This window comes from Devosia aquimaris (genome assembly GCF_020169335.1).
GTDB classification, from domain to species: domain Bacteria; phylum Pseudomonadota; class Alphaproteobacteria; order Rhizobiales; family Devosiaceae; genus Devosia; species Devosia aquimaris.
Genome location: NZ_JAIEZN010000001.1, coordinates 2013297 through 2128639, shown reverse-complemented (window position 1 = coordinate 2128639; position 115343 = coordinate 2013297). Strand labels below are relative to the sequence as shown.

General features: G+C 64.1%; 104 protein-coding genes and 1 tRNA gene (2 of these 105 cut by a window edge). 42 read left to right on the top strand and 63 right to left on the bottom strand.

Features of this window, described 5'->3' with window-relative positions:
- Positions 1-1116: the 5' portion of a glutamine-hydrolyzing carbamoyl-phosphate synthase small subunit gene (carA, locus tag K1177_RS10225; protein ID WP_224703200.1), read on the bottom strand. It extends 90 nt beyond the left edge of the window; the window shows 1116 of its 1206 coding nt (coding positions 1-1116); its start codon is at positions 1114-1116; the stop codon falls past the left edge of the window.
- Positions 1117-1309: 193 nt separating this feature from the next.
- Between carA and K1177_RS10220 the strand changes: the two genes are divergently transcribed.
- The gene (locus tag K1177_RS10220; protein WP_224703199.1) at positions 1310-1762 is read left to right on the top strand and encodes a GatB/YqeY domain-containing protein; all 453 of its coding nucleotides are present in this window, start codon (positions 1310-1312) and stop codon (positions 1760-1762) included.
- A gap of 19 nt (positions 1763-1781) precedes the next feature.
- Here the strand turns inward: K1177_RS10220 and K1177_RS10215 are convergent, their stop codons facing one another.
- A complete protein-coding gene (locus K1177_RS10215) occupies positions 1782-2933 on the bottom strand; it encodes a GGDEF domain-containing protein (protein WP_224703198.1) in 1152 nt (383 codons plus the stop codon).
- A gap of 136 nt (positions 2934-3069) precedes the next feature.
- Positions 3070-4248, bottom strand: coding sequence for an MFS transporter (locus K1177_RS10210; RefSeq protein WP_224703197.1), 1179 nt, complete (start codon positions 4246-4248; stop codon positions 3070-3072).
- Positions 4249-4428: 180 nt separating this feature from the next.
- Here K1177_RS10210 and K1177_RS10205 point away from each other — a divergent pair, with 180 nt between their 5' ends.
- Together K1177_RS10205 and K1177_RS10200 are read left to right on the top strand one after the other, a co-directional pair.
- Positions 4429-4992: an HdeD family acid-resistance protein gene (locus K1177_RS10205; protein WP_224703196.1), complete on the top strand. Its 564-nt coding sequence runs from the start codon at positions 4429-4431 to the stop codon at positions 4990-4992.
- Between the two features lie 21 nt (positions 4993-5013).
- Entirely contained in the window at positions 5014-6069 is a 1056-nt protein-coding gene (locus K1177_RS10200) for a cellulase family glycosylhydrolase (protein WP_224703195.1), read from the top strand.
- Here the strand turns inward: K1177_RS10200 and K1177_RS10195 are convergent, their stop codons facing one another.
- Positions 6070-6465 carry a hypothetical protein gene (locus tag K1177_RS10195; RefSeq protein WP_224703194.1) on the bottom strand — a complete coding sequence of 132 codons (396 nt, stop codon included), beginning with the start codon at positions 6463-6465 and terminating at the stop codon, positions 6070-6072.
- Positions 6466-6537: 72 nt separating this feature from the next.
- Here K1177_RS10195 and dnaG point away from each other — a divergent pair, with 72 nt between their 5' ends.
- The 7 genes from dnaG (at position 6538) to K1177_RS10160 (ending at position 14772) form a co-directional block, all read left to right on the top strand.
- Complete coding sequence (dnaG, locus tag K1177_RS10190) at positions 6538-8472, top strand: DNA primase (RefSeq protein WP_224703193.1); 1935 nt, start codon at positions 6538-6540, stop codon at positions 8470-8472.
- A 187-nt stretch (positions 8473-8659) separates the two neighbouring features.
- Complete coding sequence (gene rpoD / locus K1177_RS10185) at positions 8660-10729, top strand: RNA polymerase sigma factor RpoD (protein WP_224703192.1); 2070 nt, start codon at positions 8660-8662, stop codon at positions 10727-10729.
- Positions 10730-10781: 52 nt separating this feature from the next.
- Positions 10782-11030 carry a DUF2442 domain-containing protein gene (locus K1177_RS10180; protein WP_318153287.1) on the top strand — a complete coding sequence of 83 codons (249 nt, stop codon included), beginning with the start codon at positions 10782-10784 and terminating at the stop codon, positions 11028-11030.
- A 23-nt stretch (positions 11031-11053) separates the two neighbouring features.
- The gene (locus tag K1177_RS10175) at positions 11054-11344 is read left to right on the top strand and encodes an HlyU family transcriptional regulator (protein ID WP_224703190.1); all 291 of its coding nucleotides are present in this window, start codon (positions 11054-11056) and stop codon (positions 11342-11344) included.
- A gap of 86 nt (positions 11345-11430) precedes the next feature.
- On the top strand, positions 11431-11652 hold the full coding sequence (locus K1177_RS10170; RefSeq protein ID WP_224703189.1) for a hypothetical protein: 222 nt from the start codon (positions 11431-11433) through the stop codon (positions 11650-11652).
- 1 nt (position 11653) lies between these two features.
- Entirely contained in the window at positions 11654-12103 is a 450-nt protein-coding gene (gene queF, locus K1177_RS10165) for a preQ(1) synthase (RefSeq protein ID WP_224703188.1), read from the top strand.
- Positions 12104-12264: 161 nt separating this feature from the next.
- Positions 12265-14772 (top strand): membrane-bound PQQ-dependent dehydrogenase, glucose/quinate/shikimate family, encoded by a 2508-nt coding sequence (locus tag K1177_RS10160; RefSeq protein WP_224703187.1) that lies wholly within the window; start codon positions 12265-12267, stop codon positions 14770-14772.
- A 62-nt stretch (positions 14773-14834) separates the two neighbouring features.
- Here the strand turns inward: K1177_RS10160 and K1177_RS10155 are convergent, their stop codons facing one another.
- The 4 genes from K1177_RS10155 to K1177_RS10140 all read right to left on the bottom strand — a co-directional run bounded on the left by K1177_RS10155 (position 14835) and on the right by K1177_RS10140 (position 19746).
- On the bottom strand, positions 14835-15875 hold the full coding sequence (locus K1177_RS10155; protein ID WP_224703186.1) for an LLM class flavin-dependent oxidoreductase: 1041 nt from the start codon (positions 15873-15875) through the stop codon (positions 14835-14837).
- A 95-nt stretch (positions 15876-15970) separates the two neighbouring features.
- Positions 15971-16645 (bottom strand): tellurite resistance TerB family protein, encoded by a 675-nt coding sequence (locus K1177_RS10150; protein WP_224703185.1) that lies wholly within the window; start codon positions 16643-16645, stop codon positions 15971-15973.
- Between the two features lie 91 nt (positions 16646-16736).
- Positions 16737-17252 (bottom strand): TIGR00645 family protein, encoded by a 516-nt coding sequence (locus K1177_RS10145; protein ID WP_224703184.1) that lies wholly within the window; start codon positions 17250-17252, stop codon positions 16737-16739.
- A gap of 133 nt (positions 17253-17385) precedes the next feature.
- On the bottom strand, positions 17386-19746 hold the full coding sequence (locus K1177_RS10140; RefSeq protein ID WP_224703183.1) for an OmpA family protein: 2361 nt from the start codon (positions 19744-19746) through the stop codon (positions 17386-17388).
- A gap of 252 nt (positions 19747-19998) precedes the next feature.
- On the opposite strand from K1177_RS10140, the gene K1177_RS10135 reads away from it, so the two are divergent.
- Positions 19999-20421 (top strand): secondary thiamine-phosphate synthase enzyme YjbQ, encoded by a 423-nt coding sequence (locus tag K1177_RS10135; RefSeq protein ID WP_224703182.1) that lies wholly within the window; start codon positions 19999-20001, stop codon positions 20419-20421.
- Complete coding sequence (locus K1177_RS10130) at positions 20421-21251, top strand: sulfite exporter TauE/SafE family protein (protein WP_224703181.1); 831 nt, start codon at positions 20421-20423, stop codon at positions 21249-21251. The genes K1177_RS10135 and K1177_RS10130 overlap by 1 nt, the downstream gene beginning before the upstream one ends.
- 79 nt (positions 21252-21330) lie before the next feature.
- Here the strand turns inward: K1177_RS10130 and K1177_RS10125 are convergent, their stop codons facing one another.
- Positions 21331-22050 carry an SIMPL domain-containing protein gene (locus K1177_RS10125; protein ID WP_224703180.1) on the bottom strand — a complete coding sequence of 240 codons (720 nt, stop codon included), beginning with the start codon at positions 22048-22050 and terminating at the stop codon, positions 21331-21333.
- Between the two features lie 187 nt (positions 22051-22237).
- Here K1177_RS10125 and K1177_RS10120 point away from each other — a divergent pair, with 187 nt between their 5' ends.
- Together K1177_RS10120 and K1177_RS10115 are read left to right on the top strand one after the other, a co-directional pair.
- On the top strand, positions 22238-23389 hold the full coding sequence (locus K1177_RS10120) for a fumarylacetoacetate hydrolase family protein (protein ID WP_224703179.1): 1152 nt from the start codon (positions 22238-22240) through the stop codon (positions 23387-23389).
- A 30-nt stretch (positions 23390-23419) separates the two neighbouring features.
- Complete coding sequence (locus tag K1177_RS10115) at positions 23420-24859, top strand: aldehyde dehydrogenase family protein (RefSeq protein WP_224703178.1); 1440 nt, start codon at positions 23420-23422, stop codon at positions 24857-24859.
- 66 nt (positions 24860-24925) lie between these two features.
- Here the strand turns inward: K1177_RS10115 and K1177_RS10110 are convergent, their stop codons facing one another.
- Entirely contained in the window at positions 24926-26128 is a 1203-nt protein-coding gene (locus tag K1177_RS10110) for an aminotransferase-like domain-containing protein (RefSeq protein ID WP_224703177.1), read from the bottom strand.
- Between the two features lie 212 nt (positions 26129-26340).
- Between K1177_RS10110 and K1177_RS10105 the strand changes: the two genes are divergently transcribed.
- The 3 genes from K1177_RS10105 to K1177_RS10095 all read left to right on the top strand — a co-directional run bounded on the left by K1177_RS10105 (position 26341) and on the right by K1177_RS10095 (position 30198).
- On the top strand, positions 26341-26769 hold the full coding sequence (locus K1177_RS10105) for a rhodanese-like domain-containing protein (RefSeq protein ID WP_224703176.1): 429 nt from the start codon (positions 26341-26343) through the stop codon (positions 26767-26769).
- A gap of 128 nt (positions 26770-26897) precedes the next feature.
- Positions 26898-28232 (top strand): aminotransferase-like domain-containing protein, encoded by a 1335-nt coding sequence (locus K1177_RS10100; protein ID WP_224703175.1) that lies wholly within the window; start codon positions 26898-26900, stop codon positions 28230-28232.
- Positions 28233-28572: 340 nt separating this feature from the next.
- Positions 28573-30198 (top strand): MFS transporter, encoded by a 1626-nt coding sequence (locus K1177_RS10095; RefSeq protein WP_224703174.1) that lies wholly within the window; start codon positions 28573-28575, stop codon positions 30196-30198.
- A 72-nt stretch (positions 30199-30270) separates the two neighbouring features.
- Here K1177_RS10095 and K1177_RS10090 read toward each other — a convergent pair whose 3' ends face one another.
- The 8 genes from K1177_RS10090 to K1177_RS10055 form a co-directional block, all read right to left on the bottom strand.
- Positions 30271-31626 (bottom strand): HD-GYP domain-containing protein, encoded by a 1356-nt coding sequence (locus K1177_RS10090; RefSeq protein WP_224703173.1) that lies wholly within the window; start codon positions 31624-31626, stop codon positions 30271-30273.
- 599 nt (positions 31627-32225) lie between these two features.
- A complete protein-coding gene (gene phoB, locus K1177_RS10085) occupies positions 32226-32927 on the bottom strand; it encodes a phosphate regulon transcriptional regulator PhoB (protein WP_224703172.1) in 702 nt (233 codons plus the stop codon).
- A gap of 3 nt (positions 32928-32930) precedes the next feature.
- The gene (phoU, locus tag K1177_RS10080) at positions 32931-33632 is read right to left on the bottom strand and encodes a phosphate signaling complex protein PhoU (protein WP_224703171.1); all 702 of its coding nucleotides are present in this window, start codon (positions 33630-33632) and stop codon (positions 32931-32933) included.
- 34 nt (positions 33633-33666) lie between these two features.
- A complete protein-coding gene (gene pstB / locus K1177_RS10075) occupies positions 33667-34449 on the bottom strand; it encodes a phosphate ABC transporter ATP-binding protein PstB (RefSeq protein WP_224703170.1) in 783 nt (260 codons plus the stop codon).
- A gap of 83 nt (positions 34450-34532) precedes the next feature.
- On the bottom strand, positions 34533-35897 hold the full coding sequence (pstA, locus tag K1177_RS10070) for a phosphate ABC transporter permease PstA (RefSeq protein ID WP_224703169.1): 1365 nt from the start codon (positions 35895-35897) through the stop codon (positions 34533-34535).
- Positions 35898-35899: 2 nt separating this feature from the next.
- A complete protein-coding gene (gene pstC / locus K1177_RS10065) occupies positions 35900-37279 on the bottom strand; it encodes a phosphate ABC transporter permease subunit PstC (protein WP_224703168.1) in 1380 nt (459 codons plus the stop codon).
- 60 nt (positions 37280-37339) lie between these two features.
- Entirely contained in the window at positions 37340-38350 is a 1011-nt protein-coding gene (locus K1177_RS10060; RefSeq protein ID WP_224703167.1) for a PstS family phosphate ABC transporter substrate-binding protein, read from the bottom strand.
- Positions 38351-38707: 357 nt separating this feature from the next.
- Positions 38708-39463 carry an IclR family transcriptional regulator domain-containing protein gene (locus tag K1177_RS10055; RefSeq protein ID WP_224703166.1) on the bottom strand — a complete coding sequence of 252 codons (756 nt, stop codon included), beginning with the start codon at positions 39461-39463 and terminating at the stop codon, positions 38708-38710.
- A 219-nt stretch (positions 39464-39682) separates the two neighbouring features.
- On the opposite strand from K1177_RS10055, the gene K1177_RS10050 reads away from it, so the two are divergent.
- A complete protein-coding gene (locus tag K1177_RS10050) occupies positions 39683-40432 on the top strand; it encodes a fumarylacetoacetate hydrolase family protein (RefSeq protein ID WP_224703165.1) in 750 nt (249 codons plus the stop codon).
- 88 nt (positions 40433-40520) lie between these two features.
- Positions 40521-40596 (top strand) — tRNA-Ile (locus K1177_RS10045).
- 130 nt (positions 40597-40726) lie between these two features.
- Here the strand turns inward: K1177_RS10045 and K1177_RS10040 are convergent.
- From K1177_RS10040 to K1177_RS10015, 6 genes are all read right to left on the bottom strand, one after another.
- Entirely contained in the window at positions 40727-42703 is a 1977-nt protein-coding gene (locus K1177_RS10040) for a methyl-accepting chemotaxis protein (RefSeq protein ID WP_224703164.1), read from the bottom strand.
- 518 nt (positions 42704-43221) lie between these two features.
- The gene (locus K1177_RS10035; protein ID WP_396119906.1) at positions 43222-43632 is read right to left on the bottom strand and encodes a DUF4260 domain-containing protein; all 411 of its coding nucleotides are present in this window, start codon (positions 43630-43632) and stop codon (positions 43222-43224) included.
- 170 nt (positions 43633-43802) lie between these two features.
- Positions 43803-44771: an ABC transporter permease gene (locus tag K1177_RS10030; RefSeq protein WP_224703162.1), complete on the bottom strand. Its 969-nt coding sequence runs from the start codon at positions 44769-44771 to the stop codon at positions 43803-43805.
- A 22-nt stretch (positions 44772-44793) separates the two neighbouring features.
- On the bottom strand, positions 44794-46338 hold the full coding sequence (locus K1177_RS10025) for a sugar ABC transporter ATP-binding protein (protein WP_318153286.1): 1545 nt from the start codon (positions 46336-46338) through the stop codon (positions 44794-44796).
- 114 nt (positions 46339-46452) lie between these two features.
- On the bottom strand, positions 46453-47436 hold the full coding sequence (locus tag K1177_RS10020; protein ID WP_224703161.1) for an ABC transporter substrate-binding protein: 984 nt from the start codon (positions 47434-47436) through the stop codon (positions 46453-46455).
- A gap of 227 nt (positions 47437-47663) precedes the next feature.
- Positions 47664-48554 carry a GntR family transcriptional regulator gene (locus tag K1177_RS10015; protein ID WP_224703160.1) on the bottom strand — a complete coding sequence of 297 codons (891 nt, stop codon included), beginning with the start codon at positions 48552-48554 and terminating at the stop codon, positions 47664-47666.
- Positions 48555-48701: 147 nt separating this feature from the next.
- On the opposite strand from K1177_RS10015, the gene K1177_RS10010 reads away from it, so the two are divergent.
- Positions 48702-49712 carry a zinc-binding alcohol dehydrogenase family protein gene (locus K1177_RS10010; RefSeq protein WP_224703730.1) on the top strand — a complete coding sequence of 337 codons (1011 nt, stop codon included), beginning with the start codon at positions 48702-48704 and terminating at the stop codon, positions 49710-49712.
- Between the two features lie 33 nt (positions 49713-49745).
- Here the strand turns inward: K1177_RS10010 and K1177_RS10005 are convergent, their stop codons facing one another.
- The gene (locus tag K1177_RS10005) at positions 49746-51173 is read right to left on the bottom strand and encodes an aminobutyraldehyde dehydrogenase (protein ID WP_224703159.1); all 1428 of its coding nucleotides are present in this window, start codon (positions 51171-51173) and stop codon (positions 49746-49748) included.
- Positions 51174-51190: 17 nt separating this feature from the next.
- Positions 51191-51940, bottom strand: a complete 750-nt coding sequence (locus tag K1177_RS10000; RefSeq protein WP_224703158.1) for a gamma-glutamyl-gamma-aminobutyrate hydrolase family protein — start codon at positions 51938-51940, stop codon at positions 51191-51193.
- A gap of 107 nt (positions 51941-52047) precedes the next feature.
- On the opposite strand from K1177_RS10000, the gene K1177_RS09995 reads away from it, so the two are divergent.
- Complete coding sequence (locus K1177_RS09995) at positions 52048-53400, top strand: glutamine synthetase family protein (RefSeq protein WP_224703157.1); 1353 nt, start codon at positions 52048-52050, stop codon at positions 53398-53400.
- Complete coding sequence (locus K1177_RS09990; protein ID WP_396119901.1) at positions 53397-54704, top strand: NAD(P)/FAD-dependent oxidoreductase; 1308 nt, start codon at positions 53397-53399, stop codon at positions 54702-54704. Before K1177_RS09995 ends, K1177_RS09990 begins: the two co-directional genes overlap by 4 nt.
- A 12-nt stretch (positions 54705-54716) precedes the next feature.
- Here K1177_RS09990 and K1177_RS09985 read toward each other — a convergent pair whose 3' ends face one another.
- The gene (locus K1177_RS09985) at positions 54717-55754 is read right to left on the bottom strand and encodes a LacI family DNA-binding transcriptional regulator (RefSeq protein WP_224703155.1); all 1038 of its coding nucleotides are present in this window, start codon (positions 55752-55754) and stop codon (positions 54717-54719) included.
- Between the two features lie 253 nt (positions 55755-56007).
- On the opposite strand from K1177_RS09985, the gene K1177_RS09980 reads away from it, so the two are divergent.
- The 7 genes from K1177_RS09980 to K1177_RS09950 all read left to right on the top strand — a co-directional run bounded on the left by K1177_RS09980 (position 56008) and on the right by K1177_RS09950 (position 63273).
- Positions 56008-57042, top strand: coding sequence for a Gfo/Idh/MocA family protein (locus K1177_RS09980; protein ID WP_224703154.1), 1035 nt, complete (start codon positions 56008-56010; stop codon positions 57040-57042).
- A 12-nt stretch (positions 57043-57054) separates the two neighbouring features.
- Entirely contained in the window at positions 57055-57951 is an 897-nt protein-coding gene (locus K1177_RS09975; protein ID WP_224703153.1) for a sugar phosphate isomerase/epimerase family protein, read from the top strand.
- A gap of 82 nt (positions 57952-58033) precedes the next feature.
- Complete coding sequence (locus K1177_RS09970; RefSeq protein ID WP_224703152.1) at positions 58034-59074, top strand: LacI family DNA-binding transcriptional regulator; 1041 nt, start codon at positions 58034-58036, stop codon at positions 59072-59074.
- Between the two features lie 111 nt (positions 59075-59185).
- A complete protein-coding gene (locus tag K1177_RS09965) occupies positions 59186-60412 on the top strand; it encodes an ABC transporter substrate-binding protein (protein WP_224703151.1) in 1227 nt (408 codons plus the stop codon).
- Between the two features lie 70 nt (positions 60413-60482).
- Positions 60483-61385 carry a carbohydrate ABC transporter permease gene (locus K1177_RS09960; protein ID WP_224703150.1) on the top strand — a complete coding sequence of 301 codons (903 nt, stop codon included), beginning with the start codon at positions 60483-60485 and terminating at the stop codon, positions 61383-61385.
- Positions 61382-62209 (top strand): carbohydrate ABC transporter permease, encoded by an 828-nt coding sequence (locus K1177_RS09955; protein ID WP_224703149.1) that lies wholly within the window; start codon positions 61382-61384, stop codon positions 62207-62209. Before K1177_RS09960 ends, K1177_RS09955 begins: the two co-directional genes overlap by 4 nt.
- The gene (locus K1177_RS09950; RefSeq protein WP_224703148.1) at positions 62206-63273 is read left to right on the top strand and encodes an ABC transporter ATP-binding protein; all 1068 of its coding nucleotides are present in this window, start codon (positions 62206-62208) and stop codon (positions 63271-63273) included. Before K1177_RS09955 ends, K1177_RS09950 begins: the two co-directional genes overlap by 4 nt.
- 64 nt (positions 63274-63337) lie before the next feature.
- On the opposite strand, the gene K1177_RS09945 is transcribed toward K1177_RS09950, so the two are convergent.
- Together K1177_RS09945 and K1177_RS09940 are read right to left on the bottom strand one after the other, a co-directional pair.
- Positions 63338-63949, bottom strand: a complete 612-nt coding sequence (locus tag K1177_RS09945) for a LysE family translocator (protein WP_224703147.1) — start codon at positions 63947-63949, stop codon at positions 63338-63340.
- Positions 63950-64031: 82 nt separating this feature from the next.
- On the bottom strand, positions 64032-64970 hold the full coding sequence (locus K1177_RS09940; protein ID WP_224703146.1) for a nucleoside hydrolase: 939 nt from the start codon (positions 64968-64970) through the stop codon (positions 64032-64034).
- Between the two features lie 143 nt (positions 64971-65113).
- Here K1177_RS09940 and K1177_RS09935 point away from each other — a divergent pair, with 143 nt between their 5' ends.
- The 9 genes from K1177_RS09935 (at position 65114) to K1177_RS09895 (ending at position 80347) form a co-directional block, all read left to right on the top strand.
- Complete coding sequence (locus K1177_RS09935; RefSeq protein WP_224703145.1) at positions 65114-66370, top strand: AI-2E family transporter; 1257 nt, start codon at positions 65114-65116, stop codon at positions 66368-66370.
- 80 nt (positions 66371-66450) lie between these two features.
- A complete protein-coding gene (locus tag K1177_RS09930; protein WP_224703144.1) occupies positions 66451-68316 on the top strand; it encodes a monovalent cation:proton antiporter-2 (CPA2) family protein in 1866 nt (621 codons plus the stop codon).
- A gap of 96 nt (positions 68317-68412) precedes the next feature.
- A complete protein-coding gene (locus K1177_RS09925) occupies positions 68413-70890 on the top strand; it encodes a glycogen/starch/alpha-glucan phosphorylase (RefSeq protein ID WP_224703143.1) in 2478 nt (825 codons plus the stop codon).
- Positions 70891-70988: 98 nt separating this feature from the next.
- Positions 70989-73184, top strand: a complete 2196-nt coding sequence (gene glgB, locus K1177_RS09920; RefSeq protein ID WP_224703142.1) for a 1,4-alpha-glucan branching protein GlgB — start codon at positions 70989-70991, stop codon at positions 73182-73184.
- Between the two features lie 54 nt (positions 73185-73238).
- Entirely contained in the window at positions 73239-74510 is a 1272-nt protein-coding gene (gene glgC, locus K1177_RS09915; protein WP_224703141.1) for a glucose-1-phosphate adenylyltransferase, read from the top strand.
- Positions 74510-75970, top strand: coding sequence for a glycogen synthase GlgA (gene glgA / locus K1177_RS09910; RefSeq protein ID WP_224703729.1), 1461 nt, complete (start codon positions 74510-74512; stop codon positions 75968-75970). The genes glgC and glgA overlap by 1 nt, the downstream gene beginning before the upstream one ends.
- Entirely contained in the window at positions 75951-77585 is a 1635-nt protein-coding gene (locus tag K1177_RS09905; RefSeq protein WP_224703140.1) for an alpha-D-glucose phosphate-specific phosphoglucomutase, read from the top strand. Before glgA ends, K1177_RS09905 begins: the two co-directional genes overlap by 20 nt.
- 16 nt (positions 77586-77601) lie before the next feature.
- A complete protein-coding gene (gene glgX / locus K1177_RS09900) occupies positions 77602-79605 on the top strand; it encodes a glycogen debranching protein GlgX (protein ID WP_224703139.1) in 2004 nt (667 codons plus the stop codon).
- 4 nt (positions 79606-79609) lie between these two features.
- Positions 79610-80347 (top strand): metallophosphoesterase, encoded by a 738-nt coding sequence (locus K1177_RS09895; protein WP_224703138.1) that lies wholly within the window; start codon positions 79610-79612, stop codon positions 80345-80347.
- A 21-nt stretch (positions 80348-80368) separates the two neighbouring features.
- Here the strand turns inward: K1177_RS09895 and ureG are convergent, their stop codons facing one another.
- The 18 genes from ureG to urtA all read right to left on the bottom strand — a co-directional run bounded on the left by ureG (position 80369) and on the right by urtA (position 94400).
- Positions 80369-81001, bottom strand: coding sequence for an urease accessory protein UreG (gene ureG / locus K1177_RS09890; RefSeq protein WP_224703137.1), 633 nt, complete (start codon positions 80999-81001; stop codon positions 80369-80371).
- Entirely contained in the window at positions 80998-81429 is a 432-nt protein-coding gene (locus K1177_RS09885; protein WP_224703136.1) for a DUF3995 domain-containing protein, read from the bottom strand. The genes ureG and K1177_RS09885 overlap by 4 nt, the downstream gene beginning before the upstream one ends.
- On the bottom strand, positions 81426-82088 hold the full coding sequence (locus tag K1177_RS09880; protein ID WP_224703135.1) for an urease accessory protein UreF: 663 nt from the start codon (positions 82086-82088) through the stop codon (positions 81426-81428). Before K1177_RS09880 ends, K1177_RS09885 begins: the two co-directional genes overlap by 4 nt.
- Positions 82085-82555 carry an urease accessory protein UreE gene (locus K1177_RS09875; RefSeq protein WP_224703134.1) on the bottom strand — a complete coding sequence of 157 codons (471 nt, stop codon included), beginning with the start codon at positions 82553-82555 and terminating at the stop codon, positions 82085-82087. The genes K1177_RS09880 and K1177_RS09875 overlap by 4 nt, the downstream gene beginning before the upstream one ends.
- Before the next feature lie 21 nt (positions 82556-82576).
- Positions 82577-83164, bottom strand: a complete 588-nt coding sequence (locus tag K1177_RS09870) for a hypothetical protein (RefSeq protein WP_224703133.1) — start codon at positions 83162-83164, stop codon at positions 82577-82579.
- 5 nt (positions 83165-83169) lie between these two features.
- Complete coding sequence (locus K1177_RS09865) at positions 83170-83550, bottom strand: MliC family protein (protein WP_224703132.1); 381 nt, start codon at positions 83548-83550, stop codon at positions 83170-83172.
- Positions 83551-83598: 48 nt separating this feature from the next.
- On the bottom strand, positions 83599-83895 hold the full coding sequence (locus K1177_RS09860; RefSeq protein WP_224703131.1) for a putative quinol monooxygenase: 297 nt from the start codon (positions 83893-83895) through the stop codon (positions 83599-83601).
- 137 nt (positions 83896-84032) lie between these two features.
- Positions 84033-84917, bottom strand: coding sequence for a class I SAM-dependent DNA methyltransferase (locus tag K1177_RS09855; RefSeq protein WP_224703130.1), 885 nt, complete (start codon positions 84915-84917; stop codon positions 84033-84035).
- A gap of 54 nt (positions 84918-84971) precedes the next feature.
- Positions 84972-86681, bottom strand: a complete 1710-nt coding sequence (ureC, locus tag K1177_RS09850) for an urease subunit alpha (RefSeq protein ID WP_224703129.1) — start codon at positions 86679-86681, stop codon at positions 84972-84974.
- Positions 86682-86697: 16 nt separating this feature from the next.
- Complete coding sequence (locus K1177_RS09845) at positions 86698-87096, bottom strand: hypothetical protein (protein WP_224703128.1); 399 nt, start codon at positions 87094-87096, stop codon at positions 86698-86700.
- Positions 87097-87156: 60 nt separating this feature from the next.
- Complete coding sequence (locus K1177_RS09840; RefSeq protein WP_224703127.1) at positions 87157-87465, bottom strand: urease subunit beta; 309 nt, start codon at positions 87463-87465, stop codon at positions 87157-87159.
- Between the two features lie 49 nt (positions 87466-87514).
- The gene (locus K1177_RS09835) at positions 87515-87817 is read right to left on the bottom strand and encodes an urease subunit gamma (protein ID WP_015314510.1); all 303 of its coding nucleotides are present in this window, start codon (positions 87815-87817) and stop codon (positions 87515-87517) included.
- A gap of 8 nt (positions 87818-87825) precedes the next feature.
- Entirely contained in the window at positions 87826-88680 is an 855-nt protein-coding gene (locus K1177_RS09830) for an urease accessory protein UreD (RefSeq protein WP_224703126.1), read from the bottom strand.
- A 92-nt stretch (positions 88681-88772) separates the two neighbouring features.
- Positions 88773-89477 carry an urea ABC transporter ATP-binding subunit UrtE gene (urtE, locus tag K1177_RS09825; protein ID WP_224703125.1) on the bottom strand — a complete coding sequence of 235 codons (705 nt, stop codon included), beginning with the start codon at positions 89475-89477 and terminating at the stop codon, positions 88773-88775.
- On the bottom strand, positions 89474-90223 hold the full coding sequence (gene urtD, locus K1177_RS09820; RefSeq protein WP_224703124.1) for an urea ABC transporter ATP-binding protein UrtD: 750 nt from the start codon (positions 90221-90223) through the stop codon (positions 89474-89476). Before urtD ends, urtE begins: the two co-directional genes overlap by 4 nt.
- A 4-nt stretch (positions 90224-90227) precedes the next feature.
- Entirely contained in the window at positions 90228-91403 is a 1176-nt protein-coding gene (urtC, locus tag K1177_RS09815) for an urea ABC transporter permease subunit UrtC (protein WP_224703123.1), read from the bottom strand.
- Complete coding sequence (gene urtB / locus K1177_RS09810; protein WP_224703122.1) at positions 91400-93031, bottom strand: urea ABC transporter permease subunit UrtB; 1632 nt, start codon at positions 93029-93031, stop codon at positions 91400-91402. The genes urtC and urtB overlap by 4 nt, the downstream gene beginning before the upstream one ends.
- A gap of 73 nt (positions 93032-93104) precedes the next feature.
- Positions 93105-94400, bottom strand: coding sequence for an urea ABC transporter substrate-binding protein (urtA, locus tag K1177_RS09805; protein ID WP_396119884.1), 1296 nt, complete (start codon positions 94398-94400; stop codon positions 93105-93107).
- Between the two features lie 239 nt (positions 94401-94639).
- Here urtA and K1177_RS09800 point away from each other — a divergent pair, with 239 nt between their 5' ends.
- Both K1177_RS09800 and K1177_RS09795 read left to right on the top strand, forming a co-directional pair.
- Complete coding sequence (locus tag K1177_RS09800; protein ID WP_224703121.1) at positions 94640-98014, top strand: hybrid sensor histidine kinase/response regulator; 3375 nt, start codon at positions 94640-94642, stop codon at positions 98012-98014.
- Positions 98001-98930, top strand: coding sequence for a response regulator (locus tag K1177_RS09795; RefSeq protein WP_224703120.1), 930 nt, complete (start codon positions 98001-98003; stop codon positions 98928-98930). The genes K1177_RS09800 and K1177_RS09795 overlap by 14 nt, the downstream gene beginning before the upstream one ends.
- A 15-nt stretch (positions 98931-98945) precedes the next feature.
- On the opposite strand, the gene K1177_RS09790 is transcribed toward K1177_RS09795, so the two are convergent.
- Positions 98946-99464, bottom strand: coding sequence for a MarR family winged helix-turn-helix transcriptional regulator (locus K1177_RS09790; protein WP_224703119.1), 519 nt, complete (start codon positions 99462-99464; stop codon positions 98946-98948).
- Between the two features lie 135 nt (positions 99465-99599).
- Here K1177_RS09790 and K1177_RS09785 point away from each other — a divergent pair, with 135 nt between their 5' ends.
- Positions 99600-100490, top strand: a complete 891-nt coding sequence (locus K1177_RS09785; RefSeq protein ID WP_224703118.1) for a branched-chain amino acid aminotransferase — start codon at positions 99600-99602, stop codon at positions 100488-100490.
- Positions 100491-100561: 71 nt separating this feature from the next.
- Here the strand turns inward: K1177_RS09785 and K1177_RS09780 are convergent, their stop codons facing one another.
- The 13 genes from K1177_RS09780 to K1177_RS09720 all read right to left on the bottom strand — a co-directional run bounded on the left by K1177_RS09780 (position 100562) and on the right by K1177_RS09720 (position 111660).
- Positions 100562-101152 carry an ABC-type transport auxiliary lipoprotein family protein gene (locus K1177_RS09780; RefSeq protein ID WP_224703117.1) on the bottom strand — a complete coding sequence of 197 codons (591 nt, stop codon included), beginning with the start codon at positions 101150-101152 and terminating at the stop codon, positions 100562-100564.
- A 9-nt stretch (positions 101153-101161) separates the two neighbouring features.
- On the bottom strand, positions 101162-102757 hold the full coding sequence (locus tag K1177_RS09775; RefSeq protein ID WP_224703116.1) for an MlaD family protein: 1596 nt from the start codon (positions 102755-102757) through the stop codon (positions 101162-101164).
- 3 nt (positions 102758-102760) lie between these two features.
- Positions 102761-103525, bottom strand: a complete 765-nt coding sequence (locus K1177_RS09770; RefSeq protein ID WP_224703115.1) for an ABC transporter ATP-binding protein — start codon at positions 103523-103525, stop codon at positions 102761-102763.
- A 2-nt stretch (positions 103526-103527) separates the two neighbouring features.
- Positions 103528-104655 (bottom strand): MlaE family ABC transporter permease, encoded by a 1128-nt coding sequence (locus tag K1177_RS09765; protein WP_224703114.1) that lies wholly within the window; start codon positions 104653-104655, stop codon positions 103528-103530.
- Positions 104656-104772: 117 nt separating this feature from the next.
- The gene (locus tag K1177_RS09760) at positions 104773-105219 is read right to left on the bottom strand and encodes a molybdenum cofactor biosynthesis protein MoaE (RefSeq protein WP_224703113.1); all 447 of its coding nucleotides are present in this window, start codon (positions 105217-105219) and stop codon (positions 104773-104775) included.
- A 2-nt stretch (positions 105220-105221) separates the two neighbouring features.
- The gene (gene moaD, locus K1177_RS09755; RefSeq protein ID WP_224703112.1) at positions 105222-105473 is read right to left on the bottom strand and encodes a molybdopterin converting factor subunit 1; all 252 of its coding nucleotides are present in this window, start codon (positions 105471-105473) and stop codon (positions 105222-105224) included.
- Complete coding sequence (gene pgsA / locus K1177_RS09750) at positions 105470-106036, bottom strand: CDP-diacylglycerol--glycerol-3-phosphate 3-phosphatidyltransferase (RefSeq protein WP_224703111.1); 567 nt, start codon at positions 106034-106036, stop codon at positions 105470-105472. The genes moaD and pgsA overlap by 4 nt, the downstream gene beginning before the upstream one ends.
- 63 nt (positions 106037-106099) lie before the next feature.
- Positions 106100-106474: a nuclear transport factor 2 family protein gene (locus tag K1177_RS09745; protein WP_224703110.1), complete on the bottom strand. Its 375-nt coding sequence runs from the start codon at positions 106472-106474 to the stop codon at positions 106100-106102.
- Between the two features lie 4 nt (positions 106475-106478).
- The gene (locus K1177_RS09740) at positions 106479-107552 is read right to left on the bottom strand and encodes a 3-deoxy-7-phosphoheptulonate synthase (RefSeq protein WP_224703109.1); all 1074 of its coding nucleotides are present in this window, start codon (positions 107550-107552) and stop codon (positions 106479-106481) included.
- Positions 107553-107771: 219 nt separating this feature from the next.
- Positions 107772-108578 (bottom strand): ABC transporter permease, encoded by an 807-nt coding sequence (locus tag K1177_RS09735; RefSeq protein WP_224703108.1) that lies wholly within the window; start codon positions 108576-108578, stop codon positions 107772-107774.
- Positions 108579-108581: 3 nt separating this feature from the next.
- Positions 108582-109385, bottom strand: a complete 804-nt coding sequence (locus K1177_RS09730) for an ABC transporter permease (protein ID WP_224703107.1) — start codon at positions 109383-109385, stop codon at positions 108582-108584.
- Positions 109382-110386 carry an ABC transporter ATP-binding protein gene (locus K1177_RS09725; protein ID WP_224703106.1) on the bottom strand — a complete coding sequence of 335 codons (1005 nt, stop codon included), beginning with the start codon at positions 110384-110386 and terminating at the stop codon, positions 109382-109384. The genes K1177_RS09730 and K1177_RS09725 overlap by 4 nt, the downstream gene beginning before the upstream one ends.
- A gap of 257 nt (positions 110387-110643) precedes the next feature.
- Positions 110644-111660 (bottom strand): helix-turn-helix domain-containing protein, encoded by a 1017-nt coding sequence (locus K1177_RS09720; RefSeq protein WP_224703105.1) that lies wholly within the window; start codon positions 111658-111660, stop codon positions 110644-110646.
- Positions 111661-111807: 147 nt separating this feature from the next.
- Here K1177_RS09720 and K1177_RS09715 point away from each other — a divergent pair, with 147 nt between their 5' ends.
- Positions 111808-114621, top strand: a complete 2814-nt coding sequence (locus tag K1177_RS09715; protein WP_224703104.1) for a S8 family serine peptidase — start codon at positions 111808-111810, stop codon at positions 114619-114621.
- A gap of 183 nt (positions 114622-114804) precedes the next feature.
- On the opposite strand, the gene K1177_RS09710 is transcribed toward K1177_RS09715, so the two are convergent.
- Positions 114805-115338 carry an RNA polymerase sigma factor gene (locus K1177_RS09710; RefSeq protein WP_224703103.1) on the bottom strand — a complete coding sequence of 178 codons (534 nt, stop codon included), beginning with the start codon at positions 115336-115338 and terminating at the stop codon, positions 114805-114807.
- A gap of 2 nt (positions 115339-115340) precedes the next feature.
- Positions 115341-115343 carry the 3' end of a YgaP family membrane protein gene (locus K1177_RS09705; protein ID WP_224703102.1) on the bottom strand. The gene runs 201 nt beyond the window's last position, so only the last 3 of its 204 coding nucleotides appear in the window; the start codon falls outside the window, past its right edge; it ends in the stop codon at positions 115341-115343.

Below are 115343 nucleotides of genomic sequence, written 5' to 3'. Positions count from 1 at the left end.
GTCGCGCGGGCCGGGGCTGGCCTCGGGGTGATATTGAACCGAGAAAATCGGCTTGCCATCAACGCTGAGGCCGGCATTGGACTGATCAAACAGCGAGATATGGGTCTCGGTGACGCCGGTGGGCAGGGTTGCCTTGTCAACGGCAAAGCCATGGTTCATCGAGGTGATCTCGACCTTGCCGGTAGTCAGGTCCTTGACCGGATGGTTGGCGCCGTGGTGGCCCTGATGCATCTTGGACGTCTTGGCGCCCAGAGCCAAGCCGAGCAGCTGGTGACCCAGGCAGATGCCGAACAGCGGCTTGCCGGTTTCGATCAGCTTCTGAATGGTGGGAACGGCATATTTGCCGGTCGCCGCCGGGTCGCCGGGGCCATTGGAGAGGAAAATGCCATCGGGATTGTGCGCGAGCACGTCGGCGGCGGTGGCGGTGGCTGGAACGACGGTGACCTTGGCGCCCTGATCGGCCAGGCAACGCAGGATATTGCGCTTGGCGCCGAAATCGATGGCCACGATGTGGAACGGCTGGTCGGTGGCGGTGCCGTAGCCCTGGTTCCACTTCCAGCCCGTCTGGTCCCAATGATAGGTCTGGGCGGTGGTGACTTCCTTGGCGAGATCAAGCCCTTCAAGGCCGGGGAAGGCCTTGAGTTCGGCCATGATCGAAGCTTCGTCGAAATGGCCATCCTCAGCATGGGCGATGACGCCATTGGGCATGCCGTTCTCGCGGATCTGCGCCGTCAGGGCGCGGGTGTCGACGCCGGTAATGCCGATGATGTTGCGCTTCTTGAGCCAGGCATCGAACTTTTCGAGGGCGCGATAGTTGGACGGATTGGTGATATCGGCCTTCAGCACGACGCCGCGCACGCCCGAGAGCGCAGCCATGTTGACGGTTTCGATGTCTTCGTCATTGGCGCCGACATTGCCGACATGGGGGAAGGTGAAGGTGACGATCTGGCCGGCATAGGACGGATCGGTCAGCACTTCCTGATAGCCCGTCATGGCGGTGTTGAAGCACACTTCGCCGGCGGCATGGCCGATGGCGCCGATGCCGCGGCCTTCCAGGCGCGTACCGTCTGCCAGGATCAGAAGTGCGGTCGCGGGGGATTGCTGCCAGCCGGTCACGGTGGGCCTCCAGAAGTTGGTTTCAGATGGTCGCGCAGGTCGAGCGAAAAGGCCTGCACCTTTTCGGACTGCGCTCCGACAATGTCGATTGAGGCCTCGTCATAGAAGCCTGCGCCCGGCTGCGCAAGTGGCGCGACCGGATGATTGTGCCTATATGGGGCGACAAAATCGCATAGCCAGAGGAATACAGCCCATGCGCGAACAGTTCAGCGAGGGTCTCAAGACAGCCCTGAAGGCCCGGGATCAGCGGCGGACCGCGACCCTGCGCGCCATCACCTCGGCGATCAAGGACAAGGATATTGCCATCCGCCAGGAGAATCGCGGGCCGGCCACCAATGAGGAAATCCTGGCCATCGTCCAAAAGATGGTCAAACAGCGCGAAGAAAGCTTTGCCATCTATGCCCAGGCCGGCCGCGCGGACCTTGCGACCGTGGAAAAGGAAGAGATCGACATTCTCAACGAATTCCTGCCCAAGGGGCTGACCGAGGCCGAGGTGGACGCTGCCATCCAGGCGGCCATTGCCAGCACGGGCGCCGAGGGCCCCAAGGACATGGGCAAGGTCATTGCCCAGCTCAAGGCCGACTATCCGGGCCGGATCGATTTCGGCAAGGCCAGCGCGCGCGTGCGGGCTGCACTGGCAGGTTAGCGGGTCAGCGCCGGGTGGATCAGGCGATCTGCCGCGGCGGGGCCGAGAACACCTGGTTGCGGCCAGCGTGCTTGGCCTTGTAGAGCGCTGAGTCGGCACGGCTGAGGGTAGAGGAAAAGCTCTCGGCCGTACCGCTGGTGGCGACGCCGACACTGACAGTGGCGGCAATATGCTCGCCCAGCAGACGCGCGGGATGGGCCTCGAACTGGCTGCGGACTTCGTCGGCGATGGCCCGTGCGGCCTCGATGGGCGTCTCGGGCAGGACGGCGCAGAATTCTTCGCCACCGAGACGGGCCACGGTATCGCCCGGGCGCACCTGGCGGGCGAGGATGCCACCGAAGTGGGCGATGACGGCGTCGCCGGCGGCATGGCCGCAGCGATCATTGATCTGCTTGAACAGGTCGATGTCGAACATCAGGACAGCCGTGCCCAGGGGCAGGTGGTCCAGGCCAAATCGGTCGAAGATGGCGCGGCGGTTGAGCAGGCCGCTCAGGGAATCGGTGTGGGCCTCGCGGCGGTGGCGGCGGGTGGCGCGCGACTGGCTGAGGGTGAGCGAGATGGCCCCAAGACCGCTCAGGCCGGCAATGGCCATGATGGAGTTGAACTGTTCGGCCCAGTTGCTGGGGGCGGCATAGAGGACCATCTGGCCAGAGGCGGCGAGTACGCCGGCGCAGGCAATGAAGGAGATGCCGGTCAGGGCAAAGAGCACTGCGCCGGTGACCATCAGAACCGGGGATTCGTCGCGTCCTGCCAGGAAATGATAGCCCGAGAGCAGCATGAAGAGCGCGCAGGCCAGGTTGAGCATGATGGTGCCCAGCCCCGACAATCCCAGCAAATAGGGGATAGCCACCGCCCCGACCGCGAGCAGCCAGATTGCGACCATCATGCGTGGCCGGGGACGCGCGCCACGGAACTGGGCAGAACCGCGCACGATCAGGGTCATGCCGGTCAACAGGGCCGAGTAGGCCAAGGTCATCAGTCCATTGTCATAGGTGCCGTTGCGCATCGACATGGCGCCCAGGGCCACCACGACAAAACCCATGCCAATGGCCCAGCTGACCAGGTAGCTATCCTGTCGGGCGTTGAACCAGGCGATGATCAACGTGCCCATCAGGGCGGCGCTGGACGTCGCGATGGCGAGCATCAGGGTCGGATTGTCGATTGCCGTCATGCGCCAGGTTCCCCGATTTGGCCAGCCGGTGCCGGGGGCGACTGAACGCAGTGGATCAGGCCGCCGGATTTGGTGCCCCAGCACTTGCCCGAAGATGATGACCAAATGGTTCTTTTGACGCGATTTTTTCGCTCGACTATGTCGCGGGTTTGGGCAGCGGGCGGGGTGTGCGCAGCTCGAGAACATGGGACGTGACCGCGACGCCGACGGCCAGGACCAAAGCGACGCAGCCGATCAGCGGCAGGGCGCGGTAGCCGAGGCCCTGTTCAAGCACGCTGGCGCCCATCATGGCGCCGATGGCGATGCCGATGTTGAATCCGGTGGGAATCAGCGACGAGGCGAGGTTGGGGGCGTCGCCCGCCCAGGCCAGGACGCGGGACTGCACGGGTGAGCCAAAGGCGAAGTTGACGCCGCCCCAGACAAAGACCGTGACGGCCATGACGACGGGATAGGGGCTGAGCAGATAGACCAGCCCGAAGGCGACGGCCTGGGCGCTGAGAATGGCGATAAGCGAGGGCATCAGGCGCCAATCCGCCAGCCGGCCACCGATGAAGACGCCTATGGTCGATCCGACGCCGTAGAGCAGGAGCACCCAGGGGACGATATTGACATTGAGCCCGGTGACCTCGCGCAGCAGCGGGGCGATATAGGTGAAGAGGCTATATTGCCCGATCATGACCAGAACCACGATCAAAAGCGAGGTGACGATCTGCTGGCGGCCCAGGGCCTTGAATTCGCGGACAAAGCTGCCGCTGGTCGAGGCCGCGCCCGCGGTGCCGGGGAGGAAGAGGGCAATGGCGACGGTGGCCACAAGCCCCAGTGCGCCCACGGCCCAGAACGTCGCGCGCCAGCCCAGGGCATTGCCGGTGGCGGTGCCGCCGGGCACGCCCAGGATGTTGGAGACAGTCAGGCCAGACAGAATGAGCGCGACAGCGAAACCGCGACGCTCGGCCGGCACCAGGCTCACCGCCACTACGGCGGCAATGCCGAAATAGGTGCCATGCACGACCGAAACCAGGACGCGGGCAGCCAGCAGGAACTGGAAATCGGGGGCAATGGCGCAGAGCAGCTGGCCCAGCGTGTAGATGGTTGCCAGCACCAGAATCACGGTCTTGCGCTGGTATTTCTTGGTCGCGACGGCCAGCAGGGGGCCGCCAATGGCGATGCCGGCGGCATAGGCGGTGACCAGATAGCCTGCCACGGGCACCGTGACCCCAAGGCCGGCGGCCACCTCGGGCAGGATGCCGGCGATGACGAATTCCGCCGTGCCAAATGCAAAGGCGGCAAGAAACAGGGCGAATAGGGGTAGGGTCATGTCTGTTTCGCCTGTCGCGAGCTTCGTGTGAAGTGGCTCTCAAACCATGGCTGCACCACAACCGCAATCAACAAAAATTCGCCGGGCTGAAGAAAAGCTAAAGGCATAGAGGCTTGGCATTTTTTCTGTCTGGGCTAGTGTGGGGATGTGTGGCGCGGGGTCGCCAAAGGAGGACTGCACATGACTGTATCGGCTGAGACCAAACGGCGCTTTGCGCTGGCGACGGCACTGCGCGGCGCTTTCATGCTGCTGGCAGGACTTTATGCGGTGATCTGGCCAGATCAGGCATTGCTGGTGATGGTGCTGGCAGGCGGCATTCTGCTGGCGGTGGACGGTGCACTGGGGCTTTGGAGCCTGACCTTTGGCGGTGGCAAGAGCGGCAATTACTGGTTCGACGTGGTGAGCAATGCGCTGTCGCTGCTGCTGGGCATCTTGTTCCTGTTGCAGCCGCTGATCGCCACCATCCTGACGGTGACCGTGCTGGCGACCCTGGTGGGTATTGCAGCGCTTGTGGTGGGGGTGATGCAGATCGTGGTGATCACCCGTGAGCGCGAGCACTATGCGCGTATCTGGCCAGTGGTCTTGTCAGGCCTGTCCTATGTCCTTCTGGGGCTGGTCTTCCTGTTCTTCCCGCTGCTCAGTGCCTCTGTCGGGGTGATCGTCGGCGGCCTGCTGATGATCATCTTTGCATTCAGCCTGTTCGGTTGGGCGTGGCGCCTCTACCAGCGCAGCAAGACAGTCTGAACGACAGGACGCGGGACCATCATGAGCGAGACCTCTGCGCCTGGTCGCTGGAGCGCTGCGCGCGCCAACGCCTGGTATGACAAGCTGCCCTGGCTGGTGGGTGCGAACTTCGTACCTTCGACGGCATCGAACCAGCTCGAGATGTGGCAGCCCGAAACCTTCCGGCCCGACGTCATTGCGCGGGAGCTGGACTGGGCGGCCAGCGTGGGCATGAACACCATGCGGGTGTTCTTGCACGACTTGTTGTGGGCTGCCGATCCCGTCGGCTTCCGGCAGCGGATCGAGCACTATCTGGACATCGCTGCCGGCCGGGGCATCAGCACCATGCTGGTGTTGTTTGACTCGGTGTGGAACCCGGATGTGGCGCTGGGCACGCAGCCAGAACCGCGTCCGGGCGTGCACAACTCACAATGGGTGCAGGGGCCCGGTCGCGCGCTGGCCGATCCGAGCCAGCATGCCCGCTTGTGCGACTATGTGCAGGGCGTGGTTGGGGCCTTTGCCCATGATGAGCGCGTGCTGGTCTGGGACATCTGGAACGAGCCGAGCAATCTCAACGGCGGCCGGTTCAAGGAACTGGACAACAAGGTCGAGCTTGTCTCGGCGCTGCTGCCACAGGCCTTTGCCTGGGCGCGGGCAGCCGAGCCGAGCCAGCCGCTGACAGCCGGGGTTTGGGCCGGCGCCACGCTCTATGACGATCCGCACGCCCGCATCCAGATCGAGAATTCGGACATCATCAGCTTCCACGACTACCAGACCCCAGAGCGCTTCTCGGCCAAGATTGCGGACTTGCCGCGGGACCGGCCGCTGTTCCTGACCGAATATATGGCCCGCACACCGGGCAGCACGTTCGAGGGCATACTACCGATCGCCAAGCGCGAGCGTATCGCCAGCTATTGCTGGGGCTTGGTCGCGGGGCGGTCGCAAACGCTTTACCCCTGGGACAGCTGGAGCAAGCCCTATGTCGAGGCGATGCCTGACCCCTGGTTCCACGATGTGTTCCACGGCGACGGACGCCCCTACCGCGAAGGCGAGGTAGCGCTGCTGCGCGAGATCACAGGGCGCGGCAAGACCGGCTGATCAGCGGTAGGTCACAGCAACGCCGGCGACCTGATCGTCATGCCGCATGATGTCGGCGCCGGCGGGAATGGTGATGTCGAGGCTGGCTGCGCCCGTCCAGCGGGCAGTGACATCAACCGCGGTACCGATGATGAGAAAGCTCGCGGCATCGTCGGGCAGCGCATCGCCCACCGGAAGCAGGGCGGCCTGGGTATTGGGCGCCGGGGTCTCGCCGCAGGCACGGGTGAAGACGAGCAAGTCGAAGTTGCTGCCGGGGCTGGTGAGGCGGGCATGCTCGTCGACACGGCAGGCCGGAACCATGGAGCCCAGCACCCAGAGAGCGCCGCCGACCAGAATGGCGGGGATGGTGGTGAGCAGGACCAGGCTGCGAAAGCGGAAGGCATTGCTCTGGACCATGTCGGGCGTCCTTGGCTGTGGATAAGATGATGGGTCGTGACTCGGACCCCGCGAATGCTTACTTAACATCCCATGCGCTTTTCCGATCAATTTCTGGACGAGATCCGTCAGCGCCTGCCCATAACGCAGGTGGTGGGCGAGCATGTGCTGTGGGATAAGCGCAAGAGCCAGCCGGGCAAGGGCGACATGTGGGCCTGCTGCCCGTTTCACGGCGAAAAGAGCCCGAGTTTTCATGCCGATGACCGGCGCGGCATCTATCACTGTTTCGGGTGCGGGGTCTCTGGTGACCACTTCCGTTTCCTCACCGAAAAGGCCGGGATGAGCTTTCCCGAGGCGGTCGAAAAGCTGGCTGGCATGGCTGGGGTGCCGATGCCGGCGCGGGACGCCGTGCAGGAAAAGCGCGAGGCCGAGCGCAAGTCCCTCACCGATGTGATGGAACTGGCGACGCGCTATTTCGAGGCGGCGCTGAGCCACAATATCGGGGCGCGGGCGCGGGGTTACCTTCTGGAGCGCGGTGTGTCGGCCCAGAGCCAGACGCGGTTCCGCATCGGCTTTGCGCCCGATAGCCGCAATGGGCTCAAGGAACACCTGGCAGCCAATGGCGTGTCTGCGCAGGACATGATCGACACGGGCCTGGTGGCCACGCGCGAGAATGATCCGCTGCCCTATGACCGTTTCCGCAACCGGGTGATGTTCCCGATCACCGACTTCCGCGGCCGGGTCATCGCCTTTGGCGGGCGGGCGCTGTCGGCAGATGTGCCGGCGAAATACCTCAACTCGCCCGAGACCGAGCTCTTCCACAAGCGGCAGACGCTCTACAACGGGCAAGGCGCGCGGCAGGCGGCACGCGACGGCAGCACAGTGGTGGTGGTGGAGGGTTATCTCGATGTGATCGCGGCTGTGGCCGCGGGCTTTGAGGGCACGGTCGCGCCGCTGGGCACGGCGCTGACCGAAGAGCATCTGCAACTGCTGTGGCGGATGAGCCCGGACCCGATCCTGTGCTTTGACGGCGACAAGGCCGGGCTCAAGGCTGCGCAGCGCTCGGCCGATCTGATCATGCCGCATCTCAAACCCGGCTTTACGGTGCGCATTGCCACATTGCCCGAAGGGCAGGATCCCGATGACCTGATCAAAGCGCAGGGCAAGGCAGCGTTTGCCGACGTGCTCGATCGGGCGCGGAGCCTGTCGGACGTGATCTGGAGCATGGAGACCGGTGGCCTGGTGCCAGAGACGCCCGAGGCGCGGGCCGCGCTGCAGGCGCGGCTGCGGGAGCGCGCCAACTCCATACAGGACTCCTCGGTGCGCTTTCACTATGCGCAGGCGTTCGATGAGAAACTGCGCGCCTTTCTGGCGCCGATGCGCCAGACGCGTTTCGAGCCGCGCAGCGGGCAACAGCGCTATGGCCAGAGTGGCGCCTATGGCTATCCCCGCGGCGGCACGCCCAAGCTTGTGGTGTCGGACACATTGCGCAATTCGCGGTTGCTCAAGCCCGGCACGGTGGCCGACGCTACGCCGCGCGAGGCCGCCATCATCCTGAGCCTGGTCAATCATCCGGCGCTGGTGGAAGACAAATTCGAACTCTTGGCGGCGCTAGATTTTGAAACGCCAGCGGCCCAGAAGGTGATGGGCGAAATCCTCAGCCTTGCAGTGCGCCACCATGACATCAGCGCCGATGACATGAAGGCTGCATTGGGTGTGCGCGGGCATGGCGCGGCGCTTGACCGAATGGCTGACCTGCTCAGCCGTCAGGGGGTCTGGCAGATCGCTTCCGAGATCGCGCTTGCGGACGCTGAGACAGGATTGAGTCATGCCTTGGCCTTGCATAACAAAAAAGTTCAGCTAAATAGGGAACTCAAGGCAGCCGAAGCGGCGCTGGGCGAAGACCCGAGCGAAGAAACCTTTGAAAGGCTGCGAGACATCAAGAACCAGATTACCACTGTCGATGGCACAGAGGCATTGATCGAAGGATTTGGTTCGTTATCGGGGCGCGCGACACGCAGTTTTTAGGGAACTCCCTGAAAGCCAGCGAGTACGCGCGATTTTGCATATGATCGCGTGCAAGACATCCCGAGGCGAGCCTGGTCCCTCATGCGACGTTAACGCTTGAGTGACCAAACCTTTACCTTGCTTTGAGGTGTCACCACTTAAAGCCTTACCCGGACCCGATCGCACACGGGTTCCGACGGAGTACCAGATGGCCACCAAGGCAGCACCCAAGACCACCAAGGAAACCGAGAAGCCGGAAGCCGGCGCCCCCGAGGCGACGAACGACAGCCCGTTGCTCGATCTTTCCGATGCCGCCGTCAAAAAGCTCATCAAGGTCGCCAAGAAGCGCGGCTACGTCACCTATGAAGAGCTCAACGCGGTTATGCCGTCCGAAGAGGTGAGCTCGGAACAGATCGAAGACTTCATGTCCATGTTCTCGGACATGGGCATCAACGTGGTTGATGAGGACGAGGTCGAAGAGACCGAAGTCGAAAAGGAAGAAGAAGACCAGGGCCAGGAGGTCGCCACCTCCACCGGCACTGCGGTCTCCACCACGTCCAACGCGAAATCCGGCTCGGACCGCACCGACGATCCGGTGCGCATGTATCTGCGCGAAATGGGTTCGGTTGAGCTGCTCAGCCGCGAGGGCGAAATCGCCATCGCCAAGCGGATCGAAGCCGGCCGCGAAACCATGATCGAGGGCCTGTGCGAGAGCCCGCTGACCTTCCAGGCCATCATCATCTGGCGCGACCAGCTCGCTGAAGGCGAAATCCTGCTGCGCGACATCATTGATCTGGAAGCCACCTATGCCGGCCCGGACGCCAAGCAGGCGGCACCGACTCCGGATATGTCGAGCCTGAATGCAGTGCCCAAGGCGGAAGCCGCCAAGCCGGCGCAGGCCCCGGCGCCGCGCCGTGCTGCCGCCTCGTCGGACAGCGATGACGACTACGTGCCCGATGAGCCGCAGGCACCGCAGGACCCGGCGCCCGACGATGACGACGACGAGTTCGAGAACGCGCTGTCGCTGTCGGCGATGGAAGCCGAACTCAAGCCGCAGGTCGTGGAGACTTTCGACCGCATCGCCAATGCCTATGGCAAGATGCGCGAAATCCAGGATCGCCATGCCCAGGATCTGAGCGCTGATATCAGCGAAGCCGACCGCAAGACCATTGAGGGTTTCCGCGCCGAAGTGATCGCCGACGTCAAGTCGCTGTCGCTCAACAACGGCCGTATCGAGAACCTGGTCGAGCAGCTCTATGACATTAACAAGCGCCTGGTTAAGCTGGAAGGCCGCCTGCTGCGCCTGGCAGAGAGCTATGGCGTCAAGCGCGAGAAGTTCCTCGAGAGCTACTATGGCCAGGAAGTGAACCCGGCCTGGGAAGCGGGCCTGGCCAGTTTCGAGGGCAAGGGCTGGAGCGAATTCGCCAAGCGCGAAGCCGACACCATCCGCGAAATCCGCAGCGATGTGGCAACGCTCGCCACTGAAGCAGGCCTCAACATCGGCGAGTATCGCCGCATCGTGCACAAGGTGCAGAAGGGCGAACGCGAAGCCGCCATCGCCAAGAAGGAAATGGTGGAAGCCAACCTTCGCCTGGTGATCTCGATCGCCAAGAAATACACCAACCGCGGCCTGCAGTTCCTGGACCTGATCCAGGAAGGCAACATCGGCCTGATGAAGGCCGTGGACAAGTTCGAGTACCGCCGCGGCTACAAGTTCTCGACCTATGCGACCTGGTGGATCCGCCAGGCGATCACCCGCTCGATCGCAGACCAGGCACGCACCATCCGCATTCCGGTGCACATGATCGAGACGATCAACAAGATCGTGCGCACCAGCCGGCAGATGCTGCATGAAATCGGCCGCGAGCCGACGCCCGAAGAGCTCAGCGAAAAGCTGCAGATGCCGCTCGACAAGGTGCGCAAGGTTCTCAAGATCGCCAAGGAACCGATCAGCCTCGAAACGCCAATCGGCGACGAGGAAGATTCTAACCTGGGCGATTTCATCCAGGACGTGAACGCTACCCAGCCGATCGACGCGGCCATCCAGAGCAATCTGCGCGAGACCACCACGCGCGTGCTGGCGTCGTTGACGCCGCGCGAAGAGCGCGTGCTGCGCATGCGCTTCGGCATCGGCATGAACACCGACCATACGCTCGAAGAAGTCGGTCAGCAGTTCTCGGTGACGCGCGAGCGTATCCGCCAGATCGAGGCCAAGGCGCTGCGCAAGCTCAAGCACCCCAGCCGCAGCCGGAAGCTGCGGAGCTTCCTGGACAACTAGAGGTTTCGCCGTGTCTGGCTCAAGGTTGAAGGTCACTGCTCTTCGGACTGCCGTGCCCTTCAAGCTGGTCGTAACGTTCTCCGACGAGTCGTCGGGAATGTTCGATGCCCGCGCCATGCTTGCCGAGCGCGGCGAGGGCGTGGAGCCTTTGCGTGACCGTGCCTTCTTTGGAACGGTCGAGCTGAAAAACGGCGTGCCGACTTGGCCGAACCACTTCGACATCTCGCCGGCCTGGCTGCGCGAGGAAATGGAAAAACGCGGTGAACTGAATCTGCCGCTGCCGGTCCGCCGCAGGCGCTGACCGAACGAAAAGGAGAGCATGCCATGTCGTTCTGGAAGACCCTGTTTGGTGGTGGTGCCGCCAGTGCCGAGCCCGCCGGGGACAAGGTGCTCGGCGAAGAGAGCTACAAGGGCTTTGTGATCAAGGCCATCGAGATGAAGGCCGGCAGCGAATTGCAGCTGGCGGGGACCATCGAGAAAGAGATTGGCGGCGAGCACAAGACTTACCGGTTTGTGCGTGCAGACCGCATGACCTCGCGCGACGATCTGGTCGCGCTGGCCCTGTCCAAGGGTCGGCAGATCATCGACGAGCAGGGCGAGCGGATTTTCAACTAGCCTGACTGATACACGCAATCTGGCAGATGCCGGGCACGCGGACCGCAAGGGGCTGCGTGGCCGCCTGTCGTACTTGGAGAAAGACCATGGCCAAAAAGCCAACTGCCCGCAGTGAATTTGTGATGTTCGACGTGTTCTATGTCGACGGCAGCCAGCGTTCGAACCGCAAGGTGGATGCAAGCCTGCTGGGTGGGCTGGACGGGGACGAGCCCGCCCGCGCCGCCATCGAGGAACAGGATCGTCTGATCTCGGAGAAGTCGGGCCTGCCGCCGCTGGAAATCAAGACCATCAAGCGCAGCGGCAAGTAAGATGAGCGCCGATCTGCAGCTTGGTCGCGTGGTGGCGACACCGGATCGTCCCGAAGACGCCGTGCTGGACCCGGTGCCCAATCCGCACCCGGATGTGAACTATGTGGCGCGCTATGTGGCGCCAGAGTTTACCTCGCTGTGCCCGGTGACCGGGCAACCGGACTTTGCCCATCTGGTGATCGACTATGTGCCGGACCAGTTCCTGGTCGAGTCCAAGTCGCTCAAGCTCTATCTCACCTCGTTCCGCAACCATGGTGCGTTCCACGAGGGCTGCACCATCGACATTGCCAAGAAGATCATCGACACCATTGCCCCGCGCTGGCTGCGCATCGGCGGCTACTGGTATCCGCGCGGCGGGTTGCCGATCGATGTGTTCTGGCAGACCGGACCCGCGCCCGACGGCGTGTGGGTGCCTGACCAGGGCGTGCCGGCCTATCGCGGTCGCGGCTAGTCCACCCGTCTTGATTTGGTGAATCCGGCTCAATGCCCTAGGGTGTTGGGGCCGGTACATTTTTTATCGCCGCAAGCTCAAGCGAGCCAAGCGTGGTCTTTTTGACCCCGCCATGGTCCAAGCGCGCCTTCCTGGCGCGACAACAGACAATGGAGTCGCCGATGCCGTTTTCCAAACTGCTTTCCCGTATTGTTGCAGCCATCTTTCTGGTTGCCGCCATCGCCACTGGAATTGGTGGTGTGTGGCTTGCCGCCATTGGCGGCTCGTTCTTTTATGTTCTTCTGGCCCTGGCCCTGGCGGCGACCGCTCTACTGACCTGGCGGGGGCGACCGCTGGCCCTTTGGGTCTATGCGGGCACGCTGGCTGTCTCGATGATCTGGGCCCTCTGGGAAGTGGGGCTGGACTGGTGGGCACTGGCGCCGCGCGGCGACGTGCTGGTGATCCTGGGCGTGCTGTTGGGCCTGCCCTGGGTCGTGGGCGCCCTGCGTGCCGACCGGGTGCGTCGCTCCGGCTGGATGGCGCTGGGCGGCACGATTGCGGCGAGCGTCGTGGTGGCTGTTGTCGCCATGTTCATGGACCCGCACGACATTACCGGAAGCCTGCCGGAGGCGCGGGCTGAAGCTTCGGTGCCGTCGACAGTGGCCGTGCCCGATGGCGAGTGGCAGTCCTATGGCCGCACGGCCTATGGCCAGCGCTATTCGCCCCTGGACCAGATCACGCCAGACAATGTGGCCCAGCTCCAGGTGGCCTGGGAATACAAGACCGGCGATATCCGTGGCGAAAGCGACCCGGGGGAAACCACCTATGAGGTGACCCCGCTCAAGGTCGGCGACACGCTCTATCTGTGCACACCACACAATCTGGTGGTGGCGCTCGATGCCGAGACCGGGGCGGAGAAGTGGCTGTTCGATCCGCTGCTGCAGCAGCCGGACAAGGAAAATACCCAGCACCTGACCTGCCGTGGCGTGAGCTATTATGACGGTGCGGGTGCCTTGGCTGCGTCCGCGCAGCGTGTGGCTGCAACGACAGCTGCGCCGGATGCGGCGACCGCAACTGGCGTAAATTCCGCGGAGGACAATGCGACTGTCCCGGCTGCAGACGCGACGCTGACCACGCCAACGCCAGACCCGGCGCTGCCGCTGGAAACGGCCAATGCTGACTGCATTCAGCGTCTGTTCCTGCCGACGGCAGATGGCCGGCTGATTGCGCTCAGTGCCGCGACCGGCGAAGTCTGTCCGGGCTTTGGTGGCGCGGACGGGACCGTGGACCTCTGGGCCAATATGCCCAATGTAACGGCCGGGTCGTATTACTCGACATCGCCGCCGGTGGTGACGGCCGACCTGATCGTGGTCGGCGGCGCCGTCAATGACAATGTCTCGACCACCGAACCGTCGGGTGTGATCCGCGCCTTTGACATCAACACAGGTGAATTGGTCTGGAACTGGGACAGCCGCAACCCCGACGAGACGGCGCCGATTGCGCCCGGCCAGACCTATGTCGAGAACTCTCCCAACAGCTGGAGCGTGTCGAGTTTCGATCCGGCACTGGGGCTGATCTATGTGCCGATGGGCAATCAGCCCCCCGACCAGTACGGGGGCAATCGTGATGCCAATGTGGAGCGGTTCTCCTCGTCGATTGTCGCGCTCGATGCCGAAACCGGCACGGTGCGCTGGGTGTTCCAGGGCGTGCACCACGATCTGTGGGATATGGATGTGCCCGCCCAGCCGAGCCTGGTTGACTTGACCATCGATGGCCAGACCGTGCCGGCGCTGGTCGCACCGACCAAGCAGGGCGAGATCTTTGTGCTCAATCGGGAGACCGGCGAGCCGGTCCTGCCGGTGACGGAAGTGCCGGCGCCCGAAGGCGCTGTCGCTGGGGACTTTACCGCGCCGACACAGCCGAAGTCGGCACTGTCCTTCGAGCCCAAGCCGCTGACGGAAGCCTCTATGTGGGGCGCGACGATGTTCGACCAGATCGCCTGTCGCATCGCCTTCCACTCGCTGAACTATGAGGGGCGCTATACCCCGCCCAGCGAGAAGGGCTCAATCATCTATCCTGGCAATTTCGGCGCCTTCAACTGGGGCGCCGTGTCGGTTGATCCTGAGCGCCAGGTGATGTTCGGCATGCCGGTCTATCTGGCGTTCACGTCCAAGCTGATCCCGCGCCCCAATGACGAGACCCGCGTGGTGACGAGTGAAGGTGCGCCTGCGTTCAACGAGAATTTCGGCGCACCCTATGCCGCCGAGATGGGGGCCTTCCTGTCGCCGGTTGGGCTGCCCTGCCAGCAGCCACCGTGGGGCTATGTGGCCGGCGCTGACCTGACGACGGGCGAGATTGTCTATCGCCATGTCAACGGAACGGTGCAGGACCTTTCGCCGGTGCCGCTGCCGCTCAAGATGGGCGTACCCGGCATTGGCGGACCGATCACCACCAAGGGTGGCGTGGCATTCCTCAGCGGTACGCTGGACTATTATGCCCGCGCCTATGATGTGACGACCGGCCAGCAGCTGTGGGAAAGCCGGCTGCCCGCGGGCGGGCAGGCGACGCCGATGACCTATTGGTCCGAGGAGAGCCAGCGCCAGTTCGTGGTGGTGGTCGCCGGTGGCCATGGCTCGACGGGGACCAAGGCGGGCGATGAGATCATCGCCTACGCCCTGCCCAAGAGCTGAGCCGCCGTTTGGCGATGAACTTAGAAAAGGGGCGCGCGGCGCCCCTTTTTTTGCTGTGTGGATCAGGCGCCGAGGGCCTTGTCGACCGCAGGCTTGACCACCGTGCCATAGAGCTCGATGGCCTTCATGACCTTGTCGTGCGGCAAGGTGCCTACGCTGAGCTGCAGGCCGAAGCGGTCGTGCTTGAACCATTCGTGCTGCATGAGGATCTTGTCGATGATCTCCTGCGGCGAGCCCATGAAATAGGCGCCATTGGGCGTGGCGCTGGCGTCGAACTGGGCGCGGGTGGTCGGGGGCCAGCCACGCTCCTTGCCAATCCGGTTCATGGCTTCGCTATGGGCCGGATAGGCGAGATTGCGCGCATCCTGGCTGTCGGCCGCGATGAAGCCATGCGAGCTGATCCCGACCGGCAGGGACTTGGGGTCGCGTCCGACCTTGGTGGCCGTCTCGCGGTAGAAATCGACGAGCGGCGCGAACTGGCGCGGCTGGCCGCCGATGATGGCAATCATCAGGGGCAGGCCATAATAGGCAGCGCGGGCCACCGAGTTGGGCGTGCCACCGACGGCGATCCAGAGCGGGATGGGCTGCTGTACCGGCACGGGATAGAGGGCAATGCCCGGGATGGGCTTGGTGTGCTGGCCGCCGGGCCAGGAGATGGCGCCACCTTCGCGCAGCTTGAGCAGCAGTTCGAGCTTTTCCTCGAACAGGGTGTCGTAGTCGTTGAGATCAAGTCCGAAGAGCGGGAAGCTCTCGATGAAGGACCCGCGACCAGCCATGATCTCGGCGCGGCCATTGCTGAGATTGTCCAGCGTCGCAAACTGCTGGTAGACGCGGATCGGATCTTCCGAGCTCAACACGGTGACGGCGGTGGAGAGACGGATCGACTTGGTGCGCGCGGCGGCGGCAGCCAGGATGGTGACCGGCGCCGAGGCGGTATAGTCGGGGCGGTGATGTTCGCCCAGACCGTAGAAGGACAGGCCGAGCTGGTCGGCCAGCTCGATCTCCTCAAGCAGATCGCGCAGGCGTTCGGCCGGGCTCTGCAGGGCGCCGCCGTTCAGCGGATCGGGAGTGTTTTCAGCGAAAGAGTAAAGTCCGAGTTCCATGGTGACCCCTTGGTTGGGTCACACATGGACGCGGGGGACGGGGGGATCAAGAACGCACAGTGGTGTAACTGCGCGTTCCGAGACCACGGGCCGGGTCAGACGTTGGTCGCAGAAGGTGTGTAGTCAAAGCCGGCGACAGGCTGTGGCGCACGGGCGCCGGCAGCCTTGTGAACTTCGGCAACCAGCCCGGGCGCGAGGTTCAGCTTGCTGGCGAGCGCGTCGAGATAGGCGCGCTCGGAAGCGGTATCTGCCGTGATGGCCACCAGGGAGGCCGCATAGACTTCGAGGGCAACTTCGGGCGTCGTGGCGCGGGATACCACAGCATTGATGTCGAGCGGGCTCGACAGCTCGTCAAACACCCAGGCCTTTTCCTCGGGCGAGAGGGTCATGGTCTCGAGGCGGGCGAAGATGGCGTCCTTTTCGTCGGCATCGATGCGGCCATCGGCCTTGGCCGCGGCGATCATGGCGCGGACGAGCGTCTTGCCCAATTGTTCCTGCGCCTGCTCGTCGCTGGCGGCGGGAATGAAGGCATCCTGCGGTGCCGGGGCTGCAGCGCCTGGCTGGCTCTTCTGATAGTTCTGCCAGGCATTGTAGGCGAGCCCGCCCACAGCGGCCACGGCACCGATCTTGACGGCATTGCCGGCGAGCTTGCCCAGGCCGCCGCCGCTGAGCAGCATGCCGGCGGCCAGACCTGCCGCGCCAGTCATGGCGGTGCGTTGGGTGTTCTTGTCGGTCTGGAGGGCTTTGACGATCTGATCGATGTTGAACATGGTGGCTCCCTTTTGCATTGAGACAGCAGATGGGGAGCGACCATGGCGACTGCAAGGCGCGCAGCCGGGACGCATTGCCGCGGGGCAAGCCCTAGATGTCGGGCGTCTTGTCCTTGCCGGGCTTTTTGGAGATGCGGTCGATCAGGGCCAGGAACAGCGCCGAGGCGATGAAGGTGATGTGCAGGATCGTGTACCACATGATCTGGTTGTCAACGTATTGGGGCACGTTGAGGAAAACCTGGAGCAGGTGGATCGAGGAAATCGCCACGATGGTGGAGGCGACCTTGATCTTGAGCGAGCCCGCGTCGATCTGGCCGAGCCAGTGCACATCGTCCTCATTGTCGAAGCGCGAGACGAAGTTCTCGTAGCCAGAGATGATGACCATGACGACCAGGCTGGCAATCAGGGCGGCGTCGATCAGGCCGAGGACCTTGAGGATGGTCTCGGTCTCGTCCATGCCGAGCATGTGGCTGGCGAAGTCCCACAGTTTGAAGCCAAAGCTGACAGCATAGAGCGCCAGCGCCAGGCCCAACCCGATGTAGAACGCGACCAGAAGCCAGCGGGAGGCCAGGATGATGCTCTCGATGAAAACTTCCAGCTTCTTCATGGGGTGCTCCGGCACAGGGTGGTGCTGAAATACCAATTCCTGCGGCGCTGGCAAGATAGGCAATGGCCGGGGCACCAAAAACAAAAGGGCCGGGCTTGAAGCCCGGCCCTCGACTGTCTGGCTGACGGATCGCCTATCGGTTGTTGGCGACCGTGATCAGCGGGGTGATGCGGCGGATAGTGACGCGACGGTTCTCACGTTCCCCCTGTTCCGTACGGATCTTGAGGTAGCGCTCGCCATAGCCCTGGGTGGCCAGGTTTTCCGGCGGCACGCCGTAGAAGTCGGTCAGGATGCGCGCAACGGTTGCGGCACGCAGATCGGAGAGCTGCAGGTTGGAAATCTCCGAACCCACGGCATCGGTGTGACCCTCGATCAGGAAGGTCTCGCCCGGGTTGCGGGCCAGCAGTTCAAGCATGGCGTTGGCAACGGTCGAGAGGGCACCCACCTGGTCGCGGCTGATGCTGGCCTTGCCGGTGTCGAAGGTCAGGCCACCGACTTCGAGCTTGCGCACGCTGTCACGAATACGGGCAGAGCGCTTGACCTCGTCGATCGAGTAGATGCGAGCGACCTGTTCGACCGGGGGCTGCTCGAAGAAGATCTGCACCTGGCGCTCGTCGGCGTCGTTGGCATCGAGCACGTAGTCACGCACCGGAATGTTCAGACGCAGCGGCGGCAGGTCCAGGCCGGGATCGCGCCAGGTATCGAGATCGGTGTCAAAGCGGTCATCGAAATAGGCCAGCACGTATTCACGGCCGTCATCATCGATGCGCGAACGACGCAGGATGTCGCCATTGCGATTGCGCACGGTGATGATCTGGCTGCCGTCGGGACGGGTGATCGTCTCGCGGACGCGGCCATTGCTCAGGTTTTCGTAGAAGATCTCGTCTTCCTGGGCGTTGTAGAAGCGGTCCGTGTCCTGGCCCACCGAGTTCACGATCAGCTGCGTGCCGACCTGCAGGATCACCTGGGTGATGGCCTGGCCGGGGTCAAGCGGCTGCACCGTGGTCTGGTTCACGGCGACATTGTTCTGCTGACCGATGTTGGTCTCAGAATTGTCGACGTTGGTGACCGAGGTGTTGTTGTTGGTGATGTTGGTGGTGCTGGTCGAGCCGTAGTTGGTGACGTTGTTGACCACATTGGTCTGGTTGATGATCGTCACATTCTGCGGCACGGCCTGGGGCTCAAGCGCAGCGGCAGTCACCATGGTGCCTTCCTCGGCCGTAACAGGGGCGATGGCTTCCATGGTCTGGATGCGGGCCTGAGCGTCCGCGTCGCTGGTGGGCGCAGGTTCGGCCGGAGCTTCCGCAACAGGTACAGCTTCGGCAGCGGCTTCGCCTTCGACCGAGACGGCGGCTTCAGGTTCCTTGGCGCTGTCGAGCACCGGGGCGACCTGCTCCTGGGTCACGCCTTCCGGCAGGGTCTCGATGACCTCTGCGGGCTGTTCGGGCGTGACGGCGGCATCAGGCTGCCCCATGTCGGGGACGGTGGGCAGGGCCAGGCCATAATTGGCCAGGCATGCGGCGACGTCAGTCATGCCGTTCTGGGCGCAGAGATCGGCGATGGCCTTCTCAGCCTCGTCCATGCGGGCCTGAGCGGCCGCCATATCGCCACCAGCCATCATATCGGCCACGGCAGCGTTATAGGCGTCGACCTGGGCAGCCAGATCGGCAGAGATGTCGACGGCGGGGGCCTCTTCAGCAGGCGCGGCTTCAGCGGCCGGAGCGGGCTCCGCCTCGGGCGCCGGCTCAGCCTCAGCTGCCGGTGCGGGCTCCGCTTCGGGCGCCGGGGCTGGTTCGGGCGCGGGTTCCGGAGCAGGTTCTGCAGCGGGTGCAGGTTCGGCTGCCGGCGTGGGCTCGGCGGGAACAGGCGCCAGGCTCATGCCATAGGTGGCCAGGCATTCGTCAAGATTGCCGATTTCCACCTGGGCGCAGAGCTGGGCCATGGCGTCCTGGGCGCGGGCGATCTGGTCGAGCGCAGCATTGCGGTCGCCACCGGCCTCGATGTCGGCCACGGCAGCGTTATAGGCGTCGACCTGGGCCTGGAGATCGGCCGTGATGTCGATAGCCGGGGCTGGCTCGAGAGCGGGTTCGGGTGCCGGTTCGACAGCCGGCTCAGGCTCGGGCGCTGGCGCCGGTTCTGCTTCAGCTGCCGGTGCAGGCTCGGCGGCAGGCGCGGCTTCTGGAGCCGGCTCGGCTGCGGGTTCAGCGGCGGGCGCGGGCTCTGCAGCCGGCGCGGTCTCGGCCTGTGCATTGGCGGCTACGGCCGCTTCCAGCGCGGCGACGCATTCGTCAAAACTGGCATAGCCAGCCACGATACAGGCTTCGGTCAGCCTGGCCTGAGCCGCCGCAGTGGCGTCGGCATCGCCAGACGCCTGGGCGGTGGTGAATTCCTGATAGACGGCGAGCAGTTCGCTGTCCTGTGCCTGCACGCTGAGCGGGGCCATGCTGAGCAGGCCGATGCTGGTGCCGGTGAGAAGCCAGTTTCGAAGGCGCATTGTTGTTATCCTTGCTTGGATTGGCATTGAGCCGACCATCGTGGTCGCCGCCTGAACGCAGTGTGAATGGGATTGTCAGGGTGGCGAGGGTTTGCGTCTATTGCTAAGGTCTTGTGGCGTATAATATTTCTACGCGAAGCGGTCAGGTCATGACTACAAGAGGCCGTGCGAACATGGCGCGAATGCGGCGGTGCGGATCAAGACTGTGACCCGATGCTGGCAGATGCCCTCCGGTTCGTGCTAGGCCGGGCCATGCAACAGGCAATCGACACGCTCACGATCCCCACCCGCGGGCAGGGGCTTTACGAAATCACCCGACCGGTGCGGGCGTTCGTCACCCAGAATGACATCGCTACGGGCCTGCTCACCGTCTATGTGCGGCACACCTCGTGTTCCCTGTTGATCCAGGAGAATGCGGACAGCGATGTGCAGACCGATCTCAATGGCTTCTTTGACCGGCTGGTGCCTGAGGGCATGGACTGGCTGGTGCACACCACAGAGGGTGCCGACGACATGCCGGCCCATATCAGGGCGGCACTGACGCAGACTTCGATCGGCATTCCCATCAGCGACGGGTTGCCGGTGTTCGGCACCTGGCAGGGGCTTTATCTGTTTGAGCACCGCAGGCGCCCGCACCAGCGCAGCGTGGTGCTGCATGTGATCGGAGATCGCTGATGGATTGGGGCATGCTGGCCAGTTACTGGCCCTTTGTGCTGGCGCTGATGGTGACCGGGGTGGCGTCCGGGCTTGCGGCTGGCCTCTTGGGCGTTGGCGGCGGGGCCATCATTGTGCCGGCGCTGTCTCTGGTCCTGTCGGTGCTGGGCTATGACAGCGATGTGGTGCAGCACGTGGCCGTGGGCACGTCGCTGGCCATCATCATCCCCACGGGGCTCGCCAGCGCGCGGGCGCATTGGAAGCGCGGATCCCTCGACAGCAAGACACTGTGGCTGTGGGTGCCCTTCATCGTGACCGGGACGTTCATCGGCGGGCTGATGGCTGGGCTGTTCTCGGGCGATGTGCTGCGCATCGTGTTTGCCGTGATGGCCTTTGTGATTGCGGCCAATATCGTGTTCGCCTTCCAGACGCGGCTGATGGGCCATCTGCGCGGCTCGGCGCTGACGCACCGGATCGCGGCCTTTGTGGTGGGCTATATCTCGGCTCTGATGGGGATCGGTGGCGGTTCGCTGAGCGTGCCGACGCTGGTGGCATTTGGTGCGACCATGCACGCGGCCGTGGGAACATCGGCCGCCATCGGGGTGGCCATTGCGTTGTCGGGCACGCTGGGATTCGCCATTTCGGGCTGGGGCGTGGCCGGGCTGCCGCCGCTCAGCATTGGCTATATCAACCTGGCCGCATTGCTGTTGGTGGCGGTGTTGGCGGCGCTGTTTGCCCCGCTGGGCGCGCGGCTGGCACATCGCCTTGACCAGAAGGCGCTCAAGACCGTCTTTGCGGTGTTTCTGGTGGTCGTGGGCCTGAACATGCTGTGGAAGGTTCTGGCCGGATAGAAGCGGGTTGGTGGGGACGGGTGACTACGGAGGACCGCCCCCACCGCCCAAGCCCCCTCAAAGAGGGGTATTGGAACGTTTATTTGCTCGTGTCAGCCAGTTCCCACTGAACGGTGACATTGATCGCGAAACTCATTTCGCCGGCTTCGACCGGTACCTTGGCGGCATCGGACATCTCGGCTCGCGCATACATGGGGTAGGGTTGCGGCGCATTGAACCCCTGCGTCTCAGAAATCGACATAATCTCGTCCAGGCTGCTGCCGGCGGCCGTGGCATAGAGCTCAGCCTTGGCCTTGGCATCGGCGAACGCGGCCTTGCGTGCCTCGTTGTACAGCTCGGTCGGATCGGCAACAGCAAAGGTTACGCCGCCGATGGTGTTGGCACCCACGGTCACCGACTTGTCGAGGATGGCCCCCAGGTCGGCCAGCTTGCGCACCGTGACGGTGACATTGTTGGAGACCTGGTAGCCGTCGATCTTGGGCGGCTGGGAATAGCCATTGGCGTCGCGGGCATCGGAATAGACATAGTTCGGATTGACGGCAAAGCCAGAGGTCTGGATGTCGCGCGCCTCAATGCCGGACTGCTTGAGGCTCTCGATCAGGGCGGCCATGGCAGCCGTGTTGGCGTCAAGCGCCTCACGGGCGGTGGCGCCCTGGGTGGTAACGCCCGAATTGATCATGGCCATATCGGGAGCGGCAGTGATCTCGCCGTGGCCGTCTATTGAAATAGAGCCGGCAAGGGCCGGTGCGGAAACGCCAGCGAGCAGGGCAAAGGGGATCAGGAAAGCAATAGGGCGCATCAAAAACTCCGAAAATCGGTGGGGCAGTAGTCCCCACCCAATGCGTCAGTAATGCGGCACAGATGAACCGGACTTGAACGCAGCTGTGGATCATTTGCGGCCAAAAGTATGATTTATCTCGGCCCGGGGCCTTGCGCCCGGTGTTGGCGGTGCGCTAGTCACAGCGGAGTCAATCGAGGGGCAGAGCATGGACAGCAGGCACTATCCGGACGGTATCCTTGTGGGTCGCGCGCGTGTTCCCGGACATGATCATCCGCGTGTGGTGACCGTGCGCGACGGCATGGTGGTGGACATAACCGCCAAGGGCATGGCGACCGTGCGCGACATCGCCGAGAGCGGTCGCGCCGCCGAGCACGTCCTGAACACTGCCGGTACAATTGTCGGCTCGGCCGATACAATTCTGGCCAACAGTGTTGCCGCCGATCACGATGCGACAGTTGCCAGCCTCCTCTCCCCCATCGATCTCCAGGCCATCAAGGCGTCGGGCGTCACCTTTGTGGTGTCGCTGCTGGAGAGAGTAATCGAAGAACAGGCCCGCGGGGATAAGTCACGGGCAGATGCCCTGCGTGGCGAAATCCTGACGCTGATCGGCACCGACCTGAGCGAGCTGGTGCCGGGCTCGGAAACAGCGGCCAGTGTGAAGGCGGCGCTGGTGGCCAAGGGGGTGTGGAGCCAGTACCTGGAAGTGGGTATCGGCCCGGACGCCGAAATCTTCACCAAGGGCCAGCCGATGAGCTCGGTGGGCTATGGTGCCGAAGTGGGCCTGCATCCGGTGTCGAGCTGGAACAATCCGGAGCCGGAAGTGGCGCTGCTGGTAACGAGCAAGGGCGACATCATCGGCGCAACGCTGGGCAATGACGTCAATCTGCGCGACGTCGAGGGGCGCTCGGCGCTGCTGCTGGGCAAGGCCAAGGACAACAATGCCTCGGCGTCCCTCGGGCCGTTCGTGCGGCTGTTCGATGGCGATTTCACGCTGGACTCGATCAAGCGGGCCGAGATTGCGCTGCGGGTGGAGGGCGAGGACGGCTTTGTGCTCGATGGCCATTCCTCGATGAGCCAGATCTCGCGCACGCCAGAATCGCTGGTGGCGGCGACAATCGGCGGGCATCACCAGTATCCGGACGGTCTGGTGCTCTATCTGGGCACCATGTTTGCGCCGGTGAAGGATCGCGACGGCGCCGGCAAGGGCTTTACCCACAAGCTGGGCGACACCGTCACCATCTCGACATCTGCGCTGGGCACCCTATCTAACAGGGTGAACCTCTCCACCCATTGTCCGCCCTGGACCTATGGCGCCAGCCATTTGCTGCGCGACCTGGCCAAGGCCGACCTTCTCTAAACAAAACCATTCACCCGAAAGGCACACCACATGGCTGAACTGCACAAGAACCTGATCGATGGGGAATGGGTCGGCTCGGACGGTATCGAGAACATCAACCCGTCCAACACCAGCGAAGTTGTGGGCGTCTATGCCCGCGCCACCGCTGAAGAAACCAAGCAGGCCATTGCTGCCGCCAAGGCTGCGTTCCCGGCCTGGTCGCGCTCGGGCATTCTCGAACGCCATGCCATTCTGTCCAAGGCCAGCCAGGAAATCCTGGCCCGCAAGGCCGAACTGGGTGCGCTGCTGAGCCGCGAAGAGGGCAAGACCCTGCCCGAAGGCATTGGCGAGGTGACCCGCGCCGCGCAGATCTTCGACTTCTTTGCCGGTGAAGTGCTGCGCCTGGCTGGCGAAGTGCTGCCGAGCGTGCGCCCCGGCGTGGGCGTTGAAATCACCCGGGAACCGATTGGCGTGATCGGCATCATCACGCCGTGGAACTTCCCCATTGCCATCCCGACCTGGAAGATTGCCCCGGCCCTGGCCTATGGCAACACCGTGGTGATCAAGCCGGCCGACCTGGTACCCGGCTCGACCTGGGCGATTGTCGATATCCTCGTCCGTGCCGGCCTGCCCAAGGGCGTGCTGAACCTCGTCATGGGCAAGGGCTCGGTGGTGGGCCAGACCATGCTGGACAGCAAGGACGTGATCGCGATCACCTTCACCGGCTCGGTGGGCACCGGCAAGCGCGTGGCTGCCGCCTCGATCGAAGTCGGCCGCAAGTTCCAGCTCGAAATGGGCGGCAAGAACCCCACAGTTGTGCTCGATGACGCCGACCTCAAGGTGGCGGTGGAAACCGTGGCACAGTCGGCCTTCTTCTCGACCGGCCAGCGTTGCACGGCCTCGAGCCGCGTGATCGTGACCGAAGGCATTCACGACAAGTTCGTCGATGCCCTGTGCGAGCGCACCAAGAACCTGCGCGTCGGCGACGCCATGGACAGCAATACCGAAATCGGGCCGGTGGTTGATCCCAGCCAGCTCAAGCAGGACATGGACTACATCGGCATCGGCCAGGACGAAGGCGCCGAACTGCGCGCTGGCGGCCAGCGCGTCAATGCGCCGACGGAAGGCTATTTCCTGCAGCCGGCCCTGTTCACCGGCGTGACCAACCAGATGCGCATTGCCCGCGAAGAGATCTTCGGGCCGGTGGCTGCGGTCATCAAGGTGAAGGACTACGAAGAGGCGCTGGCCACGGCCAATGACACCGAGTTTGGTCTCAGCGCCGGCATCGTGACGACCTCGCTCAAGTATGCCACGCACTTCAAGCGCAATGCCGAAGCCGGCATGGTGATGGTCAATGTGCCGACGGCAGGCGTCGACTTCCACGTGCCGTTTGGCGGCCGCAAGGGCTCCAGCTACGGTCCGCGCGAGCAGGGCAAGTACGCGGCGGAATTCTTCACCGTGGTCAAGACGGCCTATACCGCTGCCGGCTAAGCGCCGGGCAAGGTTTGGATTTTTCAGCGGCCCCGGGTGATCCCCGGGGCCGTTTCTGTTTGGGGTTCAGGCGCTGGCGGCCTTGGCCATAGCGGTGTGGCCGATGAGCTCGCAGAGCTTGAATATGCCCACTTCGATGCGGGCCTCGTCGCAGAGGGCAAAGCTGAGGCGCAGGGTGTTGCGCCCGCTGCCATCGGGGAAGAAGGCGCCGCCCGGGACGAAGGCGACATCGGCACGGATGGCGCGCTGCAGCAGTTCGGCGGCGTCGATATGCCCGGGCAATTCAGCCCAGACGAACATACCGCCCTCCGGGCGCGACCATGTCATGCCGGGCGGCGCGTAGCGGGCGAGGGCGGCCAGCATGGCATCGCGACGGCTGCGATAGACCGAGCGGATGCGCTGAACCTGGTCGTCAAAGCCGGCTGCGGCGACCTGGTGGATGACCATCTGGTTGACCGTGGAGGTATGCAGGTCTGCGCCTTGCTTGAGCATGGTGAGCTTGCGGATCAGCGACGTCGGTCCGCAGACCCAGCCGACGCGCATGCCGGGGGAGAGCGTCTTGGAGAAGCTGCCGCTATAGAGCGTGCGGGTGGATTCGAGGTCGCTGGCGCCATTGGCATCGAGCGCGGCGATGGATGGCAGGGCGACGCCATCGTAGCGCAGGGCGGTATAGGCGGCGTCCTCGACGATGACGGCATTGAGCTGACGCGCCTGTTCGAGCGTGCGCAGGCGGGCGACGCGCGACATGGTCTCGCCGGTAGGATTGGCAAAGTCGGGCATGACATAGGCCAGGCGCGCGGGATCGGCGCCAATGGCCTGGGGTGCATCGATGTCGGCAAAGCCGGGCTCGAAGGCCGAGAAGGACTGCAGCGCGCCCAGATAGGTGGGGCGGGTGGTGAGCACAGTGCTGCCAGGGTCGATCAGCAATTTGCCAATCAGATCAAGCGCCTGCTGCGAGCCGGTGGTGACCAGCACATTGTCTGGGCTGGCGGGAACGCCCAGGGACTGCATGTGGGTAGCGATCCACTGGCGCAGCGGCAGATAGCCCTCGGTGGTGGAATATTGCAGCGCCTCGCGGGCGACCTGGGGGCCGCCAAAGGCCTCGTGACAGGCAGCCTGGAACAGGCCCAGGTTGAACAGCGCCGGATCTGGAATGCCGCCGGCAAAGGAAATCATCGACGGCTTGCCGACCAGCTTGAGCAATTCGCGGATCTCGGAAGCCTTGAGCGCCTGGGCGCGGGTGGAAAGGCGAAAATCAACTGGTGTCATTTTGTATCACCGTGTATCAATACGACAGATACAAACACCGAAGAATTGTTATGTCAATACTATTGACCTTATTTGTTCGTTCGCGCAGTGTGCGCGTCGTCAGCGGGCGGATAAGGGTCCGTCCACCGGGGCGTGAGGCAAGATTGTCCCGCCTTGGGGTGACTGTGACACCAGTATAGCGCGCCGCCTGGGGGCGGGGAGAAAGGGAGACGATGAGCTTTGTGACCGACTATCCGGCGGCGCCGTCTGCAGTGGCCGAGGCGCATTTTGCGCAAAGGCTGGCGCTGGAGACCGACTGCGCTGACGTGCATGCGGCGCTGACGGCGGGCGATATGGACTTCGTGCTGCTGCATGTGGTGGGCTCCCCGGAGGCCTATGCGCGGCGGCATGTGCCGGGCGCCGTGCACCTGCCGCATCGGCAGATTACGCCCGAGCGCATGGCCGAATGGCCGGCGGACACGCTGTTTGTGGTGTATTGCGCGGGGCCGCATTGCAATGGCGCCGACCAGGCGGCGCTGAAGCTGGCGCGGCTGGGACGACCTGTGAAGCTGATGATCGGCGGGATCACCGGTTGGGCCGATGAGGGCTTTGCCTTTGGCAGCGTGGGCGAAACTTCCGCGCGCATTGCGCCCAATCGCTAGCAAAGGGCTGACCGAAATCACCACTCATTGCTCACATGGTGAGAAGGCTGCGCGGCCTCTACTGACCAGGCGCGTGCTGTGCTAGTGTCCGCTGCATGAATGATACAATTTCTGCATTGAGCAATACAATGCAGTTGGCGGATGATGATCTGCCGCTGCATGAGCGGGTTGCTGCAGCCGTGGAGGCCGCGATTGCGTCGGGGAAATATGCCCCGGGCGCGCGACTGCCGACGCATCGCCAGCTGGCCCAGCAATTCTCGGTGTCGATCGGCAGCGTGACCCGCGCCATCGATGCGCTGAGCGCGCGCGGGGTGGTGCGCGGCGAGATCGGGCGCGGCACCTTCGTGCTCGATCGCAGCGACAGCGCGGGCGATGATGGCGGACTGGTCGATCTGTCGATCAATGCGCCCGCGCCGGTGATCAGCCTGGCGCAGATGGCCGAGGCAAGTGCCATTGCCAACCGGCAGGCCCTGGCGCTGCCCAATGGGGGCTATGTCGACCTGACCGGAACCGAACGGCAGCGTGGGGCGCTGGCGGGCTGGCTGAGCGCCAACCGCACGCCGCTCGTGGCTGACGAGATCGTTCTGTGCAACGGGGCGCAGCAGGGGCTGCACCTGGCGTTTGCCGAGCAGCGGGCGCAATCGGCGGTGATCCTGACCGAGACAGCGACCTATCCGGGGGCGCTGGCGGCCGTGGCCAATCTGGGCATGCGCATGCATCCGGTGGCGGTGGACAGCGAGGGCATGGTGCCGGCGGCGCTGGAGCAGGCACTGGCCGAGACCGGTGCCAAGACCATCTATACGACGCCGGTGTGCCAGAACCCGCTGGGCTTTGAGACCGGGCCGGCGCGGCGGCGGGCGCTGCTGGCGCTGGCGCAGCAATACGGCGCCATGATCGTCGAAGACGACATTTATGGGTTTTATGCCAGCAAGGGTGGACCGAGCTACAAGGCCATGGCGCCCGAGCAGGTCTATTTCGTCACCAGCCTCTCCAAGAGCCTGACGCCGCTGGTCCGCGTGGGCGTGCTGGCGCCGCCATCGGCGCAGCTGCCGTCGGTGCGCAAGCGGTTGCGGGCCGAAGGCTGGGGCCTGCCGCCCTATGTGGCCGAAATGGCGGCGGCCATGATCGAGTGCGGCCTGGCCGATACAGCTGCGGCAGCGCTGCGCAGCGAGGCGCGGCTGCGGCTGGGCATGGCGCAGGAGATCCTGGGGCTGGAGGCTTTGCTGATGCCGGATGGGGCGCCACATGTCTGGTTGCCCATGGCGCCGCTGCGGGCCGAACAGGTGGCGCGGCGCGCCAGCGAGGCCGGGGTGCGGCTGACGCCGCCATCGGCGACCCAGGTCGGCGGCGTGCCGGTGGCGGGCATTCGCCTGTGCCTGATGGCGCCGCCGCGGGCGACCCTGGCGCGGGCGCTGGGCGTGATTGCGCGCATCCTGGCGACGGAAGAAGAGGTGGTGGTTTAGGTCCTGAGATTGTGGCTCTCGCCCCCTCCCAGCCTCCGCCAGAAGGGGGAGGGACCGCTCGGTGTTTGCGGCCGGCCTCTGATGTCGTCGTCAGCGTCATCACCCGGCGTGTCCGGGTGATCCATGGATGTGGTGCTGGATTGCCCGGACGGGCCGGGCAATGACGGGATGGGGGCAGACCATCGCAACTGCGCTGAATCCCTCACCTGCCCATGCGGGGCGACCTCTCCGCTCACTGGCGAGGTGGGGCTCAGCGGTTGGGGATGGCCGTTGCGGACTTGTCAAAGCGGGGCGATCGGCTCAAGAGGGATGGGTGGTTGAGTTGACGTGAGGCGTGATGATGAGCGAGCGGGCACCGGTGCTGGCGCCGTTCCGGCACGAAACGTTCCGGCTGCTGTGGCTGGCAACGCTGGTGTCCAACCTGGGCGGGCTGGTGCAGTCGGTCGGCGCGGGCTGGATGATGACCACGCTGACCAGTTCGCACAATATGGTGGCGCTGGTGCAGGCGGCGGCAACGCTGCCGATCATGGTGTTCTCCATCGCTGCAGGCGCGCTGGCGGATAATTTCGACCGCCGCATCGTGATGATCATTGCGCAGAGCGGCATGGCGCTGGTGTCGCTGCTGCTGGCAGTGCTGGGGCTGATGGGGCTGCTCACGCCCTGGCTGCTGCTCGTGTTCACCTTCCTGATCGGCTCGGGCACGGCGCTGTTCAACCCCAGCTGGCAGGCCTCGATGGGCGATATCGTGCCGCGCGAGGATCTGCCGGGTGCTGTGACGCTCAATTCGATGGGCTTCAACATGATGCGCAGCGTCGGCCCGGCGGTGGGCGGGCTGATCGTGGCGCTGGCCGGAGCATCGGCTGCCTTTGCGCTCAATGCGGTGAGCTATGTGCCGCTCGTGGGGGCGCTGATCCGCTGGAAGCCCAATTATGCGCCCAGCCGTCTGCCGCGCGAGAGCTTTGTCAGCGCGGTGCTGGCCGGCATTCGCTATGTGTCGCTGTCGCCGAACCTCACCACGGTGCTGCTGCGCGGCTTCCTGTTCGGCTTTGCCGCGGTGGCCGTGCTGGCGCTGCTGCCCAGTATCTCGCGCGACTATGTCGGTGGGGGCGCCATGGTCTATGGCACGCTGCTGGGCTGTTTCGGGCTGGGCGCGATCGGCGGCGCCTACCTCAATGGCTGGGCGCGGGAGCGCTACAGCAATGAGCGCATCGTGCGGATTGCCTGCCTGGTGTTCGCGCTCGCCTGCGTTGGGCTGGGGTTCAGTCGCGATGGCCTGCTGAGCCATGCCGTGCTGCTGCCGGCAGGCGCCTGCTGGGTAATGTCGCTCAGCCTGTTCAATGTCTCGATCCAGTTGTCGTCGCCGCGCTGGGTGGTGGGGCGCGCGCTCTCGCTCTATCAGACCGCGACCTTTGGCGGCATGGCGGCGGGCAGCTGGGTGTGGGGCATGAGCGCCGATGGCGTGGGACCGGACTGGACACTGGCCATCGTGGCGCTGGTGATGGTGGTCTGCGCGCTGCTGGGGCTGCGCCTGCCGCTGCCGCAATTTGAATCGCGCGACCTCAACCCGCTCAATACGTTCAACGAGCCGGTGCTGCAGCTGGACCTGATGCCGCGCAGCGGGCCGATCATGGTGATGGTCGACTATCGCATCGATCAGGCCGATATCCCGCAGTTTCTGGCGCTGATGACGGATCGGCGGCGCATAAGGCTGCGGGACGGGGCGCGGCAATGGGCGCTGCTGCGCGACCTGGAGCAACCCGATCTGTGGGTGGAAAGCTATCATGTGCCGACCTGGGTGGACTATGTGCGGCACAATTTGCGGCGCACCAAGGCCGATGCCGAGAACACCAGCGCCGTGCGGGCGCTGCATCGCGGCGAGGGGCCGCCGCATGTGCATCGCATGATCGAGCGGCAGACCGTGCCGCGCGAGGACGACACGCCGCTGCGTCCAGTGAGCGAGGTTTAGGGCGCGGCGTCGTCGCGGTCGTCGAAGCAGCGCCGACGGCAATCCCGACAACAGGTTCCGTGGTTCACCGGCCTAGGCCGCCACCTGGTTCATCCTTGCCAGGCCACGCTGCAGGGCCTGGAAGCACGCACTGTCGATTGCTGTGCCAACGTCGCGGCTCATCAATTCGATGGCGTCCGGCACCAACATCGCCTTGCGATATGGCCGGTCGGCAGTCAGGGCGTCGAACACGTCGGCGGTCGTGACGATACGAGTATCCAGGTTGATGGCGCTGGCATCGATGCCATAGGGATAACCCTTGCCATCCAGGCGTTCATGATGATTGCCCGCAATGTCGGCGGTATCCTTGAGGGCTTCAATCTTTGACAAGATGACCCGGCCCAATGCCGGATGACGCCTGATCGCGACCCATTCCTCAGAGTCCGGGCGCCCATTCTTGTCGAGGATCGTATTGGAGACCCCGAGCTTGCCCAGGTCATGAAGAAGTGCGGCCCGACGCAGCCAGCGGCGGCGATCCGGCGCATAGCCGAGCTCATCGGCAATCAGATCGGTAAACAGGGCAACGCGTTCACTATGACCGGCAGTGAACGGGCTCTTGGCGTCGACGACGCGCGCAAAGCCGGCGGCAATGTTATCAAGGTAGTCCTCGTCAATGTCGCGGATCAGCGTTCGCGGCTCAAGCTGGACAACCAGCTGCTGCAGATCGTTGGCGGTCAGGCCGGTCCAGACGGTGGGCCTGTCTTCCAGCGCCTCCATGGCGCCAACCAGTTGGGGGTCGAACCAGCGGCCCGCGCGCGACCGGACCTCGGCGAGGGCGGCGCCTTTGCCGCCCCGCATGAAGAAAACGTCGGCGACCTGGACAAGCAGCGCAATCCGGCCAAAGAGCGAGATTTCACTGCCGGACCGGCCGAGCGGCTGGCCGGACCCATCCCAGTGTTCGTCCAGATCGAGGATGCCGGCGGCAACAGACTCCGAAAAGCGCATCGTCCGAGCGATCTCGGCGCCGCGCTGGCACCTCGTATCGATCAGTTCGCGCGCTATTTCACCGCCATTGCGAGCGATGTGGATCATGGCCTGGAGGCGTTCGATCATGCCCGAGTTGCGGCCGGTATTGCTGATCAGAAAACGCAGGACTTCGGGCAGCCTATTGTCGACCATCTTGTAGGAATGCTTGAAGCTCAGGTCGTCAGCCAGATAGAGGCTACAGATGCGCGCAGCATTTGAACTGCATCCAATATCCTTGAGCAACAAGGTGTAATAGAGGTCGGACAGCTCCCCCTCTGACAAGCCGATCTGTGCGCCGATATGCATGCCCAGCCAGCAGCACCTCAGGCTATGGCCGACGGGCTGACCCTCGGTGATATCGAGCGCAAAACTGAGCGCGCCCACAACCTCGGAAAGATGAATAGTCGCGCTGTTCTTGGCCATGTCGTCCTCACGCAGGCATGATGGCAGACAAGCGTTAATGCCGAATTGGCCTCAGGGGGGGCCATTTGACGGGTTGGCGATACCGATACTGGTGCGAGGCAACAGTCTCGGCAACGGCGTATCCGACGCCGCAGGCGATGGTGCCGGCCCGATGCCGGCATGATCGCGTTGCGGTCATTCGCACCTGCAATTTGCGCCATGGCGTGCTGTCGTTCGATCGATCGCGCTGCTAGAAGGATGAACAGATGGGGCCAAAGTCCCCGGGGGGCCAGGCGGATATAAGCAAGACAAGTCGATGAATTTGCCCAAAGTGTCTTGCTGATTGTGGAGCCGGTCCTAGGCGCAAGACCGTTGCCGCGAGGCGCCTCGAAGCCCCTCAGGGGCGAGGTGGGGTGCGGTGGGCGTTGAGGGAAAGGTACAGTGAGCGCTATCGCTGGTGGATTGCCCGGACGAGCCGGGCAATGACGGGGATGGGCCGGGAGTCTCGGCCGATGGCGCCGGGGCTTTCGTACCCCCACCTAGCCTCCCCCTGAAGGGGGAGGGACGGCGCGGGGGGGGAGGCCGTCGGTCCGCCATTCACCCGTCGCTGCCGCGGTCGCTCACGCCACCTGCGCAAACCGTTCGTCAAAAGCGTAGCCGGCGCCGCGGACGGTGCGGATGGGGTCGGTTTCGCGGCCGCGGTTGATGGCGCGGCGCAGGCGACCGATGTGGACATCAACGGTGCGCTCGTCGACATAGACGTCATTGCCCCAGACGCCATCGAGCAGTTGCTCGCGCGAATAGACACGGCCGGGATGGCGCATGAGATATTCGAGCAGGCGGTATTCGGTGGGGCCCAGGTGCACGTCGCGGGTGGCGCGGCGGACCCGGTGGGTGGTGCGGTCGAGCTCGAGATCGCCGACCTTGAGGGCGGCGGTGACGAGATTGGGGTTGGCCCGGCGCAGCAGGGCATGGATACGGGCGACCAGCTCGGGCACCGAGAAGGGCTTGACCACATAGTCGTCGGCACCGGTTGCCAGGCCCCGGACGCGCTCTTCTTCCTCACCGCGGGCGGTGAGCATGATGATCGGCACGCGGGCGGTTTCCTCGCGGGCGCGCAGGCGGCGGCAGATCTCGATGCCGGAGATTTCCGGCAGCATCCAGTCGAGCAGGATCAGATCGGGCAGCTTGTCCTGGATGGCGTGGGTGGCTTCGTCGCCGGTTTCGGCGGTGACGACGCGAAAGCCCTCGGCTTCCAGATTGTAGCGCAGGAGGATGGCGATATCGCCTTCGTCCTCAACAACAAGAATGGTGGCTGGCATCGACTAGACCTTGATCTGTGTCCGCTGCAGCTGCTCGACCTCGCCCGACAATTGCTTGCCGGTCTGCAGGTAATAGGCGCGCTCGGCGATATTGGTGGCGTGGTCGCCAATGCGTTCGAGGTTCTTGGCGCAGAACAGCAGGTGGGTGCAGGGGGAGATGTTGCGCGGATCTTCCATCATGTAGGTCAGCAGTTCGCGGAAGAGCGAGGTGTGCATGGCATCGACCTCGTCATCGCGGTTGCAGACCTCGATGGCGCCCTGGGCGTCGCGGTTGGAATAGGCGTTCAGCGATTCCTTGATCTGGCGCAGCACCAGGGCGGTCATGTTCTTGACGCCATTGTAGAAGGTGGGCTGCAGGCTGATGCCATCGAGCTTGAGCGACCGGCGGGCCAACTGCTTGGCCATGTCGCCGACGCGCTCGAGATCGGACGCGACGTGGATGGCGGTGACGATGGCGCGCAGGTCCGACGCCATGGGCTGGCGACGGGCGATCATGGAGACGGCCATGTCGTCGATCTTGCGCTGCATGTCGTCGATGCGCTGGTCGGCGATGATGGTGACGTCGGCCAGCTCGCGGTCGAGCGTGAGCAGGGCCTTGGTGCCGTTCTCGATGGCGACTTCGACCTCGCCGCCCATCTCGGCAATGGTCTGCGCCAGGGCGGTCAGTTCGTCGTTGTAGGAAGATACGATGTGCTCGGGAGTCATGCTGTGTCCTCTGGACCGTGCCGGGGCGCGGCGGTTAGCCGATGCGGCCCATGATATAGTCCTGGGTCTGCTTGTTCACCGGATTGGTGAAGATGTCTTCGGTGACGCCTTCCTCAATCAGATTGCCCAGATGGAAGAAGGCCGTGCGCTGGCTGACGCGGGCCGCCTGCTGCATGGAGTGGGTGACGATGACGATGGTGTAGTTCTCGCGCAGCTCGTCGATCAGCTCTTCGATGATGGCGGTGGCGATGGGGTCCAAGGCCGAGCAGGGCTCGTCCATCAGGATGACCTCGGGACCAACGGCAATGGCGCGGGCAATGCACAGGCGCTGCTGCTGGCCGCCGGAGAGGCCGGTGCCGGGTTCGTTGAGGCGGTCCTTGACCTCCTCAAAGAGGCCCGCCTTGCGCAGGGACGAGACCACGATCTCGTCGAGATCGGCCTTGGACCGGGCCAGGCCATGGATCTTGGGGCCGTAGGCGACGTTTTCGTAGATCGACTTGGGGAAGGGATTGGGCTTCTGGAAAACCATGCCGATGCGGGCGCGCAGCTCGACCACGTCGAGCTGGGGATCATAGATGTCCTCGCCATCGAGCTTGATGGTGCCGCCGACCTTGGCGCCCTCGATGGTGTCGTTCATGCGATTGATGCAGCGCAGGAAGGTTGACTTGCCGCAGCCCGAGGGCCCGATGAAGGAGGTGACGGCGCGATCGGGGATGTCGATCGAGATGCCGTGCAGGGCCTGCTTGGCACCATAATGCACGGTGACGTCGCGCGCGGTCAGGCGGATCGGGCGTTCGAGAGCGTCGATGGGATTCATGGTGCTGTTCACTGATTGCTGAGTCATCTTAACCTTGCCGGCGACCATATCCATTTGCGTCATCCTTGTGTCTGGTATCGCGATCAGGCGCGCTTTTCGAGGCGGCTGCGCAGGTAGATCGCGACGCCGTTGAGGCAAATCATCACCAGAAGCAGGACGATGATCGCCGCGGCAGTGCGGGGTTCAAAGAAATTGCGGTTTTCATTGCCCTGCCAGAGATAGATCTGAACGGGCAGGGCGGTGGCCTGGTCAAACGGGGTGACCGGGACGGAGGCGACGAAGGCCTTCATGCCGATCAGCAGGAGCGGGGCGGTTTCGCCCAGGGCGTGGGCCACGCCCAGGATGGTGGCGGTCAGGATCGAGGGGAAGGTGACCGGCAGCACATGGTGGAACACCATCTGCGTCTTGGACGCGCCCATGCCCAGGGCCGCCTGGCGCAGGGCGGGCGAGACGCCCAGCAGCGCACCGCGGGTGGCGATGATGATGGTGGGCAGGGTCATCAGCGTCAGCACCAGGCCACCCACGATGGGGGCCGAGATGGGCAGGTGCATGTAGTTGATGAAGGCCGCGGCGCCGAGCAGACCGAAGACGATGGAGGGCACGGCCGCCAGATTGTTGATGTTGACCTCGATGAAGTCGGTGAGCCGCGACTTGGGCGCGAATTCCTCGAGATAGATGGCGCTGGCCACCCCGATCGGCACCGCCAGGACGATGACGATCAGCATCATGTAGAGCGTGCCGACGAAGGCGCCGAGCAGACCGGCGCTGGCCGGGGCCGAGCGGCTGTCGACATTGGTCAGGATAGACCAGGCAAAGCCGTTGCTGATCGCACCGGAGGCGACCATGGAGTCGATGACGGCGCGGGCAGGGGCGGAGAGCTGCTGCTGGCTGTCGGGCAGCGAGCGGTCGATATTGCCCTTGATCCAGTTGGCGGCATTGGCCGAGGCGAGCACGTCCATCTCGATGGTCTTGCCCATCAGGCTGGGGTCGGCAACGAAGCGCTCACGAATTTCGTGGCGGGCATCGGTCTCGGCGATGGCGAGAAGGTCCTTGCTGGAGATCTCGACGCCGGCCGGAACCAGCGTGCGCAGGCTGGCCTCGACGACCTTGTTCCAGTTGAGCATGGCAACGCTGCGCTGCCACTTGAGATCGGCAGCCTGGAAATCGGCGTCCGACTGGCCGGAAGCCTGGACCGGCGGCGGCTCGACACCGATGAGCTCGGGATCGAAGGTCACCGACAGGTGCAGGTTGGACTGGGTAAAGGCGGGGATGCCCTTGCGGCCGACGTCGATGAACAGCAGGGCAACAAAGCCCAGCGCCAGGACGACCGCCGCCAGGCCGAGGCCGCGGAAGATCTTCTCGCTCATGTTGCGCCGGGTCAGGCTGGCGCGGATGAGCTTTGTCCGCTCGAGGGACGACTGGTGGGTGGTGGACACAGTAGCGGTCATGATTATTCGTACTGCTCCCGGAAGCGACGGACAATGTAGAGGGCGAAGATGTTCAGGCACAGGGTGATGACGAAGAGCGTCAGGCCCAGGGCGAAGGCAACCAGGGACTGCGGCCCGGCGAAGTCGCTGTCGCCGGTGAGCTGGTTGACGATGGAGACGGTGATGGTGGCCACCGGTTCGAAGGGGTTGCCGCGCAGCACCGGGCTGTTGCCGGCAGCGAGCACCACGATCATGGTTTCACCCACGGCGCGGCTGACGGCCAGCAGGAAGGCGCCGACAATGCCGGGCAGGGCGGCGGGCAGCAGCACATTTCGGATGGTCTCCGACTTGGTGGCGCCCAGGCCATAGGCGCCATCGCGCAGCGAGCGCGGCACCTGGTTGAGAATGTCGTCGCTGAGCGAGGACACGAAGGGAATGATCATGATGCCCATGACCACGCCGGCGGTCAGCGCGCTGGTGGCCTTGATGTCGAGGCCGATCAGGTTGCCGAAGTCGCGCAGGAAGGGACCCACAGTCACCAGGGCGAAGAAGCCGAAGACGATGGTGGGGATGCCGGCGAGCACTTCGATGACCGGCTTGGCCACGGCGCGCAGGCGCGGATGGGCATATTGGCTGAGATAGATGGCGGCCATCAGGCCCACCGGGACGGCGACCAGCATGGCGATGACGGTGATCATCAGCGTGCCGGCCAGCAGCGGCAGCAGGCCATACTGGCCATGGGCGCCGGTGTCGGTGGACGAGAAGCTGGGGTTCCACACAGTGCCGAAGAAGAAGTCGATCGGGCTGACGAAGGAGAAGAAGTGGATGGCTTCGGTCAGCAGCGAGGCGACGATGCCAACGGTGGTGAGGATGGCGACGGCCGAGCAGGCGATCAGCACGACATTGACGACGCGCTCGACGGCATTGCGGGCCCGCAGGCGCGCCGTGATCTGGCTGCGCGCATAGAGCAGCGCGGCAATGCCGGCGACGGCAGCGAGCACGGTGACGACAACGAAGGTGATGAACTGGAACGAGCGCAGCGCATCGGCAGCAGCCTGTTCAAAGGGCTGTACGTCGCCGGCAACGCCATAGCCGGAGGCCAGGGAGCGGATACGGGCGATGGTGGCATTGAGCGCAACCGGATCGAGCCCGGAGAGAACGTCGGCCGGAATCTGGCCGGTGATGTAGTTGGCGGTGATGCCATCGCCGAACCAGCCCCAGAGTGCCAGAATGGCAAGGGCGGGCAGCATGGCCCAGATGGCGACGTAGGAGCCGTGGTATTGCGGGCGGGAGTGAACCTTGACGCCCGTGGTGGTGGCCAGGCCGCGGCTGCGGGACCAGCCGGACTGATATGCCAGGCCCAGCAGAACAAGCAGCATGCCGGCAATGATCAGGGAATTCATGGTTGCGCGCCCTCGCCAACGGGAAATGGGCCGCGCCAGAGGCGCGGCCCAAACAGTGTCTTACTTCGCGCCGGCTTCGAAAGCGGCGAGAACTTCAGCGGTCTTGTCAGCCGGCTGCGGGATCAGGCCAGCGGCTTCGAGCGAACCGCCCGAGCCCGAGATGGCGTCGGAGAGGAAGAACTGGACATATTCTTCGATGCCGGGGATCACACCGATGTGCTGGCCCTTGACGTAGAAGAACAGGGGACGCGACACCGGATATTCGCCGGCGGCAACGCTCTCGAGGGAGGGAACGACACCATTGATGGTGGCAACCTTGAGGGTGTCCTTGTTCTGGTCGTAGAAGGACAGGCCGAACACGCCAACGGTGGCGGGGTTCGAGTTCAGGCGGGCCAGGGTCTCGGTGTAGTCACCGGCGATCTCGACAACCACGTCCTGACGGAAGGTGGTGCAGGCATCTTCCGGAGCGTCGGCAGGCAGGCCGGCTTCTTCACAGCCAACGTGCACAACCTTTTCCTCGAAGACTTCGCGGGTGCCGTGGTTGGAACCGGGGATCGCCAGGGCGATGTCCTGCTCGGGCAGCGAAGCGTCGATCTCGGACCACTTGGTGTAGGGATTGTCGACGAGCTTGCCATCGACCGGAACCTGGGCCGCGATGGCCTTGTAGATCTGGATCGGGGTCAGGGCGAAGTCGGGGCCGGTCGAGGCCGAGGCAAACACGATGCCGTCGAAGCCGAACTGGATTTCACGGACGTCGGTGACGCCAGCGGCGGTGCAGGCTTCCTTTTCGCTGTCCTTCATCGGACGCGAAGCATTGGCGATGTCGATGGTGTTTTCGCCAACGCCTTCGCAGAACTGCTTCAGGCCGCCGCCGGTGCCGCCGGAACCCACGACCGGAGTCTTGAACTCTGGGAAGGCGGCGCCGAATTCTTCAGCGACGATGGAAGCGAAGGGCAGCACCGTGGAGGAGCCAGCGATCTGGATGGTGTCGCGCGACTGAGCGAACGCAACGGGAGTGCCGAACGCGGCGAGCGCGATCACGGCAGCACTGGCGAAAAGTGCAGACTTCATGGGGAGTTCCCTTTCGGAATTCAGTTCAAACCTGGCTGGCCAATCCGGAAGGTCATTCCCCGGAGCCGCCCTTTGACGAGCCCGACCATATTGGCGCCGCACGACGGTTTTATTGCGTTTCAATGACGCGTTTGTGACAGGTTAATGCGTTGTTTTATATGGTGAAAACGGAGAGTAACCGTTGGCGCAGGGGTCTTTGTGACGGCAGATGACAGGCGGCGTCACAAAGGCTGCAGACTCGATCCGCACGGTCTGGGCGCAGGCAGCGGCGCCCCGGCGAGGGGCCAGGCAAGTCTGCTGGCGCAGGTCTGGATAGCGCGCCAGTGTGACAGCCATGCGATGGTGCCGGTGCTGATGTCAGCGCAGCAGGGGCCTCAGCTCGGCCTGAACCTTGCGCATGAGCGGCAGGAAATGGGCAATCATATGCGAGGTGGAGGCGCGAGCCGTCTGGGCCCCGATGTTGAGGGCGGCGACGGTGTGGCCCTGCATGTTGAGCAGCGGCACCGCGATGGAGCACAGACCCAGCTCGAGTTCCTCATCGATGACGGCAAAGCCCTGTGCGGCGACGACAGCCAGTTCGGTGGTGATGGAGCCCATGTCGGCCTTGGTCTTGCTGGTATAGGCGATGAGATCGGAGCGCTGGAGGATATCGGCGGCGGCCTGGGCGGGCAGGGCGGCAAGCATGATGCGCCCCATCGAGGTGCAATAGGCGGGCAGGTGGGCGCCCGCGCCGAGGTTGATCGACATGACGCGGCGATGGGAGGCGCGGGCGATATAGAGGATCTCGGTGTTGTCGAGCACCGCTGCCGAGGAGGATTCATGCACCTGGGCGGACAGATCGTCGAGGAAGGGCTGGATCAGGCGGGGCAGGGGCGTGGCAGCGAGATAGGAATGGCCCAGATTGAGAATGCGCGGGGTCAGCCTGAAGAACTTGCCGTCATAGCTGGCATAGCCCAGGTGGGTGAGGGTCAGCAGGCAGCGGCGGGCCGTGGCGCGTTCGAGGCCGGTGCGGCGCGCGACGTCGGTGATCGAGAGACTGGCATGTTCCTCATCGAAACACTCGATGACCGCCAGGCCCTTGACCAGGCCATTGATGATGTCGCCCTCGCGCATGGTGCCTCGCCAGACCGGTTGTGCGCATGCCGACGCATGGGCGCTGAGCGCACACTAGACAGCTGGGCGCGGTGCGACAATGGCGGGCCGGGCGGAAACAAGGGCGGGTATGGGCGCCGGTGGACGGAATGGGCCCTGGCCAGCTTGCCCGACGCGTCCGACCTCGGCCACAGTGTGAACCAGCAGGGCCGGCCGGCGGCCGAACGGGCGAGGATTTGAATGAACGAGACAGTCGAGGCGAGCGCAGAGGCACTGTTTGCGGCGCGGCGCGATAGCCGGCAGATCGAGACTGTGCCGGGCGCGTGGATCCCGCAGAGCCTGGATGCTGCCTATGTGGTGCAGGACGCGGTGATGCGGCGCGAAGGCGCCATCGGTGGCTGGAAGGTGCTGGCGGGGGATGATCCGGCGCCGATCTGCTCGCCCATCCCGGCGTCGCGCTTTTACCAGAGTGGCGTGCGGCTCGACCGTTCCAGATTGCTGATCCATCTGACGGAGGTTGAAGTGGCAGTGCGGCTGGCGACGGCATTGCCGGTTCGCACTGCACCTTATTCCACGGACGAGGCGGTGGCAGCGATTGGCAGCGTGCATGCGGTGCTCGAGATGTGCGCCAGCTCGTTTGCGCCGGCCATGAACGCGCCACACCTGCTCAAGATGGCCGATCTGCAGAGCAATGCCGCGGTCATTGTCGGCGAAGGCGTGCCGCTTGCGACTGACACCGACTTCGCGGCGCTATCTGCAGAGCTCAGCTATGGTGGCAAGGTGGTGGAGCGCACTGATACGGGCGCCAGCTGGGCGCAGATCGCCGCTGCGGTGGCCTATATCGCCAATATGGCCAATGCGCGCGGGCACGGGCTCAAGGCCGGGGATGTGCTGATCACCGGTGCGCGGCTCAAGCATCCGGCCGTGGCCAGCCACCAGATCGTGGGCACAGTTGCGGGCCTGCCCGAGGTGGTGCTGGACCTTGAATAAGCGCTGGGCATGTAGCCCCCGCCGGGCCATTTGACCGGCGCAGCAGGCGCATGCTACCAGCCGAACGATCGTCCGCATGCGGCACGAGGGGCCTATAGCTCAATGGTTAGAGCCGACCGCTCATAACGGTCTGGTTCCAGGTTCGAGTCCTGGTGGGCCCACCACTTCTTTCAGCACTACAGCAGTCACGTCATGGCTCCGATCGTTGCGTCGGTGCGGCGCTTGCTGGTGTCCTGGAATGCAATGGGGCAGCCGTTGGGAGGCTGCCCCGTGCGATGCTGGATTGGGTCCGGCCTAGAATTCGGCCCAGTCTTTCTCGATCTTGAGGGCGGCGTTGCCATGGACGCCGTAGCGGGCGGCGGCGCGCTGCGCCGGGGCAGGAGCGGGGGCGGGCTTTGCGGCCGGGGCCGAACGCTGCGTTGAGGCGCCACGCTGGTCGATGACGAAGACTTCCACAATCCGGTCCAGCTCGGTGGCCTGGCCCTCGGTCTGCTCGATGGCGGCGTTGGTTTCCTCCACCAGGGCTGCATTGTGCTGGGTCATCTCGTCCATCTGGCGAATGGCCGTGGAGACCTCGGAGATGGACGAGGACTGCTCGCGGCTGGCTGCCGAGATGGCGGTGATGAGGCTGGCGCTTTCCTTGACGCCGGTCAGCATCTGATTGAGCTTGTCGGTCGCTGCAGCCACCAGGCGGGCGCCGCCGGAGACTTCGCTGGCTGACTGCTCGATGAGCGCCTTGACCTCGGCCGAGGCACTGGCCGCGGATTGGGCCAGGCGACGGACTTCGACGGCCACCACGGCAAAACCCTTGCCGGCATCGCCGGCGCGGGCCGCTTCAACAGAAGCGTTGAGCGCCAGCAGATTGGTCTGGAAGGCGATATCGTCGATCAGGCCGATGATGTTGGAGATCTTGGACGATGAGGTCGAGATGCGCTCCATGGCGTCGTTGGACTGGCGCATGACGTCGCCCGCCTCTTCGGCCATCTGCGAGACGCCCTGGGCGGTATCGCTGGCGGATTCGGCACGGCGGGCATTTTCGACCACGGTGGTGGCGAGCTGTTCCATGGAGGCGCTGGTCTCCTCGATGGCGGCAGCCTGCTTGGTGGTGCGCTCGGCCAGATCGTTGGCACCGGAGAGGATTTCGCCGGTGGCCTGCTTGAGCGAGGTGGAGGTGTGGCGCAACTGGCCGACGATCTCGCTGAGCTTGTCGGCGACGGCATTGGTGTCGTTCTTGAGGCGGTTGAAGGCGCCCTGATACTGGCCGCGGACGCGGCTGGTCAGGTTGGCCTCGGCAATGTCGGCCAGCACGGCGCTGGTTTCGGACAGGCCGCCGTCAACGGTTTCCACCAGCGAATTGACGCCGCCGGCCAGGCCGTTCAGCTCGGCATCGGGGAAGTTGGCCTCGACGCGCTTGGAAAAGTCGCCGGCGATGGCGGCATCGACCACGGTGCCAAAGGCGTGCTGCAGCTCGGCCATCATCTTGGCGCGGTTTTCCTTGTCGGTGACCAGGCGTCGGGCCTCTTCCTGCGTCATCTGGGCAATGCGCAGACCATTGTCGCGGAACACCAGCGTGGCCTTGGCCATGGCGCCGACTTCGTCCTTGCGGTTCTCGCCCTCGACCTCGGTGGTGAAATCGCCCTCGGCGATCTTGCGCATGGCCTGGGTGAGGCGACCGATGGGACCGGAAATGCCCGAGCCGACCAGGAGCGCCGCAGCGATGCCGCCGACCAGGGCCAGCACCATGCCACCCACCACGGACCAGACGGCCGTGGATTGGGCGGCCAGCGAGGCGGCCACGCGGGTTTCCATCAGGCCGGCTTCAATGTCGGAAAATTCCGTCATGATGCCACGGAACTTGTCGAAGAAGGCCTTGCCGCCGGCATTGGCGGAAAACTTGACGACGTCATCCATGGTGCTGGTGGTGCCGACGGTGCGGCGGATGGCAATTTCGGCCTCAGCGACTTTTGTCTGCCAGTCCATCAATACCGATTGCGCTTCCTTGAGGCGCGCGACCTGGGGCGGGTTGTCGCTGACCGTCTGCTGCAGCTTGGCCATTTCCTCGGCGAAGACCTGCTGGCCGGCGATATAGGGCTCCAGGAATTCATCCTCGCCAGCAATGGCGAAACCGCGCATGCCGGTTTCCATATTCACTGCGGCCGAGACAATGCCGCTGGCGGATTCCAGGACCAGTGTCGTGTGGTCCACCCACTTGGCGCTCTGCTCGGTCTGGGCGAAGCTCCAGAGCGCAATGCCGCCAACAACCATCGCCATCACGGTCGGCGCCCCCGCGACCAAGAACACCTTGGTCCGTATCTTGACGTTCGCAAGCCCCATATTCAGTCAACCTATCTCGTAGTGCCGTTTGTCGGCACGCTAGGTTCAAGTCGTTTAAATTCCATCAACGAATTAACTAATTTACTTGTGTGAGATTGCGTTGACTGTGCTGTCTAGAAGTCGCCTGTTACATCAGACGGAAAGATAAAATTGCCAGGCGCGTAGTTGAATGCGGGCTAGAACTGTCTGGCGATGATTCTTGATGAATTGCGGCTAAATAGTTTCAATCCGGCCAAAGCTTAACGCGGATCGGAACGGCAGCGTGCGGTGCGTGTAGATGAGAAAGTTCTTGTTTTGCCGGGAAATTGGATTCTGGGCCGCCGCAGATCTTCGTTCGCCTGATCTGGTGACGATGTTCTGCGGCGGCATTAATTCAGCCGACGCAGGTATTGGGCGCGGGCCACTAATTGCGGCAAATGCGAGCTGCAGCCGGGCAGCTGCGGAACGGCGTCGCGCTATTTGTCGCGACCGATGCGACCGAGGTGGGTCTGGTTGAACGCGGTGACGTATTTCAGCCCATAGCCCATGGCGCGGTCGAAGCCGGCATGGGCGGCCAGGATCAGAGCAAGCTGCCAGGCGAGGGGCGTGCCCGAGAACCAGCCGATGGCGCCCAGCGCGAGGGCGGTGGCGTAGCTATGCACGGCATTATAGGCCAGGCCGCCAAGGCGCGGGCCTGCTGTGTAGAAGACAAAGGACAGATCGGGCACGAAGAACAATGCGGCAAAGAGCCAGAGATTGCCGCCCGAGAGGACAAAGGCGGTGGTGGCGGCGGCGAAGATGGACAGGCCCTCAAGGCGCAGGAGGCTGCGGACGCCGCCGGTGACGGCGCCATTGGTGGCAAGCGGGGCGGAAACGGTGTTGGACATGGCGGGCATCCCAGGATGAGTGACGAAGCGCAGCGATTGCGCTGGGGTGATGCCGATGTAGCGCAGGGTGGGGCCGGACCAAATTGGCCAAGGCCGTATGGAGGCTATTCAAAAGCGAATGGCACCCGGCGGCGAACCGGGTGCCATTGATCAATTCGGGGTGGCCGAGGTCAGCGGCTGCGTCGGCGCAACTGGTCGAAGAAGACGATGACGATGATCAGCACGCCGGTGATGATGCGCTGCCAGAAGGAGTTGACGTTGAGCAGGTTGGCGCCATTGGCAATGGTCGCCAGGATGAAGGCGCCGATCAGGGGCCCATGCACCGAGCCGATGGCGCCGAACAGCGAGGTGCCGCCGATAACGGTCGAGGCGATGGCCTGCAGTTCCCAGCCGTCGCCCTGGGTGGCATTGCCGACGCCCAGGCGGGCCGCCAGCATGATGCCGACAAAGGCGGCGAACATGGAGGACAGGCCATAGGCGATGAAGATCATCTTGGGCACCGAGACGCCGGACAGGCGGGCGGCCTCCGGATTGGAGCCGACGGCATAGAGATAGCGGCCCCATTTGGACAGGTGCAGGAAGATGAAGGCCGGGATGGCCACGATCACCACCATCCAGAACAGGTTGGGGATGCCCAGGAAGCTCTCGCGCGAGAAGAGGGTGAAGGCCTCGTTGGTGATGTTGATAGTCGAGCCATTGGTGATCAAAAGGCCAATGCCGCGCAGCGACGTCAGCGTCGCCAGGGTGATGATGAAGGGCGGCAGGCCCATCTTGACGATGCCGAAGGCGTGGAAGCAGCCGATGGCCAGGCCCACTGCCAGGGTGATGACAATGGCAATGGGGATGGGGACGCCCGCCTGCAGCAGGCCGGCGATGACAACGGTGGAGAAGCCGACGACGGCGCCCACGGACAGATCGATGCCGGCAGTGATGATGACGAAGGTCTGACCGATGGCCAGGATGGCGATCATCGAGCCCTGGCGCAGCAGGTTCGAGATATTGTTGCCGGTGGCAAAGCTGGGCGTGGCGATCGAGAGCACGATGCACAGCAGCAGCAGCAGGCCCACCAGGGTGAGCGCGAACAGGAAGTTGAAGTTCCTCTTGGGGGCAACGCTCGTTGGCGTGACTTCGGTGGTCATTGTTGTCTCCAGTCTGGGGCGTTCAGACGCCGATGGCCTCGGCGAGGATGTCTTCGTGCGATTTTTCACGGTAGGCCTGACTGCCCACCAGATGCCCGTCGCGGAAGACGTGCAGCGTATCGGCCAGCTCATAAACCTCGGGCAGGTATGACGAGATCAGGATGATGCCGGCGCCATTCTTGAGCAGTTGCGCAAACAGGCGATAGATCTCGGCCTTGGTGCCGACGTCGACGCCAACAGTGGGCTCGTCGAAGATGAAGAGCTCGGCGCCATGGTTGAGCCATTTGCCGATGACGATCTTCTGCTGGTTGCCGCCGGACATGGAGGAGGCCAGCGAATTGCGCGACGGGGTCTTGATGCCCAGATCCTTGATCTGCTGGTCGGCGCGGCGCTTTTCCTCGCCGGCATTGACCACGATGCCGCTGTTGATCTGGTCATAGACCGGCAGGTTGATGTTGAGGCCAATGGGCAGGTTGAGATTGAGCCCCTGGTCGCGGCGGCTCTCGGGGGCCAGGGCAATACCCAGGTCGATGGCGGTGCGCTCGTTGCGCATGTCGACCACCTTGCCGTGCCAGGCGATCTCGCCCGACGTTCTGGGATTGCGGCCGAAGACGCTGAGGGCGAACTCGCTGCGGCCGGCACCGATCAGCCCATAGAGGCCAACGATTTCACCAGCACGCACCGTGATCGAGACATCATTGAAACCCTTGCCGCTGAGATTGCGGGTTTCGAGCAGGACCTTGCCGAAGGGAATGGTTTCCTTGTGGTAGATCTGCTCGAGCGAGCGGTTGATCATCATGGCGACCAGCTCGGCATCGTTGGTTTCGGCAATGTTGCGCGTGCCCACCAATGTGCCGTCCCGCAGCACGGTCACGCGATCAGCCAGCTCGAAGACTTCCTCCATGCGATGGCTGATATAGACGATGGTGACGCCTTCTTCCTTGAGCCGGCGGATCAGCGCAAACAGCTGCGCCGCTTCCGAGCGGGTGAGATAGGCGGTCGGCTCGTCAAAGATGATGAACCTGGTGCCGCGCAGCGAGGCGCGGGCCGTGGCGACCAATTGCTGCTGGCCGATGGTGAGCGAGCCGAGCAGGGCGTCTGCGGGCAGGTTGAAGCCGATATCGTCGAGGATCTTCTGCGCGGCGCGGTTCATGTCGCGTGTCTGCAGCAGGCCGAATTTGACGGTCTCGTCGCCGAGGAAAATATTGGCGGCCACGGTGAGGTGGCGGCAGAGCACCACTTCCTGGTGCACGGCGTTGATGCCGTGGGCAATGGCCTCATTGGGCGTGGCGAGCTCGACCTCTCTGCCGTTCCAGACGATCTTGCCGCCGGTGCGCCGGATAACGCCAGTCAGCAGCTTGATCAGGGTGGATTTGCCGGCGCCGTTCTCGCCAACGATGGCGTGGATCTCGCCGCGGCGAAAGGCCAGCGAGGCGGGCTTGAGGGCCTGGATGAAGCCGTAGCGCTTCTCCAGCTCGCGCAGTTCAAGAATGGGCTGAGCGTCGGTTGCGGACGATGCGCCGGGGCTGCCGCCATGCGCTGCGGCGCCCGAAGAAAGTTCAGTCACGGTTGATCCCCCCGCCATGTCAGTGTCGCGCGGCCCTTGTGCCTGGCCGTCGCGACGTGATTGGAACCGGGATGCGAAGTGGCGTCAATCCGCTCCGCATCCCGGCCAGCGGCCTTAGTTGACCTTGGGGTTCAACAGTTCCTGGCTGCGGGCGTCGTCCATATTGGCGGTGGTGATCAGGTTTGCGCCGGTGTCGACGAAGGCTTCGACCGTCTCGCCCTCGGAAGCAGCGAGCGCCGTCTTGATGCCGTCGTAGCCCATGCGGTAGGGGTCCTGAACGACCAGGCCGTCGATGGTGCCGTCCTTGAGGAAGCCAACCAGCTTCTCGTCGCTGTCGAAGCCGATCAGCGAGACCTTGTCGGCAACGCCGTTTTCAGCGAGGGCCTGACCAGCGCCCTGGGCCATGATCAGGTTGGAGGCGAAGATGCCGACCAGGTTGGGATTGGCGGTCAGCAGGTCGGTGGTGATGTTGAGGCCGGTTGCGGCCTGACCATCGGCATATTTGTCAGCGACCAGCGTGATGCCGGGGTACTTGGCGAGTTGCTCGACGAAGCCCTGCTTGCGCTCTTCCAGCGAGCCGGCATTGGGCACAGAGGTGATCAGCGCCACTTCGCCTTCTTCCTTGCCGGTCGCAGCCTTGATGGCGGCAACCAGGCCATCGGCAGCAATGCGGCCGCCCTGGACGTTGTCCGTGGTCAGGAAGGAGGTGAAGGCCGTGGAGTCAGCCGAGGAGTCGATGCCGATGATCGGCACGGAGTTGGCAGCTTCGGTGATCGGCGCCCCGAGAGCCGACTTTTCGGTGGGGGCGATCACCACAGCGGCAGGCTTGCCGGCAACGGCGTTCTCGAGGATCGAGATCTGACCATTGATGTCGGTTTCGGCCTGGGCGCCCAGTTCGGGAACGTTGACGCCAAGATCCTTGCCGGCGGCGCGGGCGCCCGCCAGAACGATCTGCCAATAGAAGGACGTGGTGTCCTTGACGATGATCGGAATTGTAACGTCCTGCGCAGAGGACGGCGACACGCCGAGCATGCCTGCTGCCAGTGCGACTGCAGACAGTCCCATCACGGCGCGGCGATTCAACTTGCTGAAATTCATGGTTCTTCTCTCCCTTTGTGCGCGGGGTGCGGACATTGTTTGCCCGTCGGCGCGCGCTTCAATTATGCACGTCTCAAGCAGCCTGCAAAATGTTTTTTATGCAGAGTAAACAGATCGGGAATATCTGATCTGTTTTTGCTTATGGCGGATCAGACATTCTATATTAAGTTCCGTCAAGGAGCATTTTGCATAATTCGTGCACGATGGCGAGAGGCCGACGCGGCCGATCACGCCGCCTCGAAGGTGGCCAGCATGGTTGCGCGGGCGGAGGCCAGATGCAGCGTGCAGGCGGCCTGCACACGTGGCAGGTCACGGGTCAGCAGAGCCTGGATGTAGGCCAGATGTTCGTGGATGGCGATCTCGTTGCGCGCCCGTTCGTCATGCTTGTTCCACTGGTAGTGGTAGTGAAAGATGAGCGTGATGATGTCGTAGAAATCATCGATGAAGCGGTTTGGCGCGGCCGCGTTGATGAGTCGGTGGAAGCGGTTGTCGAGGTCCGAGAAGTCCTGATAGCGCTCGTCGATGTCGCGCAGCAGGTCGCGATGCTGCCGCTCGATGGCGCGCAGGCGGGGCCAGATCGCGGCGCTGTCGGGCAATTGCGCCAGGGCGCGGGCCGAGCGCAGTTCGAACATTTCCCGGATTTCGAACAGTTCCATGGCAAATTCCCGGGTGAAGCCCATGAACACCCAGCCCGCGTTGGGACGCTTGGCGATCAGGCCGAAGCGACGGAAACGGTTGAGGAATTCGCGGATGCCGGTGGTGCCGACGCCAAAGGCGCGGGCCAGTTCAAGTTCGTTGATCTGGGTGCCGGGCTGGGCCTGGCCACGCAGCATCCATTCCATGAAGTGGACCTCGACCTGCTTGGCCGTGGCGACGGTTTCCGGATGCGGGAAATGGGCGCCGTCGGGCACCGCGCTGGCGATGACGCGGTTGCGCCCCTGGCCGGCGACGTAGCCGCGCTCGGACAGTCGGGCCAGCACCTTGCGCACGGTGGTGCGACTGACGCCGAGATCGGCGCTGAGGGCGTTTTCGGAGGGCAGGGGGGCGCCTGTACCGGCGGCGCTGAGCAGGTCAAGCGTCTGGTTGAAGGCCTGCTTGAAGACCGTATCGCTCTTCACCGTGTCGTCGCTCCTGTTTTCGCTTATCGATAAAAAACAATTTGACGGCGCATTGTCCAGACGCTTTGTCTCGCGCAGGTGATCGACCCCGTCGGCAAGGCGGGCCCGTGAATGACAGCCCAACCAGGAAAAGTGACCATGACTGCGATGAGCGCTCTGATCTGTTCAGAACCCGGCAAGTTGAGCGTGATCGAGCGCCCAAAGGCGGAGCGTGCAGCAGGGGAAGTGCTGGTGCGGCCGCGTCGCGTGGGCATCTGCGGCACCGACTATCATATCTACGAAGGCAAGCATCCGTTTCTGGCCTATCCGCGGGTGATGGGCCATGAACTGGCTGTGGAAGTGGTGGAGCCGGGCGAGAGCGACTTCAAGGCCGGCGAAGTGGTGGTGGTGAATCCCTATCTGTCGTGTGGCACGTGCATCGCCTGCCGCCGCGGCAAGCCGAACTGTTGCACCAAGATCTCGGTGCTGGGTGTGCACCGCGATGGCGGCATGGCCGAGTTCATCTCACTGCCGCCGCAGAACCTGGTGCGCGCCGAGGGGCTGTCGGCGGACGCCTGCGCGACTGTTGAGTTCCTGGCCATCGGCGCCCATGCTGTGCGTCGGGCCAGCCTTGAGGCGCAGGACCGGGTTTTGGTGATCGGCGCCGGACCGATCGGCTTTGGCGCCGTGCTGTTCGCAAGCCTTTCGGGCGCCAAGGTGACGGTGATGGACCGCGACACCGAGCGGCTGGCGGCTGCCCGCGACCTGTTCGACATCGCCGGCACAATCACTGCCGATGATAGCGTGGATGCGCAGGTGGCGGCCGCGACGGATGGCGAGGGCTTTGACGTGGTGTTCGACGCCACGGGCAACCAGGGCTCGATCGAAAAGGGCTTCGACTTCGTCGCCCATGGCGGGCGCTATGTGCTGGTGAGCGTGGTCAAGGGCGACATCACCTTTGTGGATAGCGACTTCCACCGCAAGGAAATGTCGATCTTTGGCAGCCGCAACGCCACCTCGGTGGATTTCGAGCGGGTGATTGCGGCCATCCGCAACGGGCAGGTGCCGATCGACAAGATCATCACCCATCGCACCAGCCTGGCGGGCGCGGTGAATGACCTGCCGCGCTGGGCCACGCAGAAGAGCGGGCTGATCAAGGCCGTTATCGAAATCGCTTGAGCCGCGCTGGATGGGGCGGGCCCAGAGGGTCCGTCACCCCAGCATGAGATGGCGGATCTGGGTGTAGTCGATCAGCGACTGCATCGAGAGGTCCGAGCCATAGCCGGAATTCTTCATGCCACCATGGGGCATTTCGGTGGCCATGACGCCATGGGTATTGATCCAGGTGACGCCATATTCGAGCGCATTGGCGATCTCGATGGCGGCATCGGTCTGGCGGGACCACACCGATGATCCCAGGCCATATTCGGAGGCATTGGCCCAGTCGATGGCGGTCTGGACATCGTCGAACGGGGTGAGGCTGACGACGGGACCGAAGACTTCCTTTTGCACGATCTCGGCCTCGATGGGCGCGACCACCAGCGCGGGGGCGACGAAGAAGCCTGCAGTCTCGGTGACGCTGGGCTGCATGACATCGGCACCGGCGGCGCGGGCACGGTCGATGAAGCCGGTGACACGCTCTTGCTGGCGGGCGCTGATGACCGGGCCGAACTCGACGTCATTGCGGTCCGGCTGGCCATAGGTGAGCTGGCCTGTCAGCGCTTCGAGGCGGTCGGTGAGCGCCTGGGCGACGCCGGACTGAACGAAGATGCGGCACGCCGCCGTGCAATCCTGGCCGGCATTGTAGAAGCTGGCTTCGCGCAGCGTTTCCACGAGCTTGTCGAGATCGGCGTCGTTGCAGACGATGACCGGGGCCTTGCCGCCCAGCTCGAGATGGGTGCGCTTGATCATGGGGCCGGCGGCAGCCTCCAGCACGGCGCGGCCGGTGCGGATGTCGCCGGTGAGCGAAATCATGCGCACAAGATCGTGCGAGATCAGTTGGCGCCCGACGTCGGGGCCATTGCCGCAGACAATGTTGACCACGCCGGGTGGCAGGACCTCGGAGAAGATTTCACCAAGCGCGATCAGGCTCAGGGGTGTCATCTCGGAGGGCTTGATGACGACCGCATTGCCGGCGGCGATCGCCGGGGCGATCTTCCAGGCGGCCATGAGCAGCGGATAGTTCCACGGCGCAATCTGGGCGATGACGCCAATGGGGTCGCGCCGCACAAGGCTGGTGTGACGTGCCGAGCGGTAGTTGCCGGCGGCCGGTGCGGGCATGTTGCGCACGGCGGTGGCAAAAAAACGGAAGACGTCGGCGACATTGGCCAGCTCGCCCGCTTCGACAAAACGCAGGGGCTTTCCCGCATTGCGCGACTCGATCAGGGCGAGGTCGGCGGCGCGATCCTCAATGCGGTCGGCGATAGTGAGCAGGGCCTTGCTGCGCTCGCGCGGGGTATAGCGCGACCAGGCCTTGTAGGCGGCGTTGGCAGCCTGGACCGCCTGGTCGATCTGTTCGGGGCTGGCCGAGGCGACCTCGGCCATGACCGTACCCAGAGCCGGGTTGAAGGCTGTTTCAACGTCGCCCTGGCCCGACACGGACTCGCCACCGATCAGCAGTCGCGTGTCAAAGGCTATCATGGTGGTGTCTCCGGTGGTCATGCAGGCACAAAAGGTGTTCGCGCAGACTGACCCAGAAAATTCCAGAAGGCCAGATCATGTGGCCGATCATCGGGTTGCCACTCCGGATGCCACTGGACGGCGAACACCGGAGCACGGCTATGTGTCGCCGAGATGGCCTCGATTATGCCGTCCGCCGAGGTTGCATTCGGCGTCAGTCCATCGCCGAGGCGATCAATGGCCTGGAAATGGACGCTGTTGACGCGCAGCCGGGGCGCGCCGGCGTAGCGGGCGAGCGGGCTGTCGGGGATGACGTCGATGTCGTGCGCATGGGCAAACATGTTGGCGAGATCGGCGTCGTCGGGCGCATGATGCGTGGTGGCGCCGGCTGTGCCGCGCATGTCGCGAAGAGTGCCGCCAAAGGCCACGTTGATCTCCTGCAGGCCCCGGCAGATGCCGAATACCGGCTTGCCGGCGGCGACAGCGGCCTGGACGAGCGCCGCGCTGAAACCGTCGCGACCGGCGTCGGTGGGCGCCATGGCCGGGGCTGACGAGGCGTAGCGCGCAGGGTCGATGTTGGAGCTGCTGCCGGTGAGCAGGACAGCGTCCATACGGGCGACGATGGCGGCAGCGTTGGCTGGGTCCTGGAACGAGGGCACGATGACAGGCGCGGCATCGGCGTAGCGGCTGACACCTTCCAGATAGCGGAGCTTTACGGTCTGCGCCGATTCGCCTTCAACCTGGCGGGCGCAGGCCATGACGCCTATCACGGGGCGGGTTTGAGTCATCGGGACAACCTTTCGCGCAATTGCGGCGGGTGGCTTAAGAGAGCGAACCACTGCTAGAGTGTCGCTATGACATACAAAAAAGACGGCGGACAGGGATGAGTGGCAGTTTGACCGACAACGCTGATATTGTGACGTGGCTGGATAACAACCGGCATATCGAAGTGCTGCACACGGCGGTGTGCGATCTCAACGGCATCATGCGGGGCAAGCGCATTCCCATCGATCAGGCCCGGCGCATCGCGGACAACGGCATCCGAATGCCGCTGTCCATCGTGGGCGTGGATGTGTGGGGCGAGGATATCGTGGGCAATCCGATGGTGTTCTCCAGCGGGGATACCGATGGCATCTGCAGCCCCACCGGACGCGGCGCACTGCCGATCAACTGGACGACACGACCCAGCGCGATGATCCCGCTGTGGCTGTTCCAGGACGCGCGCACGCCGTTCCTGGGCGATCCGCGGCAGGCACTGGCACATGTGACGCGGCGCTATGCCGAGCATGGGCTGACACCGGTGGTGGCGACGGAGCTGGAATTCTATCTCGTCGACCCCGAGGCGGATTCGGCCATGCCGCCGATCTCGCCCTATACGGGCAAGCGGCTGGATTCGGACGCGATCCTGTCGCTGGACGAGCTGGAGGATTTTGGCGAGTTCTTCCGCGACGTCTATCTGCAGTGCGAGCAGCAGAATGTGCCAGCCGACACGGCCGTGGCCGAAAACGGCGTGGGGCAGTTCGAGATCAACCTGCTGCACACCAGTGACGCGCTCAAGGCGGCGGACGATGCCGTGCTGTTCAAGCGCATCGTCAAGGGCGTGGCGCGCAAGCACAAGCTGGTCGCCACCTTCATGGCCAAGCCCTATGGCGCGCGGTCGGGCAATGGCTTTCATGTCCACTTCAGCCTCAATGACGTGGCGGGCAACAATGTGTTCGACGACGGCACCGAGACCGGCTCTGACGTGATGCTGCATGCGGTGGGCGGATTGCTGGCCGGCATGGCGGAATCGACGCTGCTGTTTGCGCCGCACTTCAACTCCTATCGCCGGCTGCGGCCCGACACGCATGCGCCCAGTGCCATCTCCTGGGGTTATGAGAACCGCACCACGGCGGTGCGCATTCCGGGCGGCAATCCCAAGGCGCGACGCATCGAGCATCGCGTCGCCGGCGCAGATGCAAACCCGTATCTGGTGCTGGCGGGCATCCTGGGTGCGGCCCTGGTGGGAATCGAAGACAGCAAGAAGCCACCAAAACCCTTTGCCGGACGCGCCTATTCGGAACGCCTGCCCAAGCTGCCGGCGGACTGGGCCTCGGCGGTCAATGCCTTCGAGGATGGCGACATGATCCCGCGCATCTTCGATCCGACGCTGCAGTCCATGTTCGTCAACTGCAAGCGGCAGGAGATTGCCGGCTTTGCCTCGCAGGTGACGGACCTGGAGTTCAGCGCCTATCTGGAGGTTGTGTGATGGCCCCCGTCCAGACAGTCGCCGACGGCCGCTATCCGCCCAGCTATTATGCGGCCTCGCGCGCCATTGAGCGCACGCCCGTGCAGCTGATGGGCGAGGTTTCGGCCGATGTCTGCGTGGTCGGGGCCGGCTATTCGGGCCTGTCGGCCGCCCTGCACCTGGCCGAGAAGGGCTTCAAGGTCGTGGTGGTGGAGGGTGCGGAAGTCGGCTGGGGCGCCTCGGGACGCAATGGCGGCCAGGTGGTGAACGGGCTCAATGCGAGCCTTGAAACCATCGAGCGGCGCTATGGCCCGGGCACGGCCAATTTCGTCGGCGGCCTGGTGCAGGAAGGGGCCGGGATCATCTACGACTGGGTCGATCGCTATGGCATCGACTGCGACCTCAGGCGCGGCAATATCTACGCCGCCTATACCGCCCAGCACATGCGCGGGCTGGAGGAGAAGCAGGCGCTGTGGCGTCGACATGGCATGGATGACCATGAAATTCTCGACCAGGCAGGCATTCGCCGCCACATCGGCAGCCAGGCCTATGTCGGTGGCATGATCGACCACTCGGGTGGGCACATGCATCCGCTCAACCTGGCGCTGGGCGAGGCCAAGGCCCTTGAGGGGCTGGGCGGGATCATCCACGAGCGGTCGCCGGTGACCAAGGTGGAGCAGGATGGCTCGGGCGCAACGGTGACCACCGCGCAGGGTCGCGTGCGCGCCCAGGCCGTGCTGGTCTGCGGCAATGCCTATCTGGGCAATGTGGTGCCGGAGCTGACGGCGCGCGTGATGCCGGTATCGACCCAGATGATGGCGACGGCGCCGCTGGGCAAGGAGCGGGCCGAGGCCCTGCTGCCGACAGGCATGTGCGTGGAAGACGTGCGCTATATCCTCGACTATTTCCGGCTCAGCGCCGACCATCGGCTGATCTTTGGCGGTGGCGTGGTCTATGGCGGCAGCGACCCCGCCGATGTGGTGGCCAAGCTGCGGCCGAACCTGGACAAGGTATTCCCGCAGCTCAAGGACGTCGCGATCGACTATGCCTGGAGCGGCAATTTCGCGCTGTCGTTTTCGCGGGTGCCGCAGTTGGGGCGGTTGGGCCAGAGGGTCTATTTCGCGCATGGTTACAGTGGCCATGGGGTCACCGGATCGCATCTGTTCGGGCGCATCCTCAGCGAAGCGGTGCGCGGTGACCTCACGCGGTTCGACACTTTTGCCGGCCTGCCGTGGATACCGTTTCCAGGCGGGCGGATGTTCCGGGCGCAGTATTCGACACTGGGCTCGTGGTGGTATGCACTCAAGGACCGGCTGGGCTGGTAATCAGCCCGGTCGTCAGCGGGGGATGGTGAAGTCGTCGCTTTCGCCGGGCACCAGTTCAAGCGGCCAGATGCGGCGCACCAGGCCCTGCGGGTAGATTTCGGCATAGGCCGGCATCGAGGCCATGAGGGATTCGCCCAGGGCCACACCGAGATCGCGCAGCGACAGGCGGAAGCAGGTGAGGGGCGGTGACAGGAAGCGCGACTGCGGACCCTCGCGGAAGCCGATGACCGCAATGTCGCGGCCCGGTCGTACCCCGGCCTCATTGAGGCGACGATAAAGCCCGATGGCCATCATCTCGTAGATGAGGATCACCGCCGTGGGCCGCTCGGGCAGATTCAGCAATTCATGGGCGATCTGGTAGCCGCCCTGCTCGGACGAACCGGCGCGGATGACCAGGGTCGGATCGAAGGGAATGCCGTGGCGCGCCAAGGCGGCCTTGTAGCCCTCGAAGAAAACAAAGCCGAGATTGATGTCATTGCTGGGCAGGCCGACGGCGATGCGGCGATGGCCCTTGGCAACAAGGCGGTCGATGCCGCGATTGGCTACGCCCTCGAAATCAAGATCGATCCAGGGGTGCGGCCCCGGCGTGCCCGAGCGGCCCAGGGCGATGAAGGGCAGGCGCGCATTGGCGAGAAGCTCGATGCGGGCATCGCGGCGATGGGTGGCCGAGATGATCATGCCATCGACCATGCCGCGGGCCACCATGCGGCGCAGATACTGGCTGGGATCTTCTTCGGTGGAGCAGGGGAGCACCACCAGATCGAGATGATGCCGGCTGAAGACTGCCTGCACGCCGTCGATGACGCCCAGAAAGAAGTTGTCACCATTGCCGGCGGTGTCAGTGCCCGATTCAATGGTGAAGCCAATGGCCTTGGTGCTGCCCTCGCGCAGACTGCGGCCGGCCTGATTGGGCACGTAGCCCATGGCAGCGGCAGCCTCCAGCACGCGGGCGCGGGTCTGTTCATTGACGTCCGGCTTGCCGTTGAGGGCACGCGAGACGGTGCCGATCGAGATATCGAGCTGCTGGGCGAGACGCCGGATGCCCTTCATTATGGCCTGTCCTCACTGCCGCCCGTCTGGTGCGGGCGTTCTGGCGGCATTGAACCGCAAAAGCGGCGCTTGGCAAGCATTGCGCAGTGCCCGCCACATAAGTATGATTTTTCTCCGAAACGTTTACGAAGCCCTATTGACAGGCTCCCGGTGTCAAACGTAACGTCGTAAACGTTTACGGGGCTATGTCCCGCTTGAGACCCGCAGACGCAAAGATGGGTCAGGCGCGGCATGCCCAAGGGAGGATCTCATTTTGGTATTCAAGGCCGTTCTCGCGGGTTGTGGCGCCATGTCCAAAGGGTGGCTGTCGGCGCTTGCCGAGCATCCGCTGCTCAAGGATCGCGTCGAGGTGGTGGGGCTGGTCGATCTGGACCGCGCAACCGCTGAGGCGCGCGCCGCCGAATTCGGCCTGAGCCATGCCGTGATCGGTACCGATCTCGATGCCGTGCTGAGCCAGACCAAGCCCGATATCCTGTTTGACGTGGTGGTGCCGGTGGCCCGGGCCGGCGTTGTGGCGACCGGGCTGCGCCACGGATGCCATGTGCTGAGCGAAAAGCCGATGGCGGCAACTCTGGCGGCTGGGCGCGAAATGATCGCCCAGGCTAAGGCGGCGGGTCGCATTCATGCCGTGGTGCAGAACCGGCGCTTTATCGCCGGGGTGCGCCGCATCCGTCGGCTGATCGAGAGCGGGGCCCTGGGTGAGGTCACCGCGCTGCATTGCGATTTCTTCGTGGGCGCCCATTTTGGCGGCTTCCGCGAGCAGATGGAAAATGTGCTGCTGCTGGACATGGCCATCCATACGCTGGACGCTGCCCGCTTCATGGCTGGTGTGGCGCCCAAGGCGGTTTATTGCCTCGAGACCAATCCGCGCGGCTCCTGGTACGCCCATGGCGCGGCGGCCAATGCGATCTTCGAATTCGACCAGGGCGTGGTGTTCAACTATCGCGGCAGCTGGTGCGCCGAGGGCGCCAATACCAGCTGGGAAGCGGCATGGCGCATCGTGGGCACCAAGGGCACGCTGACCTGGGATGGTGGCGATGCGTTCGCGGCCAATGTGGTCGCCGGCGACAGCGGCTTTTTCCGCGACCTCAAGCCGATCGAGGTTCCCGAGCCGGCCGATGCCGACCAGACCCATGGCCATGCCAGCGTGCTGGCCGACTTCCTCAATGCCATTGTCAGCGGCAGCCAGCCCGAGACCGTCGGCAGCGACAATATCAAGAGCCTGGCGATGGTATTTGCCGCCATCGAAAGTGCCAAGACCCACCAGCGCGTTCTCATTGAAGCCTAGAAAGTCATTGTTGTGACCAATCCTGCAAAATCGATCCGTATCGGCACCATGATCCAGGCCACGGAAGGCAAGGCGGCGGAAAATATCGCTGCCATCGCCGACCTGGGCTTTGAGAGCTTCGAGCCGTTTTTCTGGCAGAGCACCCATGGCCAGGACCTGGCTGAACTGGGCAAGCGCTGCAAGGACGCCATCGGCGACCGCGACATCGAGATCAACACGATCGGCATGTTCGGCAATCCGCTGGAAGACCAGGAAATGGATCGCCAGACCCTGCAGGGCTGGAAGGACTGCATCGACAATGCACATCACTTCGGCGCCACCTGCGTGGCGGGCTTTACCGGGCGTGTGCGCAACAAGCCGCTGACCGACAGCCTGCCGCAGTACAAGACGGTGTGGAGCGAGCTGGCCAAGCGTGCGGCCGACAAGGGCGTGAAAATCGCCTTCGAAAACTGCGCCATGGACGGCAACTGGGCCACGGGCGACTGGAACATCGCGCATAATCCCGACGCCTGGGAACTCATGTTCAACGAGACGCCGGACGACAATATCGGGCTCGAGTGGGAGCCCTGCCACCAGATGGTCTACCTGATCGATCCCATGCCGCAGATCCGCAAGTGGGCGCACAAGTTCTTCCATGTGCATGGCAAGGACGCGACCATCCGCTGGGAAGTGATCAAGGAGCATGGCGTCTTCGGCAAGGAGAAGTTCGTGTTCATGCGCACGCCGGGGTTCGGCGACAGCAACTGGACCGACATCATTTCCGAGCTGCGCCTGGCCGGTTTCAAGGGCTCGATCGACATCGAGGGCTGGCACGATCCGGTCTATCGCGGCGATCTGGAAATGACCGGGCAGGTGGCTGCGCTCAATCATCTCAAAGCCGCTCGCGGCGGCGACTACATTGCCGTGTGATGTGATCCGAGATCGCTTGACGATGCTTGAGAAACCGTTTTATCAACGTTGAGAAAAGGGTTTTCCAGTGAGGTATGCCGACGTGGCCAAAGCTGAGCGCATTCGCATCTACGATGTTGCGCGCGTTGCTGGCGTCAGCGTCGCGACGGCATCCAAGGCGCTCAACGATACCGGCCGCATGACCGAGCAGACGCGTGAACGCGTCAAACAGACGGCGGCAGCGCTGGGGTTCCGGCCCAATGCCATGGCGCGGGCCCTGACGCAGCAGCGCAGCTTCACCATTGGCCTTTTGACCAATGACACCTATGGCCGCTTCACCCTGCCGGTGATGGCAGGGGTGGCCGAAGCGCTGGTGGACCAAGGCGTGTCGGTGTTCCTGTGCGGTATCGAGGATGATGCGGCGCTGGGGCAGATCCATGTCGACGCCATGCGCGACAAGCAGGTCGACGGCATCATTGCCGCCGGCAAGCGCATTGACCGCCGGCTGCCGGTGGACCTGTCGAACCTGGCCATTCCGGTGGTCTATGTGTTCACCGAAGGGCCAGAGGACGCCATCACCCTGGTGTCGGACGACGAGCAGGGGGCGCGCGAGGCGGTCGAGTGGCTGGTGCAGCTGGGGCGCAAGCGGGTGGTGCATATCACCGGGCCGGCGAGCTTTGCCTCGGTGGCCGCACGCGAGGCGGCCTATCGGGACGTGGTCGGCGCGGGCGCCCAGGTGCTGAACGGGCCCTGGTCCGAGGCCTGGGGGCATGAGGCGGTGGCGCGGCTGTGGGATGGGGCGGGGCCACATCCGGACGGCATTTTTTGCGGCAATGACCAGATTGCCCGCGGCGTGGTGGATGCGCTGCGCGAGCGTGGCGTGGACGTGCCGGTCGATGTCTCGGTGGTGGGGTTCGACAATTGGGAGATCGTGGCTGCCGCGACGCGGCCGCCATTGAGCACCGTTGACATGAACCTCAAGGAAATGGGCCGCGAGGCCGGCCGACTGATTTTGCAGCTGGCGGAGGGCAAGGCTGTTTCAGCCGGCATCCGTAAGCTGCCATGCAAGCTCCTGGTTCGCCAATCCTGTGGCAGCGCGTTGCGCGCCAGCCATAGCAATGGGGAGGCACGCCTGGGGATATGAGCAAGCGCCATCGCGAACGTTGCAGCGTTCACGATGGCTTTGGTGGGCCGCGCGGGAAGAGGAAACCCCCACGGCTTGGATCGCGGCCTGAGGCCGCAAAGGGAGGATATAATGCAGTTTACCAAACTCGGTCTATTGGCTGGCCTGGCGCTCGGCGCTTTGGTCGCAGCCAGCCCGGCCATGGCCCAGACAGTCGTCAAGGTCTGGTCGATCGACGGCATCGACCGTCCGGGCATCGCGGACACCTTCTCCAAGGAGTTCAACGAGCAGAACACGGACATCCAGATCGAATACCGGGCCATCCCGTTCGACGATCTGGTCAACGAGACCCTGCGTGCCTTTGCCACCGGCAATGCGCCCGACATCGTGTCGTTCGACAATCCCGACTTCGCCCTGTTCTCGTCGCGTGGCGCAATGCTGGACATCACCGACCGCGTCAAGGCGTCCGACGTGATCAGCAAGGCCCAGTATTTCGAGGGTCCGCTGAACTCGGTCAGCTGGGACGGCAAGCTGTTCGGCGTGCCGAAGTACACCGACACCATCGGCGTGTTCTACAACAAGGACATGTTTGCCAAGGCCGGCATCACCGAGCCGCCGCAGACCTGGGCGCAGTTCGCCGAATATGCTGAAAAGCTGACCGACTCGGCCAACAACGTCTATGGCGCCACCTTCTCGGCCAAGGCCGGCGAAGAAGGCACCTTCCAATTCCTGCCCATCATCCAGGCTTCGGGCGGCAGCTACAACAACGTCAATACCGAAGGCGCCGCCGAGGTGCTCGACCTGTGGAAGAAGATGATCGACAACGGCTGGGCGTCCAAGGACGTGCTGACGCTCGGTCAGTGGGATTCGACCGGTACGTTCAACTCGGGCAATGCCGCCATGGCGGTGTCGGGCCCCTGGGAAATCGACCGCATGGTCGAAGACGCCAAGTTCGACTGGGGCGTGACCCTGCTGCCGACCATCACCGAGGGCGGCGAACGCTCCTCTGCTCTGGGTGGCTTTGACTGGGGTATCATGTCCTCGACCAAGCATCCCGACGAGGCCTTCAAGGTTCTCGAATACTATGTGAGCCAGGACGATCGCCTGTTCCCCGAGTTCGGCAACCTGCCGGCACGTGGCGACATCGAACTGCCGGCCACCGGCATCGAGAAGAAGGACGCTGCGCTCAAGGTATTCCAGGAGCAGCTCCAGTATGCCCAGCCGCGTGGTCCGCACCCGGAATGGCAGAAGATCTCCAAGGCAATTTACGATGCCATGCAGGCAGCCCTGACCGGCCAGATGTCGGCCAAGGACGCGCTTGACCAGGCCCAGGCCACCATCAAGGGCATCGTCGGCTAAGGTCCTCCCTGACCTGGACCGGCCGGAGCAATCTGGCCGGTTCTTTTATTGAATATGTGCGGAGGGGCCCATGGCCAGAATTTTCAATAGCATGCGGGACGGGATCGGCTTCGACCTGATCCTGGTTGGCGCAGCGATGGTGTTCCTGCTGGCGTTGGCCGGATTGCCCCTGGTCTACAACATCCTGATGAGCTTCCAGCAGGTGGACATGTTCACGCTCGGTGAGCTGTTCCGGCCGCTGGCGGGCTTCACCAATTACGTGGCTGTGGTCAACGCACCCGAATTCTGGCTGGTGACGCGCAATACGCTGATCTTTGTGTTTGCCTCCATGGCCGGCCAGTTCGTGCTCGGCTTCTCCCTTGCGCTGTTCTTTGCGCAGAAGTTTCCCGGCGCCGCGACGATCCGTGGCCTGTTCCTAGTGTCCTGGGTCATGCCGGGCCTGGTGGTGGGCGCCATCTGGAGCTGGATACTGGCGGGCGACTTCGGCGTGCTCAACACGATCCTGAAAGCAATGGGTATCATCGAGGCGCCGATCTTCTGGAAATCGGACCCGAATTTTTCGATCTGGGCTGTGGTGATCGCCAATATCTGGCTCGGCCTGGCGTTCAACATGCTGCTGCTGTCGGTGGGCCTGGCTGCCATTCCGCGGGACCTCTATGAGGCCGCTGAACTGGATGGCGCCAATGCCTTCCAGCGCTTCTGGACCATCACGCTGCCCATGATGCGCTCGACCATCGGCGCGGTGCTGTCGCTGGGGCTGATCGGCACGCTGCAGCAGTTCGACCTGTTCCCGGCGCTGACCGAGGGCGGACCGGCCAATACATCCAACGTTGCCGGCTATTGGGCCTGGCAGATGAGCTTCAAGCTCTATGACTTCGCCAAGGGGGCGACCATTTCGGTGATGATGTTCGTGCTGGTGCTGATTGCATCGGTTGTCTATGTCCGCTCGACCCGCCACGAGGTGCGCGGATGACACGGCCCTACGTTCCCTGGTTCCTGCTGGCCATCGCCCTGGCGTTGGCCGCCGTCTACCTGTTCCCGCTCTACTGGATGTATGTGACCAGTATGAAGTCGGGTTCGGAAATCTTCGCCAATCCGCCGACCTTCTGGCCGGTCGATCCGGACATGAGCATCTATCCCTCGGTGTGGGTCCGCCGCACCATGCAGACCTATCTGTGGAACTCGGTGCTGATCGCCTCGGGCGTGACGGCGATTACCGTGATCCTGGGCACAGGCTGTGCCTATGTGCTGGCCCGCTATCGCAGCGGCTGGATCGACTTCGGCCTGTTCATGATCCTGATGCTGCAGGTGCTGCCCGCGTCGGTGATGATCACGCCGCTGTTCGTCGGCTTCAACCAGATCGGCCTGCTGAACCTGCCGCGGACGGCCGTGGTGCTGGCTGCAGCGGCAAAGGCCATGCCGTTCTTCGTGGTGCTGGTGCGCGCCACCTTCATGAGCGTGCCGCGTGAACTGGAAGAGGCGGCGCTGGTGGATGGCAACTCCCGCGTCGGGGCCTTCTTCAGCATCGTGTTGCCGCTGGCTCGCAATGGCATTCTCGTCTGCGCGATCCTGACCTTCATGAGCTCGTTTGGCGAGTACATCTACTCCAAGTCGATCATCCAGGACGGCTCGATGCAGCCGGCCAGCGTGGGCCTGTCTGGTTTCCTGGGCCCCAATTCGAGCGACTGGAACTCCATCATGGCCTATTCGGCGATCTATGTGACCCCGATCCTGGCTGTCTTCGTCCTTCTGCAGCGCCGTATCGTCTCCGGCCTTACTTCGGGAGCCCTCAAATGAGTGCCCAGATCGAACTGAGCAATATCGACAAGCACTATGGCGCCTTCCACGCGCTCAAGAATGTGAGCCTGAGCATCGAGAAGGGGAGCTTCGTGGCGCTGGTGGGACCGTCGGGGTGTGGCAAGTCCACGCTGCTGCGGTCCATCGCGGGGCTCGAGAGCATCACCTCGGGTACGCTCAAGATTGCCGGCCAGACCATGAACGGCGTTCCGCCGCGCAAGCGCGACGTGGCCATGGTGTTCCAGAGCTATGCGCTCTATCCGCATATGACAGTGGAAGAGAACCTGACCTATTCGCTGCGCCTGCATGGCGTGGGCAAGCCGGAAGCAAAGGCCAAGGCAGCCGAAGTGGCCGCTACCACGGGCCTGTCGGCGCTGTTGCACCGCTATCCACGCGAACTGTCAGGCGGCCAGCGCCAGCGCGTGGCCATGGGGCGCGCGATTATCCGCAACCCCAAGGCCTTCCTGTTCGACGAGCCGCTATCGAACCTGGATGCAGCGCTGCGCGTGCATATGCGCAAGGAGATCCGGGCGCTGCATGACCGGCTGGGGGCAACCTCGGTCTATGTGACGCACGACCAGATCGAGGCCATGACCATGGCCGACCATGTGGTGGTGATGCGCGACGGCGTGATCGAGCAGCAGGGGTCGCCCCTCGAGCTCTATGACCGCCCGGTCAGCAAGTTCGTGGCAGGCTTCATCGGCTCGCCGGCGATGAACTTCGTGCCGGGTGTGATCGGGCCGGACGGCATGACCGTGGCGCTCGAGATTGCCCAGAGCCTGTCGCTGCCGCTGGCCAAGCGCCAGGAGCCGGGCCGCAAGGTGCTGGTGGGCCTGCGCCCCGAGCATCTGGTGATCGGCGAACCGGAACAGGCAACGCTGCGCCTGCCGGTGGCGGTGGTGGAATCGACCGGGTCGATGACCTTTGTCACCACCAGCACAGAGCCCGAGATGACAGTGGTGGAAACACGGCGCACCCTGGTGCGGCCGGGCGACACCATCGGGGTGAGCATTGCGCCCAACCAGGTGCATCTGTTCGACCCGGCGACGGAAAAGGCGATCTAGGCGCCAATCGCGCGCCAGACACACGGGCCCGGTGCAGCATGCTGCGCCGGGCTTTTTTACGAGCTCAGTGCTGGAAAAGCACCAGGCCAGCGGCGGTGGCCATCATGGCGCCGGCGGTCTTGTTGAGGCGGCCAATGGCCCTTTCGCTGCGGAACATGTCGCGGGCGGCGGAAGCCAGCCAGGCATAGCCACACCCGATCAGCAGCAGCACTACAACCACGATCACGGTCAGCTCGGTGAAGGCGACGGCGTTCATCTGGTCGAGCGGAATGACGGTGGGCAGGATGGCGAGATAGAAGATGATGGTCTTGGGATTGCCCAGGGTCAGCGAAAAGCCGGCGAGGAAGGTCTTGAGCGCATCTTCGTTCCTGGGCTTCATCTGCTCGGCACCGGGGCGGGCAGTCCAGAACTTGTAGGCGATGTAGAGCAGATAGGCGGCGCCGGCCCAGCGGATGACAACGAACACCGCCCCGAACCAGGTGGCGATGGCAGCCAGGCCGAATACGGCAAAGACGAAATAGACCAGGTCGCCAGCCAGAATGCCCAACACCATGGGGAAGGCGCCGCGGAACCCGCCGCCCAGAGCCCGCGCCACCACGGCGGCGACGCCGGGTCCCGGCACCAGCACGGCAATGGCATAGGCGATTGTGAAGGTGACGAGGGTGATCGGTTCCATGGTGTCCGCCAGAAGAGAGCCGGCGGACACTACGCCGGACGCCCAAAGAGGGCAATTGCCCGCGCGAGGCGGGCAACAGGGATCAGGGCAGGCGGGCGAGGCGCTCGGTCAGCAGCCTGTAGAAGCCCTCGGCATTGCCGTTGCGCAGATAGGTGGCGTTCCGCACACGACCGGTGACATGCCAATAGTCCACCACGGTCATGCCGATGGTCAGTTCGCTCGCCGTCTCGATGACGACATTGCAGTGGCGCCCTTCGAACAGCTCGGGCTGCAGCAGCCAGGCAATGACGGTGGGATCGTGCAGTGGCGCGCCGGTCCAGCCGTATTTGGCCAGGTCAAAGCTCTCCGAGAAGGTCAACATCTCATAGACGGCCTTGCCGGACGCGTTGCCCAGGTCGCGGATGGCGGCGAGGCGTTCGGGCGTTGACTGGATCTGGTGGGTGACATCGAGCGGCAGGATGGTGATCGGGACGCCGCTGCGCATGACCACGTCGGCCGCTTCGGGGTCGACATAGATGTTGAACTCGGCAGCAGGCGTGATGTTGCCAACCTCGAAATAGGCGCCGCCCATCATGACGATCTCGGCGATGCGCTCGGCAATCGCCGGCTGCTTGACCAGGGCCATGCCGATATTGGTCAGCGGGCCCAGGGTACACAGCGTGATCGTGCCCGGCTCGGACGCCATGATGGTGTCGATGATATAGTCGACGCCATGCTGGGGCTGGAGGGCGATGGAGGGCTCGGGCAGGTCGGGGCCGTCCAGGCCGGTGGGGCCATGCACATGCTCAGCCGTGACCAGGTGACGACGCATGGGCCGCGCACAGCCGGCATAGACGGGAATATCTGGCCGACCGGCCAGTTCCACGACTTTTCGGGCGTTGCGGGCATTGTGTTCGAGCCCGACATTGCCCGCCACGGCGACAATGCCGAGGACGTCCAACTCGGGGGAGGCCAGCGCCAAAAGGATGGCGACGGCGTCGTCCTGGCCGGGGTCGGTATCGATGATAATCTTGCGTGCCATAGCTGACTCGACTGGGTGTTGATCGTGGCGCGACAGTATCGAAAGGCTTTGATACGGTCGACACGGATCGGCGACTTGTTGGTGAGACATTTGGGCGCCGCAATCGTTTGCGAAAGGGGGTAACCCCGACAACAGGAAAAACCATGGCTCGCACCCCGACCGCGCCTAAACCCCAGGACATGAGCGAGAGCCAGTTCGAGCGGATTACTGCCACGACGGCCCGCATGGCGACGGTGCTGATGGGATTTCTAGCGCTGCTGGTGGCGCTCAAGGTGGGCGAGGTTTTCCTGGCGCCAGTGACCCTGGCGATTGTGGTGGGGCTGATGTTTGGCCCGGTGGCGGACCGGGTCGAGCGATTCGGCGTGCCACCGGCCCTGTCGGCAGGCGTGGTTGTGCTGATGCTGCTGACGCTGATCGGCGGGGGCATGGCGCTGTTTGCCGTGCCCTTGTCGGAGTGGGTGGCGCGCGCACCGCTGATCTGGAACAAGCTGCAGCAACAGTTGATCAATTTGCAGGGGTCGATCGAGGCGCTGGGGTCGTTCCAGGAGCAGATCTCGTCAATCTTTGCCGACAGCAACGCGATGGCCGTAACGGTGGAAGACGGTGGCCAGGTCATGGGCGTGGCCATGGTTGCCCCGGCCATCTTGGCGCAGGTGCTGATCTTTCTGGCGAGCCTTTATTTCTACGTCGCCACCCGCGAACATATCCGCATCTCGGTGTTGTCGCTGTGCGTGAGCCGGCGGGTGCGGTGGCGCACGGCCCATGTGTTCCGCGACGTCGAAAGCCGGGTCAGCCGGTTCCTGCTGTCGATTTCACTGATCAATCTGTGCGTCGGCGCGGCTGTGTCGGTGGTCATGTGGGCTATCGGTATGCCGACACCGCTGCTGTGGGGCGCCATGGCGGCTGTGCTCAACTATATCCCCTATGTCGGGCAGGGCGTGATGCTGCTGGTTCTGCTCTCGGTGGGTCTGGGCACGCAGACGGGCCTCGAGAACATCCTGCTGCCCGCGGGCTGCTACCTTGTCATCAACTTCATCGAAGGCCAGGTGCTGACGCCGCACCTGATCGGACGCACGATGACGCTCAACCCGTTCCTGATCTTCCTGTCGATCACCTTCTGGCTCTGGGCCTGGGGGCCGGTGGGCGGGCTGGTCGCCGTGCCGACGCTGCTGATGGCGACATCGATGCTCGAACACCTGCTGCCCAGCAAGCCCCTGGTGCCCAACCGGCCGGTGCGCCGCACGGCGCGCATGACGGCGCGCGAGGAACTGCTGGCCAATGCCGCGCAGGCCATACGCGAGCAGTCCCAAGAAGCAGAACAGAAGAATGAGAAGCGCAAGGAAGAGCGCTTTGAACCGCCCGAGGGAACGGCGCCCAGCGGCGTGGAGACCTCGCGGTAGGGCACCTATGCCACCGGGCTGCTTGACGAGAAGCGGGCCTTTCGCGGACAGTCCGAGCGGATTCGAAGCGGGGGCTGTAGGTGGCTGGAGAAGTAGTCGGACACGCGGCGGAGGCCGCAGCCCACGGCGTTGACCTGATCCCGGTGGTGGCCCTGCTGGGCGCGGCGGTGATCGGTGTGCCGCTGTTCAAGCGGATCGGGCTGGGATCGGTGCTGGGCTACCTGGCCGCCGGCCTGCTGCTGGGCCCCTCGGGCATCGGGCTGATCAATGATCCCGAATCCGTGTTGACCACGGCCGAGCTGGGCGTGGTGATGTTCCTGTTCATCATCGGCTTGGAAATGGAGCCCTCGCGGCTGTGGGCGCTGCGCAAGCAGATCTTCGGCCTCGGCGTGCTGCAGGTTGCCGTGTGCGGGCTGCTGCTTACGGGGATGGGGGTTCTGCTGGGCTTTGCGCCGGCGGTGGCCTTCATCTTCGGCATGGGCTTTGTGCTGACATCGACAGCGATCGTGATGCAGATCCTGGGTGAGCGCGGGGAACTGAGCAGCGAAAGCGGCCAGCGGATCGTCTCCATCCTGCTGCTGGAAGACCTGGCCATCGTGCCGTTGCTGGCGGTTGTCGCCTTTCTGGCGCCATCGTCGGGCGACGAGGTGGGCCTGACGGCACGCCTTATCGGGATTGCGCTGCCGATCGGGGCGGTATCGCTGCTGATCTTCCTGGGTCAGCGGATCATGAATCCGTTCTTTGCCGTCCTGGCGTCGAGCAAGCTGCGCGAGGTGATGACCGCGGCGGCGCTGCTGGTGGTGCTGGGGGCCGCGCTGCTGTTCCAGGCCGTGGGCCTGTCGATGGCCATGGGTGCGTTCCTGGCGGGCGTGCTGCTGTCGACGTCGACTTTCCGGCATCAGCTCGAAGCCGATGTCGAGCCCTTCCGTGGCATCCTGCTTGGCCTGTTCTTTTTGGCGGTGGGCATGTCGCTCAACCTGACCACCGTGGCCGGCAGCTGGCAGATCATTGCGCTCAGCGTGGTCACCTACATGGCGGTCAAGGCCGCGGCGATCTATGCCATCGCACGCGCCCTCAAGGCCAGCCATGCCGAAGCGCTGGAGCGGGCAGTGCTGATGGGGCAGGGCGGCGAGTTCGCTTTCGTGCTCTACACCACTGCCGCCTCCGCGGGGATCATCGACGGGCCGACCAATGCGGTGTTCACGGCCACGGTGATCGTCTCGATGGTGCTGACGCCGTTCCTGCTGATCGGCATGCGGCGGCTCATGCCCAAGCCGGAGCAGTCGATGGACGGTATCGAGACCGTTGCCGAACTGCATGAGCGGATCCTCGTCATCGGCTTCGGGCGCTTCGGCCAGATCGCGACACAGACGCTATTGGGGCAGGGGCATCGGCTGTCGATCATCGACAATGACACGGACATGATCCGGGCCGCGGCGCAGTTCGGGTTCAAGGTCTATTATGGCGACGGAACGCGGCTGGACATCCTGCGCGCGGCCGGCGCGGCCAATGTCGACCTGGTGCTGATCTGTGTCAACGACAAGGCCGCGGCGACCACCATCGCCCATCTGTTCCGCGACGAGTTCCCGCTCGTCAAGGTGATGGCGCGCGCCTTTGACCGCGTGCATGCCATCGAGCTCATCAAGGCGGGCGTCGATTACCAGCTGCGCGAGATGTTCGAATCCGCCCTGATGTTCGGCGCGCAGGCGATCCGCGAGCTCGGCGCCACCGAGGACGAAGTGGAACAGACCATCGAGGGCGTGCGCGACCGTGATGCGCAGCGCTTCAAGCTGCAATTGATGGACGATTTGAGTGCGGTGGACGCCGCACGCAGCCTGCTGCTCAAGAACGCGGCCGAACAAGCCCGCGAGGGCGGGGTGGATATCGAGGAGGAAGCGGTCGAGGAAGAGGTGGCCAAGAGTACGCAGCCGGTGCCGCCAGCGTAGGGGCCGCCATGCGCAAGAGGGCTTTCCCCTGCTGAAATTAAGTGCAAGACTGCGCTATCTGAGGGGATAACATCGTCATGAAATCTGGATTGCGAAATGCCGCAAAAGCCGATCGTTTACGACGCCCCTACGCCAGAACCGCGTGCCACTTCAGTTGAAGCCATTCAGTCTGAAATCCTTGAAAGGCTGATCTATTCGGTCGGCAAGGATCCGATCGTCGCCCGCCCGCATGACTGGCTGGCAGCGACAATCCTGACGGTGCGTGACCGCGTGATGGACCGCTGGATGGAGTCCTCCCGCGAGACCTGGCGGACCTCCAACAAGCGCGTATACTATTTGAGCCTGGAGTTCCTGATCGGCCGGCTCATGCGCGATGCAATGAGCAATGTCGGGCTCATGGAGCCGGTGCGCGATGCGCTCAAGAATCTCAATGTCGACCTCGGCGACCTGATCAATCTGGAGCCCGATGCGGCGCTGGGCAATGGTGGCCTGGGGCGGCTTGCGGCCTGTTTTCTGGAATCGATGTCGTCGATCAAGATCCCGGCCTATGGCTATGGCATCCGCTATGTGCACGGCCTGTTCCGCCAGGAAATGAGCGAGGGCTGGCAGGTCGAGCTGCCCGAGGACTGGCTGGCGCATGGCAATCCGTGGGAATTCGAACGCCGCGAGAGCGCCTATGAGGTCGGCTTCGGCGGCCATGTCGAGCCGGTGACCGATCCGGATGGCACGGTGCGTCAGGAATGGCGGCCCAATGATCATCTGCTGGCCGTGGCCTATGACACGCCGATCGTCGGCTGGCGCGGCGCGCGGGTGAATACGCTGCGGCTGTGGAGCGCACAGCCGATCGACCCGATCCTGCTCGACAAGTTCAATGCCGGCGACCACATCGGCGCGCTGCAGGAAAGCGCGCGGGCCGAAGCGATTACCCGCGTGCTCTACCCGGCGGATTCGACGGCGGCCGGCCAGGAGCTGCGGCTGCGCCAGGAGTTCTTCTTCTCCTCGGCCTCGCTGCAGGACATCGTGCGACGCCACCTGCAACAGTATGGCGACCTGGGCTCGTTGCCCGACAAGGTGGCGATCCAGCTCAACGACACGCATCCTGCCATTTCTATTGCGGAACTGATGCGCATTCTGGTGGATATCCATGGCCTCAAATGGGCCTATGCCTGGAAGCTGTGCCGCGGGACCTTCGGCTACACCAACCATACGCTGCTGCCCGAGGCGCTCGAAAGCTGGCCGGTGGCGCTGCTGGAGCGACTGCTGCCACGGCACATGCAGATCATCTATCAGATCAATGCCGACGTGCTGACCGATGCCCGGCAGCGCGCCAAATTCTCCGACTCCCAGATCGCCAATGTGTCGCTGATCGACGAGGCCGGGGGCCGGCGCGTGCGCATGGGCCAGCTTGCCTTTGTGGGTTCGCACTCGATCAATGGCGTGTCGGCGCTGCACACCGAACTGATGAAGCAGACGGTGTTCTCGGACCTGCACAAGCTCTATCCCGACCGGATCAACAACAAGACCAACGGCATCACGCCGCGCCGCTGGCTGATGCAGTGCAATCCGGGATTGACCAAGTTGATCACCGACCGGATCGGACCGGGTTTCCTGGACGACATCGACCAGTTGCAGGGGCTCAATGCCCATGCCGAGGACCCGACTTTCCAGGGGCAGTTTGCCGAGGTGAAGCTGGAGAACAAGCGGCGCCTGGCCAAGGTGATCAAGGATCGCCTCAACATCGTGGTATCGCCGGACGCGCTGTTCGACGTGCAGATCAAGCGCATCCACGAATACAAGCGGCAGCTGCTCAACATCATCCAGGCGGTGGCGCTCTATGATGAAATCCGGGCGCATCCCGAGCGGGACTGGGTGCCGCGCGTCAAGATCTTCGCGGGCAAGGCGGCGCCGGGATATTGGAACGCCAAGCTGATCATCAAGCTGATCAACGACGTCGCCAAGGTGATCAACAATGATCCGGCCGTGCGCGGCCTGCTCAAGGTTGTATTTCTGCCCAACTATAATGTGAGCCTGGCCGAGGTGATCGTGCCGGCAGCAGATCTCAGCGAGCAGATCTCGACCGCCGGCATGGAAGCCTCGGGCACCGGCAACATGAAGTTCATGGCCAATGGCGCCATCACCATTGGCACCATGGATGGCGCCAATGTGGAAATGCACAAGGAAGTGGGCGCCGAGAACATCGTGATTTTCGGTCTGAGCACCGAAGAGGTAAACGAGACGCGCTCCAGCGGCGACAAGCCGGCAGCGACCATCTCGGCGTCGCCGCGGCTCAACGAGGCTCTGGAGTCCATCGCGAGCGGTGTGTTCTCGCCCGATGATCCGGGCCGGTATCGCGACCTGATCGGCGGGCTCTATGAGCATGACTGGTTCATGGTTGCCCGCGACTTTGATGCCTATGTCGCCGCGCAGGCGCAGGTGGACGAACTCTGGCTGGACAAGGCGCGGTGGAACGCCATGGCCATCCGCAACACGGCGCGGGTCGGCTTCTTCTCGTCCGACCGCACGATCGGCCAGTACGCCCAGGAAATCTGGGGCGTCACGGTGCCGACGACATGAACAGGGGCGGCAGGGCAAGCTGACGGCAAAAGTCAGGCCTGCCGCACATTTTGGTTTCAACGGGGCGGCGCGACGTAACGCGTCCGGGGAGAATAGGCGTGAGTAAGGAAGTCTGGCAGGCCGATTCGCAGGAAGTTGAGGCGGTCGTCGGAGGCCGGCATGCCAACCCGTTTGCCTTTCTTGGGCTGCAGCAGGTGGGCGAGCACTGGGTGCTGCGCGCGTTCATTCCCCATGCCGAGCTGGTGACGGCCTATACGCTGGACGGCAAGGAACTGGGTCATCTGATCCCGCGGCACGCCGCCGGCTTTTTCGAAGGCAAGGTGACCATCTCGGCGCGGCAGCCGATCCGCTATCACGCCAAGAATGCCGGCGGGGAATGGGATGTGTTTGATCCCTATTCCTTTGGACCCGTGCTGGGGCCGATGGACGACTATTATATCGGCGAGGGCAGCCATCTCCGGCTGTTCGACAAGCTGGGTGCCCACGAGATGGAGTTCGAGGGCATCCATGGCACGCATTTCGCCGTCTGGGCGCCCAATGCCAAGCGCGTGAGCGTGGTGGGCCCGTTCAATGACTGGGACGGGCGGCGCCATCCGATGCGCAACCGGTTCGAGAACGGCATCTGGGAAGTGTTCATCCCGGTGCTGGGCACGGGAACGCTCTACAAGTTCGAGATCGTGGGCGCCGACGGGGTGACGCAGCCGCTCAAGGCGGACCCGTTCGCCCGCCAGTCCGAAATGCGGCCCAAGACCGCGTCGGTGGTGCCCGACCCGACGCCCTTCACCTGGACCGACAGCCGCTATCTCGAAGAACGCGCCAGCCATGACTGGCGGCGCACGCCGATGTCGATCTACGAGGTGCACCTGGGCAGCTGGCGCAAGCGGCCCGATGGCGGCTTCATGAGCTATGACCAGCTGGCCGAGCAGCTGGTGCCCTATGCAGCGGACATGGGCTACACCCATATCGAGCTGTTGCCGATCACCGAGCATCCCTATGACCCGAGCTGGGGCTACCAGCCCACGGGCATGTATTCCCCGACGGCGCGTTTTGGCGATCCGGCCGGCTTTGCGCGCTTCGTCAATGCCGCCCATGAGGCCGGGCTGGGGGTGATCCTGGACTGGGTGCCGGCACATTTCCCGACGGACGCGCATGGGCTGGCGCATTTCGACGGCACGGCGCTCTATGAGCATGCCGATCCGCGCCAGGGGTTCCATCCGGATTGGAACACGGCGATCTACAATTTCGGCCGCCGCGAAGTGGTGAGTTTCCTGGTCAATAATGCGCTCTACTGGCTGGAGAAGTTCCACATCGACGGGCTGCGCGTGGATGCGGTGGCGTCCATGCTCTATCTCGACTATTCGCGCCAGAGCGGGCAGTGGGTGCCCAACAAGTTCGGCGGCAACGAGAACCTTGAAGCCGTCGAGTTCCTCAAGCGGGTCAACACCGAGACCTATCGGCTGCATCCGGGCACGTTCATGATTGCCGAGGAGAGCACCTCCTGGCCGGGCGTGAGCAAGCCGGTGGACGTGGGCGGGCTCGGCTTCGGCTTCAAGTGGAACATGGGCTTCATGAATGACACGCTGCGGTTCATGAGCCGCGAGTCCGTGCATCGCAAGTACCACCACAACGACATGACCTTCGGGTCGGTCTATGCCTTCAGCGAAAATTTCGTGCTGCCGCTGAGCCATGACGAAGTGGTGCATGGCAAGGGCTCGATGCTGGAGAAAATGCCGGGCGACGACTGGCAGAAGTTTGCGAACCTGCGCGCCTATTACGCCTTCATGTGGGGGCATCCGGGCAAGAAGCTGCTGTTCATGGGCCAGGAATTTGCCCAGCGCGAGGAATGGGCCGACGGACGGGCGCTGGACTGGCACCTGCTCGACGCGGGCATGCACGAGGGCGTTCGGCGGCTGATTGCCGACTTGAACCTGGCCTATCGCGAGCTGCCGGCGCTGCATGAGCGCGATTGCGAGCCGGACGGGTTTGAGTGGGTGATCGGCAATGACCATGCCAATTCGGTGTTTGCCTGGTTGCGCAAGGCGCCGGGCCATGCGCCGATCCTGGTGGTGAGCAATTTCACACCCGTGCCACGGTCCGGCTACAAGATACCCATGCCGCTGGCCGGCAAATGGGTCGAACGCATCAATACAGACGCAGAATGGTATGCTGGCTCGAACACCGGCAACCAGGGTGCGGTGACTGCCTATGCCGTTGAGGGACGGCATTGGCCAGCGGAGGCTGAGCTTTATCTGCCGCCGCTGTCGACATTGTTTCTCAAGTTCGAACCGGCGTGAATCGACGGGTGAGGATACGTCCCGGAAACCGGGCAATAGTGGAGGGTTAGAAGAATGGCAGACTACAGAGTACCATCACCGCTGGCCCGCGAGGCCATGGCCTATGTGCTGGCGGGAGGACGCGGCACGCGCCTGATGGAGCTGACCGACCGGCGCGCCAAGCCGGCGGTGTATTTCGGCGGCAAGTCGCGCATCATCGACTTTGCGCTGAGCAATGCCATCAATTCGGGCATTCGCCGCATCTCGGTGGCAACGCAGTATCAGGCGCACAGCCTGATCCGGCATCTGTCGCGCGGCTGGAACTTCCTGCGCCCCGAGCGCAATGAGAGCTTTGACGTGCTGCCGGCCAGCCAGCGGGTGCGCGAAGACATGTGGTATGCCGGCACGGCGGACGCGGTGTACCAGAACATGGACATCATCGAGGATTCGGGCGCGCGCTACATCGTCATCCTGGCGGGCGACCACATCTACAAGATGGACTATGAGATCATGCTCCGCCAGCATGTGGACACCGGGGCCGATGTGACCATCGGCTGCCTGGAAGTGCCGCGCATGGAAGCCACCGGCTTTGGCGTGATGCATGTGGACGGGCGCGACCGAGTGGTCAATTTCGTCGAGAAGCCCAAGGATCCGCCTGGCATTCCGGACAAGCCGGAGATGGCTCTGGCCTCGATGGGCATCTATGTGTTCGAGACGCGCTTCCTGATGGAGCAACTGCGTCGTGACGCTGCCACGGAAGGCTCCAGTCGCGACTTCGGCAAGGACATCATCCCCTATATCGTCAAGAACGGCACGGCCTGGGCGCATCGTTTCCCGCGCTCCTGCGTGCGCTCGAGCAATGAAGAGGTCAGCTACTGGCGTGACGTCGGCACGATCGATGCCTATTGGAAGGCCTCGATCGACCTGACCGACATCAAGCCGCAGCTGGATCTGTATGACCGCGACTGGCCGATCTGGACCTATGCCGAGATCACGCCGCCGGCCAAGTTCGTGCATGATTTCGACGGCCGTCGTGGCTCGGCGGTCAATTCTCTGGTCTCGGGCGACTGTATCGTCTCGGGCGGGCATTTGCAGAAGACGCTGCTGTCCACGGGATCGCGCGTGCACTCCTATTCGATGCTGAACGAGGCGGTGGTGCTGCCCTATTGCGATATCGGGCGCAATGCGCGGCTGACCAAGGTGGTGATCGACCGTGGCGTCAACATCCCCGAAGGGCTTGTTGTTGGCGAGGACCCCGAGTTCGACGCCAAGTGGTTCCGCCGCAGTGATGAGGGGGTCACCCTGGTGACCCAGGCGATGGTCAACAAATATCTGGCGGGACGATGATCGAAGTTCTCTCGGTCGCATCCGAGGTCTATCCACTGATCAAAACCGGGGGGCTCGCCGATGTGGCGGGCGCCCTGCCGGGCGCGCTGTCGAGCCACGGCGTGACCATGCGCACGCTGGTCCCCGGCTATCCCTCGGTGATGGCAAAGCTGAGCGGCGGCCGCGTGGTCAAGGAACTGGACGATCTGTTCGGTGTCCCGGCCAAGCTGATCGCGGCCCGTATCGAAGGGCTCGATGTCATCGTCATCGAGGCGCCGGCGCTCTATGATCGGCCCGGCAACCCTTATGTCAGCCCGGACGGCTGGGACTGGCCGGACAATTGGAAGCGCTTTGCTGCGCTCGGCTGGGTGGCGGCGGAGTTGGCCATGGGCATGGTCCCCGGCTATCATCCGCAAGTGCTGCATTGCCACGACTGGCAGGCCGGCCTGGCGCCTGCCTATATCAAGTTTGGACCCGCCAGCACGGTCAAGACGGTGATGACCATCCACAACATGGCGTTCAAGGGCTTCTTCAACGCCGATATCTTCGGGCAGTTGCGGCTGCCGCCGTCCGCCTTCGGTGTTGGCGGCGTGGAGTATTACGGCGGGGTGTCCTTCCTCAAGGCGGGCATGGAATGTGCAGACTATGTCACCACCGTCAGCCCCAACTATGCCGATGAAATCCGCACGCCGCAGTTCGGCATGGGGCTTGAAGGGCTGCTGAATGGGCGCGCCAATACGGTGAGCGGGGTGCTCAACGGCATCGACACCCAGGCCTGGGACCCGATGACCGACAAGGCGCTGGTGCAGAACTTCTCGGCCAATACAATCAATCTGCGCCAGGCCAACAAGCAGGCGCTGGTGGAAAAATTCGGCCTTGATGGCACTGACGGGCCGCTGTTTTGCGTGGTCAGCCGGCTGACCGACCAGAAGGGCATGGACCTGCTGCTGCAAGTGATTGCGGGCCTGGTGGACCTGGGCGGCCGGCTGGCTGTGCTGGGCTCGGGCGAGGCCTATCTCGAGGACGGGTTCCGCCATCAGGCGATGCTGCATCCGGGCAAGGTCAGCATGGCCAGCGGCTACAACGAAGAGCTGTCACACCTGATGCAGGGCGGGTGTGATGCGATCCTGATCCCGTCGCGCTTCGAGCCCTGCGGGCTGACGCAGCTCTATGGCCTGCGCTACGGCTGCGTGCCGGTGGTGAGCCGCATCGGCGGGCTCGCCGATACGGTGATCGACGCCAATCCGGCCGCGCTGGCCGCAGAGGTGGCCACTGGGATCGTGTTCGATCCCAACAGTGCGCAGGCGCTCTACGAAGCCATCCGCAAGACGGTGCGGCTCTACAACGATGACAAGGCCTGGAAGAAAATCCAGCGGCGAGGGATGAAGTCGGACGTGTCCTGGGAAACCAGCGCGGCACGCTATGCCGACCTCTACGCCAAAATCAGCGGGCTCGACAGACATGACAATCCAGACAATTAAGACCACACCCTTTGCCGACCAGAAGCCGGGCACGTCGGGCCTGCGCAAGCGCGTCAGTGTCTACCAACAGCCCAACTATGTCGAAAACTACGTCCAGGCGATCTTCGACAGCCTTGAGGGCTTTGCGGGCCAGACCCTGGTGATCGGCGGCGATGGTCGCTTCTACAATGACGTGGCCATCCAGAAGGCGATCCGCCTGGCCTCGGCAAACGGGTTCGGTCGCGTGATGGTTGGCCAGAACGGGTTGCTGTCGACGCCCGCCGCCAGCCATGTCATCCGCCACTACAAGGCCTTTGGCGGGCTTGTGCTCTCGGCCAGCCACAATCCGGGTGGTCCGGACGGCGACTTCGGCATCAAATACAATGTGGGCAATGGCGGGCCCGCGCCCGAGAAGATCACCGATGCGGTGTTTGCCCGCACCAAGGTGATCGACAGCTACAAGACGATCGACGCGCCAGATGTGGCGCTTGATCGCATCGGCACCCAGAAGTCGGGCGACATGGTGGTCGAGGTGATCGACCCGGTGGCCGACTATGCGGCGCTGATGGAGAGCCTGTTCGATTTCCCGGCGATCCGCGGCCTGTTTGCGTCCGGCTTCACCATGATGTTCGACGCAATGCATGCCATCACGGGTCCCTATGCGCATGCGATCCTCGAGGGCAAGCTGGGCGCGCCCAAGGGGACGGTGCGCAATGGCGTGCCGCTGCCCGACTTCGGTGCGGGGCATCCCGATCCGAACCTGGTCTATTGCAAGGACATGTATGACCTGCTGATGACCGCCGATGGCCCCGATTTCGGCGCCGCCTCGGACGGTGACGGCGACCGCAACCTGATTATCGGCAAGAACCGCTTTGTGACACCCTCGGACTCGTTGGCGCTGCTGGCGGCCAATGCGCATCTGGCTCCCGCCTACAAGCGCGGCATAGCCGGCATTGCCCGGTCCATGCCGACCAGCGCTGCGGCAGACCGCGTCGCGGCAAAGCTGGGCATCGAGATGCATGAAACGCCCACGGGCTGGAAGTTCTTCGGCAATCTGCTCGACGCGGGCCGGGTGACGATCTGTGGCGAGGAAAGCGCCGGCACCGGCTCGAACCATGTGCGGGAGAAGGATGGCCTGTGGGCCGTGCTGCTGTGGCTGAACATCCTGGCCGTGCGCAAGCAGAGCGTGGACGCCATCGTGCGCGAGCACTGGGCCACCTATGGCCGCAACTACTACACGCGCCATGACTATGAAGAGGTCGATGCGGCCATTGCCGGGAAACTGGTCGACGACCTGCGGGCACAGTTGCCGTCGCTGCCGGGCAAGAGTTTCGGCGAGGATTTGCAGGTCGCCTATGCCGACGACTTCACCTATCATGACCCGGTGGACGGCTCGACCAGCGCCAAGCAAGGGGTCCGCATCGGCTTCACAGATGGGTCGCGCATCGTGCTGCGCCTGTCAGGGACGGGAACGGTGGGCGCCACGCTGCGGCTTTACCTGGAACGCTACGAAGCCGCCGACGGCAACCATGGGCTGGACACGCAGGTGGCGCTCGAACCCCTGATTGCCCTTTCCGAGACACTGGCCGGGATCAAGCAGCGCACCGGACGTACTGAACCTTCCGTCATCACCTGAACTTTTTGGATAATCTATGAAACCCATGCTGGTCCCCAATGGGGGCAGTATCGAGCATCTTGGCGCCACGCTCACCGAAGATGGCGTCAACTTCGCGGTCTATTCGGAAAGCGCAACCGCGATCTGGGTCTCCATTTTCGACGAGCAGGACCAGGAAACTGACCGCTTTGAACTGGATGTGCACAAGGACCATATCCGGGCCGGGCTGATCTCCGGCCTGGGCGCGGGGACGCGCTACGGGCTGCGTGCCGACGGCGAATACAACCCCGACCAGGGGTTGTTCTTCGACCCGATGAAATTGCTGGTCGACCCCTATGCCAAGCGACTCGACCGGGTATTCGTGCGCTCGCCGCGCCTGCGGCTGGACCGCAGCGAGGCGGTCGACACCGCGCCGCTGATCCCCAAGGCCATTGTCGGCGACATGGGCAATGAGGACCTGCTGCCGCGCAAGAAGGCGCCCGGCATGTTCTATGAGATGAACGTGCGCGGCTACACCATGCGCCACCCCAGCGTGCAGGGGCCGCTGCGCGGCACCATCGCCGGGCTGACGACGCAGCGGGTGATCGATCACCTGAAATATATCGGCGTGGACACGCTGCAGCTGATGCCGACGGCGGCCTGGATCGATGAGGGCCATCTGCCGGTGCTGGGGCTGACCAACGCCTGGGGCTACAATCCAGTGGCCTATTCGGCGATCGATCCGCGGCTGGCGCCGCGTGGTCCGCAGGAACTGCGGAACATGACCGATCTCTACCGTAAGAACGGCATCTCGGTGATCCTGGACGTGGTCTATAACCACACCGGCGAGAGCGACGCCAATGGGCCCATGCTCAGCCTGATGGGGCTGGACGCCAAGACCTATTACCGCTTCGTGGAAGTGGACGGCAAACAGCACCTGGTCAATGACACGGGCACCGGCAATACGCTGCGCTGCGACCATCCGGCGACGCAGCGGCTGGTAATCGACAGCCTGCGCTACTGGGTGCAGGAGATGGGCGTTTCCGGCTTCCGCTTTGACCTGGCCACCGTGCTTGGGCGTGATCCTGGCTTCAATCCCAATGCGGTGATGCTGGAAAAGATCAAGGCCGATCCTATCCTGAGCCAATGCATCCTGGTGGCCGAGCCCTGGGATCCGGGTCCGGGCGGCTATGCGCTGGGCCAGTTCGGCAAGGAATTCAAGGAACACAACGACACCTATCGTGACGAAATCCGCGAGTTCTGGCGCGGCGAGGACGGCAAGATCGGCGCGCTGGCGGGCAAGGTGGCCGGCTCGGCCGAAATCTTCGACTTCGCCGGGCGGAAGCCCAGCCATGGCGTCAACATGCTGGCGGTGCACGACGGTTTCACGCTGCGCGACCTGGTCAGCTACAGCGACAAGCACAATGAGGCCAATGGCGAGAACAATCGCGACGGCCACAACCACAATGCATCGTGGAACTGCGGGACCGAGGGCGAGACGGACGACGAAGGCATCAATGTCGCGCGCAAGCGCGACGTGCGGGCCATGCTGGCGACACTGTTCCTGTCGCGTGGCATCCCGCTGCTGCAGCAGGGCGACGAGCTCTATCGCACCCAGCAAGGCAACAACAACGCCTATGCCCAGGACAATGAGATCACCTGGGTCGACTGGGAAAATGCCGACGGCGCTCTGGTCGACTTTGTCTCGGCCCTCAACAAGTTCCGCAAAGCGCACTCCGCCCTGACGCATGACCATTTCCTCACCGGCGCCGAGCGCAATGGCGTGCGCGATGTGGTGTGGCTGCATCCGGATGGCCATGAGATGGGTGAGCAGGACTGGCGTGCCTCGGGCGCCTCGGTGTTGGGCATGCATCTGCGCAACAAGGATGACGAGGTGCTGGTGTGGTTCAACCGGCGCAATGAGCCGGTGGTTGCGCACCTGCCCGAAGGCGACTGGGTTGTGGGGCTGGAGTCCGATAATCAGGCCCAGGTGGCGATGGCCGCCGGCACGGCGACCCTGACGCCACGATCGGTGGTGGCGCTGGTTCGCCCGGAAGGCTAGTGCCATGATCATCGCGCAACTGAGCGATATCCACGCCAATGGCAGCAAGGACAGGCTGGAGCGGCTCGACCGCGTGCTGGCCTGGCTGCGGCCGATGCGGCCGGACGCGATCATCGTCAGCGGCGATCTTGCCGAGGACGATTTCGCCGACAGCTATCGCGCGGTGCTCAAGCGGTTGCGCGATATGGAGACGCTGTTTCGCGTCGTGCCGGGCAATGTGGACGATCATGGCCGGCTGGCCGACGTCTTCGGTGGCGAGATGGGGTGGACGGGCACCCGGCCTTTGCACAGCTCGGGCGTGGCCGGCGGGGCGCTGCGCCTGATCGGTCTGGATGTGACGGTGCCGGGCCAGCACCATGGCGATGCCACTCCGGCCCTGGACTGGCTCGCAGAAGAACTGCAGCGCGACGCGCTGCCCGTGCTGGTGTTCCAGCACCAACACCCATTCCTGTGCGGCATCGACGGCAAGGACCAGAACCGTTGCCATGGGTCCGAAGGGCTGGGCGCGGTGTTGTCCCAGGCTGGCTCGCGGGTGTTGGGTATCACGTGCGGCCATGTGCACCGGCCGATGTTTGCCCGTCTGGGCGACATCCCGGCCAGCATGGCGCCATCGGTCACGCGTGCCAGCCGCCTGTCGCTGGACGGCAAGGCGTCCGACATCGTCGATCCGCCCGGCCTATTGCTGCACCATGTGCAGGATGGGCGGCTGGTGAGCCATGTGGTGATGGTGGGCGAGCGCTAGACGCAGCGCGCGCCCCTGCGCCTATTCGGCCGCCTGGGAACTCGACAGGCCGCCAGCCTTTTCGATGAAGGCGATGATCTGGTCCAGACTCTCGCGGCGCAGCAGATCGGTGAACACATAGGGCCGCCCCTCGCGCACCTTCTGGGTGTCGCTTTCCATCACGCTCAGGCTGGCGCCGACATATTGGGCCAGGTCGGTGTGGGTGATGACCAAAAGGTCCGAGCGGGAAATGGCGGGGCCACCCTTGCGGGGGATTTTTTCGCCCTGGGCGACGGAGATGACATAGATGGTGATGTCGGCCAGGTCGGGCGAGAAGGTCGCCGCCAGGTTGTCGCCGCCGCTCTCGATCAGGATGATGTCGAGATCGGGGAATTTGCGGTTGAGGTTATCAATGGCCGCCAGGTTGAGCGAAGCGTCCTCGCGGATGGCCGTATGCGGGCAGCCGCCGGTTTCGACACCCACAATGCGATCCTCGGAAATGGCCTGCACGCGCGCCAGGATCAGGGCATCTTCGCGGGTGTAGATGTCATTGGTGACCACGGCCATGGAATAGCGGTCGCGCATGGCCTTGAGCAGCATTTCGCACAGCGTTGTCTTGCCCGAGCCAACGGGGCCGCCAATGCCGATGCGCAGGGGACCGTTCACAGATTTCATAGCAACCTCATGATGACGAGAGCGGCAAAGCCGGTGCCGAGCAGCAGGCAGAGCGGGGAATAGACGCGGCGGTCGTTGAGCCGGAAATTGGGTTCGGGCGTGCGGGCGGCCCAGCCGGGCGTGTAGCCGATGACGCCGCGGGCGAGGAACACCAGCGCCAGCAGTGCGCCCACCACGTCGAGCGGAATGCCGCCGCTGTCGTGGTCGGCCAGGGCCAGGGCGAGTACACCGGCAATGCCGAGGGCCACACCAATGCCGAAGCTGGCGATGCGGGGCGGCATGCGTTCGATGCCAGCGGTGCCGACGACGGTCTGCGCCAGGAGTTTTTCGTTGCGGATCGGCCAGGTGCGCCCGATCGACCAGAGCAGATGGGCGATGGAGGCTGCCAACAGGGCAACAAACATGAAGGCGGCGATCGGCATGCTCATGAGCGGAAGATTCTCGTGGTCAGGGTCTCATGCGACATTTGCGCAATATCGGCGGCATAGGCAACAGCGCCCAGGTCATCGAGCCCGGCCATGCGACATTGTGTGGCCAGATCGGCAATGGTTGGCTCCAGCACGGCCATGATGGCGAGGCCATCACTCTGGCCGATGGGTACCAGGCGCACCGCAACCGAGACCTGAGCATGCACAGTGGCGGTAAGAAAGGCCAGCAGCGTTGTCTCGAGTGCCATCGCGTGACCGGCCGATATGGCGCCGACGGCGATGGGGTAAGGGCAGGGCGCCGGCAGATTGGCGCTGACCGGCGTTGGCCAGGCCTGGGCCGCAGTGACAAAGGCTGAGCCCGTGATGGTGGTTTCCTCGTGCCGTTCACGCGCCGGGGTGAGGGCCAGGCAGAGATCGGCAAGGTCCTGCAGGGCCTCGGTGTTGTGCGCTGCGCCGTGAGCCTGGGCGAGCAGGATCGCGTCGGTGCGCAGGCTGCCGTGGGCAAGGATGCCCTCGACCCAGCGCTGCGTGGTTGCGCGATCATGCACCATGCGGCTGGCAATGGCGGATTCCAGTCCGGCCGACCAGGCGAAGGCGCCAACCGGAAAGGCCGGCGACAGCCAGGTCAGCAGCCGCTGCAGGTCAGTTTGGCTTGTCATCGGGCCAGCAGGGCGTGCCCCTGATCGCCATGGCTGTGATAGGCGCCGTGCTCGGCGTTGAACGGCTCGGAAACATTGACCACGCTGGCGCCCAGGCCCTCGAGCATGGTCTTGAGCACATGGTCCCGCTTGATGAGGATCCGGTCGGCCTCAAGCTGGGCAGAGGTGTGGCGATTGCCGATGTGCCAGGCCAGGCGCACCAGATGACCCGGCGAGCTGGCGCGCACTTCGTAGAGCAGCTCTTCGGCAGCGATGACCTCAACCAGGCGCCCGTCTTCCAGTTGCAGCGCACTGCGGTCGGCCAGGGTGACTGTCTGGGGAAAATCGACCATCACCTCGTCGCCATGCTGAAGCTGCAGGAGTTTGCGGCGCAGGCGGCGGGCATCGTGTTCGAGCACGATCACATCATAAGGCATGCCCGTGCCGTGATCGGGGGGCAGGACGGCGGTGACGCGGAGGGTGGGCATGAAGACCTTTCGAGGCACGTGTCAGTTGACGCTATAGAAGAACATGCTGATCCAGAAGGCCTGGTAGACCATATGCAGCAACACAGCCGTGAGCTGGACGCGTCGGTCGCCGAAGGCGATGGCGACGCCGCAGAGCACAAGGCCGAGCGGGATCTGGATCGCATAGGCTGCGGCGAAGCGATCCCAATGGTGCGCGCCCTTGATCAGCGTATCGACCGTGTCGAAGAAGAAGGTCGCCGCGAACAGGCCGAAGAACCAGCGCCGACGCTTGATGAAGAAATCCTCGTAGCCGGCGTACTCGGAGATGTTGTCAGGCGACAGCAGCGCAGCGAGCAGAAACAGGATCACCGAATAGGCGACCAGGAACAGGATGATGCCGATCGTCCAGTGTTCGATGTCGTAGAGCGCAAACTCCCACCACCAGAACAGCACCAGCTCGACCAGAATCGAGAAGACCCAGAGCAGGTGGAGAAGCGAGGCCCGATTGCGCCCGGGATGCTGGATGACACCGGCGACTGTCATCAGCAGCCGCGTGATGCCCAGGCCGATAATGGTCCCCAGGACGATGCGGATATGGGGGAAGATTTCGGCTGCGCTGTGGGGATCCATCGGACCTAGGGCGTATTGTTGATTTCGGTGCAGGTAAGCACGGGTTCGGCATCGTCGCCAAGGGTGACGTCAAACAGGTTGGCATCGGTATTCTTGCTCCACCACACCCACTTGCCAGCGGCATAGCGGGCACCGGAGCCGGACTGCACCGAGGCAAAGATCTGCGAGGCGGGCTCCTCGGGAGCAGTCAAAATGGCCAGGAAGTTGGGCGCGGCGTTGATGTAGGTCACCGAAAGCTGGGTGTCGGGGCCGCAATCATACTGGATGACAGACTGCTCGAAGGCGCCGGACGGCGTTGTCAGCGTGACCGAAAGATTGGTGTCGACGGCCATGGCCGGCGTGACGATCAGCAGGGTGGTGGCGGCGAGGGCGGACTTGGCGAACATGGTGGAATCCCTTGGCTGTACGGACCGCAAGCTAGCAGACGAGATTGATCACACAATGTCCACTTTGGCGGGGTCGATCACCTCGATGCGCGACGACAGGACATAGGGCGCTACAGCAGCCAGGAAGCCTTGTGCAGTGGCGCCTTTGCGATGGTTCTCAAAGCTCTGTCGGCTGTCCCATTGTTCGAGCGCGACCAGACGATCGGGGTCGGTGACGCTGGCGTGCAGATCGTATAGGCGGCAGCCCGATTCGCGCCGGGTGCTGTCAATCAGCGCATAGGCAGCCGCGACAAAGGCCTCGATGGTGCCGGGGCGAATGCGGAAGGTTTCGGCAACGTAGATCAATCAAGGGCCTCAAGTGGCGCGGCCGCGCGCTGTCGGAGGAATTTCGGGACGCACCAGCCGCGGCAGGCCACGACCCGTGCACAGCCTGACGACCACGGAGCAATAGTGGTGCTTTCCGCGGGAAGCGACAAGGCCGATCAACCCCGTTTGAGGCGGTAAAGCATCCCGGGGATCGGGTTATCCCGCTCATTGCGGATAGGATGGTGATGTCGCGCCGCGATGGCAAAGCCGGAGTGCGCGGCAAGCTGGTCGATATAGGCGTCCGGATGGGCGAAGCGGCCGCTGGAGCGCAGTGCGGGGCCGGGGCCCTCGGCGGTCTCGACGGAGAAGATGAAGAGGCCACCGGGGGCGAGGACACTGGTGACGGCGGCGAAGATGGGTTCGAGCGCGCCGAGATAGACAAAGACATCGGCGGCGATAGCCAGATCATAGGGGCCGCCCAGCGCTGGGTCTGAACCCAGGATCGCCGCGGCGTCGCCGGTGCGCAGATGACGGTAGATGCCGCGCTCCAGCGCCTTGCGCGTCATGCGGGGGGCAATGTCGATGCCATCCATAGCGGTGACACGGTCGGCTAGGGCAGCGCCGACAAGGCCGGTGCCGCAACCGATATCGATGAGGGCAGCGAAGGGTGGGTGATCGGCGAGCAGGGCGCGGATGACCTGCGGGATACGATAGCCCAGGGCGCCGGTCAGGTGATCGTCAAAGCTCTCGGCATAGGTATCGAAGAGGTCGGGCACATAGCCACTGGCGCGGGCATTGGCTTCGCCGGTGAGCGAGGCCAGCATGTGGGCGGCGTAGAGATCATAGGGCACTATGGCCAGGGCCTGGCGGAAGCTCGCGGTGGCACCGGCGGTGTCGCCGAGGTCCAGCTGGGCCTTGCCGAGACCGCGCAGGGCGGCACCGTCGCGCGGGCGATGGGCCAGAACTTCGGTGAAGGCGTCACGGGCCTCGATCAGCGCGCCCTCGGCCAGAAGGGCCTCGCCGCGCTGGAGCAGGGCCTGGGGCGTTGGTGTATCGGGCATCAGCTTGTCCTTGTGGCGGCCACCGGATGGGCGGCCGCCGAGTGAGGACGGTGTCTAGAACAGGAAGTAGCGCTGCGCCATGGGGAGCACGGTGGCCGGCTCGCAGGTAAGCAGTTCGCCATCGGCACGGACTTCGTAGGTCTCCGGATCGACGGAGATGTCCGGCGTGGCGGCATTGTGCACCATGGATGCCTTGCCGATGCCGCCGCGTGTATTGGTGACTGGCAGAAGCTGCTTTTCAACGCCAAGCTTGTTGCGCAGGCCATCGTCATAGGCGGCCTGGGAAATGAAGGTGACCGAGGAGCGGGTCAGCAGCTTGCCAAAGCTAGCGAACATGGGGCGGTAGTGCATCGGTTGCGGCGTCGGGATGGAGGCATTGGGGTCGCCCATCGGCGCTGCGGCGATGGAGCCGCCAAGCAGGATCATCTCGGGTTTGACGCCGAAGAAGGCTGGGTGCCAGAGCACCAGGTCAGCGCGCTTGCCGACGGCGATGGAGCCGATGTGCTGGCTCATGCCATGGGCGATGGCCGGGTTGATGGTGTATTTGGCGATGTAGCGCTTGACGCGGAAATTGTCGTTATCGCCGGTCTCTTCGGGCAGGCGGCCACGCTGGCGCTTCATCTTGTCGGCGGTCTGCCAGCAGCGGATCAGCACTTCGCCGACACGGCCCATGGCCTGGCTGTCCGACGAAATGACCGAGAGCGCCCCCATGTCGTGCAGGATGTCCTCGGCGGCAATGGTCTCCTTGCGGATGCGGCTTTCGGCAAAGGCCACGTCCTCGGGAATGGACGGGGACAGGTGGTGGCACACCATGAGCATGTCGAGATGCTCGGCAATGGTGTTGACCGTGTAGGGGCGCGTCGGATTGGTCGAGGACGGGATGACATTGGGCAGGCCAGCGACGCGCAGGATGTCGGGGGCGTGGCCGCCGCCGGCGCCTTCGGTGTGGAAAGCGTGGATGGTGCGGCCCTTGAAGGCGGCGATGGTGTCTTCCACGAAGCCGGATTCGTTGAGCGTATCGGTGTGGATCATCACCTGCACGTCATAGTCGTCGGCGACCGAGAGGCAGTTGTCGATGGCGGCGGGGGTGGTGCCCCAGTCCTCATGCAGCTTGAGGCAGGAGGCGCCGGCCAGGATCATCTCGGCCAGTGGGGCCGGGCGCGAGGCATTGCCCTTGCCGGCCAGGGCCAGGTTCATGGGGAAGCCGTCGAAGCTCTCGATCATGCGCTGGATGTGCCAGGCGCCGGTGCAGGTGGTGGCCAGAGTACCATGGGCGGGGCCCGAGCCACCGCCCAGCATGGTGGTGACCCCGCTCATCAGGGCCTCCTCGATCTGCTGGGGGGCGATGAAATGGATATGGGCATCCATGCCGCCGGCGGTGAGGATGCGGCCTTCGCCGGCAATGGCCTCGGTGGAGGGGCCGATGATGATGTCGACGCCGGGCTGGGTGTCGGGATTGCCGGCCTTGCCGATGGCGGCGATGACGCCGTCCTTGAGGCCAACGTCGGCCTTGTAGATGCCGGTGCTGTCGACGATCAGCGCATTGGTGATGACGGTATCGACGGCGCCCTCGGCTCGCGTGCGCTGGCTCTGCCCCATGCCGTCGCGGATCACCTTGCCGCCGCCGAATTTGACCTCTTCGCCATAGGTGGTGAAATCGTGCTCCACCTCGATGAACAGTTCAGTATCGGCCAGGCGAACCCGATCGCCGGTGGTCGGACCATACATATCGGCATAGGTGGCGCGCGAGATACGAGCGGGCATGGGGTCCTCGTGGAGTTCAGCCCAGGGCGGGCTTGGCGTGAGTGCGGAAGTTGGACAATGCGGATTCGATGACCTGATCGAGCAGGGCCGCGCCGGCCTTGGTGGTGTCCTGCTCGGCGTCGCGGGCGGCCAACGACAGGGCCAGGGCCTGCAGCGCATAGGCCTGGCGGCCCTTTTCCTCGCGCAGGGCGGTGTTGCCCTCGGCATCGATCTGCTGGAGCAGTTCCAGAATATCGGCCGGGGTCAGCGAGCCCTTGAAGTGAGACCAGTTGTTGTGGGCGCGGATGGAGACCAGGCGATCGGCTCCGGCGCCGAGCATGAACATGGCCTCGCCATCCTGCATGCCGCCGTCGTGCAGATTTGCGACAACTTCGGCGAGCTGGGCGAGCAGTTCGTTTTCGGCCTGGGTATTCATGTTCGTCTCCGCTGAAAGGTTTGGCGCCCTTCTAGTGGGATTTGCGGCATCCGCACAGTGCTAGCCGAGAGGGCCCATGACCTGCTGGCGGAAACCAAAGACGGTACGGTCGCCGCTGAGCGGAATGAGACGCACCTCGCGGGTCTGCCCGGGCTCGAAGCGCACGGCAGTGCCGGCGGCGATGTCGAGCCGCATACCGCGGGTGGCGTCACGGTCAAAGGACAGGCCGGCATTGGTCTCGAAGAAATGGTAGTGCGAGCCGACCTGGATGGGGCGGTCACCGGTGTTGGCGACCTCGATGGTGATCTGGGGCGCGCCGACATTGAGCTCGATATCGCCGGACTTGGGGATGATTTCGCCTGGGATCATGATGTCCTCGCGGAATGGGCGGGTGAAGCGGCAGAGGTGAGGGGACGACTCAGCGGATCGGTTCGTGCACGGTGACCAGCTTGGTGCCATCGGGGAACGTAGCCTCGACCTGCACGTCGTGGATCATCTCGGCTATGCCTTCCATGACCTGGGCACGGCTGACGACATGGGCGCCTGCTTCCATCAGCTCGGCCACGGGGCGACCGTCGCGGGCGCCTTCGACCACGAAATCGGTGATCAGGGCGATGGCCTCGGGATGGTTGAGCTTGACGCCGCGCTCCAGGCGCTTGCGGGCCACGATGGCGGCCATGGCGATCAGCAACTTGTCTTTTTCACGCGGGGTCAGGTTCATGGCTGGTCCTATAGATGCCAGAGGCGCGGGAGCGTGCCGGCGCCGGAAAGCTCAGCAAGAATTGGAACGATCAGGCGGCGAAGTGCAAGCCCTGTTTGTGCAAGGGCCCTGACCACCAGGCGCTCACCATTGGCGCTGGCGGCGATGCGGCCATCGTCGGTCAGTATGCTGCGCAGGGTGGCGAGGCGGCGGGCGCAGACGTCGGCATCGGGCGCGACATGGAGCACGGTGGCGAAGGCGCGTTTGCCGGCCAACAGGGAGAGGCCATCGCGCTCGGCCAGGGTACCATCAAGGCGGGTGGCTTCGGCATGCAGCAGGCGGCCATCGCGGCTGATACGCCAATTGTCGCGCAGACGGGCGTCGAGCGCGGTTTCGCCCATGGCATCGCGGCCGAGCAGGAAGGCCTCGATGGCGGTGAGGCTGGCGCCGGGGGCAAGATCGATATCGATGCGGCGGTCGAGCTGGCTGGCCGCGAACATGATGGTCTCCTGCGGCAGCCAATCTAGATGGGCGTCGGCGCCAACGGTGAGATGCGTCTCGACGCGGGCCGGGCCGCCGATGGAGCGATAGATGCGCTCGCAAGCCTGGGTCGTCAGCACGGCCCGGCCGCCAGGGGCGATCTCGGCGGTCCATCGCATATGGTCATCGCCGGTGAGGCCGCCGGCGGTGTTGATCAGCACGGCTTCGAGGGCGTCGGAATGGGTGTGGGGCAGGCGGATCTTGGCGCAGCCATCCTGATAGAGCTTGTCGAGCCTTGTGACGCCGTCGCGCTGCTGGGTCACGAGGCCGCCGACGCCGCGGGCGCGTTGCATGCGGGGCGCGGGCGCTTGTGCGGCGGACAGCTGTGGGGCGTCGATCAGCATGGACTCAGCCCCGGGCTGGGCAGGCAATGACAGCGCAGGCAGGTAGTCGGCATGGGCATTGCAGCGCCCGACAGGGCGGGCACCGTCCTCAACTAGACCATCAGATGGCGGCGGACGTCGGGCAGGTCCAGATCGCTGGCGGGGCCGGCATGCTGAATCTCGCCGCGATCCATCACGTAGATATCGTCGGCGATCTCGCGGCAGAAGTCGAGGAACTGTTCGACCAGAAGGATGGTCATGCCCTTTTCGTCGCGCAGGAACTGCAGGGCGCGGCCAATGTCCTTGATGATGGAGGGCTGAATGCCTTCTGTGGGTTCATCGAGCACCAGGACCTTGGGTCGGGTGACCAGAGCACGCCCGATCGCGAGCTGCTGCTGCTGGCCACCCGAGAGGTCACCGCCGCGCCGGCCCAGCATGGACTTGAGCACGGGGAAGAGCTCGAAGATGTACTCGGGTATGTTGCGTTCGCTGCGTGGCAGGCCGGCGTAACCGGTCTCAAGGTTCTCCTTGACCGTGAGCAGCGGGAAGATCTCGCGGCCTTGTGGCACATAGCCGATGCCCATGCGGGCGCGCTTATAGGGCGGGGCCTTGCGCAACAGCTCGTCGCCGAAGCGGATGTCGCCAGCCGAAATTGCGTGCACACCGGTGACGGCGCGCAGGGTCGATGACTTGCCCACGCCATTGCGGCCGAGCACGGCGGTGATGCGGCCGGGCTGACACTGGATGGACACCGATTTCAGCGCCTGGGCGGCGCCATAATGCAGATCGATGGCATTGATGGTGAGGGCGGTGCTCATCGTCCGAGATACCTTTCGATCACGACGGGATTGGCGCTGACCTGGTCGAGCGTGCCCTCGGCCAGCACCGCGCCTTCGGCGAGGCAGGTGACGCGCGAGCCGAGTTCGCGCACGAAGCTCATGTCGTGTTCGACCACGACCACAGAGCGGGTCTTGGCGATGTCGCGCAGCAGCTTGGCGGTCTCGACGGTTTCGGCGTCGGTCATGCCGGCCACGGGTTCGTCGACCAGCAGCAGCTTTGGGTCCTGCGCCAGCAGCATGCCGATCTCGAGCCACTGCTTCTGGCCGTGGCTGAGGTCGGCCGCCAGCTCGTGCTTGCGGTCGAGCAGGCGGACGGTCTCGAGGATTTCGCTGATGCGGGCATTGTCTGCTGTGCTGGCGGCATAGAACAGTGTCGAGAACACGCCACGCGGCTTTTTGAGCGCCATCTCGATATTGTCCCAGATGGTATGGCTCTCAAAGACCGTGGGTTTCTGGAATTTGCGGCCAATGCCCAGATTGGCGATGGCGGCTTCGTCGAGCCTGGTCAGGTCCGTGCGGCCATCGAACAGCACCTGGCCATCGTCGGGGCGGGTCTTGCCGGTGATGATGTCCATCATGGTGGTCTTGCCGGCGCCATTGGGGCCGATGATGGCCAGCATTTCGGCGGGATAGACGATGATGGAGAGGTGATTGATGGCCTTAAAGCCATCAAAGGCCACCGAGACGCCATCGAGATAGAGCATGGTGCCTGTCTTGTCGGTCATGGCTCTACTCCGCCGGCTTGGGTTGGTTGGTCGGCTCGATGCCCGCCTCGGCTTCGGCAGAGTCCGTCCGCTCATGCTGCTCGCGCTTGGTGGTGGCGCGGTGGTATTGGCCGATGAGGCCGACAATGCCCTTGGGCATGAACAGCGTGACCACGACAAAGAGGGCACCCAGCGCGAAGAGCCAGTATTCGGGGAAGGCGCCGGTGAAGTAGGACTTGCCCACATTGACCAGGATGCCGCCGATGATGGGGCCGACGATGGTTCCGCGCCCGCCCACGGCGGTCCAGATGACAACTTCGATGGAGTTGGCCGGATCGAACTCGGAGGGGTTGATGATGCCCACCTGGGGCACGTAGAGCGCGCCGGCAATGCCGGCGATGACGGCCGAGACGACAAAGGCAAACAGCTTCACATATTCAACGCGGTAGCCCAGGAAGCGCGTGCGGCTCTCGGCATCGCGCACAGCCACCATGACCTTGCCCAGCTTGGAGTTGACGATCATCGAACAGGCCAGCACCGCCAGCGCCAGGGCAATGGCCGAGGCGGCAAACAGGGCGGCGCGGGTGGTTGGGGCGGAGATGGACTGGCCCAGGATGTCCTTGAAGTCAGTCAGGCCATTGTTGCCGCCAAAGCCCATGTCATTGCGGAAGAAGGCGAGCAGCAGCGCATAGGTCATGGCCTGGGTGATGATGGACAGGTAGACCCCGGTCACGCGGCTGCGGAAGGCGAGGAAGCCGAAAACGAAAGCGAGCAGGCCCGGCACCAGGACCACCATCAGCATGGCGATCCAGAAATTGTCCATGCCGTACCAGTACCAGGGCAGTTCCTTCCAGTTCAGGAACACCATGAAGTCGGGCAGGATAGGATTGGCATAGACGCCGCGGGTGCCGATCTGGCGCATGAGATACATGCCCATGGCATAGCCGCCGATGGCAAAGAAGGCGCCGTGGCCGAGCGAGAGGATGCCGCAATAGCCCCACACCAGATCGAGTGCCAGTGCCAGCATGGCAAAGGTCAGGTATTTGCCGAACAGCGGCACGGCATAGTTGGGCAAGCGCAGCGGATGGCCATCGGGCAGCATCAAATTGGACAGCGGCACGGCAATGGCGACGACCAGGAGGATGGCGACGATCCAGATCGCTTTCTTGTCGAGGGCGCGGAAGAGGGCCTGTGTAATCATGCTTCGATGGACCTTCCCTTGAGCGCGAAGAGGCCGCGGGGACGGCGCTGGATGAAAAGGATGATGAGAACGAGAATGATGATCTTGCCCAGCACGGCACCGAAGTAGGGCTCGATGAACTTGTTGGCCACGCCAAGGGTGAGCGCGCCGACCAGCGTGCCCCAGAGGTTGCCCACGCCGCCGAAGACCACAACCATGAAGCTGTCGATGATGTAGCCCTGGCCGAGGTTGGGCGAGACGTTGCCGATCTGGCTCAGCGCGACGCCGGCCAGGCCTGCGATACCCGAGCCCAGGCCAAAGGTCATGGCATCGACCAGCGGGGTGCGGATGCCCATGGCGGAGGCCATGCGGCGGTTCTGGGTCACGGCGCGCATATGCAGGCCGATGGCCGTGTATTTGAGCACCAGCAGCAGGGCGACAAACACGATCATCGCAAAGATCACGATGTAGAAGCGGTTCCAGGTGATGGCCAGGCCGCCCAAATCAAACGAGCCGGACATCCAGGTGGGGTTGCCCACTTCGCGGATGTTGGCGGTGAAGATGCGCTGAACGGCCTGCTGGATGATTAGGGACAGGCCCCAGGTCGCCAAGAGAGTCTCCAGCGGGCGGCCGTAGAGAAAGCGGATGACACCGCGCTCGATGGCGATACCGATCAGGCCGGTGACAAGGAAGGCGAGGGGGAGGGCAATGGCCAGCGACCAGTCGAACAGGCCGGGGAAGTTCTGGCGGATGACTTCCTGCACCACAAAGGTGGTGTAGGCGCCCAGCATGACCATCTCGCCATGGGCCATGTTGATGACGCCCATGACCCCGAACGTGATGGCAAGACCAATGGCGGCCAGGAGCAGGACGGAACCGAGCGAAATGCCGAACCAGACATTTTGTGCCACGTCCCAGACCGCGCGGTCGCGGGCGAGGCCATCGATGGCCGTCTGAATGAGGGGTTTGACCTCGTCAGGCGCCGTGGCCAGAGCGGTGGTCAGCGTGTTGAGGGCGTCGCGGCCGCCAATGGCCTGCACCAGGGGCACTGCGGCTTGCCACTCGTCGATTGTAGCGTCAGGGGTCTTGAGGACGATGGCGGCGCGGGCCTGTTCCATGACACGCTTGATGCCCGCGTCAGTCTCGCCTGCGATGGCGCTGTCGAGCAGTTCAAGCTGGGCCGGATCGGCATCGCGCAGAATGGACTGGGCGGCAAAGAGGCGAACGCCGGGGTCTTCGCTCAGCAGCGTCATCTGGCCAATGGCCGTCCGCAGCACGCGGCGCAGGCCATTGTTGACCTTGACCTTGTCGAGCCCATCCGCAGTGAGATCGGGCAGTTCGGCGCTGGTCACCGGGTCGGTAATGGTGCCCTTGCCGCCGGCCTCGGAGGTGAAGACGATCTTGCCGCTGGCTTCGTCAAAATAGAGTTCGCCTTCGAGCAGGACTTCCAGCACCTGTACGACGCGTTGGTCGCCCGTGGTGACCAGGACGCCGATGGCGGCTTCGCGATCCTTGAAATTGCCGGGGGCGAGGGCATCGACCAGGGGCGTCAGTTCGGCATCGGCAACCTGCGCATTGGCAGGGGTCGCAACACCGACAGTGAGAACAAGGAAGAGCGCGATTGAGCGGAGAAGACGGATTGCGTTCATCATTGGCCTCATGCGTCGGTCAGTCGAAGAACGAGGGCGGCATGGCCGCCCTCGTCGGATGCAGTCGGTTCGCTTAGCTCGCGCCGCCGCAGGTCTTGGTTTCGGTGTTGTAGTTGCCGCAGGAGATCGGGGCGGTCCAATCGGCTTCGATCATCTTGGATTCCGGCAGGAAGTCGGACCAGGCATCGCCGGGGACGAGTTCGGATTCGGACACGACTTCGAACTGGCCGTCGGCCTGGATTTCACCGATCAGCACCGGCTTGGTGATGTGGTGGTTGGGGAGCATCTTGGCGACGCCGCCGGTCAGGTTCGGGGTTTCGAGGCCAATGATGGCGTCCAGCACGGCGTCGGTGTCGGTGGTGCCGGCCTTTTCAACGGCCTGGACCCACAGGTTGAAGCCGATGACGGTGGCTTCCATCGGATCGTTGGTCACCTTGTCGGGATTGCCCATGAAGGTCTGCCAGGCGCTGATGAATTCGGCGTTGGCGGGGACATCGACGGACTGGAAGTAGTTCCAGGCAGCCAGGTGGCCGACCAGCGGTGTGGTGTCAAAGCCGGCCAGTTCTTCTTCGCCGACCGAGAAGGCCACCACGGGGATGTCTTCGGCCTTGATGCCCTGGTTGGCCAGTTCCTTGTAGAACGGCACGTTGGCATCGCCATTGATGGTGGAGACGACGGCGGTCTTCTTGCCAGTCGAGCCGAAGGTCTTGATGTCGGAGACGATCGTCTGCCAATCGGAATGACCGAAGGGCGTATAGTTGATCATGATGTCTTCCTTGGCGACACCCTTGTCCATCAGGTATTGCTCAAGGATCTTGTTGGTGGTCTGGGGATAGACATAGTCGGTGCCGGCGAGAACCCAGCGCTCAACGCCTTCGCTTTCCATCAGGTAGTCAACGGCCGGAATGGCCTGCTGGTTGGGAGCGGCGCCGGTGTAGAACACGTTGCGCTGGCTCTCTTCGCCCTCGTACTGGACGGGGTAGAACAGGATCGAGTTCAGTTCCTCGAACACCGGCAGAACCGACTTGCGCGACGAGGAGGTCCAGCAGCCGAACACGGCGGCGACGCCATTGACTTCGATCAGCTCGCGCGCCTTCTCGGCGAACAGCGGCCAGTCGGAGGCCGGGTCGACCACGACGGCTTCGAGCTGCTTGCCCAACAGGCCGCCCTTCTTGTTCTGCTGGTCGATCAGGAACAGCATGGTGTCCTTGAGCGTGGTTTCGGAAATGGCCATCGTGCCCGACAGCGAATGCAGGACACCGACCTTGATGGTCTCGTCCTGAGCAAACGCAGGAACCATGGTGGTCATGGCGAGGCCGCCGGCCATGGCCGCGGCAAGCAATGCGCTTTTGGCGCCGAATTTGTTCATCTGTTTGTCCCTCTGCTGCATATGAGCCCCAAGACACCAAGGGAGGCGCTTGTTGGGGGGACTGTGGGACAGTTTGTTAATCGAGCCCTATACGTCGATTGACGTAACTCAGCGCCGGCAGCGGGGTCGACAGGGCAGCAGAGTGCTCAAGAACCTAGTGTTTCCAAGACAATCCGTGCTAACAAGGCGATGGCGAATTATTGTGCAGCCATCGGATTTGGTTAACATCTAGACGGCTCATGGCGCGACAACGCATCATTCCCATTCGGCGCGAATACAATCGCTGGGTCGCCAACCAGACGCTGGAAGACTATGCGCTGCGCTTTACGGCCAAGTCGGCGCGCCGCTTCTCCAATGACCGAATCTCGCAGACCGCAATCGGCGCGATTTCTTTTCTGGCGCTCGAGGCCATCGGCGGCGCCATTACGCTGAGCTATGGCACGACCAATGCGATTGCGGCGATCGTGGTGGCGTCGCTGGCGATCCTGTTCATCGGGTTGCCCATTGCGCGCTACGCCACCCGGCACGGTGTGGACGTGGACCTGCTGACGCGCGGCGCCAGCTTTGGCTATATAGGCTCGACGATCACCTCGCTGATCTATGCCAGCTTCACCTTTATCCTGTTCGCCATCGAGGCCTCGATCATGTCGAGTGCGCTGCAGCTGGCGTTCGGCATTCCGCTGTGGATCGGCTATATCATCAGCGCGGTGGTGGTGATCCCGCTGGTGACCCATGGCGTGCAGATGATCAGCCGGTTCCAGCTCGTCACCCAGCCGATCTGGCTGATCCTCAACATCGTGCCGTTCTTCTTCATCGCGTTTCTGGACTGGGACAAGTTTGACCTTTGGCTCGGCTTCGGTGGGCTGGGCACGCCAGAGGCGGCGGCAGGCGCCATTGCGCCTTTCGAGCTGGCCAAGTTTGGCGCCGCTTCGGCCGTGATCCTGGCGCTGATGACCCAGATCGGCGAGCAGGTGGACTTTCTGCGCTTCCTGCCACCGCAGGGGGCGAGCAAATGGCGGCATCGGCTGGCCATTTTCCTGGCCGGCGCCGGCTGGGTGGTGGTGGGTGCGCCCAAGCTGCTGGCCGGCTCGTTCCTGGCCTATCTGGCTTTGTCGAGCGGGGTGTCTGCCGAGCATGCGTCCGAGCCCGGCCACATGTACGCTGTGGCCTTCGGCTACATGATCCCCAATCAGTTCCTGGCGCTGATGCTGATGGCCGTGTTCGTGGTGATCAGCCAGCTCAAGATCAATGTGATGAATGCCTATGCCGGCTCGCTGGCCTGGTCGAACTTCTTCTCGCGGCTGACGCATAGCCACCCCGGGCGCGTGGTGTGGCTGCTGTTCAACGTTGCCATCGCGCTGCTGCTGATGGAGCTCGGCATCTATCGTCTGCTCGAAGAAACGCTGGGAATCTTTTCGATCATCGCCATGGCCTGGCTGTGCTCGATCTCGGCGGATCTGTTCGTCAACAAGCCGCTCGGCCTGGCGCCGCCGGGCATCGAGTTCAAGCGGGCGCATCTCTATGACATCAACCCGGTGGGCGTCGGCTCGATGCTGCTGTCGACGGTGATTGCGCTGAGCGCGCATTTCGGCCTGTTCGGCGAGATGGCTGCGGCGCTGTCGCCCTACATCGCACTGGTGGTGGCCTTCGTCGCCTCGCCGGCCATCGCCTGGGCGACCAAGGGCCGGTACTATCTGGCGCGCAAGCCGCGCAAGCAGTGGCAGACACTGGCCTCGGTGACCTGCTCGATCTGCGAACACCCCTTCGAGCCCGAGGACATGGCCTGGTGCCCGGCCTATGCGGCGCCGATCTGTTCGCTGTGCTGCTCGCTGGATGCCCGCTGCCACGACATGTGCAAGCCGCATGCGCATTTCCGGGCGCAGACCCATGCGGTGGCGGCCAGCATCCTGCCCGAGTGGGCCATTGCCAAGCTGCGAACGCGGCTGGGGCGCTATGGCACGTCCATGGCCATCGCCATCAGCCTGTTGGGCAGTGCGCTGTGGATGATCTATTATTTCGCTGCGGGGGCAGCGCCGCACACGGCCGATGTGGTGGGCGGCACGCTGGCGGTGGTGTTCTTCGTGTTTGCGGTGACGGCGGGGATCATCACCTGGTTCCTGGTGCTGGCGCATGACAGCCGGCTGGTGGCCGAGGAAGAGAGCTCACGCCAAAACACGCTGCTGCTCAAGGAGATCGACGCGCATTCGCGCACCGATGCCGAGCTGCAGCGGGCCAAGGAAAAGGCCGAGGCGGCCAACCACGCCAAGAGCCGCTATGTGGTGGGGCTGAGCCACGAGCTGCGCACCCCGCTCAATGCGGTGATGGGCTATGCCCAGGTGCTGGAACGCGACGCCGGCCTGCCGGAAAACCGGCGCGGCTCGGTGCAGATCATTCGGCGCAGCGCCGAGCACCTCTCGGGGCTGATCGATGGACTGCTCGATATTTCCAAGATCGAGGCGGGACGGCTGCAGGTCTATTCCAACGAGATCAATATCCAGGACTTTCTCGACCAGATCGTGGACATGTTCCGCCTGCAGGCGCAGGCCAAGGGGCTGGAGTTCCGGCACAGCCGGGCCAAGGCCCTGCCGCGCTATGTGCGGACCGACGAAAAGCGGCTGCGGCAGATCCTCGTCAATCTGTTGTCCAATGCCATCAAGTTCACCAGCGCTGGCCATGTCAGCTTCGAGGTGGCTTATCGCAATCAGGTAGCGAGCTTTGTGGTGGCCGATACCGGCAGCGGCATTGCAGCCGACGATATCGAGCATGTGTTCGAGCCCTTTGTGCGCGGGGCGGCAGAACGCAATCGTTTTGTGCCGGGCCTGGGGCTGGGCCTGACGATTACCAAGCTGTTGACCGAGACACTGGGCGGCGAGATCACGCTGACCAGTACGCCGGGCGTCGGCACACGGTTCCAGGCGCGATTGATGCTGGCCAAGGTGGAGCGTCCGCGGGCCGCCAGCGCCGATATCCGCCGCGTGGTCGGCTATGTCGGGGCGCTGCGTACGGTGATGGTGGTGGATGACAATGCCGACCACCGCGAGCTGATGCGCGAGATGCTTTCGCCACTCGGCTTTGTGGTTCTGACAGCCAAGGATGGTCCGTCGTGCCTGGAGACGCTGGATGCCCAGCAGGTGGACCTCTATTTCCTCGACATCCGCATGCCGGGCATGAGCGGCTGGGAGCTGCTGCAGGCGCTGCGGGACCGGGGCATCGCCGCGCCGGTGGTGATGCTGTCGGCCAATATCGGCGATGGCGCCGCGCCGGACGGGGGCGAGGCGGTGCATTCGGACACGCTGGCCAAGCCATTCGAGCTCAATCAGCTGCTCGAGAAACTGGCGACGCATCTCGACCTCGAATGGGACTATGCCGCGCCAGCACCAACAGGTTTGGCAGACAAGGCGCCGCCCTTGCGCTCGCCAGGGGCCGAGCATCTGCGCGAGCTGGTGAGCCTTGGCCAGATCGGGCATGTGCGCGGGATCGAAGCCAAGCTTGTGGAACTGGCCGGCGTGCCGGGCAATCAGCCCTTGGTGGACGCGCTGCGGCGGCATATCGAGGCGTTTGATTTTGACGGTTATGCAGAACTCATAGAGCGGGTGGGCCATGAGTCGGCTTGAGAAGGACCAGGACATCGTCCTGCTGGTGGATGATTCCCCGGAGTCGCTGGGGTTCCTGACGACGGCGCTGGAAGATGCCGGGGTAACGGTGCTGGTGGCCCGCAGTGGCGAAGCGGCCCTGGGCATTGCGCAGCGGGTGGCGCCGGACGTGGTGCTGATGGACGCAGTCATGCCGGGGCTGGACGGGTTCGAGACCTGCCGGCGCCTGAAAGCCATGGCGACGCTGACGCATGTGCCTGTCATCTTCATGACGGGGCTCACCGAGACCGAGCATATCGTGCACGCCCTTGAGAGCGGGGGCGTCGACTATCTGAGCAAGCCGATCAATGTTGATGAGTTGCGGGCCCGCATCAGGGTGCATCTGGCCAATGCGCGGCGGGCGCAGAGCGCGCGGATTGCGCTCGACGCCGCCGGGCGCCACCTGGTGGCCTTCGGCGCCAATGGGCTGGTGCTGTGGTCGACGCCGCAGTGCAACCGATTGCTGGAGCGCTCCGGGGTGGATGTGCAGGGGCAGGGGGCGATGACGCAGCGCTTCACCGATTGGCTTGGCGGGCAGACCGGCGAGCCGGCACAGGGCAGCGGGTTCGAACTGGCCCTGCCGGGTGCGCCGGGGCTGCAGTATTCGTTCCTTGGCCTTGTGGGGGGTGACGAATACCTGTTCCGCCTGTCGCGGGCGCAGGAAGAGGGGCAGGAGGAGGTGCTGCGCCAGCAGTTCGGCCTGACTCTGCGCGAAAGCGATGTGCTGCTGTGGATCGCGCGCGGCAAGTCCAACCGCGATATTGGCGAGATCCTCGGGCTCAGCCCGCGGACTGTGAACAAGCATCTCGAGCAGGTCTATACCAAGCTGGGCGTGGAGAACCGCGCTTCGGCCGCCATCAAAGCCATCCAGTCGCTGCAGACCCCGTTCGAACTCTAGCCTTTGGGCAGGCGATCAGGCGCTGGAGGTGAGGTTGAGCCGATCGAGCGTCTGGCGATCGGCCGGGTCCACCATGCCGATCAGGAAGCGCAGGATGATACGGCGCGACTCAGGTGGCAGGCTATCGATGGCGCCGTTGATACGGCTGGCCTGGGTGGCCGAGAGAGTGGAGAAGAGCTGCCGCCCCTTGTCGGTGGCATAGAGCAGGCGCTGGCGGCGATCCGAATAGCCCGTGCGCTGCTCGACATAGCCATTGTCGATGAGCTGGCGCAGCACGCGGGCCAGGCTCTGCTTGGTGATCTTGAGGATATCGAGCAGATCGGCCACTGGCATGCCGGGGCGCAGGTTCACGAAATAAAGCACGCGGTGGTGGGCGCGGCCGAAGTTCTGTCGGTCGAGCAGGGCGTCGGCATCGCCGGTGAAGTCGCGGTAGGCAAAGAAGAACAGGCCCATTATGTCCAGCGGCAGCGCTTCACCGTCCGGACCAGCGTAATTTATGTCAGCTATGTTGACATTCTTTTGGTGCGCTGCCATTGTGTTCCCATCAGGACGCCGTTCTGTCTTATCCCTCAGCCTATGTGGTTTGCCAAGACCTTGGAGCTCGGGCATGATCGGCGCCAAACGCGGGGCCGATACGGCGCCCGCAAACGAAAGGTTCGGGAGAGGATCATGGCAGGCGTGCCCATGGACCAGCGAGACGGCTGGATCTGGTTTGACGGCGAGTTCAAACCCTGGAAGGACGCGAAAATTCACGTGCTCACGCACGGGCTGCACTATGCCAGCTCGGTGTTCGAGGGCGAACGCGCCTATGGCGGCGAGATCTTCAAGTCGCGCGAGCACACCGAGCGCCTGATCCGCTCGGCCAAGACGCTGGACATGCCCATGCCCTGGTCTGTCGAGCAGATCGAGGAAGCCAAGCGCGCCGTGCTGGAAAAGAATGGCCTGACTGACGCCTATGTGCGTCCGGTGGCCTGGCGCGGCTCAGAAGAGCTGAGCGTGCCGGCGCGCAACAATACCGTGCACCTGGCGATCGCGGCCTGGGTTTGGCCGAGCTATTTCTCGGTCGAGGAAAAGCTCAAGGGCATTCGCCTGGAGTGGAGCAAGTGGAAGCGCCCGTCGCCGGAGACCATCCCGTCCTCGGCCAAGGCCGCTGGCCTCTACATGATCTGCACGCTGAGCAAGGACGCGGCCATGGCCAATGGCTTTGCCGACGCACTGATGCTGGACTATCGCGGCTATGTGGCGGAAGCCACGGGCGCGAATGTGTTCTTCATCAAGGGCAAGGACATCACCACGCCCACGCCGGACTGCTTCCTTAATGGCATTACCCGCCAGACGCTGATCGAGCTGGCCAAGCGCAATGGCTTTACGGTGACGGAGCGTCACATCCTTCCCGAAGAGCTGAGCCAGTTTGACGAATGCTTCCTGACCGGCACGGCCGCCGAGGTCACGCCCGTCAGCCAGATCGGCGATAACCGCTTTACGCCGGGCGAAGGCTGCCGCACGCTGATCGACGCCTATAGCGCCGAAGTGCAGCCCAAGCGGGCCGCCGCCGAATAGGCCGGGATGCAGAGATGACAAAGCCGGGCCATGGGCCCGGCTTTTTGTTGTCCTGTGGTTGCCGCCAGGGATCAGGCGGTGCGGGCCGTCCACTGCAGGATGTCGCTCATGACGGTCTTGAGCGCGCCGTCCAGCCCGGCGATGGCGGCGGCAGCCGGATTGGTTGCAGCCGGCTGCGTGGCGGTGAAGGACTTGCTCGCAAAGATCATGCCGCGCGTCTCGTCAACCAGCTTGGCGTTGATGGTCACCGTCGCCAGATTGCCGCTGGCCACATCGATCTCGAAGGCCTGCAGTTCGGTGGCGAGCGTGACATCGACGCGCAGTTGATCGTCCGGTCGGCCGATATTGGGGAAGTTGGACGCCTCGAAAGTCTGCAGCAGGCGGGTCTGCACCAGGCGGGGCAGGGTGTCGGAGAGCTGGGCCTCGGGCAGGTAGCTCAGCACATTGCCGGCTTCGCGAACCACAACGCGCTGGGAATCATAGGTCTGCACCGTCTTGGGCAGGGTGATGACGACGACGCGCGACGAGCGGCGGCGCATGGGCGTGCCGCTGGCGCTGGTGAGGTCGAAGGTCACCGGCGGGGTGGCGCCAAGGCAACCGGCCAGGCCCAGGGACAGGGCTGAGGCGCCGAGCACCATGAAGCTGCGTCGAGTGGTGAGCATGGGTCGTCCCTACCTCTTGTTGTATTCGCGGACGGTCTCGCCGCCGAAAATCAAGCCCTGGGGGTTGTTTTCGAGGTTTCTGACGACGCGATCAAGCCGTGCCAGCGTGGCGCGGGCATCCTGAGCGAGTGCGGTGAAATTGGGCAAGCCCTGCGACGTAAAGTTGTTCAGCCCCACCGCGATGTTGGCCGTGTTGGCATTGAGCTGATCGGCCAGGTTGCGCACCGAGACCGCGGCCTCGCCGATCTGGGCGAAAATGCCCTGATCGTCGGCGCCATCGACGGACTTGTCGACCTTGGCCAGGATTTCATCAACCTTGGCCACCGACCCCATCAGCGAATTGGAAATGTCGGTGAGGTTGGCCACAACGGTATCGACGTTGTCGGCATTGCTGCCCAGCTTTGCGGCGAAGCTATCGACATTGGCGACGGCGCGGCCAACGACGGCGGGGTCAATCTCGGCGGCGATCTGGTTGACCTTGGTGACCGCCGGATCGAGCTGGGCCACCATGTCGGTGATGCCCTTGGACAGCGCATCGGCCGCCTCAAAGAAGCTGTCGACCTGCGCTGAATTGCGGGCCAGGCTGTCGCTGAAGGTGGCCAGATCGGTCACCACGGCGTTGACCTTTTCCGGTGGCGCGGCGGCCAGCAGCGCCTTGACGTCGTCGCTCAGGCCGCTGAGGTCGCCCGAAAAGGCATCGACATTGGCGACAACGCGGCTGACCGCATCGGGGTCGACGGCAGCGGTGACGGCATCGATGCGGGCAACGCTGGTGGAGAGCGTCGTGCTCATCTGAGTGAGGCTGGTCGAGAGCGTGGACGCAGCGGCGAAGAACTCATCGACCTTGCCGGAATTGCGCGACAGCGTGTCGCTGAAGGTGGCGACATTGTCGACCACCTGGGTGACGCGCTCGGGCGGGATGGCGTCCGCCAATTCGCCCAGCTTGGCCGAGAGCGTGCTGATCTGTTCGGCCATGGGGCCGACCTGCTTGCCGGCATCGGCAATGGTGGCCAGCGCATCCTTGACGCCATCGGCATTGGCGGCCAGCGCATCGCTGAAAGTGGCGACATTGGCGATGGTCTGGTTGAGCTTCTCGTCATTGGTGTCGAGGAAGCCGTTGAGGCGGTCAACCGCCGTCGCAGTGCCATTGATGGTGGTGGAAAGACCATCGAGAATGGACTGGAAATCGGAAACCTTGGCATAGAGCGTGGGCACATCGCGACCCGGCTCGGTGGGCGGCGGGCCGGCGGCTTCGGTGCCGCCCGATAGCTGCAGCGAGCCTACACCGGTCAGCCCCTGGAAGCCCATGAGCGCCTTGGTATCGGCCTTGACCGGAATGGAGGCATCGATCTCGATGCGGGCGATCACGCGGCTGATGTCGGTGGGGTCCAGGCCCACCGAGCGGACCTGGCCGATCTTGATGCCGTTGAACTGTACCTCCGTGCCCGGGCCGATGCCAGACACAGTGCCGGTGAAGATAACCTCGTAGGACTTTGTTTGCAGATTGCTCGAGGGGCCCGCGAACCAATATACGAAGCCGAAGAACGCAAGCAGCACAGCGGTGGCCAGGGCCCCGACGGTTGCGTAATTTGCCTTGTTTTCCATGGTCTAGCCTTCGGGGTTGTGGGCGCGGGGGCCGTGGAAATAGTCCCTGAGCCAAGGATCGTCCGCTGCGCGCATCTCGGCAAGCGTGCCGGCCTTGAGCAGCTTGCCGCGGGCCAGGGCAACGATGCGGTCGCAGGCCGCCTCCAGACTGTCCAGGTCGTGCGTCACCATTAGCACGGAAAGGCCCAGCGTCTCGCTCAAGGTGACGATCAGCTCGTCAAATTTGCCGGCGCCGATGGGATCGAGGCCGGCGGTGGGTTCGTCCAGGAACAGGATCCTGGGATCGAGGGCCAGCGCTCGCGCCAGCGCGGCACGCTTGATCATGCCGCCCGAGAGCTGGGCGGGATAGGACCAGGCCGCTTCGGGCGGCAGGCCCACCAGATCAAGCTTCATACGCGCCAGTTCCCGGCGCAGGCGCGGCGGCATGTCGAGATGCTCGCGCATGGGAAACTCGATGTTCTCGATCACGCTGAGCGAGGAGAACAGCGCGCCCTGCTGGAACAGCACGCCCCAGTCGCGCCGGACCTGCGCCTGCTGCTGCATGGTGAGGTCCGAATAGGTGTGGCCGGCGAAGCTGACGGTGCCGCCGCGGGGCGCGATGAGGCCCACGATGGCGCGTAGCGTGACGGACTTGCCCGAACCAGAGGGGCCGATCAGGCCTAGGATTTCGCCGTCGCGCAGGTCAAAGCTCAGGCCGTCGATGACCGTCGTGGCGCCAAAGCCGACTTCGAGATCGTTGACCGTCATGATGGATGCGGGCTGGGTCATGGTCAGAACTTGATCGCCGCAAAGAAGATGGCGAACAGGCCGTCGGCCACGATGACCACGAAGATGGATTTGACCACCGATGAGGTGGTGCGGCGCCCCAGGGATTCGGAAGACCCCTGCACCTTCATGCCTTCGAGCGAGGCCAGCAGGCCAATCAGGAAGCCCATGAAGGGCGCCTTGAGCAGGCCCACAGCGACGCTGGTGACAGTCATGGCGTCGCGCAGGCGCAGGATGAAGGTCTCGATAGGGATGCCACCATAGGCCTGGCCGACGAGGATGGCGCCGAGCAGGCCGGCCATGGACCCAACGAAGGCCAGGAGCGGCAGGCCGATGACCAGGGCGAAGACGCGGGGCAGCAGCAAGGCCTGGTAGGGATCAACGCCCATGACCCGCAGGGCATCAAACTCCTCGCGGATGCGCATGGAGCCGATTTCGGCGGTGATGGCGGAACCCGAGCGACCGGCCACCATGATGGCAGCAAGCAGGACGCCGATTTCGCGGAACATCAGGATGGCGGCCAGGTCGACCACCAGGATCGAGGCGCCGAAATTGCGCAGCTGCAGAATGGTCTGCTGCGTGATGATGGCGCCGACAACCAGCGAGATCAGCGCGACGATCGGGATGGCGCGCAGAATGATCTGCTCGAACTGGTTCACGAAGCTGGCGAGGCGCAGCGGGGCCTGGAAGGTGGCGGTCTGCGCCAGGGCGCCCAGGATGCGGCCCTGGGTTTCGTTGACGGCAATGACGTCCCGCAGCGCGCCGATGACAGTGCGGCCCAAGCCGATGAAGGGCACGAGCAGGGGGTTGTCGTGCGGACGGCTTGCGGGGGCCTTGGGATCGTATGCTGCTATTCGCTGCAGCAGGGTGGCGTGCTTGGGCGAGGCGCCGACAAAGGCGGCGGTCGAATCGGCCCGTTCGCGACCCAACTGGGTGAGCAGCCATGCCCCCGCTGTATCGAGCGTGTTCAGGCGGGAGATATCGATCCGCGCGGCACTGCGCTCGGCTGGAGACAGGCCCAGTTCGGCGATGTCGCGTTCGAGCTCGCGGGCATTTGCGGCCGTCCAGTCGCCGACGCACAGGATCGTGCGGCCTGCTCCCTGTGCTGCGCCGAGCTCGACAAATCGCGCCATAGAACTATTTGTGCCAATCATTGTTGCGACTGCAATAGCATGTTCTGGCCGCTTTTGCAGGAGTATACGCATCGAAGAGGCATGAGGGATCAACTGTTGTCCCCATGCAATGCGGGATCACGACCAGCGGGCCTTTGCGGTATCGTCTTCGTCACGCGGAGCCACCCAAACAGTGCCGTTGGGACCTGACTCCTGCTTCCAGAAGGGCGCGTCGGTCTTGAGGTAATCCATAAGGAATTCGGCGCCCCGGAAGGCGGCAGCCCGGTGAGGCGAGAGGGTCATGACCTGGACGATCGGTTCGCCCGGCGCAAGCGTCCCGTAGCGGTGGATGACGGTGGCTGCGAGCAGCTCAAAGCGGGCGGTGGCGTCAGCCAGGATCGCTTCGAGCTGGTTGATAGCGAGCTCAGGATAGCATTCGAGAGTCAGGCTGGTGACCGGATCGTCAGGGCTGGAGCGGACGACGCCAGTGAAGGTGACGGCAGCGCCGGCGCCCTGGCCGGCGGCGAGAAAGGCGTTGGTTTCGGCGCCCGGATCGAAGGGCTCCGTGGTGACGCGGACGGGCATGGTCAGCCTCCGGTCATGGGCGGGAAGAGGGCGACGACTCCGGCGCCGGCTATGGGCGCGTCATGCGGCACAAGCCGGGCATCGACGGCAGCGCGAATGAGGCTGCGTTTGCTGACGGCATGGGCAAAGGCCTCGTCGCGTGCGGCAAGCCAGTCGATGAGGTCACTGACAGTGGCGACCTCGGCGGGCGGAGACACGTGTTCCTCGCCCCGATTGAGACGTTCGCGCAGCCAGGCGAAGTAGAGGATCTTCATGCCGGGTCGCCAGACAGATGCGGCCAGCTGGCGCGCAGATATTGCCAGCCGGTCCAGACCGTCATGACGCCGGCCAGCCAGAGGAGGAGGCTGGTGGGGATGTCGACCACGGGCAGCAGCGGGCGGACCAGCACGAAGGCCAGGGCCACAAGCTGCACGGTGGTCTTCCACTTGGCGAGCTGTGTCACCGCGAGGACGACCTTGGCATTGCCGAGAAATTCGCGCAGGCCGGAGATGAAGATTTCCCGGAAGAGGATGGCGCAGGCCGGGACCAGTTCGAGCGCCGAAAGGCTGTGATCCCAGGCGAGGGCGACGATCAGCACGCCGACCAGGAGCTTGTCGGCAATGGGGTCGAGCATGCGGCCGAGCGGGGAATACTGCGCCCAGGCGCGGGCGAGGTAGCCATCGAGCCAGTCACTGGCTGCCGCCAGGACATAAAGGACAAGAGCCAGCACGCGCAGGGTGGGATCGCCCGCCAGCGCCAGCCAGACGATGGGGATGATCGCCGCGATGCGGGCAATGGTGATCTGGTTGGGGACGAGCAGCAGGGGATTCTTGGCCATGAGCGGAGAGAACAGGAAGGGTGGGGTGGGGTCAAGCCTGCCTGACCTTGCTGCCCAGGAGCATCAGCTCTGGTCGATGATTTCCAAGATTTGCCCCGACCTGACGCGAAACAGGGAGGCGCCGGCAAAGGCGAGGTTTTGTCCGGCTTTCCAACCATTGGGGAGATCGGCCGCCACCGTGGCGGTGTAGTCGATCTCGACCAGGGTGGTGTCGGCTACAGTGATCGCGTGCCTCACCACCTGCCGCCGCGTGGTGAACGCGGCGGCCCCTGCATGGGCCATCTGGGCAAATGACGGCTTGCCGATTGCCTCTGCTGTCACCTGGCCAGCGGACAGATTGCGAAACACAACGTCCTCGGCCAGACAGTCCAGCATCCGGTCGATGTCCCGGGCGTTGTAGGCCGCGATATAGGCCTCTATGACCGCTGGTATCGCCATCGCCTCACGCCACCTGCTGGTTGGTGGCAGCCCGGCGGGCGGTGACGGCATCGGCCAGGGCGGTGAGAGCGGTGACCGTGGTGTCCCAATCGATGCAGCCATCGGTGATCGACTGGCCATAGACCAGCGGCTGACCCGGGATGAGATCCTGGCGACCGGCCACGAGGTTGGATTCGACCATGACGCCGATGATGCGACGATCACCCGCAGCCAGCTGGTCGCCGATGTCGGCGAGGACAGCGGGCTGGTTCTCGGGCTTCTTGGACGAATTGGCGTGGCTGGCGTCGATCATGATGGTGGCGGGCAGCCCGGCTTTTTCAGCAGCCTGGGCTGCGGCCTCGACGCCTGCAGCGTCGTAGTTGGGCGCCTTGCCGCCGCGCAGGATGATGTGGCAGTCGGCATTGCCGGTGGTGGCGGCAATGGCCGAGCGACCGGACTTGGTGACAGCCAGGAAATGGTGCGGCTGGCTGGCCGAGGCAACGGCATCGAGGGCGATCTTGACGTTGCCGTCGGTGCCATTCTTGAAGCCGACCGGGCAGGACAGGCCCGAGGCCAGTTCGCGGTGGATCTGGCTCTCGGTGGTGCGGGCGCCGATGGCGGCCCAGCTGACGAGATCGGCAATGTATTGCGGCGTGGTCATGTCGAGGAATTCGCAGGCGGCCGGCATGCCTATGTTGGCGATGTCGAGCAGCAGGGCGCGAGCGGTATGCAGCCCATTGTCGATGTCGAAGCTGCCATCGAGGTTGGGATCGTTGATCAGGCCCTTCCAGCCCACCGTGGTACGGGGCTTTTCGAAGTAGACGCGCATGATGATCTCAAGGCGGTCGCCGAGCGTGTCGCGCAGGGCCGAGAGGCGCTTGGCGTAGTCGAGCGCGGCGGCCGGATCGTGGATGGAGCAGGGGCCCACCACCACGGTCAGGCGATCATCGGTGCCGGCGAGAATATTGTGAACGGCGTGGCGGGCGCTGATGACGGTGCGGGTGGCAGCATCGGTGCGCGGGTGCTGGCGCATCACCTCGATGGGAGTGGTCAGTTCCTTGATGGCACTGATGCGCAGATCGTCTGTGGACTTCAACATAACTGGTTCCTCGGGGATATCTGGGCGAGGCGGCCAGTAAAAAAGCCGCCTCAAGGGGGGCGGCTGGCTTCGGGTTTGGTCGTATCCTGGGGGATCAGATCAAGCGCGCGGTAGCCTCCGCCGGGAGCGGATAGCTAAAATACCAAAACGAGATGGTGGCGACTGAACGGATCATGCCCGAAGATGTAGCGCGGCGTTTTGCGTTTGTCGACTCCAACTTTAGCCGCCTGCGCCCTGGTAATTGCGCAGGCACCAGCGCCAGTGGAGCATGGCGAGGCCCGCCATGGCGGGGCCGGCCAACACGCAGGCCAGGCCGGCGAAATCGCCCAGCATGGGCACAGGCTTGCCCAGGATGACCGAGACGGGCACCGTGCTGATGAAGCCGAGCGGGACTGCTGTCAGCAGGAGAACCTGGATGGGCAGCGGGAAGATGGTGATGGGATAGCGCGCCAGCTCCCAGAAGCCGAAGAAGATCGAATAGAGATGGCGCGAGCGGACAAAGACCATGGCGGTGGCGCCAATCATGGTCATCAGCGCGCAGACCACCATGGCGCCGCTGACCAGGGTAGCAATGAAATAAAGTGCCAATGGAAAGGACCAAGTGACTTCGACCTGTGTCAGCGCCCAGCCCATGAGGCCGATGGCCAGGGCGACATGGCCGGCATAACCGATGTTGAAGCCGGAGAAGACCAGATAGGTCCAGGTGCTGATGGGCTTGACCAGCAGCGCATCCATGGTGCCCTGGCGCACCAGATCCTCCATGACGCGGAACTGGGTGAAACTGAAGCTGGCGCCCGTGGAATAGGCCAGCAGGTGAAAGCTGAGCAACAGGGCGATCTCGGACCACGACCAGCCGCCCAGCGTGCCGAAGCGGGCGACGATGAGGGCAATGGCCGTGTACATGCTGCCGTAGGAGACGGCCTGGGAGACCCAGGACAGCACCAGGGCGCCGGGATACTCGAGCTTGGTGCGTACGAACATGCGCACCAGATGGGGGATGACGGCAAGGGTGCGGACCAGGGCCATGTCTCAGCCTCCCTGCACGATGAGGCGGTGGCGGGCGCGGGTCCATAGCCAAGCAAGGGCGCCAAGCAGGACCGCCAGCCAGACGAGGCCAATGGCAAAATAGAGCAGCGTCTGGCTCACATCGAGCCGGCCGAGATAGACCGCCGCCGGATAGTAGGAGACCCAGGCAAAGGGCAAATGGCCGGCAATCGCCGCCAGCCAGCCAGGGAAGAGCCAGAGCGGCACGAGGCCGCCCGAAAGCAGGGTCATGATGCTCATCAGGAACCATTCGAGCGCCGAGGCGGTCATCAGCCAGAACGCCGCAAGGCCAGCAAGGCTCGCCAGGGCAAACAGCATCATGAAGGACAGGGCCCAATAGCCCAGGAAGGCCAGGGCATGAAAAAGGCTGGCAGGTGGCACCATGCCATAGGTAAGTCCGGCGATGACAACGACGGGGAGCACAACCAGCAGCAGCTCGAAGAGGAAGTGGCCGATGTGGCTGGCCAGCAGGAAGGCTGGGTAATGCAGCGGCTTGAGCAGGTAGACCGCGACGTCGCCGGTCTGGATGGCGGTTCCAACATCGTGCAGCAGGCGGGCGAAATCCCAATAAAGGACGGGGCCGGCGATGATGGCGTAGGTGATGGCCTGGGGCAGGGTGACGCCATCGGTCATGGTGCTGGTGGCGGCGCCATAGACCGAGACCCAGATGGCGATGCGGGCAAAGATGAAGACCAAATCGCCAAAGGCCGCCGACCAGACCGCGCTGCGATAGGCCAGGCGCGACTGGAAGGCATTGACGGTGAAGGCCGCATAGGCCCGGGCTTTCATAGCGCTTCCGCCGCGCGCTGGGGCTTGGACTGGTAGAAGGTGCGGATCACCTCCTCGATTGCTGGCTCCTCCAGCGTCACGTCCTTGAGGTCATAGCCGCTGCCCAGTTCGGTGAGCACATCGAGAATGGAGGTGTCTTCGGCGTCGAGCAGGAAATGCTTGGCGGCGCCGTCGTCGGTGACGAGGCGGGCGGTAGTCAGGGTGATGGGGCCGGGATCGCTGCCGAATTCTAGGCGCAGGCGACGGCGCGAACCGAGCGCGGCGCGCAGGCGCGGTAGCTCGCCATCGAACAACAGTTTGCCGTCGTCGACCATGATCAGGCGCGGGCAAATCTCCTCGATGTCCTGCAGGTCATGGGTGGTGAGGATGATGGTGGTGCCGCGCTCGCGGTTGATCTGCGCGAGGAATTTGCGCACCGCATCCTTGGCCACGACGTCGAGACCGATGGTGGGTTCATCGAGGAACAGAATCTTGGGATCGTGCAGCAGGGCCATGGCGATTTCGGCGCGCATGCGCTGGCCGAGGCTGAGCTGGCGCACCGGGCGGTCGAGATAGTCGGCCATGCCCAGCATGGTGGTGAGGAATGCCAGGTTGTCGGCAAAGCGCGCCTCGGGCACTTCGTAGATGTGGCGATGCAGATCGAAGCTGTCGCGCACCGGCAAATCCCACCAGAGCTGGCTGCGCTGGCCGAAGACCACGCCGATTTCGGCGGCATTGGTCATGCGGTGGGCATGGGGCTCGCGGCCGAGCACACTGAGACTGCCGGCTGTGGGCACCAGAATGCCGGTCATCATCTTGATCATGGTTGATTTGCCGGCGCCATTGGGGCCGAGATAGCCAACGGCCTCGCCGGGCGCGATGGCAAAGGACACATCCTGCACCGCGCGCACCTCGGTGTAGTCGCGGCTGAACAGGCTGCGAATGGCGCCGCCCAGGCCGGGCAGGCGCTTGGGCTGGCGGAACGTCTTGGCGACGCCGCTGACTTCGATAATGGCCGACATGATGGGACCCCCGGTGGAGGACGATAGCCGATTCTTCCGCTGCAGCAAGCTGTTGTCAGGGCATGAAAAACGCCGCCGGCGATGGCGAGAGACGGACAGGATCGCCTCGCTGTTGCTGCTCTGGTGCATCCTCCCCGCTGCGGAGCGGCGCTGTCCGCTTCGTTGAACTCGATGTGCGCTCACTGGGCCAGTCGTCTTCGCCGCCATGCCCGGCGGTCACGCGGATGTCCGGAAAAGGGCCGGCAGGGCAGAGGCCGTCAGCTGACGTCGGCGATCCAGGGGCGGAGGTCGAAGGCGTCGTCGAGGTCCTCGGGACGGGCGTGGCGGCCCAGCGCGCGCAGCTCGGCCGGGGTCTGGCCGTAGCGGCGCTTGAAGATGCGGCTGAAATTGGAATGGTCGTCAAAGCCGTAGGCGGCGGCGATGGTGCCGATGCGGCGGGTGTCGTTCTCGTCGCTGAGGGCGCGGCGCACATGGGCCAGGCGCCGCTCGGTGATATAGGCCTCAACGCCCTTTTGCGGTTCGAACAGGCGATAGAGCGTCGAGCGCGAGACGCCCAGTTCGGCGGCAAGGCCGGCGATGTCGATCCTGCCGGCGGTGATGCGCGCATCGATGAGGCGGCGGACGCGCTGAAAGAGGAGGTCGCGCAGCGGCTCGACGGCCGCTTCGCCCATTTCCTCGACCGGCTCGAGCGCTGCTTCGTAGAGCGCGAGGGTTGCGGCAGCTGCGGCGGCGCCCGTGCTGAGCGGCATGGTGGGCAGGCGCTGGGCGAGGCCGATGAGATGATCGGCCAACATGCCGCCCAGGATGGCGCCGCGCGGACCCTGGGTCATGATTCCATGCGGGATCTTGCGCGACTTCACCAGGTCCCGAGGAACCAGCAGGGTGATATTGCGGGAGCGCAGCGACACGGTGGTGGTCTGGCGTGTCATGTCGAGTGTCACCAGATCGCCGGGGCGCACCGTGATGGGCCGGTCGTCGACGTGGCCGGTGTAGCCACCCTCGGTATAGACCTGGATCAATAGGTGATCGAGGCCATCGAGCCGGGCCTTCTCGGCACTGCGACTGAAGCAGGTGGGATCAAAGCTGCCCAGGCCCACCAGGATGTCGCCCAGATGAAACGTGTCATAGCTCGCCGCGAAGGGCTGGTCGGGTTGCGCGGGCGTAATGTCAAAGACCGGTGCGATGGCGGCCTGCCAACCAGCAAAGGCCTCTGACGCGGGGCGGTCCGCAGAGTTGAACGATTGGCGCGGCAGCAGGGGGGTGGGGTCTGTCATGAGACGGCAGCGCCCCGATGCTGCAGCCGTCCATGCTGGTTGAGACGGTCAAACCACAAATGGAATTTTGCTCTCATCACCGATCCTGCAAGCCCTGCTATCGACGCCGCCAAGGATGAATATCCGGTCTTAATAGGGGGATGCAGCGTGAACGGGAAACGGTTTTTGTGGCTTGGGCTGGTGGCGGCGCTGTGTGCGACCGGCAGCGCGCGGGCGCAGTCCAGTTCGACCAGCGAGGCCTATTGGAAGACGCAGGAATATCTGGCGGCCTATCAGCTCAACGCCATCGATGCTGCCAAGGCCTATGCGCTCGGGATTACCGGCAAGGGCGTGGTGGTTGGCGTGCTCGATACGGGCATCGATGCGCGGCATTCCGAATTCACCGGGCGGCTGAAGCCGGGGTTCGATCTCAACACCGGCAAGATCATAACCGGCCTTGAGAACTTCGAAAGCCCAGACACGGACTCGCCCACCGGGCTGAGCAACCACGGCACGCATGTGAGCGGCATTATCGCGGCCAATCGCGATGGCGTGGGCATGCATGGCGTGGCCTTTGACGCGCAGATCATCAACAGCGTCTATGACACCCGTACCGGCAACAGCGATGATATGTTCTATGAGAGCTGGCGTCGGCTGGTGGATAGCGGCGTGTCCATCATCAACAATTCCAGTGGCGTGAACGACTGTTCGCAGGCGGTCAATCCGCCCTGCAACGTCACCGACTATGACGCCGACTCCATCGCCGCGGCTCTGCCGAAGACCATCGAGGCGATGAAATATACCGCCGAAAAAGACGTGCTGATGGTGTTTGCCACCGGCAATGAAACCCAGACGTCGCCGGATGCTCTGGGCGGCATGCCCTATTGGGTGCCCGAGCTGCGCGATAATTTCCTGGCCGTGGCTGCCGTGGACAGCAACGGCAATCTGGCCGACTTCAGCAATCAGTGTGGCGTGGCGGCAGATTGGTGCCTGGCAGCGCCGGGCGTTGCGGTGGTTTCGGCGCTGCCGCTGGGCACGGGCAATGACGGCAGCAACTACGGCCCAATGGACGGCACCTCGATGGCAACGCCGGTGGTGACGGGCGTGGCCGCTCTGGTCAAGCAGGCTTTCCCGTTCTTTTCCGCCCATGAGATCCAGCAGGTGCTGCTGACCACGGCAACGGCAATGGGCGACAAGCAGAAGTTCGGCTGGGGCATGGTCAATGCCGGCCGGGCGCTGCAGGGTTATGGCCAGTTCATGAGCGAAACGGTGGTGAACACCGCCGGTTCGAACTCGACACTGTCCAACGCCATTTCGGGCACGGGCGGGCTCGACAAGCAGGGCGACGGCACGCTGACGCTGACCGGGGCCAATACCTATACCGGCGAGACCAAGGTGACCGGCGGGCAGCTCTCGATCAATGGATCGGTGGTGTCCAAGGTGACGATTGCGCAGAACGGCGTACTGCGTGGCGTGGGCAAGATCGACTCCTCGCTTTATTCGGCTGGCCGGTTGGCGCCCGGCAACTCGCCGGGCACGCTGACGGTCAACGGCCCGGTGACGATCGCTGCCGGGGCGACGACCTCATTCGATATCGATGGCACGGGGACGGGGAATGGCGCGGGCAATTACTCGCGGCTGATCACCACCGGCGCCAATGGCAGCATCAGCGTCAACGGCGTGATCGTGCCAGTGCTGCGCGGGATCACCGGCTCGGCGAGCAACACCTATGTGGCGCCGCTGGGTAGCCGCTATGAGGTGATCCAGGCCAGCACAGCCATCACCGGTGGCTTCACGTCGCTGACGCAGCCGACGACGGGCGGCCTGCCCAACAGTACGCGCATGGATGCGCTCTACAGCAGCCGCAGCATTGCGCTGGTGGTGACGCCACTGGTCTATGGCAATCTGGCCGCCAACGGGCTGGCAGCCGGGCCGAACCAGAATGCGGTGGGTGCGGCGCTCGATTCGGTGCGCCCGGCAGCGGGGCCGCGGACCAATGACGTGTTTGCCGCGCTTTATGCGACGACGCCCGAGGCACTTGTGCCGGCACTGAGCCAGGTGGCGGGCGAGGTGCATGCGGCGGGCTCGACGGTGATCCTGGAGCATGGCGGATTGCTGCGCGACGCGCTCAATGCGCGGTTTGCCCCTGGCGCAAGCGGGCAGAGTGCGCAGGGCTGGACGTCGCTGCAGGCGGTGGGCGGTTGGGCCGAAGGCAATGGCGGCGCGCGCCTGAACTGGAGCGAGCAGGCGTTGTTCGGCGGCGCGGACGGCATAGCAGTGGGCAATTGGACAGTGGGCTTTGCCGGTGGTGTCAGCCGGTCGTCGGGCCGTATCGATGCGCAAGGCGCGGGCATGCGCAGCACCAATGGCGACCTGGCCGTCTATGGGCAGACCACGTTCGGTCCGGTGAAGGCCAGCCTGGGCGCAGGGGTGACGCTGTCGGGCGTCGAGACCACGCGTGCCATCAGCTTTGGCGGCGTCAATTCGAGCATTGGCACATCCTATACGCGGCTGTCCGGCCAGGTGTTCGGCGAGCTGGGCTACGGGCTGGCGCTGGGCGACGTCGAGCTGACGCCATTCGTTTCGGGCGCGCTGGTGGGGCTGTCTTCGGCGCCCTATAGCGAAAGCGGGTCAGCTTTTGCGCTGAGCGGCACGCTTGCCGGGCAGACGCAGGGGATCACCGTGGCCGGACTGCGGGTGTCGACAGAAATTCCGGTGGGCGATGCTGCGCTTTCGGCCAATGCGATGGTGGGCTGGCAGCATGTGTTTGGCGATGCACAGGGCAGCGCCAGCCAGGCTCTGGCCGGCGGGCCGGCGTTCCGCACCGTCGGTGCAGGCGCTTCGCGCGATGCTGTGGTGGTCGACCTGGGGATCAACTACGCGCTGGGCAAGGGTGTGGCAGCGGGGCTCAGCTCGAGTGGCCGGCTGGGCGCAAGTTCAGGATCAGGTGCAGTGAAGGGCTCGTTCAAAGTGGCATTCTAGGCCGGCCTCGGTCCCGCCAGGGGTGTCCCGACATCCCGCACGCGGTGGTCGGCCTGGAGCGCCACAACGAGTTCATGCACGGAGGGCGCGGGCCAAGGCTCGCGCCCTTTGCATTTTGGGCCGATCAGCCGATGCGGCCGGTCGGGGCGGGTATTGAGGAACCCGGCCGCCGATTGGCTGGTGTCAGGGGGCCAGATATTCCCTGATCATGATCCGCGCGCGATGCAGCCTGGCCTTGACCTGTTCTCTGGTGAGGCCCTGGGACTGGGCGATCTCTGCAATGGTGCGCCCCTCGAGGTCGCGCTTGATCATGATGACCCGGTAGTGCTCGGGCAGGGACTGGATGGCCATGCCCAGATCATAACGGATCTCGGGATCTGGGCGCGCGGCCACTGCGGCGAGGCTTTCTGCGGCTGCGCGGCTCCGCAGGGCGGTGGTGGCCCAGTGGCCCAGGCGGTAGCACTCGCGCCGAACGACCATGAACAGCCAGCCCGACAAGGCGGCCGGGCTGCGCAGGGCGGTAACCCGACCCGCCAGCGCACTCATGGTCTCCTGGACAGCGTCATCGACGTCTTCGAGCCTGCAGTTGCGGCGGGCGTAGCGCCGGATGTCTTGCTGGGTGCATTCAAGCAGGCCCACGATGGCCGCATGATCGCCAGCCTGGGCGCGATGGACGAGATCCGCGCTGGTCTGTGCAGCCATGCGGCCCTTGGACATGGTCA

Excerpts from the sequence above, each read along its gene's own strand:
- K1177_RS09960 (WP_224703150.1), top strand. The coding sequence starts at position 60,483 with ATGGCCAGAATTTTCAATAGCATGCGGGACGGGATCGGCTTCGACCTG.
- K1177_RS10040 (WP_224703164.1), bottom strand. The coding sequence starts at position 42,703 with ATGGCGATGGTTGTTGGCGGCATTGCGCTCTGGAGCTTCGCCCAGACC.
- K1177_RS09795 (WP_224703120.1), top strand. The coding sequence starts at position 98,001 with ATGAGTCGGCTTGAGAAGGACCAGGACATCGTCCTGCTGGTGGATGAT.
- K1177_RS09855 (WP_224703130.1), bottom strand. The coding sequence starts at position 84,917 with ATGCCCGATACACCAACGCCCCAGGCCCTGCTCCAGCGCGGCGAGGCC.
- K1177_RS09865 (WP_224703132.1), bottom strand. The coding sequence starts at position 83,550 with ATGTTCGCCAAGTCCGCCCTCGCCGCCACCACCCTGCTGATCGTCACG.
- K1177_RS09940 (WP_224703146.1), bottom strand. The coding sequence starts at position 64,970 with ATGGCACGCAAGATTATCATCGATACCGACCCCGGCCAGGACGACGCC.
- K1177_RS09790 (WP_224703119.1), bottom strand. The coding sequence starts at position 99,464 with ATGGCAGCGCACCAAAAGAATGTCAACATAGCTGACATAAATTACGCT.
- K1177_RS09950 (WP_224703148.1), top strand. The coding sequence starts at position 62,206 with ATGAGTGCCCAGATCGAACTGAGCAATATCGACAAGCACTATGGCGCC.
- K1177_RS10220 (WP_224703199.1), top strand. The coding sequence starts at position 1,310 with ATGCGCGAACAGTTCAGCGAGGGTCTCAAGACAGCCCTGAAGGCCCGG.
- K1177_RS10110 (WP_224703177.1), bottom strand. The coding sequence starts at position 26,128 with ATGACACCAGTTGATTTTCGCCTTTCCACCCGCGCCCAGGCGCTCAAG.
- K1177_RS10000 (WP_224703158.1), bottom strand. The coding sequence starts at position 51,940 with ATGACTCAAACCCGCCCCGTGATAGGCGTCATGGCCTGCGCCCGCCAG.
- K1177_RS10170 (WP_224703189.1), top strand. The coding sequence starts at position 11,431 with ATGGCCAAAAAGCCAACTGCCCGCAGTGAATTTGTGATGTTCGACGTG.
- K1177_RS10135 (WP_224703182.1), top strand. The coding sequence starts at position 19,999 with ATGCAACAGGCAATCGACACGCTCACGATCCCCACCCGCGGGCAGGGG.
- K1177_RS09830 (WP_224703126.1), bottom strand. The coding sequence starts at position 88,680 with ATGCTGATCGACGCCCCACAGCTGTCCGCCGCACAAGCGCCCGCGCCC.
- glgX (WP_224703139.1), top strand. The coding sequence starts at position 77,602 with ATGAAACCCATGCTGGTCCCCAATGGGGGCAGTATCGAGCATCTTGGC.
- K1177_RS10020 (WP_224703161.1), bottom strand. The coding sequence starts at position 47,436 with ATGAATTTCAGCAAGTTGAATCGCCGCGCCGTGATGGGACTGTCTGCA.
- K1177_RS10125 (WP_224703180.1), bottom strand. The coding sequence starts at position 22,050 with ATGCGCCCTATTGCTTTCCTGATCCCCTTTGCCCTGCTCGCTGGCGTT.
- K1177_RS10050 (WP_224703165.1), top strand. The coding sequence starts at position 39,683 with ATGAACGAGACAGTCGAGGCGAGCGCAGAGGCACTGTTTGCGGCGCGG.
- pstA (WP_224703169.1), bottom strand. The coding sequence starts at position 35,897 with ATGACCGCTACTGTGTCCACCACCCACCAGTCGTCCCTCGAGCGGACA.
- K1177_RS10150 (WP_224703185.1), bottom strand. The coding sequence starts at position 16,645 with ATGTTCAACATCGATCAGATCGTCAAAGCCCTCCAGACCGACAAGAAC.
- pstB (WP_224703170.1), bottom strand. The coding sequence starts at position 34,449 with ATGAATCCCATCGACGCTCTCGAACGCCCGATCCGCCTGACCGCGCGC.
- K1177_RS09885 (WP_224703136.1), bottom strand. The coding sequence starts at position 81,429 with ATGAGCATGCCGATCGCCGCCTTCATGTTTGTTGCCCTGTTGGCAGCC.
- K1177_RS09740 (WP_224703109.1), bottom strand. The coding sequence starts at position 107,552 with ATGTTGAAGTCCACAGACGATCTGCGCATCAGTGCCATCAAGGAACTG.
- pgsA (WP_224703111.1), bottom strand. The coding sequence starts at position 106,036 with ATGGCCAAGAATCCCCTGCTGCTCGTCCCCAACCAGATCACCATTGCC.
- K1177_RS09835 (WP_015314510.1), bottom strand. The coding sequence starts at position 87,817 with ATGAACCTGACCCCGCGTGAAAAAGACAAGTTGCTGATCGCCATGGCC.
- phoB (WP_224703172.1), bottom strand. The coding sequence starts at position 32,927 with ATGCCAGCCACCATTCTTGTTGTTGAGGACGAAGGCGATATCGCCATC.
- K1177_RS10100 (WP_224703175.1), top strand. The coding sequence starts at position 26,898 with ATGCAGTTGGCGGATGATGATCTGCCGCTGCATGAGCGGGTTGCTGCA.
- K1177_RS09955 (WP_224703149.1), top strand. The coding sequence starts at position 61,382 with ATGACACGGCCCTACGTTCCCTGGTTCCTGCTGGCCATCGCCCTGGCG.
- K1177_RS09800 (WP_224703121.1), top strand. The coding sequence starts at position 94,640 with ATGGCGCGACAACGCATCATTCCCATTCGGCGCGAATACAATCGCTGG.
- K1177_RS10030 (WP_224703162.1), bottom strand. The coding sequence starts at position 44,771 with ATGACCACCGAAGTCACGCCAACGAGCGTTGCCCCCAAGAGGAACTTC.
- K1177_RS09905 (WP_224703140.1), top strand. The coding sequence starts at position 75,951 with ATGACAATCCAGACAATTAAGACCACACCCTTTGCCGACCAGAAGCCG.
- phoU (WP_224703171.1), bottom strand. The coding sequence starts at position 33,632 with ATGACTCCCGAGCACATCGTATCTTCCTACAACGACGAACTGACCGCC.
- K1177_RS09845 (WP_224703128.1), bottom strand. The coding sequence starts at position 87,096 with ATGAATACCCAGGCCGAAAACGAACTGCTCGCCCAGCTCGCCGAAGTT.
- K1177_RS10005 (WP_224703159.1), bottom strand. The coding sequence starts at position 51,173 with ATGATAGCCTTTGACACGCGACTGCTGATCGGTGGCGAGTCCGTGTCG.
- K1177_RS09770 (WP_224703115.1), bottom strand. The coding sequence starts at position 103,525 with ATGACCCAGCCCGCATCCATCATGACGGTCAACGATCTCGAAGTCGGC.
- urtD (WP_224703124.1), bottom strand. The coding sequence starts at position 90,223 with ATGACCGACAAGACAGGCACCATGCTCTATCTCGATGGCGTCTCGGTG.
- moaD (WP_224703112.1), bottom strand. The coding sequence starts at position 105,473 with ATGAAGATCCTCTACTTCGCCTGGCTGCGCGAACGTCTCAATCGGGGC.
- K1177_RS09945 (WP_224703147.1), bottom strand. The coding sequence starts at position 63,949 with ATGGAACCGATCACCCTCGTCACCTTCACAATCGCCTATGCCATTGCC.
- K1177_RS09785 (WP_224703118.1), top strand. The coding sequence starts at position 99,600 with ATGGCAGGCGTGCCCATGGACCAGCGAGACGGCTGGATCTGGTTTGAC.
- K1177_RS10215 (WP_224703198.1), bottom strand. The coding sequence starts at position 2,933 with ATGACGGCAATCGACAATCCGACCCTGATGCTCGCCATCGCGACGTCC.
- K1177_RS09925 (WP_224703143.1), top strand. The coding sequence starts at position 68,413 with ATGCCGCAAAAGCCGATCGTTTACGACGCCCCTACGCCAGAACCGCGT.
- K1177_RS09730 (WP_224703107.1), bottom strand. The coding sequence starts at position 109,385 with ATGAAAGCCCGGGCCTATGCGGCCTTCACCGTCAATGCCTTCCAGTCG.
- K1177_RS10095 (WP_224703174.1), top strand. The coding sequence starts at position 28,573 with ATGAGCGAGCGGGCACCGGTGCTGGCGCCGTTCCGGCACGAAACGTTC.
- K1177_RS09895 (WP_224703138.1), top strand. The coding sequence starts at position 79,610 with ATGATCATCGCGCAACTGAGCGATATCCACGCCAATGGCAGCAAGGAC.
- K1177_RS09780 (WP_224703117.1), bottom strand. The coding sequence starts at position 101,152 with ATGCTCACCACTCGACGCAGCTTCATGGTGCTCGGCGCCTCAGCCCTG.
- K1177_RS09985 (WP_224703155.1), bottom strand. The coding sequence starts at position 55,754 with ATGAAGGGCATCCGGCGTCTCGCCCAGCAGCTCGATATCTCGATCGGC.
- K1177_RS10120 (WP_224703179.1), top strand. The coding sequence starts at position 22,238 with ATGGACAGCAGGCACTATCCGGACGGTATCCTTGTGGGTCGCGCGCGT.
- K1177_RS10035 (WP_396119906.1), bottom strand. The coding sequence starts at position 43,632 with ATGTCCAACACCGTTTCCGCCCCGCTTGCCACCAATGGCGCCGTCACC.
- K1177_RS10060 (WP_224703167.1), bottom strand. The coding sequence starts at position 38,350 with ATGAAGTCTGCACTTTTCGCCAGTGCTGCCGTGATCGCGCTCGCCGCG.
- rpoD (WP_224703192.1), top strand. The coding sequence starts at position 8,660 with ATGGCCACCAAGGCAGCACCCAAGACCACCAAGGAAACCGAGAAGCCG.
- K1177_RS09880 (WP_224703135.1), bottom strand. The coding sequence starts at position 82,088 with ATGACAAGCCAAACTGACCTGCAGCGGCTGCTGACCTGGCTGTCGCCG.
- urtA (WP_396119884.1), bottom strand. The coding sequence starts at position 94,400 with ATGAACAAATTCGGCGCCAAAAGCGCATTGCTTGCCGCGGCCATGGCC.
- K1177_RS09775 (WP_224703116.1), bottom strand. The coding sequence starts at position 102,757 with ATGGAAAACAAGGCAAATTACGCAACCGTCGGGGCCCTGGCCACCGCT.
- K1177_RS09935 (WP_224703145.1), top strand. The coding sequence starts at position 65,114 with ATGGCTCGCACCCCGACCGCGCCTAAACCCCAGGACATGAGCGAGAGC.
- ureG (WP_224703137.1), bottom strand. The coding sequence starts at position 81,001 with ATGAAATCTGTGAACGGTCCCCTGCGCATCGGCATTGGCGGCCCCGTT.
- K1177_RS09875 (WP_224703134.1), bottom strand. The coding sequence starts at position 82,555 with ATGCCCACCCTCCGCGTCACCGCCGTCCTGCCCCCCGATCACGGCACG.
- K1177_RS10195 (WP_224703194.1), bottom strand. The coding sequence starts at position 6,465 with ATGGTCCAGAGCAATGCCTTCCGCTTTCGCAGCCTGGTCCTGCTCACC.
- dnaG (WP_224703193.1), top strand. The coding sequence starts at position 6,538 with ATGCGCTTTTCCGATCAATTTCTGGACGAGATCCGTCAGCGCCTGCCC.
- K1177_RS09725 (WP_224703106.1), bottom strand. The coding sequence starts at position 110,386 with ATGTCGGCCATTATCGAAGTCAGCGGCGTCGCCAAGACGTTCCGCCAG.
- K1177_RS09965 (WP_224703151.1), top strand. The coding sequence starts at position 59,186 with ATGCAGTTTACCAAACTCGGTCTATTGGCTGGCCTGGCGCTCGGCGCT.
- K1177_RS10115 (WP_224703178.1), top strand. The coding sequence starts at position 23,420 with ATGGCTGAACTGCACAAGAACCTGATCGATGGGGAATGGGTCGGCTCG.
- ureC (WP_224703129.1), bottom strand. The coding sequence starts at position 86,681 with ATGCCCGCTCGTATCTCGCGCGCCACCTATGCCGATATGTATGGTCCG.
- K1177_RS09720 (WP_224703105.1), bottom strand. The coding sequence starts at position 111,660 with ATGACAGACCCCACCCCCCTGCTGCCGCGCCAATCGTTCAACTCTGCG.
- K1177_RS09870 (WP_224703133.1), bottom strand. The coding sequence starts at position 83,164 with ATGGATCCCCACAGCGCAGCCGAAATCTTCCCCCATATCCGCATCGTC.
- urtC (WP_224703123.1), bottom strand. The coding sequence starts at position 91,403 with ATGATTACACAGGCCCTCTTCCGCGCCCTCGACAAGAAAGCGATCTGG.
- K1177_RS09840 (WP_224703127.1), bottom strand. The coding sequence starts at position 87,465 with ATGATCCCAGGCGAAATCATCCCCAAGTCCGGCGATATCGAGCTCAAT.
- glgC (WP_224703141.1), top strand. The coding sequence starts at position 73,239 with ATGGCAGACTACAGAGTACCATCACCGCTGGCCCGCGAGGCCATGGCC.
- K1177_RS10140 (WP_224703183.1), bottom strand. The coding sequence starts at position 19,746 with ATGCGCCTTCGAAACTGGCTTCTCACCGGCACCAGCATCGGCCTGCTC.
- K1177_RS10010 (WP_224703730.1), top strand. The coding sequence starts at position 48,702 with ATGAGCGCTCTGATCTGTTCAGAACCCGGCAAGTTGAGCGTGATCGAG.
- K1177_RS10200 (WP_224703195.1), top strand. The coding sequence starts at position 5,014 with ATGAGCGAGACCTCTGCGCCTGGTCGCTGGAGCGCTGCGCGCGCCAAC.
- K1177_RS10205 (WP_224703196.1), top strand. The coding sequence starts at position 4,429 with ATGACTGTATCGGCTGAGACCAAACGGCGCTTTGCGCTGGCGACGGCA.
- K1177_RS09735 (WP_224703108.1), bottom strand. The coding sequence starts at position 108,578 with ATGGCCCTGGTCCGCACCCTTGCCGTCATCCCCCATCTGGTGCGCATG.
- K1177_RS10155 (WP_224703186.1), bottom strand. The coding sequence starts at position 15,875 with ATGGAACTCGGACTTTACTCTTTCGCTGAAAACACTCCCGATCCGCTG.
- K1177_RS10055 (WP_224703166.1), bottom strand. The coding sequence starts at position 39,463 with ATGCGCGAGGGCGACATCATCAATGGCCTGGTCAAGGGCCTGGCGGTC.
- K1177_RS09745 (WP_224703110.1), bottom strand. The coding sequence starts at position 106,474 with ATGGCGATACCAGCGGTCATAGAGGCCTATATCGCGGCCTACAACGCC.
- K1177_RS10090 (WP_224703173.1), bottom strand. The coding sequence starts at position 31,626 with ATGGCCAAGAACAGCGCGACTATTCATCTTTCCGAGGTTGTGGGCGCG.
- urtE (WP_224703125.1), bottom strand. The coding sequence starts at position 89,477 with ATGAGCACCGCCCTCACCATCAATGCCATCGATCTGCATTATGGCGCC.
- K1177_RS10210 (WP_224703197.1), bottom strand. The coding sequence starts at position 4,248 with ATGACCCTACCCCTATTCGCCCTGTTTCTTGCCGCCTTTGCATTTGGC.
- K1177_RS10175 (WP_224703190.1), top strand. The coding sequence starts at position 11,054 with ATGTCGTTCTGGAAGACCCTGTTTGGTGGTGGTGCCGCCAGTGCCGAG.
- queF (WP_224703188.1), top strand. The coding sequence starts at position 11,654 with ATGAGCGCCGATCTGCAGCTTGGTCGCGTGGTGGCGACACCGGATCGT.
- K1177_RS10105 (WP_224703176.1), top strand. The coding sequence starts at position 26,341 with ATGAGCTTTGTGACCGACTATCCGGCGGCGCCGTCTGCAGTGGCCGAG.
- K1177_RS10145 (WP_224703184.1), bottom strand. The coding sequence starts at position 17,252 with ATGAAGAAGCTGGAAGTTTTCATCGAGAGCATCATCCTGGCCTCCCGC.
- K1177_RS10130 (WP_224703181.1), top strand. The coding sequence starts at position 20,421 with ATGGATTGGGGCATGCTGGCCAGTTACTGGCCCTTTGTGCTGGCGCTG.
- pstC (WP_224703168.1), bottom strand. The coding sequence starts at position 37,279 with ATGAATTCCCTGATCATTGCCGGCATGCTGCTTGTTCTGCTGGGCCTG.
- urtB (WP_224703122.1), bottom strand. The coding sequence starts at position 93,031 with ATGAACGCAATCCGTCTTCTCCGCTCAATCGCGCTCTTCCTTGTTCTC.
- K1177_RS10160 (WP_224703187.1), top strand. The coding sequence starts at position 12,265 with ATGCCGTTTTCCAAACTGCTTTCCCGTATTGTTGCAGCCATCTTTCTG.
- K1177_RS09710 (WP_224703103.1), bottom strand. The coding sequence starts at position 115,338 with ATGTCCAAGGGCCGCATGGCTGCACAGACCAGCGCGGATCTCGTCCAT.
- K1177_RS09760 (WP_224703113.1), bottom strand. The coding sequence starts at position 105,219 with ATGCCCGTCCGCGTCACCACGGAGCCCTTCGATCCGGGCGCCGAAACC.
- K1177_RS09765 (WP_224703114.1), bottom strand. The coding sequence starts at position 104,655 with ATGGCGCGATTTGTCGAGCTCGGCGCAGCACAGGGAGCAGGCCGCACG.